Source organism: Endobacterium cereale (assembly GCF_009617585.1).
Taxonomy (GTDB): domain Bacteria; phylum Pseudomonadota; class Alphaproteobacteria; order Rhizobiales; family Rhizobiaceae; genus Neorhizobium; species Neorhizobium cereale.
Genome location: NZ_WIXI01000039.1, coordinates 57,672 through 173,014, shown reverse-complemented (window position 1 = coordinate 173,014; position 115,343 = coordinate 57,672). Strand labels below are relative to the sequence as shown.

The following is a 115,343-nucleotide window of genomic DNA, read 5'->3' as shown; positions in this document are numbered from 1 at the left end:
GAAATCGGGCGCGAAAACTTCCACGACGACATGAACCTGCTGTCCGGGGACGATCTTTTCTACCTCCATAATCGAAGCCCGCCCAAACGGCTCGGACGCGAACGTCGAACCGCCTGCCAACAAACTGAATAAAAGCACGAACAGTCTCATCGTGCGGCCCTCCCGGCCTCGATGGAAAACTTGCGCGCCATCAGGTCAGTCGGACTGGCGACAATATTTTTCATCCACATCTCGGAACTCTGCTCGGCGATGTTCATTACGCCTTCCTTGCCCTTTTTGCCTTTTTCGTCGAACTGGACGCTGTCGGGGGCTTCGCTCGGCTGTTCCGGCTGTTCCTCCTGCTTTTGCGCCCGGGCTTTCAGAAGCTGGCTGGCGATGGCCAGATTGGTTTTGGCGTCCGCCCAGTCCTCGCGTTTCTTCAGAGCGTTCTCGTACGATCCGACCGCCTGTTCGAACTTGCCGAGCTGAAGAAGAGCATTTCCCTGATTGTACCAGCTCTCAGGAGTGTCCACCGATGCGAAGGCGTCTACTGCTTCCTGGAACTTGCCCGCTCGGTAATAGGCCACGCCTTTCCACATTGGGTCCGAAAAGTGATCCGCTGCGTCGTTGAACATTTTATGCTCGAAGGCGCGCCTCCCTTGCTGATCACCAGTGAGCCACATGTCCATCAGTCCGTTTGCATGGGCAGGCTGGTGGAACGACACCTGTATTGCCATCAGCACGATGCCGATTTTCGCGACCCATCCACGACGGAAAGATAGCGCCATGGCAACGACGAGCGGTATCACAAGCCACCAGCCCAAGTCGCTCCAGCGGTCATCGGCGGTCGTCTGCTTTTGAGCGAAGTTCGAGCGGATGCGCTGGACGATCCAGCGGATATCGGTGTCGTCGTCCGTTACTGTCGCGACATCCGCTCCAGTTTCGCGCCCGATGGCCTGAAGCGCTTTAATGTCCAGTTTAGGGAAGAGCCGTGTCCCGGAGGCAGCTGTCGCGAAATTACCGTCTGTGTTCTTCACGGGGCCGCCCGCCGCCGTGCCGACTCCAAGGATGACTATACCATTCGGGCCTGACTTCAGCTGTTCTGCTGCCGCTGCCTCCACGCCGTCAGTCAGTATCAGTATCGTGCCGACGGAGCCTTCCCTCTTGAGGAGGTCGCCGGCGAGCCGTATCGCCGCGGATGTGTCCTTTCCCGGCTTGGGCATGATGCGGGTTGCCAGCGCCTCGGAATAGGTTTCGACGAGCGCCCCGTCTTCCGTCGGAGGGATGACGAGATGGGCGGTCCCGGCATAGGCAACGATGGCATTTCGCGCGCCTTGTCGGGCATCGATTACGTCCTTGATCTTCAGCTTCGCCCGCTCAAGGCGCGATGGTGTGACGTCGATCGCGTCCATTGTTTGCGAGAGGTCGACGGCGATCACCAATGTGGCCGTATCTGCGACGAAGGGCGGCTGCTCTCGCCTCCAGGTAGGGCCCGACGCTCCGATGATAGCGACCGCTAGCATCAGCGCCAGCAGGGATGTCGGTTTAACCCTGGAATTTCCGGCACCTTCTACGATCAGACTGTCGAGCAGGTGTGGTGCGATGAAGCCTTTCCACCGGGCGCGGATATCGTGGGAACGGTTCGCCAGCAACACAATCGAGGAAGGCAAAAGCAGCAGGACGAGGAACCACGGTCTGATAAAGTGGAAATCTGAGATCATGACTGCGTCCTCCGCCGCATCAGAACTGCCGCGCCCGCGATCGCGTAGTATCCGCCCAGAACCGCAGTCGCAGCCAGCAGCGGAACGTGGAACAGATCGACCCGTGGTCGCCACGACAGAACCTTCTGGTCCTCCGGCGTGATCCTGTCGAGCTCCTCGTAGATCGCCGCGAGTTGGGCCTGGTCGCCCCCGAAAAAATATCTGCCGTCCGTGGTCGCGGCGATCTTCTGAAGCGTGACCGTATCCAGCTTATCCTCCCCGGTTGCCGTCGGGTTTCCGATACCGACGGCATGTATGGTCACGCCTTTTGATTTTGCAATGTCGGCGGCCTTCAATGGAGGCATCCGGCTGGCCGTGTCATTGCCGTCGGTCAGCACGACCAGCACCTTTTCTGGAACAGTGGTCTGGTCGAACATCTTGATGGCCAGCCCGAGCGCATCACCGAGTGACGTTCTCGGTCCAGCCATTCCCGGCAATGAATCCGTGATCATGGTCTCGACCAGTACGTGATCCATGGTGAAGGGCGAAAGCGGGTAAGGAGCGTCCCCGAAGGCGACGAGGCCGATCCTGTCGCCGGAGCGCTTTCGTATGAAGTCAGTAACGACCTGCCGGACCGCCTCGTCACGAGCAATCGTGAGCCCGTCGGCAGACGGGAAGTCCCTTGTATCCATCGACTGTGAGAGGTCCAGCGCGAGTAGGATGTCACGCTGTGGCTGAACCTTATCGATCGGAGGTTGGATGAACTGGGGGCGGGACAACGCAAGAACGATGAAGCACCAGGCAAGTGCCTCGCAAACCACCTGCGGCCATGTCCGGCGCGCAATAACGGCACCGTCGGTCGGACGAACTCCGGCTGCTTTCGTCACTTGCGCAAAGAATGGGAGACGTATCGATGCCGAGCTTTCCCTGTGGGGTGGAAGCAGCCACCAGACCAGGAGCGGTGCAAGCAACGTGAGAAGCAGCCATGGATGATCAAGCTGATACATCGTGTCGCTCGATCCATGACCGCGTGGCAACGATGACATCATCGCCAACTCGCGATGGCAAATGTGCGATACAATCAGCGCTGTGGTACTCGAAGTCGTTCAGGAGCCATTCGACCGCATGGGTATCGGTGTCGCCGTATTTTTTCAGGAAGCCGACCCAGTCGTCGTTCGTCAAAGAGGCCACCTCGACACGCGGCCATGCCGCGAGCGCGGTCCGCTTCAAGAGTTCTCCGACTTGGCGCACGCCTTCGCGACGGGTCGCCGGCTGGCTGAGAAGATGCTGGATAGGTCCCAGCATCGACAGCGCCTCAAGTCTATAGGCATTCGCTCGGTATCGTCTGGCCCATCTCAATGCCGCGACGAGGCATGTCCCGACAACCAATGCGGCGACCAGTAGCCAGCCCCATGTCTGCGGCCACCACGAAACAGGCGGAGGCAAAACGATGTCGTGTAGCGATTGAAGCGCCATCCGCAATGCAGGGTTTGGACCCGAGGGTTCCATCAGCGCCTCCGTTGTCGCCAGGCGGACTGTTCCAGCAGGCGACGAAGTTGCGGCGCGGTCTCTTCCGCAGCCGAGATCGGCAGCATCGGTAGTCCGAGTTCGTTTTGCCACGCGAGCAATTCCCGACCGCGGCTGCGGGCGAAGGCGTCGATCGATGAGCGGGTACTCGCTGTCTTCAATGCCAGTTCCGCCTGAGGTCCGCCGCCGCTCACGACAATGTGGCCCGAGCTCGGCAGGGCGAGCAGAAAGGGATCGTAGACGAGGAGACAGATCACGTCGTTTCGGGAGGACAGCCTCAGCAGGAGGTCGCGCGTGCGTGGCGTATGGCCATCGAGGTCAGAGATCAAGAGAATGAGGTGGTCATGATGCGCAAGGGTGGCGACGGTTTCCAGAACTGCGTCTAACTGGCTGGTCTCCCGTGACGCGCCGGCGTTGGCTCTCAGTTCATTGTTTTTTGTGGCGATCCGGTCTGCAAAGGCAATGACTGCGTTGCGACTACGGTGTGGCTTCAATTCCTCCGTATCCGTATCGCCGAGGACAAAGCCGCCGACCCTGTCGCCCGAACCCAGTATCCGCCAGGCACACAGCATGGCCGCTTCCGCCGCCGTTACCGATTTCATCGCGCGGCGACTGCCGAAGAACATGTTGATGCGCTGGTCGACGACGATCAGGGCAGGGCGCTCCTTTTCCTCGGAATAGACCCTTACGACAGGGCGCGTCGTCCGCGCTGTGACGCGCCAGTCGATCGACCGGATGTCGTCGCCTGGAAGGTAGTTACGCAATTCCTCGAAGGTCAGTCCACGGCCCCGCATCGTCGAATTCATGCGTCCCGCAAGCTGCTGGTGGCTGCGTGCCTTCTGCACGAAACTCAGGTCGCGTGCTTGCGTCTCCAGCTTCACCAGGCCTTCGGTCGAGACGTAGACACCGCCGCTCATGACACGGCCACCAGTTTCACGATCCGGTCGATGACCTGGTCCGGCGTGGTGCTCGACGCATGCGCCTCGTAGGACAGGATCAGCCTGTGGCGGAAGACCCCGTGGACAATCGCCTTCACATCATCCGGCGTGACGTAGTCACGGCCTTTGAGCCAGGCATAAGCCCGTGAAACCTTGTCGAGACCGATGACCCCGCGCGGGCTCACACCGACCTGCAGGAGATTGGCCAGGTCCTTGTCGTAGCGTTCCGGATAGCGCGTTGCGAAGACCAGGGCGACCATGTATTTCTCGACCGGGTCCGAGACCGTGACAGTTCCGATCTCCCTTCTCGCGTCGAACACGGCTTTTGGATCGAGCTTCTGCGGCGGATTTGTCTTCGGACCGCCATGAGCCTCGTTCTCTTCGTCCCGGTTGAGACGCATGATGGCAGCCTCCGAAGCCTCGTCCGGATAGCCGACTTCGACATGCATCAGAAAACGGTCGAGTTGCGCTTCTGGAAGTGGATAGGTGCCTTCCTGCTCGATCGGGTTCTGCGTCGCCATCACCATGAACAGGTCGGGCAGGGGATAGCTCTTACCGCCCACCGTCACTTGATGTTCTTCCATGGCCTCCAGCAAGGCCGACTGCACCTTCGCTGGAGCGCGGTTGATCTCGTCGGCGAGGATCAGGTTGGCGAAGATTGGCCCCTGCTGGAATTTGAACTCGCCTTTGCTTCCGTCGGAGAAGTAGATTTCGGAACCGGTGATGTCGGCAGGCAGAAGGTCGGGCGTGAACTGTATCCGCGAGAGTTCCGCTTCGAGATTTTTCGCTAGGCTCTTGATCGCCCGTGTCTTCGCGAGGCCTGGGAGGCCCTCTACCAGTAGATGACCGTTTGCAAGCAGCCCCAGCAGAAGCCGCTCGACCATCTGATCCTGACCGATGATGGACTGGCCGATACGCTTGCCAAGTTCGAGAATGTCGTCGCGCGGAGCCATAGCGTTCTCTCGCAAGTGGATGAGAAGGGCGCGCCGACACGACGCGTCCTATGATGCTACTTCTCGATGCCGCGATCCTTGAACGACTGGTCGATCGCCTTGTCCACCTGGGCGCGAACGCCTTCGATGTTGAAGCTCGCCACACGCTGGCTCGGCGGATATTTTACGAAGGTTTCCAGGAACGCCGCCCCCTGTAGCTGTCCTTTTACAAGCAGGTAATCGTTGCGAACCAGCCAGTCATTATACTGGTCGGAGACTGTGTCGGCCCTCTCGTATGGGTCCATACGCAGGTTAAACAGCTTGGGTATCCGCCACGTGGTGAACGGGGTCTGCCATACCTGGAAGCCCCCAGGCGCAGGCTGCTCCTTGAAGACGACCTTCCAGTCATCGTAACGGGTCGCCACCAGATCACCGTCATCGTCGAAGTAGTAGAAGTCTTTGCGGGCGCTCGTTTCTGTTTTGCCCGTGATGTAGTCGAGCTGGTTGTAGCCGTCGAGATGGTTGCGGAAGCTGGTCGTACTCCCTTCCGGTGTCCAGCCTGTCAGCAGACGGCTCTTTACGTCAGGGTCGCCCGCCGCTGCCACGAGGGTCGGGAACCAGTCGAGACCGGAGAACATCTGATTCGAGACCTGACCGGGCTGGATACGGCCTGGCCATCTTACGAGGGCAGGCACGCGGAAGGCACCTTCCCAGTTTGTGTTCTTCTCGCTGCGGAAGGGGGTCGTTGCCGCATCAGGCCAAGAGAACTGGTTTGGCCCGTTATCGGTCGTGTATACGACAATCGTATTGTCGGCGATGCCGAGATCATCAAGAGCCTTGAGCAGCTTTCCGACATGGCCGTCGTGCTCGACCATACCGTCCCCGTACTCGTTGCCGGGCATGCCGCTCTGGCCACGCATGCTCTCGCGGACGTGGGTGAATATGTGCATCCGCGTCGCGTTCATCCAGGTGAAGAACGGCTTTTCGGCCTTGACCTGTCTGCTCATGAAATCGATGGCCGCCGACGTGGTGTCGTCGTCGATCGTTTCCATCCGCTTTGTGGTGAGTGGCCCGGTATCCTCGACCTTGCCGTCGGCTGTCGCTTTAATGACCCCGCGCGGATCGTAGGCCTTCAGGAACTCCGTGTCATCCTTCGGCCAATAAGGTGCTTCGGGTTCTTCCTCTGCATTCAGGTGATAGAGGTTGCCGAAGAATTCGTCGAATCCGTGCCGCGTGGGAAGATACTCGTCGCGGTCGCCGAGATGGTTCTTGCCGAACTGGGCCGTGGCGTAACCCAACGGTTTGAGGGCTTGCGCGATTGTCATGTCTCCAGCCTGCAGGCCGACGGGCGCGCCGGGCGCTCCGACCTTGCAGAGCCCGGTGCGCAGGCATGCCTGTCCGGTGATGAACGTCGATCGACCCGCCGTGCAGGAGTTCTCGGCGTAATAGTCGGTGAACATCATCCCTTCTTTGGCGATACGGTCGATGTTCGGCGTCTTGTACCCGACCACGCCCATCGAATAGGCGCTGACGTTCGTCTGCCCGATGTCGTCGCCGAAGATGACAAGGATATTGGGTCGAGCATTGTTTGCCGCGGCGGGCGGCGTGGTTCCCGTCGCGGGGGCAGGAGCAGCTTGTTGTGCAAGGGCGGGGGAGGCGATAGAGGCCGAGGTCAGGGTCATAACGACCGCGGCCGTCGCGGCGAGAAGTCTCCGAGAGACAGGCTTACTCATTATACGATTCCTTTCTGCTTCCGGGTGCATCCGGTACTCGGTCGGATATCCGCCGCGATAGTGCGTCAAGCAGGGGGAGGCGGTAAGCTTGTTACAGTTACAGGCTACGTAACTTGAGGGTAACAATGGCCCGTTTCCCGATCATTTGGCCGAAAGAGGCGACTGGTGAGTGGCCTTCAGGTCTGCTTCCACATCGCTTCCTGCTGGAAGCGCATTTCTTGAAGGCGGCTGGACGATCAGGAGTGGTGCGGTAACAGCCGCACCGGCGAAGCTACCGACAGTGCGGGCCGTTCCGCCGACAACGGCTGTGATGCCCTGGCCGAGAGAGACGTTGCTGTCAGTCAGCGTTTGACCCGTCATCAGCCGCTGGCCGATGAGCTGAACGATCTGAGGGCTCTCCGCGAACTTTCCATGATGCAGACTGTCTTCGGTTTTCACCTTGGTTAGGTCGACGGCGGTGATACCCGCCTTTTCCAGACGTGAGCGATAAGGCTCCGCGGACGGATCGATTGCGCCCAGACGCGACACGTTTCCCGTGATGAAGCTGGAAGCCGCCAATGCCCGGTCGTCTTGCGATACGAAAATCGTGAATTTTGGTTTGGGGTCGCCCATTTCCGCGAACTGTTTGGCGAAGACCTGGATGTCGATATCAGGGGAGGCGAGAATGACGTTGTCGATCTTCGAATTAACATGGCCGTCGCGAATGCCCATCTGGCGCAACGATTCCATCGCAAGCCAAGTACCCATTGAATGGGCAAGGATTGTAATGTCCTTTACAGCCGGATCGGCTGCCAATACCCGGAGCGATTGCTCTAGCGCGGTCCTCGAATAGTTTGTGCTTTCCTTGTCGTATTCGTAGCCCGTGAGCTCCGCCCTCGACGGCCACGTGAACAGAATAGGCGTGGCCTGCATGCCGCTGTCGTGGACAATCTGAGCGAGACGGAAGACGCTGTCCTCGTATCTGTTATTGAAGCCGTGCACAAATACCAGGGCGTGCCCGCCCTCAAGATGCTGCCGGAACCAAGCCCTACCGTCCGCCACCGTATCGATCTGCTTTACCCTGGTAACGGTGAAGTCTGTCGCCGGATCGGCAGGCAGGCGCTTTGGCCACTGAACGGTACCCGGCTCCCTTCTTAGAGGGATCGACACGGCTACGTCGGTCATGGAAGGTTTGGGACTGCGTTCACCATTGAAAAGCGTGGCGCTGTCTCCGGACGGCTGCCGCGTGGTGGCGACAAGCATGTCGATCTGGATCGCCGACTTGGCAGAGGGGGCCAATGGGACGGGCTGCATCACGCCGACCGGATGGCCGCAGCCAGACAGCGCAAGGCAGAGAATCAACGCAACGCAAGATGAGTTCTGGCGGTTCACGCCGGGCACCTACTTCGCCGCGATGTTCGTTGGCTTCGTTATCGAAAGCGGCATTGATATGCTTAGGTAGACAGCGTCTCCCTCTGCGCGGTTCTCGGCGGCAAACTCGTGGAAATACTTTACACGCGCCGAAATCGGCAGCTCGCCCGCTTTGAAGTTCCATCCGATCGTCGCGCCGATCGCGGCCACCCGGCCTTTGAAGTCGCTTGTCGCACCCGCGCCGCTGTCTCCCGTGACTTGGTCATAGTAGTAGCCAACCAGACCCGCGTCGAACTGCTCGTTGAAATGCTGGACAGCCGCCCATTCGAAATGGAATTCGTTGCCAGTCCGATAGTCTGTCGCCGGGTTTTCGGCGTTGAACGTCATGCCGACAACGGCCGAAAGGTCGAGACCGATTGCCGGGTCGAGCCAGGTCAGGCCCGCCGAAACGTCTGCACCCCAGTGATGGAACGCGATGTTTGAAATCTCGCCCTCTTGGTAGTCTCCGATCGGGACATTGACCAGCAGGCTGGTCTGCCAGTGGAAGTTGCCTTCCTCCCATCCAAGCAGTGCGCCGACGACGGGATCGCCTACCGTGAATACCGGGTCGGAGATCGAACCTGAAGCGGTTCCGCCTCGAGGACCTGCGAGGGTCACGTCGGCATCCGTGTTCTTCCATCCGATTGGCAACGTCGCAGTCAGCCCAAGATGTCCCCCCATGATGTCTTCCGGAAGTACCCAGAGAACGGTAGGCACGTCGATCGCCGCGGCCCCGTCCACGCCGACGGCCAGACGCCCGCCCGAAGGGAGCGCTCTTCCACCTCCCAGCTCGCCCGAATAGATATAGATATCATTGGAGAAGAAGACGCCCGGCGGCGGGGTGATCGCAGCGGCAGGCCCTTTCGATCCCAGGAGGTAGAAGCCTGCGCCGCCTTCCGCGGCATTGACCGCAGTGGTGCCCATGGTCAATGCCAGCAGTGTACCGAAAGAAGCAACAACGGCGTTTACGAGGAAGGTAGGCTGGATGCGCATGAGATGGCCCTTCGACTTCGTCAGTCCGTCACCGCGGACCCGGGAAAGGGAAGTTCATTCCGCGCCTAGAAGCAAGGATGTTACAGTTACAATGGCCCGTTCGCGGCGAATTCGGGCGACGTCAGCCCCGACGCTTCGATGCCCTGGCGTAATGCATCTTCCAGATCGGAATTATATCTGGTTCCCGTGAGCATCGCCGACACGACCTTATCCAGGTCCGGATGCTGCATGCGGGCGGTCGCGATTTCCTTGCTCGTCGCCGTCTTGTCGCCCAGCCGGGCGACGGCTGCGAGCTTCAGTATCGCTGTCGGAGTATCTGCGGCAGGAATCTGGCGCGCTAGAGATGCGGCCTCGGCGTACTGGCCATTGCGATAAGCATCCAAGATCATAACGAAGCTCGCGTCACGGATGCTCTCGCCTGCGAGATCGACGGCTTCGCGCGCGAGACGCACGCCTTCTTCCCAGTAACCGCTCAGGAAGACGGCCATGGCAAGCTTGGCGCGGAGGTCGGCGTTCTCGGGGTTGAGGACGAGCCCGCGGCGTCCCGCGGCGATCGAGGTATCGTTCTGGCCGACCTGGTACTGGGTCGCCAGTTGAGCAAGCGCTGCCCGCGGGGACGAAGGCGCGGAGGTTGTTGCGCGATTGGCGAGCTCCAGGCCGCGGGCGAAGAAGCTTGGGTCTCCGTCGGCGCGTCCTGTCCAGAGATAGACCCGCGCGAGCGTGGCCATTGCATCCGCATCGCCGGGGTCGGCCGCGATGGTCGCTTCAAGGCACGGACGAACGGCCTTCAGGCCGCCACGACTGCGTTGCTCGACCGCAGTTTCTCCCCTGAGGACGCAAATATTCCCTGTGGTCGATATCGGAAGATTTTGCCGTAACTCCGAGACGTTCACGATACCCACGGGGCCTGCGATCTTGCGAGAAACCGCATATACAAGCTCTTCGAGAGCCAGCTCCCTCGGTTTGTCGGAGGTATTCCTGCGATCCTCGCTCGTCCAGATCGTCTCTCCGGTCGCCGGATCAGAAACGCGCGAGCGGAGGGAAGCGCCGTTCGCATCCTCGGTATATCTGACGGTTACGACATAGGAGGACTGGCCGACGGAAGTAGTGGCCCCGCGTGTCTTCGGCGTGTCCCTCAGCCGCACCGTTCCGAAACGGGTCATCGATGAGGACAGGTTTTCGGCCAGCATGTCAGGTTCCCAGCCAGCGGGTGACCCCGTCAAGTTCAGTTCGACGACTGGCCTGTCCGTGTCGGCACGAGAAACAGTAAGTTGACGGTACGCCGCATAACTGCCGCCAACGGCTACCGTCACAGCGAAAATCGCGACCAGAGTGCCTTTTATCGGGAGTGCCCGACCAAGGTTTGGCACTGGTCTGGTTTCAGGAGGAAGAACTTCGTCCTCGGAGCATATCTCTTCGAGGCAGGGCTTGTGAGAGCGTGGACTGAAGATAGGAATGTATCGCCCCCGCGCGATGTCAAGTCGAACACCTTCCTCTTCGCCAAGCAGTTCGTAATACTTTGCAAGGGCTTCGCGAAGACGTGTTGCTTCTATTCGGACGATGGGATCAGAAGACGGGTCAAACGTCGGGGGTCTGTTGAAGACGTCGATCGCGATCGAGTATGCCTTCACCGAGTCGCTGCGGCCCTCGAACAGTGCATCGATGATATACCTGAGAAACAGTTTATGTCGATCGGAAACGTGAAGGCGGGGGTCGGCAAGCAGCCTTTCGGCCTCCATTCTCGCCACTTCATCCGGTACGGCATCCGTTTCCCCTACGCCCTTCGCAACCATGTCGCCACCTCGTGATGTCCGTACGTGAGCTAGCGCGAATATGCTCGACTTCACCTAAAGTAGCAATTGGTAAATATGATAGTCTGTCTCAATAGCTAACGCTTGTGGCCGGGTGGCTCAGATTGGGATCGTGTCGCTTTGTGACGACAATGTCGCTCGACGTCATCTTCGAGGTCGCGGCATAGTCCCCGATATTCTTCCTGCAAGCCTGTTTCTTGGGGACGGGGGTTCAAGACGAGTCGCTCCAGAGTGGTGGTCGCGTCGTCATACGCCTCGCATAAGGCTGGGAAGGTGTCATCGTGCGACCAGAGATGTTGAAGGTCGCCGCGTCGCCGTGGCAACCGCAGCATTAGTTTCAGCAGACCGCGATGAGCGGTATCTCTGGACGAGCCCATGGTTTGGGGCACTCCTTCGTCGGGTACTTAATTCTGGTCTCCATTCATTCGTCCATGGCCGCGCACAAAATGCGAGAATGTTACTGTTACATCGCCGAATGGCGTCCCGCTGTAACAGTAACAATGTGTCGGTTGCCCGTCTTTCGTGCTGGACTTCGCCCCAAGATATTGGAGGTGAAAGATGCGCCAGGTATTATTGGCTTCAGTCGCTGTGGCAATAGGTACTCTTTCGCCTGCCCTCGGCCAAGAGGTCCACGAATCCGTCAACGAAGCGAACAACCCGCTTACGCCAAAAATCACGATAAACCTGCAGGACTACTACATACCGTCGTTCATCGACACGCCGGGCGACCCGCACGCCAACCAGTTCCTGCTACGCGGGCTGGTGCCGTCGGACATGTTCGGGCTTCCACAGCTTCTGCGGTTCACACTTCCCATCGCGACGTCGCCGGACACCCCGTCAGGTTACGTGACGGGCCTGGGCGATCTAACGCTGATGGACATTTTCATTCTTCCGAAGAAAGGCGACGTCACGTTTGGCGCTGGACCTCTCATTGTCCTTCCAACCGCGACGGACGATTCACTCGGCAGCGGGAAGTGGCAGGTCGGCGGGGCTGGCATCGTGGTTGCTCCGCAGGACTGGGGACTGCTCGGCGGGCTGGTGACCTATCAGACCTCGTTTGCAGGATCAGACTTTCGCGAGGACGTGAACCTGTTCACCTTTCAGCCGATCCTCAACATCAACCTCTCTGAAGGCTGGTACCTGCGCTCTTCCGCCACCTGGAATTTCAACCTTGAGAGCGGTTCGTCCTACGTCCCGGTCGGCGCTGGCATCGGCAAAGTCTTCCAGCTTGAAAAGGGCATCACTTTGAACGCCTTCATCGAGCCGCAATACACCGTCTGGCACGACGGTCCCGGCGCGCCAAAGTGGCAAATTTTCGCCAGCATGAACTTTCAGTTTCCCATCGGCAAGTAAAGAGGTTCGCACGCATGCGAAAGGTCCTGCTAGTCACCGTCGCTGCAGCCGTAATCGCGCCATTTTAACCAGATCGTCTACTGGGGTGGCCTGTTCGACTGGAAGAACCAGACGCTCACGCCCAATCCCGATACGATCTATCTGAAGCCGTTCCGGGACACCAAGACGGTCGGCCCACTGTCTGCCAGGCAACGGGCATGGGCGGCATGGTCTATAACCGCGATAACTCGGTCTTGCAGGCCGATACGCTTGCTCGTCTTTGCGACAAATGCAAAAATCTCGCTGGCTATGGCACGGGCGATATCGGCCTCGTGCGCCAGTTCACCGCAAAGATGGGTGATCGCCTGACATATCTCGGTGGCATGCTGACGGCGGAACTCTTTGCTGAAGCCTATCTCGGAGCCGGCTTCAGCACCTATTCGTCCGCCGTCTTCAATTTCCTGCCGGCCCTCGCAATTGATTTTTACCGGGCACTGCGGGCCGGTGAACGAGGCAAATGCGCGGTTATTCTGAACGAATTCTTCTACCCGTTCATGGCGATCTGCAATCGATCGAAGGGGTCTGCAGTATCTGCGGTTTAAGCCGGTGTTCGCCTGCAGGGCTTCGACGCCCGTCCGGTACGGGCACCGTTGCAAGATCTGTCGGCCGAAGAGATGACGATGATGGAAAAGCTGGTCGGCAGACACAAACGCTGATGTTCAGCTTTGATTAGAGATGCTGTCTATGGCAGCACCATCTATGTGTCGAAATCAGCAAATTTGGAAGCCGATCGGCCAGTTCATAATAGTCCGATGTCGCACTGCATGTTTTTACCCACCTGGAAAACTCTGATATTGTGAACGATTGCGAAGGAAGTGCTGCCTAACTATCGTGAAAATTTCAGCGTTGTTCCCGAGTAGCTACAACGGTACGTTGTAAGTGTTGCTGCACAATATGCGGGTCGACGGTTCGATACCCATCAAGGCGATTATCTTCTCCCCCTCGGCAATCTCACATTCCCTGCCAAAAACGAAGCTGGAATCTCGAATTAAATGCCAAGTCACTGGGCGCAGCGAACCGCATAGCAGCCGCATTCAAGTAGCTAAAAGTTTGATGCGGCGAAATCAGATAGAGTCTTTCGCTTGCGCTACTGCCGCTGCCAAATCCTCTGTCGTGAACGGCTTCGAGAGCTGCAACGCATCTTCTACTCCCGACGCCAACCGACCGGTGTCATTGCCACTCGCGAAGATGATACAAACCTGCGGCCATCGTTCCCTGACTTGCCTGGCGAGATCCGAACCCGACATGCCCGGTAGACCAACATCCGTTAGAAGAACATCCACGGATTCTTTCTGCATGATGCACATGGCCTCTTCGGCTGACCCGGCTTCCAGAGGGAAATGGCCAAGTTCGCTGAGCATGTCGACTGTCGCCATAAGGATGAGGGGCTCATCTTCAACAACAAGGATCCTTAAGGGCGCGGCTGCATCTTTTGCTTCTGGTTTGTCCTGCACTGCGAGACGCTCGGCCGCCATTTTGGCTTGAGCGGCATTTGCCAGCACGTGGCGAACCTTACGGGCAAGTGCCTCGCACGTGTAAGGCTTGGAAAGCAACTCGACACCCGCATCAAGCCGGCCACCATGAACGATCGAGTTTTCGGTGTAGCCTGATGTGAACAAGACGGCTATTGCCGGATAAAGGGCCTTGGCTCTTTTCGCCAGCTCAGTGCTTCGCATCGGCCCTGGCATGACGACGTCCGTGAAGAGAAGATCGACATGCGCGCCGCTTTCGATGATCGTAAACGCTGATTGAGCGTCCCGAGCCTTCAATACCTGATAGCCGAGATCGGTGAGCAAGGCGACCGAGTTTTCGCGAACAGCGTCGTCGTCTTCCACGACGAGGACCGTCTCCGTCCCACCTTTTACCGGGGTGCTCTCGGGTCCCGTCAGACTATCCTCGGCCTGCACGGTTTTCGGCATGTAGATCTTCATCGTCGTGCCATGGCCGACCTCACTGTAGATTTTGAGGTGTCCACCAGACTGCTTAAGGAAGCCGTAGACCATGGACAGGCCGAGGCCGCTTCCCTTGCCTTCACTTTTGGTACTGAAAAACGGCTCGAGGACGTGTTCGATGATCTCCGGCGGTATGCCCGAGCCGGTATCCGTCACCGCCACCATTACGTACTGGCCAGGGCGGACGTCCTCGTGCGAACGCGCGTATTCATCGTCAAGCACCGAGTTCACGGTTTCGATTGTCAGCCTCCCGCTGCCCTCCATTGCGTCCCTTGCATTGATCGCGAGATTAAGGATGGCGTTTTCGAGCTGGCCAGGGTCGATCAGAGTGTTCCACAGTCCGCCGGATACCACGGTCTCCAGCTCGATTTCCTCGCCAAGAGCACGGCGCAGCATATCGTCCATATTCTGGATGAGCTTGCGGACGTTGACCACTTTCGGTTCAAGTGGCTGTCTTCGGCCGAATGCCAACAACTGCGAGGCGAGTTTGGAGCCACGCGAAACGCCGGCCAGCGCGTTCTGAATACGGGTTTCAGCCCGTGTATTGCCGGCAATATCCTTCGTCAGGAGCTGTAGATTGCCACTGACGACTTGAAGCAGGTTGTTGAAGTCGTGGGCCACGCCGCCCGTCAATTTTCCGAGCGCTTCCATCTTCTGGGCCTGCCGCAAGGCAAGTAGTGCCGCTTCACGCTCGGTCGACTCCCGTTCCAACTGCAGCAACGCGGTTCTCAGTTCGCCGGTTCGTTGATCGACCCGCTGTTCGAGGGTGTGATTGAGCGTCTGAAGTTGCTCTTCTGCGCGCTTCTGGTCAGTAACGTCGAAGCCATCGACGAAGATGCCGGAAACGTTTGCAGTTGCGTCCAAAATCGGCTGATAGATCAGGTTGACGAACCGTTCTTCTGGCTGCTCTCCAGCAGTTCGCTGCAACGACACGGGAAGGCTACGACCTATGAAGGCCTCGCCCGAACGATACACCTGATCGAGCAGCTCGAAGAAACCTTGCCCTGAAAGTTCAGGGAGAGCGTCCCGCACGCGCATTTCCAGCAGATCACGATGGCCGACAAGTTGCATGTAGGCGTCGTTCGCCAGTTCAAACACGTGATACGGGCCGCGAAGAATGCACATGAAACTGGGCGATTGCTGAAACAGCTCCCGCATACGATCGCGTTCGGCAGTGCGCTGTTCGACCTCCGTCGTGAGTTGCCGGTTCAGTTGCTCAAGTGCAACCGCAGCCGCCTCGCGCATTTCGGCCGCCTCCGCCAAAGCAGCGCCACGCTGCCGCTCGGTTTCGAACGCATCCGCGCTCGCAAGGCTTGAAGCGATCTGGCCAGATAGCAGTTTTAGAAAATCGATATATTCATCGCTCGCAGGCCGATGGGGATTGAGCGCGACAATCAATACGCCGATTGGTCTGTCACCGCCCTGACCGACAAGCGGCACAACCGCGGCCTGCGAAGGCGCAAGATTCCAGGCGCCGCAGGGAACTTGGCCCATGTCGCTGATATCGATAATCGTCGGTGCTTGGCTGTGTCGGGCAGCATCGAGGTCCCAGATCACACCATCTGCCGCATTATTCAAACCTACGACTGCAGCGGCAAGGTTGTGATCTTCGGCTATGCCATTCGCCCATGTTCGCTTGGCAGACCCATCCTCATCGAACAGGTAAAGCAGGCTGAAAGGCAAATCCTGAGGATTATCACTGAGCGTGCTTTGCGAGGCCTCGTAGACTTGCTGCTTGCTATCGGATGTCGCGAGGGCTGATGCGAGCTTTCGCAGCGTGCCCATGCGCCGCTCACTGATAACCCTCTCGGTTTCTTCAGACACGGCACAAAAAACGCCCTCGACATTACCAGTATCGCCGATAAGCGGACTGTAGGAAAAGGTGTGGTATGTTTCCTCAGGATAACCGTCGCGTTCGAGCAGCAGCAGGAGGGCTCGGTCCCAAGTCGCTTCTCCGGTCTCGTAAACCGTAGCGAGACGATCCTTGACATCGTCCCAGATCTCCGCCCAGACGACCATGGTTGGCACGGCAAGGGCATTTGGGTGCTTCTTGCCCAGGGTCGGACGGTAAGCGTCATTGTAGAAGAAACTGATATCCGGCCCCCAACCGAGCCACATTTCGAACCGCGATGTCAGCAGAAGACGCAATGCCACCCTTAACGCGTCAGGCCAAGCTTCTGGAGGGCCAAGGCTGGTTTTAGACCAGTCGTGCCGACGCATCAGATGCGCCATCTCCCCATCGCCAACGAAAATGTCCTGGTAAGGCTCGGAAGGCACAACAGTCATGACGTTCCCATTATATGGCAGCGGGCAAGACATAGGCGCGTGGTAGGGCAAGTCCAGTCCAGTCTTCACAATCATTTTCTTCCCGGCGGCATAGGGTTGCGCCAGTTCCACGTATCCACGCAGACGGCAACTTGACCGCGATTGAACTTTCGGGAAAGACAAATATAACAGCATTGCATCTCTAAACCGGCGATGCGCGCCATGGTCTTTCGATCATTCGCGGAGCATTGGAGCGGAAAAGTTATGCCCAAACGTAAGAGCCCAGCCATCGTCAGCACCGGCATCGCAGGTCTGGACGAGATCCTCCGCGGCGGTTTGCCCTCGTCAAATCTCTATATGCTTCAAGGGGCTCCAGGATCCGGCAAAACCACAGCTGCGCTTCAGTTCCTGCGGGCTGGCGCAGATGCGGGGGAAAGCTGCATCTATGTCACCCTGTCACAGACAGCGGCGGAGCTCGAGGCAATCGCCACCTCTCATGACTGGACGCTGGATGGCATCCGCGTCGAAGAGCTTTCGACCTCGGGCACAGTGAACGAGGCCGACGATCAAAGCATTTTCGTGACCTCGGATCTTCGTCTGGACCAGACCCGAAAGGCGATCGAAGCCGCCATCGAGGAACATAAGCCACGCCGTCTGGTCTACGATTCTCTGTTGGAGATCCGTCTCATCACCGGTGACTCGCCTCGCTTCCGTCGCGAACTTATCGGTTTCAAGTCGTTCCTCGCTAAACAAAACGTTGTGGCATTGCTGCTGGACACCCAGACGGCTGGAGGAGATCGCAGCGGCGAGGAAGTCGAAGGGCTAGCCCACGGCGTCATCCGTTTTGACAAGTCCCTGGAGGAATACGGCGGCGTACGCCGACGCGTCGAAATCTCGAAGATGCGCGGCGTCCCCGTCGCCGACGGATATCATGACATGGCCATCCGTGAGGGAGCGGGCGTTGTCGTATTTCCTCGGATCACGCCTAGCACGGCCTCAGAAACCGCCAAACCCCACATGATCAAGTCTGGCGTCGCCGAACTCGATGAAATGTTCGGTGGTGGGCAGGAGGCTGGAACAACCACGCTGGTTATCGGACAATCGGGGACCGGCAAATCGACGATGTCGTCTCTTTACGCGACGGCAGCTCTCGAACGCGGCGAAAACGTCGCCCTGTTCCTGTTTGAAGAACGTCTTGAAACGTTCTTCCGTCGCTCCGAAGGTCTGGGTATGGAGCTGCGTCAGTTCCACAAGGACGGCAAACTGATCTTGCGGGATTTCAATCCGAATGAGATTTCGCCAGGCGAATTCGGGCAAATCGTTCAAGACGCGGTGACACAGAGCAAGTCCCGGGTCGTCGTGATCGACAGCCTGACCGGATATCTGAACTCTTTGCCGCATCGGGATAAGGCCGTGCGCGATATCCAGTCGCTCCTGAAATATCTTGCCAGATCCGGTGTGCTGACCATGCTCATCGTCGCGCAACACGGACTGCTGGGTCAGAATGTCGGCATCGATGTCGATGTCAGCTTCCTCGGAGACACTGTTCTGCTGTTGCGGATCATGGAGCACGAAGGACGCCTGCGGCGCAACATCACGGTCGTAAAAAAGCGGCACGGCCCGCATGACCTCAACGTCCGCGAGCTACTGATCGAAAGCGGAAGCGTCAGCGTTGTCGCCTATAATCCGCTTCCCGACGCGAAATGAGAGCGCCGCCAGCCGAAAGCGAGCTGGACTGGGTGCTGGTCCTTGCCCCCTTTCGCAAGGACGCCGACTACATTGCAGCTTTCTTGGGCGAACAGAAGGTCGACGTGTTGGCTGCCAAGGCCGGTGACGATTTGGAAAGCCACCTCGGTCGAGGACCCGGCATTATCGTTATCACGCACGAGTCGCTCACACCGGATGTCGTCGGGATGATTGCCGATCATTTGGCAAAACAGCCCGACTGGTCGGAAGTGCCCGTGATCGTGCTGTTGGAACGTGCCGCCCCGATCGCCCGGATCCGAACGCAGCTGCAATCGTCCTGGCCGGGCTCCCGTTTGCTTTTCCATATCCGTCCGATTGCGGCGTTGGAGCTTGTGAATGCGATCCAGTCAAACCTGATCGTCCGGCTACGTCAGCGACAGGTGCGGGATTCGCTCGACAGAGAGAAAGAGCTGCGGCTCGAGCTTAATCACCGGGTCAAGAATATCCTCGCAAGCGTGACGTCGATTTTCCAGATGACGAAGCGAGGCGCGACGACGGTTGATGATTTGGCAACGGAATTCTCAGCTCGATTACAGGCGCTTTCCAATGTCCACAGTGCCGTTTTCGAAGCTGGCGGTGAGGAGGTCGAGCTATCTGCTGTGGTAGAACTGACCGTGTCGCCTTACAATCGGGGCAGCGTCAGCCGCATTTCCGTCAGCGGCCCGGACATTGTCGTCAGCCGAGAGGCCGGCACGACAATCGCTTTGTGTCTCCATGAGCTTACGACCAATGCGATCAAGTACGGTGCACTGTTCCATCCAGATGGAGCAGTAAATGTGAATTGGGAGCTGAGTTCCGATGAAGACCCGGTCCTGTCACTGGATTGGCGAGAGGCAGGTGGCCCATCTGTGCAGGCGCCAACGCGCCAAGGTTATGGGACGCGTTACGTTCGCGCATCGCTACAGTCACTATTCGGGACAGCTCCACAGATTTCCTTTGAACGGGACGGCTTTCGTTGCTCGGCAAGCGGCCCGGTGTCCCGGCTGTCGAAACGCACTTGAACAAGACCGTAATCACGAGATGCTTTCAAAACTTCTGGCGACCGGTGGATCAAACCGAGGACCTGGGTGTTATGAGGCAAGTTGTTTTCGAAAAAAATGTAAATGCGGCAAACATTTGGATGGCACGGTATGGCAAATAACGGCGCTACGGTTCTTGTCGTGGAAGACGAGGCCCTCATCCGCCTGGCAATCGTCATGTCGCTCGAGGATGAGGGCTTTGTGGTTTACGAGGCTTCCGGTGCGGATGAGGCAATTGAGCAACTCAATCTACATCGTGAGATTCAGGTCATGTTTACCGATATAGACATGCCCGGCAGTATGGACGGTCTGAAGCTGGCATCAGCAGTCAGGGACAGGTGGCCACCGGTGAAGATCATTGTGACATCAGGTCACCGAAATCTCCGAGATGACGAACTTCCGATCGAGGGCCGTTTTTTTAGCAAGCCCTATAATCACGTGGAAGTCGCAAACGCGGTGACTGAAATGGCGGCAATCCGCTAGTGGTGAAATCTGTCAGCAAATCCTGCGAACTGCAACGCTTTCCCATTTCTGACTGCGTCGCGGTCCCCGACCGTGGGGACAATCGCTGCCATTGTTGACATGGTGGCGCTGTAGGATCCGGTGTTGCTTTCACGTGAGCAAGTCGTGTGGGCCGCCGATCAACCCGAACGGCTTGCGCTTGACATTGGCAATATATCCAATATTCTGGATATATGGAAACTAACAACGCAATATCTGCACTCGCGGCCTTGGCACAGAACACCCGCCTGGAGACATTTCGGTTGCTCGTCCGGCACGAGCCGGACGGCATTCCGGCTGGCGAACTCGCCCGGCTCCTCGATGTCCCGCAGAACACGATGTCTGCGCATCTTGCGACGCTGTCCCGTGCCGGATTGGTCAAGAGCGAGCGCCAGAGCCGATCAATCATCTACCGGGCCGACCTCGACGGCCTACGCGACCTGACACTATTCCTGCTGAAGGACTGCTGCGGCGGTTCAACGGAGCTTTGCGCTCCCCTGATCGCGGAACTGACGCCATGCTGCACGTCGGTGGCGAAGCCATGTTGAGCGCGATCGCATTGCACGAAAGGGCCGGTAGCGACGCTCGCCTCCGCGAGGCGCTCCGTGCCGCGGATCTCCCGACCGGTGATATTGAAGATGAAGGCCGCACTTTCTTCAAAGCCGTGTCTGGCGACGGCCAAACGATCGGATATGCCGGCCTCGAACGCTGCGGCGGCGATTAACTGCTGCGGTCTGTTGTCGTACTGCCGGCACATCGAAGTCATGGGGTCGGCCGAGCCATCGTCGAGGCAACGCTGAGCGACGTCGATGGCGATGTCTTCCTCGCAACGACGAGCGCCACGTCGTTCTTTTCGACCATCGGGTTTTCTGAGGTTCCGCGGGCCGAAGTGCCGGCAGCCGTTCTCGCAACCCGCCAACTGTCCTCCATCTGCCCCTCGTCGGCGACCATCATGAAGCTCAACAGGTCTCCGACCTAACACGGACCACGACCATGACTGACAAGACCTACAACGTGCTGTTCCTCTGCACGGGCAATTCCGCTCGCTCTGTTATCGCCGAATCCATCCTCAACAAGGAGGGTGCTGGTCTCTTCAAGGCGTATTCCGCCGGCAGCCAGCCGAAGGGAGAGGTCAATCCTTATGCCCTGAAGGAATTGGCAACGCTTGGCTATCCCTCGACAGGCTTCTCCTCGAAGAGCTGGGATGTGTTCGCCGCACCCGGCGCACCGGAGATGGATTTCATCTTCACGGTCTGCGACAGCGCCGCCGGCGAGGCCTGCCCCGTGTGGACCGGCCATCCTATGACCGCCCACTGGGGCGTCGAGGATCCAGCCGCGGTATCCGGCCTCGATATAGACAAGCAGCGCGCCTTCGCGCAGGCGGCCCGCTTCCTCAAGAACCGGATCCTCGCATTCGTGAACCTGCCGCTCGCGTCCATCGATCGGCTGGCGCTGGAGACGAAGCTTCGCCAGATCGGTGCGATGGAGGGTTCGACCTCGCCGGAGGGAAAGTCCGCTTGATGTCCACCTTCGAACGATATCTGACCATCTGGGTCTTTCTTTGCATCGCAGTCGGCGTTGCCCTCGGCCACCTGATGCCCGGCGTCTTCCAAAACGTTGGTGCCGCCGAGATTGCCAAGGTCAACATCCCCGTAGCGATCCTGATTTGGCTGATGATCGTCCCGATGCTGCTGAAGATCGATTTCCGGTCGTTGGCGCAAGTGGGCTCCTACTGGCGCGGGATCGGCGTCACGCTGATCATCAATTGGGCGATCAAGCCGTTCTCGATGGCGTTGTTGGGATGGCTGTTTGTCGGCTGGCTTTTCCGGCCCTATCTGCCGGCGGACCAGATCGACTCCTATATCGCAGGCCTGATCATTCTGGCTGCAGCCCCCTGCACAGCCATGGTCTTCGTCTGGTCGAACCTGACACGGGGCGAGCCGCTGTTCACGCTCTCGCAGGTGGCTTTGAACGACGCGATCATGGTCGTCGCCTTTGCGCCGATCGTCGGCCTCTTGCTCGGTCTCTCGGCCATCACCGTACCGTGGGCGACGCTTGCCCTGTCGGTCGCGCTCTACATCGTGGTGCCTGTCATTATCGCCCAGGTACTGCGGAGCTACCTGACGGCCGACGGCACAACGGGCGCGCTCGATCGCTTGCTTGCGAAGCTGCAGCCGGTATCGCTCATCGCGTTGCTCGCCACGCTCGTGCTTCTCTTCGCCTTTCAGGGCGAGCAGATCATCGCCCAACCGGCCATCATCGCATTGCTGGCCGTGCCGATCCTGATCCAGGTCTATCTGAACTCCGGGCTGGCCTACCTTCTGAACCGCATGGCAGGCGAGCGCCACTGCGTCGCCGGCCCTTCCGCGCTCATCGGTGCCAGCAATTTCTTTGAACTCGCGGTTGCCGCCGCCATCAGCCTCTTCGGGTTTCAGTCGGGCGCGGCACTCGCTACCGTCGTCGGTGTCCTGATCGAAGTGCCGGTCATGCTCTCGGTCGTCTGGATCGTGAACCGCTCGAAGGGTTGGTATGAGGCATCGCCCGCCGTTTCCCGCAACACCATCACCGAAAGGACCTGACCATGGACGCTACCATCTACCACAATCCCGCCTGCGGCACGTCCCGCAATACGCTGGCGCTGATCCGCGCCGCCGGGATCGAACCCACCGTCGTGGAATACCTGCAGAACCCGCCATCGCGTGAGCAGCTCTCCACGATGATCGCAGATGCCGGCCTGACGGTCCGTGAAGCGATCCGAGAGAAGGGCACACCCTATGCGGAACTCGGCCTCGACAATCCGGGCCTGACGGATGAGCAGTTGCTGGACGCGATGATCGCCACCCCCATCCTGATCAACCGACCACTCGTCGTCACGCCGCTTGGCACCAGGCTCGCTCGTCCTTCTGAGGTCGTGCTCGACATTCTGCCGGTTGATGCTTTCAAAGGACCATTCACCAAGGAAGACGGCGAACAGGTCCTCGATCAGGGAGGAAAGCGCGTTGTCTGAGACATTTCCCGCATTGCATGACAGCCATCTTCAGCCGATCGCGCCAGAATCGCTGCGGCCGGCATTCTCGACGCACAATCCCAGAATGCTGATCCTCTACGGATCGCTCCGGGAAGTGTCTTATAGCCGTCTCCTTGCCTTCGAAGTCCGTCGGCTGCTCGAACGCCTTGGATGCGAGGTGCGGATATTCGATCCAGCCGGGCTGCCGCTCCCGGACGAGGCACCCGTCAGCCATCCCAAGGTTCAGGAGCTGCGCGACCTCACGCAATGGTCGGAAGGCCAGGTCTGGATCAGCCCGGAGCGCCACGGCGCGATGACAGGCATCATGAAGGCGCAGATCGATTGGATTCCGCTGTCGCTCGGCTCCGTCCGCCCCACCCAGGGCAAGACGCTGGCGGTGATGGAGGTTTCCGGCGGCAGCCAGTCCTTCAACGCCGTGAACCAGTTGCGCATCCTCGGCCGCTGGATGCGGATGATCACCATCCCAAACCAAAGCAGCGTGGCGAAGGCGTTTCAGGAATTCGACACCGACGGCAGGATGAAGCCATCTTCCTACTATGACCGCGTCGTCGACGTCTGCGAGGAACTGGTGAAGTTCACCATCTTGACCCGCGATGCCTCTTCCTACCTCACCAACCGCTATAGCGAGCGGAAGGAAGAGGCGGCCGAGCTGGAGAAGCGGGTTTCGCTCAAGTCGATCTGATCGGATCTGTTCATAGGATCTGAAGCAGCACCGCTACACCAGCCATCAGGAGGACAACGATCCAAGGCGGCATTTTCCAAACGACCAAGAGCAGGAAACCGGCAAGTGCGAGTGTGAAGTCAGTGCTCGTGAACACTGCACTTGTCCAAACGGGATCGTAGAGAGCCGCTCCAAGCACTCCGACGACCGCAGCATTCGCGCCGCGCATGACAGCCTGGGCCGATGGCAATCTGTTCAATATCCCCCAGAACGGCAGAGCGCCCACGAGAAGAAGGAAACCGGGTAGGAAGATCGCCACGAGCGCAATTGTGGCGCCAAGCAGTCCGTTTGGTGTCGGCCCCGCTGCTGCGCCGAGATATGCCGCGAATGTAAAAAGGGGACCGGGCACGGCTTGCGCGACACCGTAGCCAGCCAGGAAGGATCCTTCGGACACCCAGCCGGAATCCACAACTTCGGCCTGCAACAGCGGCAAAACCACGTGGCCACCGCCGAACACAAGCGAACCGGAGCGATAGAAAGAATCGAACAGATCGAGTGAATGCGATCCGGTCGCAGACGCCAGCAGCGGCAACACCACGAGAAGCAATCCGAATAGGACCAGGCAAACGATCCCTACGGCCTTGGTCACGGGGAATACGATCTCCCTTAAAGGCTTCGGATCGCTTTCTCGACAGAGCACAAGTCCTGCCAGAGCGCCCAAGATGATCGCGGCGAACTGACCGAACACGCCTGCAAATGTAACGATGAAAACGGCGGCGAGCGCAATTCCCGCCCTCGGTCGATCGGGTGTCAGTGACTTTGCCATTCCCCATACGGCCTGGGCGACCACGGCGACCGCCACCAACTTGAGGCCGTGTATCAGCGCTTGCCCTGTTGGCCCGTCGAATGCGGTCGTGGCCATTGCGAACACCACGAGGATCATCGCCGATGGAAGCGTGAAGGCGATCCATGCGGCAAGAGCGCCCGTAACGCCACCGCTCATCAATCCGACTGCGAATCCTACCTGGCTCGAGGCGGGACCTGGAAGGAACTGACAAAGTGCGACGATGTCGGCATATCTCTTCTCGTCGATCCATTTGCGACGAAGGACGAGTTCATCACGGAAGTAGCCGAGATGGGCGACCGGACCGCCGAACGAAGTCAAGCCAAGCTTGAGGAATGCCCCGAACACTTCAAATGCGGAACGCCGAGAGTATCGATCCGCTTTATCCTCGTCGAGAACGGTAGCCATCGTGTAAATCTGTCTCCTGCCTCGATAAAGCGGCTTACTACTGCGATGATGACAAGTGTGCGACAGCGCCCTTGTCATGCGATTTCCCAGAAGCAACTGCAACTGAGACGAACGCCACAATGCTGACCGCGCCTAGGCTGGCATTCGCAATCAATGCGGCGCTTAGTCCGATATTCTCCATGGCAGCCGCGAAGACAAAGGGCGCGCCGGCGCCAACCGCCAGGCGGGCGGCCGCCATCTTGCCGGTGATCGCACCATATCCGTCCGATCCAAACAGATAGAGTGGCAGGCTGCCCTGCGCGATGCTGTTGATCCCGGAACCGAGCCCGAGGCAGATGGCGAATGCGGCCGCACCCGGCAGCCAATTGCCAGTCATCAGCAGGATCAGGACACCGAAGACGATCATCACGGCCGACAGGACGGCAAGCCCCGGCGGCGACAAGTTCTTCCCAAAAACCATGTTGATCAGACGGCTCAGAACTTGCGCCGGGCCGAACAAGGAACCGATCACAACGGCTGCAGCACCCAGCCCGATCGAGCCAAGCATCGGCACCATATGGGCAAGGATGGCAGCGAGCGTGAAGCCAAGGAGCGCGAAGGCAAAGGAGACGATCACCATCGCGCGGCGCCGAGCATGCGGGGGGATCGCACCAATGACCGTCTCGCGCGGTCGGGCCGCCGCGTCGCCTGCCTTCTTTCCGAGGCTTCGGATCCAGAAGTGGAGCGGCATGCAGAGGAACAGGTTCAGCGCCGCAAAGACGAGATAGATCTCCCGCCAGGACAGATAGCCGGTGAGCGTCGCCGAGATCGGCCAGAAGATCGTCGAGGCAAAGCCGCCGATCAGCGTCAGATAGGTAATGCTGCGGGAGGCTGTGCGGGGATCGCTCTCGACCAGTGCCGCGAATGCCGCCTGATACTGGACCATGCCGGACGAGACTTCGAGCAGGATGATGGCGATGGCGAAGATCGCGATGGAGGGCGACCAGGCGCATAGGGCGAGCGTCACTGCAGCAAGGGCCGAGCCGATCGTCATGATCGTCGCGGCGCCGATTCTGTCCATCTGCTTGCCGATATAGGTGGCGGATAGACCGCCGATGAACAGGGACACGGAGAACACCCCAAACACTTCGGCCAGCGATAGGCCGAGATCCGCCGCCATGCCGGGAGCCAGGATACTGAAGCTGTAGTAGAGGGTGCCGTAACCGATGATCTGGGTCAGGCCGAGAGCCGAGACGAGCCCGGCCGGGATTTTCGAACTATGCAACGACGTCACCCTTGCCCGCAGGGATGCAGCAGTCGTCGGCACGCTCGACGGTTTCTCTGATCGCCGGATGACCGGCGCAGCAGTCCTCCATCAGGAATTTGACGAGATCGGCGAGTGCCTCGTAGCTGGCGCTGTAGATGATCGAGCGGGATTCCCTTCGCTGGGAGATCAATCCCGACCGCTCCAGCTCCTTCAAATGGAAAGAGACATTCGTGGCGGAAACGCCCATGCGCTCGGCGATCACGCCGGCGGCCAGTCCTTCTGGCCCGGCCACGACCAGCGCCCGGACGATGGCAAGGCGCGTCTCCTGAGACAGCGCCGCGAATGATGAAAGGGCTTGACGTTCATCCATACTTCAATAATCCTTGAACTATTGGATAGATGGATAACCCACATGAACGCGATCGACAAGTTAGTTTCGACCGACATCAGTCTCGGCCATCTTCTCGATGTACTCGCAGTGGCGCCCGATGCCCCGCTGGTGTTCAGTTATGAGGGCAGTCCCGTCCGGCCTGGCTATCACGTCACCGAGGTCAAGGCCGGGCAGTTTTCGGCGCTCGATTGCGGTGCCAACCCGGAAGCATGGGCAGAGATCTTCGTCCAGCTCTGGGATATCGATGAGGATGGTCGGACGCACATGCCGGCCGGCAAGTTTACAGCGATCATCTGCAAGGTAGCAGACCATGTGCAGCTCGAGCCGACGGCAAAGCTGACGTTCGAGGTCAGCGACGGAGAGCGGCCGATGGCCCTCTATTGCGCGGCCGCGCCGCGGCTCGTCGCCGGCACGTTTGAAGTGTCCCTTTCCGCTCGGCCGGCGAGCTGCAAGCCGCGGGATCGCTGGCTGGCGGAGCAGCAGGCAAAGTCATCCTGCTGCGCACCGACAGCCAAAGAATCAAGGTGCTGCTCGTAACTATGCTCGTTGAGTGATGACGTGAGCTTCTAGTCGATCCGCAGCGGATTAAGCTGCTGATTTTTATCAGATTTCACTCGTTAGAATAACGGGTCGATGGTTCGATCCCGCTTAAGGCGAAGCCGCGCAAACGGGGTTAGGTTTCTGCCTCACCGCTCTGCTGGCGCTACCACATAACGTTCAATGTGGGAGAGCGCCATATTTAGTGCCACTTCGAGCGGTTGCGAATTTCTCGAGGTCTTTGAAAGCAATATCCCTCCCTGGATGGCGGCAACAAAAGCCATGGAGAGTGCTTGCGTATCTGCCGACGGCATAAGCTTATCTTGGTTCTTCATACGCGCCAGACCTTCCGCGATGATCGATCGCCATGCCTCAAAACCATTGGCCAGGCCGGCCCGTGCCTGCTCCGATTGCGCAGAGAGCTCGCTGGCGAGCGATCCGAGCGGACACCCGCCGATCGCGCCGAAGGTGCGGTTCGCTTCGATGATCATGTTGCACCAGCTGCGCAGCGCGTCAAAGGAATCCAGTTTGTCGAGATGCGGAGCGTTGGCTTCCACGATCCTTCGCGTCTGCCGGCCGATCACCTCCTGGATGAGCGCATCCTTGTCGCAGAAATAATGATACAGCTGCGACTTGCTGGTGCGGCTGGCATCCATGACCTCGTCCAGGCTCATGCCCGCAGCACCTTCAGCATAAACAATCTCGGCGGCAGCCTCGATAATCCGCAGTCTTGTCGCCTCTCCCCGGGCCGTAAATCCGGATTTTCCGTCTTTTCGCATGACGATCTCCAAAAATGGACTGAACAGTCCAATTCGTGACTATCATGACTAGACTGTGCAGTCCATAATGAAAGTCATCTCTATGCCAGTCCTTCAGAACGACTAGACCTTCCCAGACATCAAAATTCCCGCCGTCGGTGGCGGCGTCATCCATCTTCCGAGCGATCTTGGCGGGTCATACGGCGTCGTGCTCATCTACCGGGGACATTGGTGCCCTTTCTGCAATGAGCAAGTGGCGGCTTTTGTCGCGGCAAGCGACGCGCTTCAGGAAGAGGGCATCAAGGTCGTTGCGTTTTCCGTCGATGACGAAGACGAGACGAAAGACTTCATTGCAAAGCACGATATCCCGTTCAGGATGGGGCATTCGGCAGATCTTGAAGCAATCGTTGCGGCTGTCGGTGCCTATCAGAACAACGCCCCGGCACGCGGCCGCTTTCTCGAAAACACCGGTTTCGTGCTCGCGCCAGACGGCAGCGTCGTCAATGCCGTCTATTCCAGCCGGGCGATCGGCCGGCTCGTTCCCAGCGACGTCATTCGCCTCGTGGCTTTCATGAAGTCATCGAAGAGATAAGAAGCAGGCCGGGCCAGGTCGTTCTCCGCTACCTGGCCCGTGCGCCGATGGTGTCAGGCCTCCACGGGAGTGCCGGCTCAATTACCCCGATGATCACCATGTCCGGCGAGCAGGTTCTTTGCCACTTCACCGATCAGAGACCGCAGCCACCGATGCGCCGGGTCATGGCGATATCGGACATGCCATGCCATCTCGACGGGAAAAGTCCCGGGATCGACAGGTGCCGGAAGGATTTTCAGGCGCAGTTTTTCATATAGAGTCCTTTAAGTCCCGGGATTTCCGCGCCGACGCTCGTCGGCAAGGGTCTTCACCACATGCCGAAAGCGCGGCAAGAGGTGCCGGGTTGATGGCCAGATAGCGGAAATCTCGATTTTGGCTCCAGTGAGGGCATCCAAAACTGCACCCAGTCGTCCTGCTGCAATATGGTCTGCAAGAAGCGAACTTAGCATTTGTGCAAGCCTGCAATTCACATAACTCGGGATTATGTGAATTCGTCATCGGTCGGCGGAATACCCGTAGCAGCCGACCATGTTACATAAAACCAATAAATTCAGGAATTTGTCCGATTGCGTTGGGCAGCCGCCGGTTCACATCTCTTCAAGACGTTAAATCCATTTCGCTTTGGTCAGGCGATCCCCGGTGTTTTCATTCATGGCGAAGGAGACCCATATCCGAAGTAAGTTTTGTGCACGGATGTCGAAGCTAACATTGTCTCTCGGTTCCCGGGAGTTGGAGCCCCGACCACATAAGCTACGGTACGTTGCGGGTGCTGAAAAATGCTTTACCCTGCGTCTTCGAAAAGCCAGAAAACGGGTTAGCTGTAATGAAGTTTTTTGTGACGACAGAACTAGGGAAGGGCACTAGGGATTTGCTCGATGACAAGCATAGCCCGAAATTGGTCATGCGGAATATAGCGATTATTGCCAGTGCCATCGTGTTCACGTGTTCGGTTCCTGCAAAGGCTGATCGACTTGTTTGTTCCGAGTCTGAGCATGCGCGTTACATGACAGTGGTCGGCGAGGTCGGCGAAATGGGTATCGACCTCAATCCTCTGGGGCAGGATCGTGCAACTTTCGAGAGGTTGACCGCAGCATATGAAAAAATCGACCCGAAGGGACCGGAGACGGCACTATTCGTTGCGCATGTTCCCACCGGTCAATTTTACAGTCAGGCATGTGCGGACGAGCGCTGCACGATGATAGAAATGTCAGCGCCAGAGCAAGCATGCCTCATCGAGCATATGAACCAGTGCAGCTATGTTGCACTCCGCTTCCGTGGCGAGGAGTTCTGCTTACTTCGTTCGCCGAAGGATTAGGGGCAAGACATTCGTATTCCGAAAGAAATCCCTCGCGCAGAAAAGTCTCTGACGCTCAACCATATTCCTTCTAACAACACTTTTTATTTTAGTTACTTAAAATCTTAGGCTTTCGTACATGAGAGTGGGTCACTGGTTCGTATCCGATCAATGGGGAAGGGTGGAAAGGCGCGGAATGTGTTGAGCAGCACGATCGTAACGAGCATCGGCGGGTTATCAGAAGTCCAAAACTTTCCGGAGCTTTTCGGCGAGTTGGTCCAGACTGAAAGGCTTCTGGAGCAGATGGGTTTCCTTATCAAGAACGCCGTTATGAACGACCGCGTTGCGGGTATATCCGGTCGTATAAAGTATTTTGAGGCCCTGTCGTTTGGCAGTTAACCGTGAGATTGCGGCGGTTGTTTACCCATTTGGCACTTAATTTGAGATTCTAACGGCCTAGAACCCCAAATTAAGTGCAACTGTGACGATCCAAGCGACTGATGTGAACAGTCTAGGATATCTTCTATGGCGCTGTCGAAGCGGGCTTTGTTCTCACCCATCATGTGGCCACTCAGCATGCGAAGCATTTCGGGCCCGGCATGCTGGACAATGGCGACACCTGCCAAGAGGGCAGGGCGCAAACACATGGGCAAGATCGGGCTTGCTGGGCTCGGAAGTTTGCTGACTTCCGTCTGCATAACTTCGTCGAGATCAGGAATGATCACACCTAGCACCCTATAGCCCGAAGGTTCGTAAGCGGGAAGCGACGTTGGAACGCGCCGCATCAGCAGGAGACGGGCAATCTCACTCGGTGATACCCAGTTTTGGATACCATGCTCAGCCTCGTTGTCGAGCATTTCTTCCCCCATCAGCGCTGCATGGTGATAGCCGCCGAAGAGAGCGGGGCCGTCACGCCCGCCAGTTGTCCGTAGTGTGCCTCCACAAAGCGGGCAGGTAATCCGCCAGCCAAAGAACTGGCTTCGAAGTATAACGGGCATTCCGTCTGCCGCTCGGCGGCAGCTAGAGCATGACTGTCGAGGTTCGCTTGCGATCATTCGCCGTGATGACTGCGGAATATCTGAGAACGTCATGCCGCGGACCGTATCAGGCTCGATCGAGAATATGTGGGCAATGCGGACGACCTGATCTTCTGTGAGGTTCAGATCGGCGGCTCGTAATGATCGCAAATCGGGGAGGCAATGCTGAAGCATGGCCAAGGGAGAAGTTGCATAGAATGCCGCATGTCGGGCAATCCACGACGACAAAAGCTCATCGGCGCACGGCGCCAGCCTTATCGGTAATCGCCGTTCGTATACGTTCGTCTTCATGCGAACGCTGCGTCGGCGTCGAATTCTGGCTCCCATTTCTCAATGGCTTCGTCAGTAATCCGCTCTCTTCCGCTTTCGATTGCCTCGATGGCCAGTGAGTTGACGATGTGGAAAATGTTGGCAGTAATGCCCTCTGTGACTTGCAGTATTCGCCGCAAAGATTTCGCCGTTAGCACCGATGGGTGCCGCAATGGAGTATTGCGTAGTATCAAGGCGACCAACATTTCGAACTGCTCATTTGCAGCCCAGCGGCTCAGCGTGAACTGGTCGAAGCGACGCGCCAATTGGACATCGCCACCAATGGCCTCGCGGGCGTCGTTGACGCCGAAGCAGACGAGTGAGATCTGCAGGCGGTTGCTGAGAAAGCGCAGGGTATTTAATACGATGCGTTGTTCACGATAGGTCCCCGCGAGAATGTTGTGCACCTCGTCGATCACTAAAACCTGCACGCCAATCGCTTCCATGATCCGCAGTGCGGCTTGCTCCATCTGGGCAATATCGGCACGCGGTCGCTGCGGTGCGCCGAGCAGGGTCAAAAGTTCGGCGTAGAAGCGCCGTTCGCCAGGCCGGCTGGTCATCTCCATCGCAAGAACCGGTGTCTTTAGCTTGCCGGTAACCGGGTTGAAAGTTGGTGGGTGCTGATCACGGAAGCGCTTCATGATCATCGTTTTGCCCATGCCGCTGTCGCCATAAATGGCGAGCGATGGCATCCGCGTCCCGCGTGGATGATCGACCAAGAGGTTCAGGCGTTCGAGTACCTGCTTAGCGCGTGGGTAGATGAGCCAGCGACGTGATCTTATGGCGCGGACGCGCTGGTTGTCTGCTCCACTGAGCAGTTCGGCTGGGGTCACGGTCAGGTGGGAGATTTCGGTGCTCATGCCAGCTCACTCCATGTCCTCGTCGAAAGCCACAGGTTTGCTGGAGTCGATACCCCGAAGCGAGCCCCAACCGCTGTCATCCACTTTCGTTTTTGAGCTGGCGGCGCGGCCTCGTCGTACCGTCGCTGTCGCCTTCACCGCCGCATCCACCAGCTTGCGTTGTTCGATCGCAATACCAACGATCGTGCGGGTGTTGACCTCTCGTCGCCCTTTCGCCAGCAGGGTACGCCTCGCAGCCAATGCTTCGTGCAGCGTTACCGAAGCCAGGGTGAGATCGGCGTAACGTGCTTCCACGAAGCTGCCCGCTGGTCGCCGCACGAAGACACGAGACATATCCCTTGGGTCGTATTTGACGACAAGCCGGCGATTTGCAGCCCCGAGGTCGGCACTCAGGGCTGCCGACCAATAGCGCATTCCAAAAAGATGGATCCCGGTTGGCTGTAATGTACGCTCCTGCTCAGGTAGGAACGTCAGACAAAATCGCATTCGGTCCTGCGGCAAGCGGAGCGGAATTTCACCCTCGTACTCACGCCACACCGCGATGGGCGGGCGCCCCAAAGTGCGGTGGATTGAGTGATGGTAGTTGCCGACAATGTCGAGGGCGATGTATCGCTCGAGTTCGCGGAGTGTCAGCGCCGAATGTCGCTTCGAATCGTATTCGCCAAGCTCCTGTGAATTGCTGAAAGTAGTACCGGGTAGCAAGTGGATCCTTCCCATTTGGGTGCCGATCAGCCGCTCGATATGTCCGCCGAAGCGCGGTTCACCAGGTGGTCGCCAGTCGATCGCTACGCCAGCATCGTCGCACCCCCTCTTAAACGCGCGGCTCCTGAAGTCGCTGCCGTTGTCGACATGTAACGTCTCAGGGAGGCCAGCGACCGGCCACGGCTCAGTGATCTCGCGCTCTCTCAACCAAGGCGATTTGTCAAAGACGGAATGTAGCAAGCACAAACTGGTCGAAAGTCGGGAGGGCGCGTCCATTGTGAGGTGGAACCCTGTCACCATCCGACTGCAGACATCCATTGCCAGAGTTAGCCAAGGCCTTCCGATGGGTAGACGCGTCTCCTCGTCGACAACGAAGATATCTGCTTTCGTATGGTCGACTTGGACGATCTGGAGTGGGCGCGAGGCGGTAAGCCCTCCCGGCACGGCCGTTGTCCGCTTTACAATTTCGGCTTCGCCTCGTCGTTTCGCGCGTTTGTGAATGTCGATGTCCTCAAGACGAGTTTCGATCGTCCGGCGATGGGGCGGTTTTAGCCCAGCCGAGACGCAGTTCGTTTGGATATCTCGAACCAGTTGAGAGATACCTGGGCGGTTTTTCGTCAGATAATACCGATTGATCGTGGCGCGGATGATTTCCTCTCGCTTGTCGTCGAGCATCCTGCGGCCGTCAGGCCGGCCGGGTTTGCGTTCCACGAGCGACATTACCGTTCCTCCAGCTCGAAATAGCTTGGTAAGACGGAATGCAGTTGCCCGACTGACTTCCAGTTCGGAAGCCAGAAGCGCCATATCCCCGGCTGCAACTTTGCCTGATCGATGTATCAGAAATCTTCGGATAGCCTCGGCTCGTCGACACGCCTCATCCCAAAGCGCTTCGTCAACCTCATCAGGGAATGGATCAGCCATGCAGAAACACCGTCGATTGTGTCGACAAATGAATCTCACATTAAGTGCCAAAATCCAAGATGGAATCTCAAGTTAAGTGCCAGGTCTCAAATTAAGTGCCCGGCTATCTTTTTGAAACTGTTAGGCGCGGAATCTCATGGTTAAATGCAAAACGACAGGGAGCGGCGACCTGAACGGGGACAAACGCAGATATCGAAGACGGCGATAATGGATAGGTCTGGGTGTGCTTCCTGATCCATTTCCAAACGAGGTTCGCATTGACCCCATGTTCTCGCGCTAGTTTCGATACCGATGCGCCGGGCTCAAGGCAGGCAGCAACAAGGCGATCCTTCGACCCTTGATCGAAGCGGCGTCTTCCATTCCGACCGACCAGCCGTACCGCGAGCTTTTGACCTTCATCCATAACTTGGTGTCCACCTCTTTTTAAGTGGACACCACATGCCAAAGCTCAATCAATTGCAGAAGGTGCGGAGAAATTCGCGCTTACCCCGCAACGACTGTGGGAATGATCCTTTTTACGGAGATTTTCATGCGCATTTCTGCACTCCTTGCTATTTTGGCGACCGCGTCGCCTGTTGTAGCAAAAGATCCAGCCATACATGTGACGCAGACCGACGGGGTTGTGCATGCCTTCCGGGGTTCGTCCCTGAAGGGTGACCGAGTGATTTACGCAATCACAGCGTCAGATGCCGGTTCGATACGGTTTGAGTTTCGCGGGAACAATGAAAATTGCGGAGCTGAAATTCAGACAACCTCTCAGTTAGGATACCTTCCTAAGTTGGATCGCTTTCCAAGTGAGAGAGCTTTCAAGACAACGGATGGGGAGACCTTCGCTCTTTCCTTCTTCCAAAACCGCATTGCCCGGATGAACGGAGTCGAGTGCGCATTTTCATTCTCTGTTGAATAACAAATCGTACGAACTTAGCAGCCCTCTTTGTTCAGTCCCCCAGTGTTTGGCACGGGATGTCTGGGCGGGGAGCCGTCCGCCCGGAAAAAGCCGTCGAACGCAGCCTTCTTCTTCTACTTCTATGGGCGTCGAAGGTTCAGCACCCAACATTTAAGAGTCTAAGCAGCCATCTGCGTCATCGTTGCGATCACGTCGGTCTCGCGATACGGCTTTGAGAAGAACACCATGTCCGACGGCAAGCTGCCCTGCGGTGGCTTCGTGTGGCCGGACGTGATGATCACATGGATTGGCGGCCAACGATCCCGTATGAGGGCCGCGAGGCGCAATCCGTCGATGCCGCGCGGCATATCGATATCGGTGAATACAATGCAAATATCCATGCGGCTTTGCAGGATTTCCACCGCCTGAGTGGCGTCGGCGGCTTCGACCGCCTCAAACCCAGCGGATTCCACCATGTCGATGGCAGCGATGCGCAAAAGCGGCTCGTCTTCAACGACGAGAACGATAACAGGGGGCATAGGGACACTCCGTTCGCTCTAGGACGTTTGCACCTGAGCGATCGGTGCGTGGAATTCGGCTTCGATGCCTGATTGGATATAACTAGCGTCGACGCCTCCTGTTCCAACCAGCCCCATACGGATTAGTTTCGACCCGAACCCTTTTCGTTCAAGAACGACAGCAGGTGTCAATGCCGCGTGAATTTTTCCCAATGGAGAGGTGCGGAAGTAAAACTCCCCACTTATGCCGACGTGGATGCCAAGGCGAATTGAGGATTTTTCGGTGGGCGGCCGCGCGGCTTTTGCGGCGGTGCGAATGCCGAGGGTGCGAGGAGGGCTTTTGAGCGGACATGCTCACAAGTCAAAGCGATCGGCAATGACCGCAATTGGCGCCGCGCCGTGTTGGTCACTTCCATCCGCCAATCATCCGCGCCTCAGGGTGGAAAATTTCCACAACGATGGTGATACCGTTGTCAGTGTAGCGGCCGGAGAGTTCGGAGCGTTCGGATAGGGAGTGATGCGGGTTCATTGTCTATCACTGGATTGACATGGCGAAGCATTGGCTGGCCGGGGTGAACGGCCTTACGAAATCAGGCGACGATCATTTAGATCGTGGTTTTGACTTCTTCGCAGGACTTAGACCCAACTCCCTGTTAAGCTTTTTCTGAGCGAGTTTGCGGGCGCGGCGAATGCCTTCTGCATTTTCTCGTGGGCGCTTTTCGGAGGGCTTCTCGAAGTGCTCGCGCAAACGCATTTCCCGGGCGATGCCCTCCTGCTGCAGCTTCTTCTTGAGGACGCGCAGGGCTTGGTCGACGTTGTTGTCTCGGACGAGGATAAGCATGGTGGCTCCTGGTGTGGTGAAATCAGCTCGGCAAGATCGATGAACGCATGTACGCGCAGATTGCAATGGTCGATCCGAGACGAAATGTACTTTCGCGGAGCGTCGGCTTTAGCCTCGCGCCGGCCTGCCTCACCTCTTCCCGCGACAGGTTTATCCTTTTCAATTTTGTCGTCCGGGAGCACACATTTTTCGTCCGGTGCTTGCTGCCACTATGAGGAGTAAACGTTTGGTCGAACTTGAATATCCTCCTGGAAGTTAGCCACTCAATGATGGGTCAACTCTTCAATTCGCCTCAAGAGCGGAATAACTTGGGAGCGCGAGCATTGAGTGCCCGTTTCGACGAGCGTCAAAGCCGCGCTGCTTGTACAGGGTCGACTGCTTTGACTTCTACGGTCACGTCCATTGACAGAAAGGCGTCTGCCGCACCCATGAAGCTCCCTGAGACCGGAACGGCCTGGGCGATATGGCGGATCACAGCAACTGGGATGAGGTTGGCGCCGCCCATGCTGCGATTCGTGGGATCGAATGTGATCCAACCGGCGCCCGAAACGAAAACCTCCGCCCAGGCATGCGTCGATCCATAGTCCGTCGAGCCGGTGAGTGAGCTGCCCGGATTGAACAGATAGCCTGAGACGATCCGGGCGCCGAAGCCCAAACTGCGCACCGCCTCCACAAATAGTACGGCAAAGTCTCTGCAGGAGCCCCAACCCCGATTAAGAGTAAACAATGGCGCCTGCGTGCCTTCCTCATCCCGGCTCTGGTAAGAGATAGAGGAAGCAACACCAAGGCTGACATCCTTGAGGAGGGACAGCGTATCCGTTGGCCTTCCCGCGACGAAGCCGCGCGCCCATGTCGCAAGTCGCTGCTCGACGTCCTCATACTGCTGAACTGTCAGCGTTCCGAGGTCAGTCCAGTCGTTGTCGGAGTACAGGAAAGGATAGTTGATTGCCGACGCCGCAATGTCGAAGACGGGCCATGCAGATGCCGTCAAATCGACGGTTGCCATGCTGTCCACAACAAGGCTGTCGCTGGGTGTCTGGAATGTCGCTGAAGCGATCGCATTGCCGAATACATCGTGCGACCAGCTCAGCTCAGCCTCGGGGAAAATGGAAATCTCATGGCTCAGCAGCCTGAGCTCGCGGCCTTCACGTGGCCTGAGCAAAAGGCGGTGCGGCGACAGCGACACCTTCTCTCGAAAGGTGTAAGTCGTACAATGATGAATTTTGAGCATCGGCATAGCAACGGCCCCTGAAAGCTGATGGTGAGGCCGCTGCCCCTAAGACAGGGCAAAGGCAAATATTCCGCGCGCCGCACCGGCTCATCAACGCATCAGTCATGCAGCCCGAAGCGCACCGTTGATAACTGTGCCGACGCCTCAATCGTCCCAATCGCCAGCGTCGTGCACCACGCTCGGCTTTGCTCGTTGCCCAGACCCGGGACTCATCACAAGACCCGCTTGCCCTTCGGATCAGACATCGCTGATCGATGGGAGATGCAATTTCACCTCGCGTCGCTGCTTTTCATCCAGAGGCTCGATATGCTCCTTCCAGAACGACGATGCCATGGCCGGTTCATCGTCCCACTTTCGCGTGCTCACGATTTTGTCGTCGACTTTCACTCGCCGACGCCCGCCGAGGCGCAGGTACTCCTCGGCCAGCCGCAGGGATGGCGTCTCAGCATCTTCGCGAATGCCGGTGTCTTCACTTGTTTTATTCTTTTTCAGGAACACGACCAGTGCCTCACGCTCGGGACCGAAGGGCTGCTGGTTCAAGAAAGCATCGACCGACGATCTTGTCTCGTGGCCGCCAGAGGATGCGTTCCCCCAGTGGAGGACGAAAAGCCTGCTGGTCGCGGCGTCCTTTCCAAAGAACCACTTGTCTCCATTCGAACTCGAAGCAAATTCTTGTAGATCGGTCATGTCGTAGTCCTCTTTTTCAGCCGTCAGTTCATAGGACACGGAAAGTAAAGGCCTACCGGACCAGCCTGGTCGCGACGGTGATCCCGGATCTCTGAGCGTCGCAGATCAAAGCTTACGCCGGCGTCCCAAGAGTAAGTCAGACCTGTCGCCAATCAGGCGAGCCGGCGTGAAAGTGGGTAGCCTGGCGCGTCATAGAGCGCGCGAATCTGGTTCTGATCAAAACGCGCCTCGTCAATTTCCAACATAGAGCCACGTTGTTGACTGTTTGGCATGTCCTCTACGGCGAAACGGAGGGCTTCGGCAGCTGTCTCGAACCGCCGATAGCGAGGGCCGCTTATTCCAGCTTTCGACTTGCCAGCGTAAAGTCCAGCCCCGCCCAAATAATCGAACCGGGTCACATTTGCGCCCTCGCGGTTGCGACAGGGTGACGGAGGCGACGGGCGGCATCTCGGACGGTTCGTTCGCTGTCGCGCACTTCGCGCTTCCGCAGTTGCATCCGTTTTCGAAGGTTCGAGAGCTTTTCGGCACTGGAACCAACTTCGGCGACAGGTGCGCGAAATAGCGCCTCCGCGCATTTTCGGGTGGTGTAGTTTATCATTGTGTCCTCGAAGAATGAGCACGGTATCGCGCCCTTGCGATGATATTGGGGGTGACAGCCCCCAGCTATTTCTTACTGACACTCGCCGTGTGGCCGCCGGTGAGCTTGACCTGCGAGCCAGATGGCGCGGGTGCCGCTGTTGCGGATTTGTCTTTTTTCGGTTTACGGATCTCGCGGTTGCTACGCGTTTGGCCTTTGGCCATGGGTTTATCCTCTGGCGCCCGACAATTGTCGGCGCTGTTTGAGCCGGGATCTGGGTCGGCGTTTGTCTCGAAGCGGACTTGCTAAAGCGGGAGGAATGTCGTGCTCTAAATGGTGGTCAGCACGCGTATTTTTCCATCGACGCCGAAATTTGGAAAGGCTCTCATCGCCGCCAAGGGCAGATTTCGCGTAGCGTCGCCGGTGACCGCAGTTTTGAGAAGCGCGCCAAGGGCCGCTTGCTCATGATATCCGAACGTACTGGAACGAGCCAGATTTTGTGAAACGTAACCGGAATACTCGTTGGAAGACATCGCGTCCTCCTCTCGGTTGGGTGAAGCCATGGGAAACACAGCGATACCTATGACACGGCGACTATTTCTGCCACATGCCTGCCTCGCCGTTTGAGCAGGCTATTGTCATTTTTGGCTGCCACACCGCTTAAGCCAACGAGCGGTCGAAAACAGACCCGTCCTTGCGGACGCTTCGGAGATTAAATTGCCAATCTCTGTGGCGGGAAAAACAAAAGGCCGGGCATGAACCCGACCTCTCACAGTCATTCAGCTTTGCTGCCAGTACATCCGTGGTCAGCGGTGCGAATGACCTTATTACGCCGCCTGAAGGTTGTCGGCAGAGTTCTTGCCGGACTTGCGATCCTAGACGATGTCATAAGTGATCTTCTGACCATCCGAGAGCGAACGCATGCCGGCGCGCTCTACGGCAGACACGTGCACGAAGACATCCGTGCTGCCATTGTCAGGTTGAATGAAGCCGAAGCCTTTGGTGGAGTTAAACCACTTTACAGTACCAGTGTTCATAACGATTTCCTTTCAAAGCAATCGTTGTGGTTCCCGCGATGCCTTGCGGGACTAGATCGATTATTTGAGAGGAAATCCAACGGGAGCATAAGCTCTGGAACGACGTCACAAGCATTGGTCGATAAACAATATGTAAGCTCAATTTTTAGTTTTGCAATACCTATCTCTTTTTTTCTAAGCTTCTGCTGTCTCGGTCGTATCAACTCTCTGTCGCGCAACCGGCCTCGCGTGCGGTGGACAAAATTCCGGCCCCAGCATAAACGACCCTGAATTGCCAGAGGAGCTTTCGCTGTCCATTGAAGGAAAATCTGCTCGGAATTGACTGGCTTTACCGTCTGGTCGTGTGTTCCATCCCAGACGGAGATGCTTGGGTGGCCCCCAGCTGGACGCTGCGGTCATGAGGGGCGACTCCATCTAGCTGACGCTCGGGGCGTTTTGGTCCGGCATGCCTTCGAGAGCCTTATGCCTGTGGCGGTTCCATAAGGAAGCCCGCCGATGATCGCGCCGGCACCAAACAATTCGGGATAGATCGCCAGCATGACGTCTTCCATCGCGCCTTCGTCGGACAGCCCGATAATGAAGATATTATAAGGATCAAACGTGAGCTCCCCGGGTAAGTGGCGCGATAGTGGCCGCTTCACGAAACGAGACCAGCCGCCGGCTTCCTTCGTCCCACAGGACCAGCTTTACGCATTGCAGGCTCTGCCACAGCGTGATCCTGCCGATTTCGCCGAGTTCCGGATGGTTTCGAAGGACCTCCGGCAGTCGATAGTAGGGAATTTGCTGGAGAGGTGGTGCACGTGGTGGATGCCGATGTTTCCGGTCAACCAGCGCAGAGGACGCGGCAGATCATAATGAGAGGCACCTTGAAGGGCGGCTTTTGGAAACTGCCATTCCGGCTCTTTCGACCAGTGCGTCTCCTCGAACTGATGCTGCACGTAGAATAACCAGACGCCGATCGAACCCGCGAGAAGAACAATCGGTAGGTGGACGACTACAAAAGAGACAGGGCCGATAACCCAGATCAGGAGCGCGGCGATCACCGCCACCGCAACGTTGGTGGCCATCGTCGACATCCAGGGAAGCACGCCATCGCGCATCATCCCCATCGGAAGGCGTTGCTGGAAGAGGAAAAGCCAGGCCGGGCCGACGCCAAACATCACCAGCGGATGCCGATAAAGGCGATATCCGATCCGTCCCCAGCGCGATCGTCCATAATATTCCGTGACGGTGAGGGTGGTGATGTCGCCGACGCCGCGCTCATCGAGATTGCCGGCCGACGCGTGATGCGTGGCATGCGCCCTGCGCCAATAGTCATATGGAGTTAGCGTGAGAACACCGAGAACGCGTCCTGTCCAGTCATCGAAGCGCCGCCGGGCAAAGAAGGAGCCGTGGCCGCAATCGTGCTGGATCATGAACAGCTGCAGCAGGAACCCGGCTGCCGGGACGATCAGGATCAGGCCCCACCAGAAGCCGTAATGAACCGCTAACCAGGTCAGCGTCCAGAAAGTGGCGAAAGGGATCGCTGTGACGGTCAACTCGAACACGCTGCGGCCCGCATGCGGCGTGCGATATTTGGCAAGGATTTTGAGCCAGGCTTTTTCGTCCGAGCCTTGGTCCGTGGATGACTTTTTTCCACGATCATCGTTGGGTGCCGGTTTTCTGCAGGGCTGCCGTGCGATAAAAGTGTTCAGCGTGCTGATAAAGGTTTTCCGCTTCGACCCGGTCACCAGCTTGGGCGGCTTCTCGGGCTGAAACCATATGTTGTTCATATCGTCTCATTAGGTTCTGCGGGCTCGATATTACTGTCGCATTCGCGGTGGCCCGAGCACGGCCGCTGGCAGATGGAGTGGATTTTCGGCGTGGTGATTTCAGAAGAACAATTCAAGCCGTCATGAGGCTTGCTCCATAAAGGTCGTGATTTCGGAAATGATTGACGGGGACTAACGCAAGCGAACTCGCCAATGGTATCGCCCCTCAGGGCGGCATCGCAGTCGAGGGACAATTTACCCCGGCATTGCGGCTGTTTGATGTTGCCTGGACTCCCCTGTGTCGGCACCAAACGATGATAACCCAATCCAGAGAGTCAGCCGGTCAGCGTGTCCAGCAGGTCGGCGATCTTGATCGTCGAGAAGTTCGAGAACGTGTCACAGATTGCGTAAGGTAGCACGATCTGATCGTTGTGGCGCATCGCGCCGCATGTGTAGACGACGTTTGGAACATATCCCTCCCTTTCCGATGGCTCCGGGTGAACGAGTGGCTCTTTCGAGCGGGCGAGAACTTTGGACGGATCGCGCTTGTCGAGAAGGGCTGCGCCGATTGCGTATTTTCGCACGGGTCCCACACCGTGGGTCAGAAGCAACCAACCCTCGTCGAGTTCAATCGGCGATCCGCAATTGCCCATTTGCACGAATTCCCATGGAAATTTCGGGCCAAGAATGATCTCGCCGCCATTCCAGACGTGGAGGTCGCTGGAGCGGATGAGATAAAGGTTTTCATTGTCCTGACGACCGATCATTGCAAACTGGCCGTCGATCTTTCGCGGAAATAACGCCATTCCTTTATTCTTGGCAGCTGTCCCCGTCAGCGGCGTCATCCGGAACGACAAAAAGTCTGTGGTCTCGAGCAGTTCGGAGCGAATGTCTCTGCCATTATAGGCCGTATAGGTGGCGTAGTAGGTTTTCTGACCAGCTTCTTCGAACTCGACGAAGCGAGCATCCTCGATGCCATTCGACTGCGCGGCGGTGATCGGAAATATCACCCGCTCACTGATTGGCTGCTCGGAGGAAAATTTCAGTTCCAAAGGCTCGTTGGGAGTTGTAAATGAGGGGTTGTCGAAGGTCGGAATGGACGCAAGTCGGGCCGTGGGTTCGATATCCACAATGCCATTCTGGTCGACAATTCCTGATCGAAAGGTGAGAGACGAAACATGTCCTTCGCCGACCGCACGCAGGCTTAAGATAAAGCGCTTGCTGCCGCTAGGCACCCCTGACTGATCCGCATGGGGGACAATGCTCGGGTTGAACAGGGCGGATGCCTCGAATGAATATTCATGCATGAAGTATGCACCCACGAGTTGGCGTTGCACTCTAGTAAACGCAATGTGGGGTGCGAACGCCTCCTCCATTTCGATAGCGCGCTTTTCGAACGTCGCCAGCAGATTGCGGTGTCGGCCCTCGAAATTTTCGAGAACCTCGTCAAGTTGCTGCTCTGCGAACTCGCTGTGGAGCCCGAGCACACGATCAACGATGTGATTGGCTCGCGTCTTGTCTGTTGGTTTGAGATCTCGTGGTTCCGTGGCAGGTTTGAAGGGCCGCACCACGACGCGTGTGGGATCGGGCCGTAGGAAAAGTGCTTGGCGGTTGAGAAATGCTGTCTGTGACAAGATGATCTCGATCTGAGTTGAGGCTGCGATGCTTTACGCGGTGAGCGCGCGAAGCGGAGCGAGTGTCGAAGGATGACCGCTGGCGCGCGAAAGCTTACGAAACTCCACAAGGCCGAGGAGATAGCAGACCACGGATTCGCCGCCTCTGTTTTCATTGAGACGCTTCGGATGCAGACCGTCGCGACAACTGCCTGTTTCGAGATCCACGACCGGCAATGAGAGATCGTTGCTGCCGAAGAACCAGGCGAAGGCCTTTGCAGCTTCTTCTTTCCAAATGATGTCGTGGCTGACCCGCCATGCGGCATGACATGCAGCGATCGTCGCTGCCGCCTCCAGAGGCTGTTGATCGAAGAGCTTCACCTCTCTCGTCCGATCGGTAAATCCATTCGTGCCGACAGGCCTGAATAGTCCTTCAGGGCTCGTCTGTATCGTCATCAGCCATCGCAAGGATTTGAGTCCTGCTTTCACGTAGTCTGGTCGTTCAGTACTCAATCCTGTCGCGATTAGGGCCTGAGACAGCCGGGCATTGTCGTAGGACAGTCCTTCCTCGAACCAGCTCCAGCCCGTTCCTTCGACACGAAGGAAGATATCCATCAGCCTGTCGGCCAGTGTCGAGCGGATCCGATGAGCGAGCGTGTCGTGAGGCGAGACTGCGCAATAGCCGTCCAGGCCCAAAAGCGCAAAGGCCCAGGCGCGCGGCGAGCCGAAACCTTCAACGATCGGCAATGCCTGCGCGAACAGGCCCGCGGCCCACGCGCGCCGGGATGGGCTTGCGTCGCCGCGGGCGCATTCGCCAAGAGCCCAGAGCGTTCGGCCGTGGCTGTCCTCCGATCCTTTATCTTCCCGCCAGCGTCGGTCGAAGCCCATGAAGTTTCTAAAATGTTTCTCGTCAGGGTTCCAGGCGTGCTGCACGAAGGACGCGAAGCGCGAGGCGAGTTTTTCCGGCAGTAGCCTTTCGCCGGGTTCGTTGAGAGCAACCGACAAAAGAAGCGCGCGGGCATTATCATCGACGCAATAACCATGCAAACGATCAGGTACAGAATAGACCGCATGCTGGAACAGTCCCGTATCATCGCACATCGACATGAAGTAACCGAGCTGCGGCTCGACGGGGGTAGGGGTCTTTCGCATCACGACACTGGTTGGTGGTACGGCCTGACGTGCGGAATTTTGAAGCGACACCTGTGAGAACAATGCGAGATAGTGCTCGGCGGTCTTTTGCCACGTCGTCGGTCGACTGGTTTCGTAGGCGCGCCGTCGCATTTCGTCGCGTCTTGTGTCGTCGGTGAGAAGCGACGAAATTTCCCGCCCGATAGCCGTCGCGTCGCCGAATGGGACAAGTACGCCGCGTCCCTCGGCCAGCAATTCTTGCGCATGCCAGTAAGGTGTAGAGACGACGGCTTTCCCTAGACCGAAGCTGTAAGCCAGAGTGCCCGATGTCATCTGGGCCGCATTGAGATAAGGCGTGGCATAGACATCGCACATGGAGATGAACTCCAGAAGCGTTGCCTTGTCGACGAAGCGATCAAGAAACACCACGCTGTTCTCGATGCCCAGTTCGTTCACCCTCTTTACCAGGCTTTCGCGATAGGCCTCGCCGTGGTCGCGCACGAGATTGGGATGGGTTGCTCCCAGGATCACGTAGACTGCATCCGGGCGGCTTTCCAAGATCAAGGGCATCGCGTCGATCATGACTTCGATGCCTTTGTTTGGTGAGAGAAGGCCGAACGTCAGGATCACCGAGCGCCCGTCGAAGCCAAGGTCAGCTTTCGAGAATGCCGGTTCCAAAAACGGCATGTCGGGAATTCCATGGGGGACGACTTCTATCTTGCCTGCCGGCACGTGATAGACCTGCGACAACAAAGTCCTGCCCTTTTCCGCCATGACTACCACTTTGGCAGACAGGTCGATGATTTCGTTTAGGACGCGGCGTTGGCCGATACTTGGCTCCGCGAGAACCGTGTGCAGCGTGGTGACGATCGGCATCTTCAACCGCGACAGCAGCGCAACGATATGATCTCCGTCCTCGCCGCCAAAAATTCCGAATTCGTGCTGCAGGCAGGCGACGTCGAAATTGCCGGCGTTCAGGACGTCCGCGGCATGAATATAATCGTCAAGGTTGTTATCGGCTATCGCGAGACGGACCTCCGGCGGGTAGTCGTAGACATGACCATGGTCCGTCATAGCCACGATCGCCGTGGCGACACGGGCGGGAGATTTCGAAACCGCCTGCTGCAGATCCGTCGTGAAAGTCGCGATACCGCAGCGGCGCGGCAGGGAGTTGCCGATGAACGCAATATCTTTGAGTTGATTCATAGCGGAACTCCTGACGAGCGGAATGGAATAACGCTTCGGACCTGGCGACCACTTTCCAGCTCGTATCCGGGTCGCAATCGATCTTCGGCCGGGAGCTGCCTCAGGAGCCCGATCACGGGCGCGCTCGCCGCGGCGGCAATAAGCAAGACAATTCCTTCAGCCCCGACATGGATGTCGGCCCGATCAGCTTCTGCGAAAAACGCATCGCCGATCCTCGCTGTCAGGGATCCTATTGCTCCGCCTCCCGCGACGACCAGAGCCCAGCTTTCGCGGCTCGCGGTCAACTCCCAAACGGTGTCGGCAGGGAGGTCTAACCGTTCGAGGGTGAAGAACGGACAAGACATGAGCTCGGCGCGCTCGACGGTGATGTGCCGTGGTAGCTTCCTGCTGCTCGCCGGTTCCAACCGTGCCACGGCTATGGCTTGGTCGATATGCAGTTCTCGCGAACGTCCATGATCCCAGATGCGGAACGTCGTCTCGTTGCGCTGCTGGATTTCAGCAATGACCAGACCTGCACCGATGGCATGCACGGTGCCAGCCGGAACATAGAACACGTCACCGGCCGCCGCCTCCTGCCAGTCGAGAAGGCCGTCAATTGATCCGTCGAGCGCGGCCTTCCTGAATTCGAGCTGTGTCAGTGGCCGTTTGAGACCTACGGCGACCTGCGCCCCGTCTTCTGCTGCCAACAGATACCAGGCTTCGCTCTTGCCGCTTTTCATCCCCATCGACTTGGCGGTAGCATCATCGGGATGAACCTGTATCGACAGTGTTTCCCCTGTAAAGAGGAGCTTCAGGAGGAGTAGACGGTCCGGCCCTCCCTCTTCGCCACAGTCAAACGAGATTTCGCCGACCGGGCTATCCTGATGGTGTTTCGATGCCCATGGCCCGAGATCAAGACGACCCCATGGCTTGAGAATTGTTCTCACACTGGCGCGGTCGATTGTCATGGTGATCTCCTTGATCCCACCGCTAAGATCGGAGTGACCTGAGATCGGAGTGTGTTATTGCCGCTGCGGCGCTGTCGGTCCGGATCTTGGAAACAGCAAGGGCAACTTGGCTTGCACGATAAAATTTTCGATCGTTACCAGTTCGTCGGGTGTGACGAGTCTTGAGGTTGCTTAAGGAGCGATAGACGGCGGCAGCGTTTTTTCGACTTCCTACCTCGACACAGGCCACGCCTCGGTGCGCCCGTTGGAGCTAAGGAGTAAGGTCATTGTCGTATGATAAGCCTCCCATGTGACGTCGATGGGCTCCTCATCAATCTGAAGCTCGAAGACGCCTGGTGGATGAGGTTGCGCCATCCCGGGAAGCTGGAACGGTCGAATGATCGTGATGCTTTTCACCGTTGTCTTCATGACGGCACCGTTCCTGTCGGGAGAATGTTGAACGCTCTGTGGGGGGCCGATCCCTTTATCTGCCGGCATTTCTCAGGAGGTCTATTTCCTTGGCGATGGGGCCGAGGAGCTTCCGCAACCGGTTCTCCTCCACCTGACCGAGGCGAAACCTTTTCGCAAATTCGCTCACAAGCACAGTTTTCGCTGTTCCTGGTTGAAGCGTTGGAGCTGATTTGGCTTGATGATGCACGATCGTACTCTTTCAGGATCACGGTATGCTCAACGAAAATGCGCGAGATCCAGCGTGATGGCGCTGGATCGCACTTTGGAATAAGCAGAGGTCGCAGCTTTCAGAATTCTTGGGCGCAACTCATCGAACGCCGTCAAATAATCTGCCTCGGTGGCATCTCGGTGCGACTTCTCGCAGGCCAAGACTTCAGTCGCCAGATAGAATTTGATCTCGAACATCCCGTCGTATCCGGTGAACGGACACAGCGATTTCTGTCGTCAAAACTACGAGCTTCGTTTGGGAAGGAGATGCCCATCAGCGCCCACCCTCATCTTGCCACCGATCAACAGCGCTACCCTCGGGTTGGGGATCAAGGCTTGCTCGTGTCGACGACTGTTTGCGGTTGGCGAGAGAATTCAGGAGAGCCGATTTGGTCCTCACACCGCCGCGGAACTCAGGTGAGAGGAAGAGCGAGGCGTCACGTTTCATGTCGGAACTCGCGTCCGACGCGGATCCCCGGAGGCCGGCTGACATTAACACTTCCCTGACCAACTTGAAGCCGGCGGGTTCGACATGCGATGCTGCTAGATTGGAAGACATCACGTCCTCCTTTGTTGGGGCAAGGTTTTGCACCCTTGATGACAGCGCCCTGAAGACGAGCCGTCACTGCCATCTAAGTCGTGCTGAAATACTGGATTACAAGGGGGAGGTCGGGCAAAGACGTCCGGAGCCATAAATAAGGACCGTTGAGAACTAAGCTCGAAAAACCAAAAAAGGGGAAAGGATTCTGGCATCGACGCGAACAAATAGCGGGCCGGAAGTTCAGCTCCCTTCAAGGCGAAAGTAGGTTGGGCGAACAGCGGCTCGGCGCGAGATGCCGTCCGAATGCGACCCACATCGTGCAGCGTTCAGAATATGAATATGCCTTCACGCCCGACTGGTTTGCCGGCGGCGGTTATATCCGCAAGGATTTCGACAAGCCCGGTCTCAAATGGCAGTTCCTGAATGGCACCCAGGACGACTATTACGACGTTTATGGCGACGGTACGCTGACAACGATCTTCACGCCCGGACATGCCCCCGGCCACCAGTCTTTCCTTGTGCGTCTTCCAAACAGCAAGCCGCTGCTCCTAACCATCGATGCCGCCTATACGGTCGATCATTGGGAAGAAAAGGCATTGCCCGGATTCCTCGCCTCGACGGTGGATACCGTCCGATCGGTGCAGAAACTCCGCACCTATGCCGAAAAGAACGATGCGACGGTCGTGACCGGTCACGATCCTGATGCCTGGGCGACCTTCAAGAAAGCCCCGGACTTCTACGCCTGACGATCCCGACCTTGCCGATGGCTTGGTTAAGATCTGGCGGGATGTGTTTGCGTCTCGCCAGACCAGCTTTGATCGAAGGATTGGTTCCAATCGCTGATGGCACCTGTTCTATGAAAGGGTCGGATCCAGCCGATCGCAAAGCCAGTCGCCCAGCAAGCTGACCGATAGCGTCGTTACGACTATGACGATGCAGGGGGCAAGCAAAATCTAGATGGCCCTTATGATACAGTCGCGGCCATAGCCCACCATGTTGCCAGGACGGCTCATGGGAGGCTGTACGCGACTGGGACAAAATGGATCCGGTGAGGTATAACGCTGGTATCGGCCATTCCTGCATTACGGCGAGGCATCGGTGATGCCCGTCTTGTTTGCCGGTGCTCGGGGCGTCGAAAGTTGCGTTTCGGCATGGAATATTGACAGAGCGTCCAGATGCTCGGGAAGTTCGTCGCAAAGTAGGTGCGTCCGATGCTGGATGTGCACCTGAATTTTATCGAGACAGAGCTTTTGTCGAGAAACTGGTTTGCCGGAGATGAGTTTACTGCTGCCGACATCATGATGAGCTTTCCGCTTGAAGCCGCCCTTTCATGCGGCAGGCTTGACGACGGATATTCTGCGACCGTGAGGCGGCTAGATCGAGTCCATAAATTGGTGTCAGGCCGGAAGAGCGTCGCCCCCTCGACGAAAAGATCTAGGGTGTTGAGATACAGCAGTTGTTCCGAGTGGACACTGTGCTGGAATCGGTGCTGTTCATCATCGAGTGCAGAAAGCTATCAGCACGATGGCGAAGAGTTTCTGTTTATGTTGGAGGGATCGTCATAGAGACTATATGAGTTCCGGCCACACAGCTCGATCGGCAACAAGTTACTGATTTCGCTTATGAACAGCTCATCGGCATCCCCGCCGACATGAGCTTTAACTCCCGAAAATTCCAGCTCCCGCTGGCCGAAATTCGGGGAGCACCTAAAAAACCGCTGGAGCGAACAAGAAACAGGATAAAACTTGGGGGCAAGGTCACAGAAACTCCAGTTGCTCATTCATGAAAGGGCGATCACAGATCAGCGCGGCAAGGACAGCGTGGTAGTTGAACATCACTACCTTCACATGAATTCGGGATATTCGGCGGTGCCGATGGCAGTCATATCCTGGCGTTACCCCGCATATGGTGCTGGCCCGTCGAGCAAGTCTGACTGTGGTGTATTATAATTTTAAATACCTAACAATTAATACGTGTGAAATTCGTTCAATTGGTCTTTGCGTGTATTAAATATATATACTTATAGTAATATATTATATTCTGTCGCGATAAAGAATCGATAGATAGAATTGATGACATCTAGTCCGTTGACCGATGCATTCGAAACTGAAAAATTGACGAAAGGTTAATTTTTCGAAAATTCAGCGCCCACTGAAATTCGAATTGGCAATCGAGGCTAACATGTCTTCTGCTACGATCGATCCTCCATTCGAGCGCACGGAATTTTCTGTAAAGCGTGTGATAGATCTGACTATTTCGGCGATTGCAGTCGCGGCGTTACTGCCACTGCTGATTCTGCTTTATATCGCCGTCAAGCAAACGACACCCGGTCCGGCGCTGTTTGTTCAGGCTCGCTATGGTTTGGGCGGCGTCCCGTTCAACTGCTTCAAATACCGTACAATGTACGTCGCACGAGAACCGAGCATATTTACTCAATGCGCCCGCGATGATCCACGGGTAACGCCTCTTGGTAAGATATTGCGAGCCACCAGTCTCGATGAATTACCGCAGCTTTTCAACGTTCTTCTGGGCTCCATGTCGCTGGTCGGACCACGCCCTCATCCGCTCAAGCTGGACGATGATTTTGCAGCACAGATTCACGACTACCGCGACCGTTTCCGGGTCAAGCCCGGCATAACGGGGCTTGCACAGATCATGGGAAACAGAGGTGAAACTTCCAGTCTGGGGGACATGGAGCGACGGATCGAGGCCGACCGGTCCTACGTGAAGAACCAGTCTCTCGCGCTCGATCTCGGCATTCTCTGCGCAACCATCCCCTGCGTCATCAAGGGTACCAACGCCTTTTAAATGCGATCTGAACCAACAAACTGGAGAGCTGGCATGAAAATCTGTGTCATTGGCACTGGCTACGTCGGCCTCGTATCGGGGGCGTGCTTCGCGGAAATAGGGCACCACGTCACATGCATGGATATTCATGAGGATAAAATAGCCAAACTCCGGGCCGGGCAGATGCCGATCTACGAGCCGGGCCTCGAGGCTTTGGTTGCTCGCAATCAGGATGCTGGCCGCTTGATCTTCACAACGCAGATACAGGATGCAATCGACGCCGATGTCAGCATATTTTTCATCTGCGTCGGAACGCCGGCATCCGCCCTCGATGGCGGCGCCAACCTCGATTACGTGTTTGCGGCGGTGGGTGATATTGCCCGGCATGCGGCGATACAGCGGCAATCCCGGCCTGAGCAAATCCTGTTCGTGACAAAATCTACGGTTCCTGTCGGCACGAATAGTGAGATCGAGCAGATCGTCGGCCGATATATCCCCAGTTCCGGATTTGCGATTTCCTCTAACCCGGAATTTTTGCGTGAAGGCGCCGCCATCAAAGACTTCATGAACCCTGACCGGATCGTCATCGGTTCCTCCAGCCCACAGGCTCGTCGGACACTTGAAGACATTTACCGGCCCATCGCGGAGGCGGGCGCCGCCGTACACCTGGTCTCTTCGGTGCAGACGGCGGAACTGGTGAAATACGTTGCCAATGCTTTTCTCGCCACCAAAATCTCGTTCATCAATGAGGTCGCAAGGCTTGCCGAAGAGGCGGGAGCTGATATCGACGAAGTCGTTGCCGGTGTCGGCGCCGATGCCCGGATCGGGCGGGATTTTCTGACGCCCGGACCCGGCTATGGTGGCTCGTGCTTTCCCAAGGATACGCAGGCGCTTGTCAAAACGGCGATCGAATACAACTCCCCGCTCACAATCGTCGAGGCCGTAATTGCGGCCAACCATCGGCACAAGCTGATGATGGTCAGCAAGATCCGCAAGGCTATCGGGGGGCGGCTGGAGGGTAAACGTATCGCGGTGCTTGGCTTGGCATTCAAGGCCAATACCGACGACATGCGGGACTCTCCTGCGCTGGTCATCGTTCCTGGCCTCGTTCGGCTTGGGGCGCAGGTGGTGGGCTATGATCCGATAGCTGGCGAGAACGCCCAGTTGCTGATGCCGGATATTCGGCTTGAAGCCAATGTTTTCGAAGCGGCGAAAGATGCCGATGCGGTGGTCATTCTGACGGAGTGGCCAGAATTTCACGGTCTCGATCTCAACAGATTGATGGAAAACAGCCGCGGGAGAACCGTAATCGATTTACGAAACGTGGTGTCGAAGCAGAGCGTAGAAAGTTTCACGGGTGCCTATTTCGGACTAGGCAAGACGCATGGGCAGCACATCATCCATGTTCCGGTTGAGATGGAGGTTGCATGATGGCGAAGCACGTTGTTCTGGCCGGCGCGGCCGGTTTTCTCGGGTCACACCTCGCGCATCGTCTGCTGCTTGGCGGTTATCAAGTGACAGGTCTCGACAATTTTCACACCGGGCGTGTGCGCAATCTGAGCCATTCGATGGATCATGAAGCGTTTCATTTCATCGTTCACGACATCCGGGAGGCCTATATCGGCAAGTGCGATGCCGTGATGAATTTTGCCTGCCCGGCTTCACCGCCCGATTACCAGGCAAACGGTATCGGCACCCTGAAGGTCAATTTCCAAGGCACGCTTAATCTGCTGGGGCTTGCAAAGTCCAGTCAGGCCAGCTTCTTTCAGGCATCCACATCGGAAATATATGGCGATCCTGAGGTCCATCCCCAGGTGGAAACGTATCGTGGCATGGTCAATCCGATCGGGCCGCGGGCGTGCTACGACGAGGGCAAACGTGTCGCTGAGGCGTTGACCTTCGAGTATCAGCGTCAGCACGGACTTGCGGTCAAGGTCGTGCGCATATTCAATACCTACGGCCCGCATATGCGACCGGATGACGGTCGTGTCGTTTCGAATTTCATCACGCAGGCTCTGCGCGGCGAAAACATCACGATTTACGGCACTGGAAGACAGACGCGGTCCTTCTGCTATGTCGACGATCTGATCGAGGGAATTTTCCGTCTGTTCGAAAGCGGTGCTTCCGTCACGGGACCGATGAATATCGGCAATCCGGTCGAATTCACCATACGCGAGCTTGCCGAACTGGTCATAGACGTGACGGGAAGCAAATCGACCGTCATCAATCTGCCGTTGCCGGAGGACGATCCCCGCCAACGCTGCCCGGACATTTCCTTCGCCAGACAGACCCTTGGCTGGGAGCCAAAGACTGCTCTGCGCGAAGGCATCGAAAAGACGGTCCTCTACTTCGACAACATCCTCAAGCAACCGGAAAATGTTCAGGCGGCCTAAGCCATTTTGCATGATCACGCACCGCTGCAGAGGACATCGTGTTGAAATGAAGATCTATCGGTCATCCCCGTTTGAATGTGCCAGCCTCGTCTCCCCCGTTTTGTTGGAGGAGGCGGGGTTGATCGCGAACAAGGCGTTGCCTCGCGCCATTTTCTTTTTCTCTGCCAATACCCAATACGAAAATGCCGGCGATGCCCTCATCAATCGTGAATTGCTGAAGGTTCTGCGGCGGTGGGGCAGCGTTCGCGTTGCCCAATCTGGTGCGCCGGAGGCCTTCATGAGGCAACTCTGCCTTGAGCCTGAGGAATTGCATTACGAAAGCCGTCCTGCTCTTTGGATGGGCGCCTTTCTGGCCGGCACACAGGCCCGCTTCAGCCGAACCGAGAGGCCATACCTTGCACTCACTCCGGGTGATCCAGGCGGCATCTTCGACCGTGATGTGATGTTGCGCGGAGCTTTGACGCTGATGCTGACCCTTGCCGGTGTCAGGATTGTCCGCCTGGGGGTATCGCTTGGGCGGATGTCGAGGGGGCGACTTCGCTTTGAAGCATTTATGTCCCGCTTCTACGTCCATATCGGAATCCGCGATTCACAATCACTGGACTTGGCAAGAGCGCACGGCTTTCTGAATTGCGGTTATTTTCCAGACTTCGCGCTTGCCCTTGATCCGACCGAGCGCTCCCCGAAGACTGATGATCATTTCAACGTCGTGGTGTCTTTGCGTGATGACAATCTCGGTTGGGCGGACAGGGCGACGCTGGTCAGGAAACTAGATCAGGTAATCGGCGCCGTGTCGGCCAGCCAGGCGGTGTCGCTTCATTTCGTGGCGCAGGTCGGCATCGACGGCGCGTTCGCCCGCTATCTCAAGGACCGTTATGCCGGCAGGATCAGTTCTGTGATGAGCGAAGAGCAGAATATCGACAGGCTGGCGAACATCTACTGCCGCGCCGACCTGATCGTTAGCAACAGGCTGCATGCCCTGCTGCTGGCCAGTGCATGCGGTGCCGTTCCGCTTGGACTTCTGTTTCCCGAGAGCAACGTCAAGATTGTTGGTCTGCTCGGTGATCTTGGTCTGGGCGATCATTGGCGCAATCCCAACGATGAGGCGCTGCCGGATGTCCCGGGTCTTATGTTGCGGCAGAAGGTCGTGCAGGCCGCATTCTCCAACGCCGGCCAGATGATTGGGGACAGGGCCGAAGCCCTGTTCGGGTCTTGAGGCGATGACAGGTCATCACGCCACGTCGCCCCCACGCTCCTCGCATCAATCTCTTTCGTGGACACTGTTTCAGGCCTTTTCGCAGATAACGTCGCGGCTAATGGCCTTGGTCGTTCTTTCGTGGCTGCTGCCTCCGGTGGTGTTCGGCCATTATGGTGTTGCCATGTCGGCGGTGATAGTCCTGTCGACATTAGCCCAGATGGGAATCCCCACGAACCTTATCTGCCTTGAGGACGTTGGGCCGAAATCACTGGTTGCGGCGCTGCTGGCCGGTTTTGTTGCCAGCGTCACGGTAACGTCAGCTTATCTGTTCTTGATCTTTGCCATGCATGACCGGATCGGCGGCGAACTGTCGGATGTGCTGGTGGCACTTGCCTTTTATATTCCCGTGCAGGTGCTGCTGAATACGCTTGAAGCCTTCGGAAGGCGGCTTTTCGCTTTCAAGGCAATCGCCATCTGTGACCTCGCAGCCGCCACATCGGGCAATCTGCTCCTCGCGGTTACGCTGGCCTATCATGGGTTTGGCGTGTGGGCCCTTGTTGCCGGTCAGACGTTCGGCGCATTGGTTCAGGTCGTGGGATTATTGTTCGCTTGCCGTGATTTCCTGGGGTGGAGAACGAACATTGCCGAATTGCGTCGGATCGTCTCGTCAAGCTTTTCTCTGACGGTTGCTGAAGCGGCGAATATCATCACCGTATACGCCCAGAGACCTCTGGTGGGCGCTGTGCTTGGGGCCGTCGCGGCCGGTTTGTGGACGCGTTTTTATCAGATAATCCTGCTTCAACTGACATGCCTCGTCCAGCCGATCGACAAGCTTGTGATGCCGACGTTGTCCCGTCACCGGGCGTCTGTGGATCGGGCAACGCAAACCACGCTGCTGACCATAGAGATCGTCAGTCTGGTGACGATACCCGTCTCGGCAATCACCGCGGGCATCGCACCCTTTGCAATCGAGCTGGCTTTCGGGCCTGCTTGGGCTGCTCTCGTGCTTCCTCTGCAGATCGCCTCGATCACTCTTTTTATCCGCGGTGTCGACCGTATCCTTCTCAGCGCCGCCAGAGCGGCGGGACATGTTCGTTCACGCGCAATCGTCCAGGTTGTCCAGATGGTCGTTGTGATTGGCGCGGTCTATTGGGCGGCGCCCCACGGGCTGCCGGTGATCGCTGGCGCCTATGTCGTTTCTCAGTCGTGCGGATTGGCTGCAATGCTTGTCCTGTTCAGCAGAAATTCCGTCATTCCCTTGCGACGAATACTCGAACGCATTCTCCCCGGCGCCGTTTGCGGCGCACTGGCGCTCGGGATGATTGCTGGCATTGAAGCGATGGGTAAGGCGCCGACGTCGGAATACGCGATGATATCGATATGGCTTGCGCTGACGGTCAGTTCCTCTTCCGTGGCGTGGATCACATATCGACGATGCACGTCGGCGGGATTGCAGGCGCACCTAAATGAATTTTTTCGACATTTAATCCCAACGGGAGGCCCTGCCGCATGAGTGATCCCCGCAATACGCCCATGGTTTCGGTGATAATTCCGCTTCACAATCGAGCGGACAAGATTGCCGATGCGGTCAACTCCGTCCTGATGCAATCGATGCAGGATTTTGAAATCATCGTCGTCGATGACGGATCGACTGACAACGGACCGGAGATTTTGGCAGCCTTGTCCGATCCACGCATAATCTGCATTCGACAGCTGAAATCCGGTGCCAATGTCGCCCGCAATCGCGGTATCGACAGCGCAAACGGTGCCTATGTGGCGATGCTGGATTCCGACGATGTGTTTCTTGCGGGCCATCTTGAGCGCAGCATCCAGGCCTTGCTTCAAACACCGGCCGCCTTGGTTTATGCGCGGGTTATCGTCGATCGAGGTAACGGGAGAACCTTTCTCAAGCCGCCGCGTGCGCCACGAAAGGGCGAAAATATCAGCGATTACGTCATGACTGATACCGGGTTCGTTCAGACTAGCACGGTGGTCATCGCCACGCAGACCGCCCGAACGGTGCGGTATCTCGACTGGCTGCAATGCGCGCAGGATACCGATTTCGCTGTCCGCGTGGCAGCAAGTGGTGTGCCGCTGATCATGCTCGAGCAGCCAGGCGCGATATGGAATGATGCATCGTCCGGAGCTAGGATATCCGCAATACCGCGTCCCGAACATCTGACGAAATGGTTGGAATTCATCCAGCCACTCGCCACCAGACGGGCAAGAACCGGATATCGCGGTTGGCACGTGGGACGGGCGCTTGCTCTGCGCGGAGAGAAACTGAAAGCCCTCGGTTATTTCAGTGTCGCTGTCGTTGCCGGCTGCTATCGACCCGCTCTCGCGCCGCGAATCCTCGGGCAAATCCTGCTTGCCGGTCCCGGTTATCGCGCGCTCGTCAACGGATTACTGGGCCTCAAGGCAAGGTTTCGCCCCTCTGCCCTGGAAAATGGCGGTCTCAAGCAATGACCAGAACGCGTTTCCAACTGCCGACCGGTTTTTTCAGGCAGGAACTCGATCCGCTCGCGGATGCCATATTCCTGCCCAGCGAACAGGTGCGCAGCGGAACGTTTCAATGCGTCGGCGGCCGGCATGTGCATCATGTCGGAGGCAAACAGATATGGGATTGGGATGGCGGAGCCGCCGAACGTTATAGAGACGTCTCGCATTCGATCTTCATCGAGGGACGCCACATCATCATGGTTCGGTCGGGGGATGCTTTTTCCGCCGGCGGCACATATCGTCAAGCTGCCGCCCCTTACAGTCTTTTTCCGGATGTCTACATCCAGAATTGCCGCGTCGAGAATGTCCGCGGAAGTTTTGACAAGATCCATGCCGACGTTTTCCAGCTGGACTATTCGCTGCACGATCTGAAGATCGACTGCCTGACCGCCGATACCGACTACCAAGGCCTGTACCTCAGGCCGACGGTGGCGATCAGTGGCGAAATCGATATCCGCCGCTGTAATTTCACACTCAATACCGCGAACGGATTGCGGCTAAGCGCACGCCTCATCTACCTTTTCAAGAACATGTCCGAGGTTTCGAACACGAACCATCTCCTTTATTTCAGTGAGGTTTACTGTGACGTCCCGCAGGGACTTGACCCAAGAACCTTTTTCTCCCCTCGCCGAGGCATGGAAATTGCTGCGGATACGCAAGGCACTTACGTCTGGTGGCCAAACCTTACCCAGAGAGTGCGAGATCTCAAGGGACAGCCCGCCCGGATACGTATCGGCAAGCCGCCGCATGGCGATTTCGCGCCTGCTGCCTCAGTTGGTCTGGGATACCGCAGTCCCGGATACCAGAATGCTCCCTAACCACACATGAGTTTTGAATCCCACCCAAAGGAGACGGTCATGCACATTGTCAGCAAGTTGCTTCTAGCCACGGTGCTTGGGTCCGCAAGCTCCGGTCCGGTATCTGCAGAGGATTACCGACTTGGCGCGCAGGACAGGATCAGCATCAGTGTCTACGAGTACCCGGGGTTGAGCGGAACCTTCGCCGTCGGTCCCTCTGGTGAGATCGGTGCTCCATTGATCGGGGATGTCAACGTGGAAGGACGTTCGACGGGTGAGGCCGGCGCGCTGATCGGTGCTGCTTTGGCGCGAGCGGAAAATCTGCGGGAAAGGCCCCGGGTGACAGTCCAGATCATCGAGTATCGCCCTTATTATGTTGTCGGAAACGTCGATCGACCGGGGCGCTACGCTTACGAGCCCGGGATGACCGTGCTCAAGGCTCTGGGTGCCGCAGGAGGGTTGTATCGCCCCTCGGGTGGAGATGTTCTGCGGTTGGGGCGTGATGCCACGAATGCGGAAGGCCTGGTGCAGACGCTGCAGATCAGCGCTGCACAATTGCGTCTGCGCATCCAGAGGCTTCATGCGGAGCGCAACGACCTTTTGGAGTTCGACCCGGAAATCCCGCAGGCCGCTGAGGAAAACAGCGTCTTGGTGAGCAGCTTCATTCAACAGGAGAAAATGATCTTCAACGCCAAGCGAAAGCTGCTTTCAGGACAAGTCGATGCGCTCAACAAGCTTGCCAAAGTGTACAGAGCAGAAGTTGTTTCGTTGCGAGAGCGGGTGAAGTTGAAGGGTGTCGAAGTTGGCACCACGCAGGCTCGCCTCAACGTCGATTACAAGCTTGCCACGTCGGGGGCCACCGCGTCCTCCGTTGCGTTGGAGCGGGAGCGCCTGTTGGCTGACATTCGTGGGGAGGAAGAGGAGCTTCTGAGCTTGGTCTTGCGTGCGGAACAAGGCGTGACACAAAGCGAGCAGTCGTTACGCAATCTTGTCGACAGTCGCGAGCGCGACGATGCGCAGGAACTGCATGATGCCGAGGTCGAGCTTGCTCAGGCAAAGGCAAAGCTCAGGACCGCAAAGTCGCTTGTCAATGAGGCGTTGGTGTCCGCTCCCGCGGCATATCGAGAATGGGCTTCTGAGATGCAGCAGCAGCCGTCCTACACGATAGTGCGTACTGCTGGCGATGAAGTCGTCGAAATATCAGTGACGGAGAATGATGGCGTCAAGGCCGGCGATGTTTTGAAGATCATTCCGGCGCTGGTTTCGCAATAGACAATATTTTTTATCGGTATTTTCAGAAATAATATGTATAATTATAAATTTACTTTTTTTGCTGATGTATAATACAAAAAGACTATATAATTTACTTATCGGTGATTTTTGAATTGGTTATATCATTTGTAGTGAAATGCTGTATTATAATTTCAACTTATGGTCATCCGAATTTATCATGCGTGAATATTATGTTTTTTAAAGCTAAATATACGCCATTCCATTGCTAGGTCGCACTTAACGAGGGCTGATTGAATATGGAGGGAATATGTTGTTAAATTCGACAGCTGAAAGCTCCATGCCGTCATTGCTGGTTGGACGTGGTTTGCACGCGGATGCAAAAAAGACAGAAATTTTGATGGAGTTGTTTGACGGCTACGAGGACATGATCAAAGTGGATTCGGATTATCTTCCTCGAAACAACGATCTAGCCTCAAGGTACTTGCTGATAATACTTGATCTGACGTCGATAGAAAATGCCGACTCAGTCATAAACCACTTGCAGATAGAGTTTCCGGAGGCGCGTTTTGTTGCCGTGTTCGACAGCGAGGAGCGGGAGGCTTACAGCAGCGCCGTGCTTCTCAAGGCACGTTATGGCAAACCTCACGGCTTCATCCCAGTGACTGCAAATCCAGACACCTGCGCTGCAATTCTGTGTGTGGTGAATGCGGGCGGCGAGATCATGCCGTGGACCCAGCGTGATCAAACCTTGCCGTCCTTGGTCCGAAGTGGCGTGCATGATGGTAGCTTCGGATGCTCCATACACGCTTCTGCGGCCTCGCTTCGACTTGAAGGATACACTAATGGCGGCTTGAAAGAGTTTTCTCTTACGGAAAGGGAAAAACAAGTCCTGCGGTTGCTGATGACCGGTATGCAAAACAAGGTCATCGCCAATAAGATGGCAATTTCTGAAAATACAGTTCGAATTCATATCCACCATATTCTTCGAAAGTTGGGGGTAAGGAACAGAACGGAAGCAACCAATGCAGGAATTCGCTCCGGATTTATCTCGTTGATGCTTTTCCTGGGGCCTGCCTGGTGCTGCACTTCAGAAATTTTGTTTTATTAGATTTTTGGTCAATTCGATACCTTTCCCAAGGGGTGCATGATGGAAATCGAATGCCAACCGCCCATGCCTCTGCGGCACCATTTGTTTTCATGGCCGGTCGATCTCTTCAACAAAGCAAGCCTGCTCGAGTTCCTGAGATATCGTCTGTCGACGCGATCCAAAACGATCATCGCCAACCTAAATCTGCATGCGCTCCATTGTCTTGAAAATTCGGCCGGCATGGCGTCGCTTATCAACGCAAAAAGCACTTTCGTACATATCGACGGGATGCCGATCGTATGGTTGTTGAAGGCACGAGGAATTGGCGCCTCAGCCGACAACCGCCTGACATACCTGGATTGGGCATTGGACGCATTGGCGCTTTGTGAAAGTGAAGGCTGGACTGTCGGATATATCGGATCCACTCCCGAAATCTGCCAGAAAGGGCTCGTGCATTTCCGTAACGAATATCCGGCGTTGCAACTCATGGGATGGGACGGGTTCTTCGACATGTGGGACACGTCGGCAGGTTCAAAACTCTCCGAGACGCTCAGTGCCGTTGACGCCTTCAAGCCGGACCTTTTGATCGTTGGAATGGGGATGCCGCGCCAGGAGGAGTTTCTTCACTTGTATTCCGGCCGGCTGAACTACGGTGTCGCCATCTGTTCCGGTGCATTTTTCGAATATTTCACCGGTGGACAAAAAAGGCCGCCCAGGCTTTGGGGCAGGCTGGGGCTCGAATGGCTTTATAGGCTAGCCTATGATCCACGGCGGTATGCCGGGCGTTACCTCCTCGAACCGTTGCTTCTGGCTCGAAAGCTTATCTGGTCTCGGCGCCGTAAAGCGGCAGGGCGGGCCTGACCTGAATAGGCGGCTTCTCTCTTTCTGCCTGTTTCAACTATAGGCTGGCAGGGAGTGGTGGCGCCCAGCTGAGCCGAATGCAGTTCGGATCGAAGTTAACGTCCACGTGCGCAGAACGCGGATTGCCCCGACGATACATTGCTGCGGCTAAAGTCGCTGACAGAAGGAACGAGACCCCAGCCAGCATGATGACGCGGCGATTGGGGCTGGCTGGTTGCGAGGGGCGGCTTTTGGGTGAATGTAAAGGTTGATACGTCATGGCTCGCTCTGGCGGGCGGTGGTGATGTGTGCTGCAGTGATCAGCATCTTGGCCTGGCGCAGGCGGGCGAAGTCTGCCCTTAAATTTGCCTCGTCGCGACCATTGTGGCTTTTGACGGAGTGGACGATCTTCTTGTTCATTTGAACCAGTTTCGACGGGCTGGCTGGCAGGCCCCGCCATGTCAGGCCCAGAGGTTCGCCATCTCCGGCAAAATCGGCCGAACGAAATCCTGCGGCAACAACCAGCAAGCCGAACAATTGGTCATCACATAGCGATGTCGTGGCCAGATCCTCGCAGCCCAGAAGCCCGCCATCCAGCATGGCCACCAGCGCCGTGTGACTGTAGAAGCATGCCGCGCCAAGACTGTGCTCTCCGGGCTCATAGCCGTTCGTCAGCGCAATCTCGCGTATCTGACGCAAACGCCTGGCCAGGCGTGGTGATTTAACCATGCCTAGCCATGAACTTTCAAATGCCAGACGCCGCGCCGCCGGCCGAAAATCCCGAGGATGTCCCAGGCATGTATGTCGAAAACTTCCCAAGGCACCAATCGACGGATCAAGAGAGAAAGCCTTTGCGGCGTCGTTTTGTGCGCCTTCGCCGATCATCAGCGCATCGTCATCCATCCTCAGGAGAACATCGAACTTGTAGTTCTTGACGACGGTTTTAATGGCTTTTGACAGGTTCGTGTAGAGACGTCCTCTGACCGAATATCCGGTGGCGGGCTCGGCGCGGCAGATGGTAATTGCCATCTGGTTGGACAGTTGCGCTTTTTTCAAGCCGCTGCGGGTTTCATCGACGAGAACGAGAACCGTGTCTTTTGTCGAAAATGAATAAATACTTTCGATTGTGTCTGTTATGTTGTGAGGTGAGCTATTGGGGCCTATCGGCATAAGTATAACTGAGCATTTTTCGCTTATTTTCTCGATCTGGTCGGGCATATGAACACCAAATAAATCGGGATATAGCACGATAGCACCATGCCGCGTGCTTATGATTTTCCGTATATGTCTATCGTTCCTATATTCGCTGTTGGCAATAAACCAATAACTTCTAGTCCTATTTGTGTACTTAACAAATTCCTAAAAGATGCGATGGATTACATAACGGAGCTGCTATTCAGCCTCTCCCATCCCAGGGCCCCAGAGGCAGAGTTGGACGTGCTATGCTCAAGAGAGACTATGCCGCCAGACCCGTCCACCACAACGACATGCTGTTAGATCAGACGCCGCTTTCGCCGATATTTGCGAGGGAACTGCAGATCATCAGGCAACATTGGAAAATCGTCCTGCTATGCATCATGCTGTCGGGAGCCGCTGGTATTGCGGTGGCATTCCTGCTGCCACCGCGCTACGCAGCCCTGGTGCAGTTCAATGTTGACTATCGGACCATGCAACTGCGTCAACAAGACGCCGTCTATTCAGAATCCGCCGTCACGGATGGTGTCGTGGAAAGCGAGGTTGAGGTTCTCAAGTCCGAACCGACAGCTCTGGCAGTCATCACGCAGCTGAAGTTGACGGATGATCCGGAATTCGTTCCGGCAGGGACGTCATGGCGCAACAGACTTGCGATGTTTTCGGGCCTCGGATTCCTTCGCGGCGAAGAGGCGTCCAGTGCCAGCCGTACGGCACTTCACAATTTTCAGAAGGCCCTGTCCGTTCATCGGATAGGCCTCAGTCATATCGTCGAGGTCCGTTTCCGTTCAACCGATCCGGCCAAAGCGGCCCGCATTGCCAATACAATCTCCAATGTCTACCTCCTCGGCCAGCGAGAAGCACGCGCGAACTATGCCAAATCTGCCAGCGCCTGGCTAAGGCCGCGCGTACAAGAGGCTGGCCCGTCAACCTCAGTACTGGCACGTGCCGAGCCGCCTTCCTATGCGTCCGGCTTGAGCGACAAGGTGATCTTCTGTGGTTTTCTTCTGTTTGGGGCCTGTTCAGGCATTGGGCTGGCCTTGATGGTTGAAGCCACCAACAGCCGCATCCGTAACCGCGACGATCTGGTCAATGCTGTTCCGCTCAGCTGTTACGGCGTCCTGCCTCGCATTGCTGCCGTGGGGCGCCCAAAATTCGGCATCGAATTTATCGAGTTCATAGTCAAGAACCGAAACACGGCGCTGTTGCATGTTATCCATCATTGCAGACTTGCGGTGATGTCGTCACACCCGGGTGAGACGGTTCGCACAATCGGCGTAACGTCTTGCGCGCAAGGGAGTGGTAAAAGCCTTGTCGCTGCGCAGTTGGCAATGCTCATGGTTCAATCGGGAGAAAAGGTCCTCCTGATTGATGCCAATCCTTATAATCCGAGCATTTCGAGGTTGCTTGCGCCGCATGCCGCAGGTGGCTTGCATCAGGCACTGAAAGGGGATGTGCCACTGCTCGATTGCATTTTCGAAAGCAATGGGCTCGGCATACTTCCAATCACCTCGACATCATACAGCAGCCAATCCAGCCTTATCTGGACGCCTCGAATGAGCCGGCTCATTGGCGAGGCACTGGCAATTTGCGAGTACGACGCAATCGTGTTCGATCTGCCATCGATATCGCCCTATGCAGATGTTCGCGCCAGTGCACCGTTGATTGATGTATTTCTTCTGGTTGTCGGTCATGGCGAAGGCACGGAAAACATTCGCGAAAATCTTCGAGAAATCGACGACGTGGCACAGAAGATATCTGGCACGGTCCTGAATGACGGCGTCAATCTCTAAGCGACCATCCATTTCAATCCGTTCGTTCTTCCGTTGCCTGCCAGGCCGGGCGGCGATCGATGTGCCTAAAGATTGGATCAGACATTGCAGAGCCTCTCAGCAACAGCACATACAGAGACCATACCTGTCCGAAGCAAGACGGGTGAGAGTATGTGGATGAGCGGCACGGCAACGATCGTGATTGCCTCGCTTCTGCTTGAAATCCACCAGTTTGAGGTCGGCATAAAGCTCGGCAATATCGTGTTCGCCGCGATATGTCTTCTGGTCCTTCGGGCAGGCCTTTGGCGTCTCGAGACCCGCTCTGTGCTGACTGCGGCGGATTACTGGATGATCCTCTATCTGCTGTGGGCCGCTTTTTCGGTCCTTTACTCACCAGTCCCGGTGGAAACCATCTTTCAGGTAGGACTTGCAGCGATTGTCTGGAGCTCGCTGCTTGTCCTGAGGCCACTACCGCTGACGAATACGCTGCATATCGTTTTCGTCGTTGCCGCGATCATTTCAGTGTTGTCCGTCGCCGCGTACCTGTTTGATGCCGAATTCGCCCTACAGCCATTTTCATCCACCGGATCAGCAGAGCTGCGGGGAGTGTTTGAACATCAGCTACGGCTTGGAATGTTCGCGGCAACGGCGCTCGGACTGTTGGTTATCGCCTTCATCAATGGCGATCTTCCGAAATTTCGGGGCAAGCTGACACGACCGGTGTTCGGCGGCTGCGTGGCTGTCATTGCCGCCACGTTGTACCTGTCGCAGGCCCGATCGCCGACGGCGGCGCTCGTGCTCGCGCTGGCTGCATGTTGCACCTTTGCTGCGCCTCAACGATGGCTGCGCTATACGGCCGTTTTCAGCATCGGCGCAATTATTTTCCTCGTCTATCTTTATGGGCAGGAACTCTCGAGGGCCATGTTCACCACCGAAAGTGACCTGACATTTTCGGGACGACTGAAGATCTGGCAGGAGACCTGGTCTGCGGCCGACCTGCAAATCTGGACGGGTTACGGTTTCGCGTCGTTTTCGTCATCCGCATTTGACTGGCTCTGGGGACATTACCGACCCCCTAGCGCCCACAATTCACTGCTGCAGACCTATTTCGAGACGGGGTATATCGGCTCCCTTCTGACGCTGGGCTTTGTCCTCGCGTTGCTATTTCGTGGCCTTTACATCTCCCTTTGCACCAGACGGATTTCCTACACGCTGTTCATGGCGGTCTACGGGGTATCTTGCAGCCTGATGAGCGTCATTTACGGCGGCAAGCTTTCTATCCTCATGACACTGATCCTGCTGATCAGTGGACAGGAGCAGACCGGCAGAGCAATTCGGCGGAAAGTTGCCGTCAATCGGGCATCGTCTCACGTCGTTCGCAGGCGCATGGTGCCGGCGTCGTTCACCGAGAGGGCGACCGGCACATGACCCTCACGGCTTTTTCCAAATGCATGCAGAGCCTGAAGGCGCAAGCGCCGTCGTTGATGGTATTCAGCACCGCCTCCAATCTCCTCGCACTGATCAGCAGCATCTACATGATGCAGGTTTTCGATCGCATCCTGTCGACGGGCTCGCATGACACGTTGCTGTGGCTGACCGTCGCTGCAATCGCCGGCCTGATCGCCATGGGACTGATCGACCATGCCCGTCGCAGGATGCTGGTCTTGGCCGGAGCATGGATGGATGCGTGCCTAGCCACGACCGTGATTGCCCGTTGTGTCCATGCGAAACTGGCGGGTTTCAAGAGTGAGGCCAGCACTGCCGACCTGGCGGACCTCCGTGCGTTTATCGGTGGCGAAGCAATGCTGGCCTTTCTCGATGCACCTTGGATGCCCTTCTTTATTGCCATCCTCTGGCTCATGCATCCCATGCTTGGGGCGTTAACCCTGGCAGGAGCGGGGTTGCTGCTTGGGCTTGCCATCCTCAACGAAATACTGACACGCCAGAAATCCGCGCGTGCGGCAGGCGAGCAACGTTTCCTGCAACAGCAGGCGTTGGAAATCGTCGAGCAGGCGGAAATCGTCAAGCCGTTGGGCATGATCTCGAACATGCTTCAACGTTGGCGCAGGCTGCAGCAGCAGGTTCACGCCAGTTCGCATGGCGCCCAGGAAGTCACGGAACGGATTTCCGCCGTGACCAAGACGCTGCGGATGGCGCTGCAGATCCTGATCATGTGCGTCGGCGCCTATCTGGTTCTGGCGGGAGAACTTACATCCGGCGGAATGATCGCCGCCTCGATTCTTCTCGGCCGTGCGCTTTCTCCGGTGGAACGCGCACTCGGCGCCTGGCGGCATTGGATTTCTGCCTGCAAGGCACGGCGGAACCTCATCGCGCTGTTCGAAACGGTGCCCGAAGAGGAAAAAAAGACCCAACTGCCTGTGCCGAAGGGGCGCCTCACTGTGGAGGCTGTGCGCCATGTGACGCATGGGGCAATCGAGCCGGTTCTCCGCCGTGTGGATTTTGTGGTGGAGGTCGGTACAACCTGCGGCTTGATCGGGACTTCCGGCTCGGGAAAATCGACATTGTGCAGGCTGATCGTCGGCGCTTGGACGGCGACGGGTGGGCACGTTCGCCTGGATGGCGCCGACGTTGCATCCTGGGACCCGGACGAACTTGGCCAGCATATCGGTTATCTGCCGCAGGAACCGAAACTGTTTGCAGGCACGATCGCGGACAATATCGCCCGCATGGGGCAGGGCGATCCACAGGCGGTGATGCGTGCGGCGCAGATGGCTGACGTGCATGAGATGATCCTCAGGCTGCCGGACGGTTACGAAACCGATGTCGGCCTGCATGGGCATAGGCTGTCCGGAGGCCAGAGGCAGCGGATTGCACTCGCGCGTGCCCTTTATGGCAATCCGGCCCTGATCGTCCTGGACGAGCCGAATTCCAATCTCGACGGGCAGGGCGAGGAGGCTCTCCGCAAGGCACTTCTCGAACTCAAGCAGCTTGGAAAGACGATCCTGATCGTCGCCCATCAGCCGAGTGCCTTGAGAACTGCCGACACGCTGATCGTCTTGCGCGATGGCATTGTTCAAGCACAGGGGCCCCGCAGGGAGGTTTTGCGGGAACTTGCCGTCGGCCTGCCAGTGCCTTCGTATGACGCCGGCAGCCCCACGCATCCCTTCGCAACCTTAAGTGATGCCAAGGCGGAATAGGTTATGGAACACACACAAGGTCCTCAAAACGAGACGATATCCATCAGGATACTCACGGATAATTTGCTGTGGCATTTCGATGCCTGGCAGACCTCTGTGGATGAGCTTTTCGCCGACATCCGTCATGATCCGGCGACGATGGCTATCTGCCTGCTGGTCGTGACAGTCATCGCTGCCATTGTCCTCTGGATGCGGGCACTGCCGCGTTCTCCTGAAGGCACTGAAATGTCGCTGGACGACGCTATCAAAAGCTCGCGTCGGCTGGGCTGGATAACGATCGGCCTGTTCTTTGGCATCGGCGGGTTGCTCGCCGTTGCAATACCGATGGCAGGAGCCGCCATGGCACCCGGGGTCGTTAGCCCGGATGGAAGCCGCAAGGCAGTGCAGCATTTCGAAGGCGGCATTATCCAGCATATCCACGTCCGGGAAGGTCAGGTCGTCGACAGGGGCGAGCCACTGGTGACACTTGAGGACACGAAAGCCAAGGCGGAGCTGGCGGAGCTGAGGGAGCGGATGGCGTATTATCTTGCCGTCGAGGCGAGAATAGAAGCCGAACGCGTGAACGCCGCGGCTGTCAGTTTGCCCGTTTCGGAAGACTTGCCCGATCCGGCGCAGCTTGCCAGATCCGTTGCGGCACAGCAGAGCCTGTTGCTCAGCCAAACCGAACGGCACCTGTCGCGCCAACGTCTGCTCGCCGGTCAAATCGAGGAATTGCAGGCCCGTATCTCTGGGTTTCAGTCTCTGGATCAGGCGCAACAGGTGCAACTGGAACTGATCGGGCGGGAGGTTGGCAATGCCCAGTCGCTGGTGTCGCGTGGTCTTGAACGCCTGCCACGGCTTCTTGAACTGCAGCGGATGCAAGCGGAGCTGCGTGGCGAGATGGCTTCCAATGGCGGCCAGATCGCTTCAGCCACCCAATCCATGCGGGTTGCCGCGATGGAGCTTGAAGCCACCCGCAATCAGGAGAAGGAAAAAACCGAGGAGGAATTTGCAACTGTTCAGGCCGAACTCGCTGTGCTGCGCCGCAAGATACCGGCCGTGCTGGACGTGGTGGGCCGAACCTCCATCGTTGCTCCGATCTCGGGTGTGGTGATGAATGTGCGTGTGACAACAGAGGCGGGCGTTATCAAGCCGGGTGAAGTCATTCTTGAACTCGTACCGATGGATGGCCGGGTCGTCCTTGATGCACGGATCAATCCCATGGACATCGACCTCGTTCATGCCGGCATGGAGGCCAAGGTAGTGCTGTCCGCCTACGCACAACGCAACATGCCGCAGATTCGCGGTACATTGCGCTCCGTTTCCGCAGACAGCCTTTTGGATGAACGAACAGGCCAGCATTATTTCCTGGCAAAGGTCGATGTCGATCCATCCGACATTCTGGCGATCAGCGCAAATCTTCAGCTCCTGCCCGGCATGCCGGCGGAAATCTTCATTCTGACCGGCGAGCGGACGGCTATGGATTACCTCCTGCGCCCGCTGCTAAATTCGATACATCGCAGTTTCAGGGAAACCTGAACGGCACGACCCCACATCTTTTAACAGCATTCACACGTGCATGACGACGTCGGGCGTTTCGCCGGCATTCCCAACGGGAGCAACGACCATGGCACTCAGTGATTTCACCCAGTATGCCCTCGAAGGCGTGTCCATCAACAATCCGACATCTGTCGAGTTCGGTGCCGACGGCCGCCTCTATGTCACGCAGCAGGACGGCTTGATCAAGGCCCTTGAAATCGCGAAGAAAGTCGATGGCGGATATGCGGTTGTGGACGAGGAGATCATCACGCTCGTCAAGACGATGCCGAATCACAATGACGACGGCACGATCGCTGCCGACATAAACGAGCGTGAAGTTACTGGCGTCGTCACGACCACCAATGCCTTGGGGCAGATGGTTCTCTACGTATCCTCGTCCGACAGTCGCATTGCTGGTGGCAGCAGTGGTGACGATTCCGATCTTGATACCAATTCCAGCATCATCTCTCGCCTGACGCTGACAGACACGGGATGGGTCAAGGTCGATATCGTGCGCGGGTTACCGCGCTCTGAGGAGAACCATGCGGCCAACGGTATGCAGCTGACGGAGATCAACGGCGTTCAGACGCTGCTGGTTGCGGTGGGTGGGATCACCAATAGTGGTGCTCAGGGCAACAACTTCTCCCACACAAACGAATATTATTATTCCGGCGCAATCGTCTCGATCGACCTGGAAAAGATTGCCGATCTCGAAGCGCAGGGGTTGAAGACCTATGCACCTCCCGGTTATGCGCCGCAGTCCTACGTCTTCGATCTCCCCACGCTCGATGATCCGACAAGGCCGAACGACGTCAACGGGAAGGATATTTCCGGTAATGGCATTGCAGGAGGCGACCCTTTCGGCGGCAATGACGGGCTCAATCAGGCGATCTACGACACGTCCGGCACGGTGAAGATCTTCTCCCCCGGTTATCGCAATGCCTATGACATCGTCATCACCCAGGACGGCAAGCTCTATACCTACGATAATGGCCCCAATGCCAGCTGGGGCGGCATGCCTGTCAATGCCAATGGCGAACTGATAGTCGATCTCAACAAGGACGGCATCCCGGACAACGGCCCGGCCGTGACGCTTCATGATGCGGCCAATCCCGGCAATATAGGCGTCAGCAAGCCCGACCAGCTGCATCTCATAGATACGAACATCGCGGATGGGCTGACCAACAGCTATATCGATGGCACGCCCTACAATACGCAGCTCTTTTTCGCCCAGGGGCTGGGTTATTACGGCGGTCATCCGAACGTTACGCGCGCCTACGGGACGCAGGCCGGGCTCTATCTCTATAACGAGGCCGGACAACCGCTGACGATTGTCAACGGCGCACTGGTCGTGTCTGCGACCGGTCCGGTTGATCTCGGGCCGATGATCGCCAACTGGGGAGACATCGTCGGCTCCGACGCCGAGGGCAACGAGTTCATCGATCCGCGACAGGCCATCTACCTGTCGCCGAAGCCCAATGACGGCAATCTGCCGTTCGACGGCTCGCTCCATTCGATCGCCAGCTCGACCAACGGATTGACCGAATACACATGGAGCGGCGACGAGCTGCAACACGCACTGCTGACGGTTTCCTTCAACGGCAATCTGACAGCCCTCAATCTCGATGCCGAAGGCCGCGTCATCTCCACCGAAACGCGCGGTATAGGTGGCAATCCGTTGGATGTGACGACCCAGGGAAACAACGAGACCTTCGCGGGAACCATCTGGATCGCGACCCACGGATCGGACAAGATTTTCATTCTCGATCCGGAAGCCGGAACCGGCATCACGCCGGATCCGACCGATCGCGACCTCGATGATGTCGAGGATACGTTCGACCCGTTCGCCGCCGATCCGACCAATGGCATGGCCAATGTCATCAACGGTAACGAGACGCTGGTCTGGGAGTTTATCTCGGGGGCGCCGCTTCCCAACGATCGACCGGACTTTTTCGATGGTGCGTCCGGCCTCTATAATGGCTTTGATATCGGTTTTACCGGCATCATGACGGATGGCACCGGTTTGCCGGAATCTTTCTATGACAACGAGAACCTCATTGCCGGCGGAGCGCCCGGCGCTTTTCAGATCAAGCGCGTCGAAGCCGGAAATCCGTTCGACGATACGCAGCGCGGTGCCTACCAGTTCGGCGTAACGCCCGGCGCCGATACCGGCATATTCACCGTGACGACGCTGATGGACAGCTTCTTCGACGAGATTGCCGGCGTGCCGGCTGGCGCCAAACTTGTGCAGGGCCTGTTTGCCGGTTCGGGCGATATGGACAATTTTGTCTATATCGCGGCGGTGAAGCTGCCGGACGGCACGACCGGCATCGAGGTTGCCTGGGAATTCGAACGGCCGTTCCAGCCTAATGTGCAAGGCACGGCGTTTTACCGCATCGATGCGCTCGCATCGGCGACATCCACCGATTCCATCAAGGTTTCCCTGGAATTCGATACGGCGACAGGCATGGTTACACCGCACTGGACCTATACCAGCGGTGGCCAGACCTTTACCGACGCGGCGTTCGGCGGCACGATCGAAACCGTGCAGCTGGAAGGCACTGCGCTCGCCGCCCTGACAGGTACGAACGAACTCGACCTGAAATCCGGCGGAACAGTTCCATCGGCACTTGCCGTCGGTATTCTTGCATCCAATTCGTCCGCCTCGGCTCTCCAGAATGATATCGTCGCTGCCGTCAATGCCGGTGGAAACGACTACACTGCCATAGTTGGCGGTGAGAGCGTGACCTTCCTTTCGGACAAGCCGGGCGGTGCCGCCAACGGCTGGATCACCGGAACAGGTTACCGCAGCTTCGAGCCTGCACCGTTCAACATAGACGGTACAGAGCTTGATGTCCTGCACCAGTCCGAACGATCGCAGACCGGGACCTGGGGGTATGCGGTTCCCGTCAGCGAGGGCGGCCTGTTCGATATCGATCTCTACATGGCGGAGATTTTCTACGGGGCACCGGGTGGCGGTGCGGGCGGGCCTGATGCGCGTCTCTTCCGGATCAAGATCGAAGGCCAGTATGTCACCATTCCCGGATCTCCTGACGGCCTTCTGGACATATACGAGCTGAGCGGCGGTGCTGCAAAGGAACTGCTCCTGAGCTACGAGGTTCAGGAGCGGGCCAATGATGGAAACTCGACGCTGGATATCGAATTCGAGTCGGTAACCGGTCAGGCAAAGGTCTCCGGTTTCATCATCCGCGAGATCGAGGCGTCCGAGACATTTGCCGCCGACTGGGAAAACATCATCATCACCGGCGAGCAGAAGGATCTGAGCGTTGATACGACACCGCCGATGGTCACGATCGATGTGCAATCGGCGCCAGCGGGAGATGCGCAATTCGTGGCGACGGTCGTGTTCACCGACACGATAGCGATGAACCTCGACAGCATCGGCGAAAACGATCTCATCATGTCCGGGCCAAGCTCCAACGAGTTGCTCGATTTCCAGAAGAGCATTTCTGCGGACGGCAAGACGGTGACTGCCGTCTATTCATTTGGCTCGACATCCGGTGGATGGGTACAAGGCAATTATTCCTTCACCGTCGCTGCAGGGGCTGCATCCGATGCCGCCGGCAATCCGGTCATCCTGACGGTCGCCAGCGCTCCATTCGGGACGCCGGACGAGGTTCTGGATCGCGGCGCTTTTGTTCTTGCCGTCAACTTCAATGGTGGGGCAATCACTGCCGAAGACGGTATCACCTATCAGGCCGACGACGACAACAACAACGACGGAACCGCATGGCTCGGCTCCTACAAATATGTTGATGGTCAGTTCGGCGATACGGTGAGCCCGATTACCAATGTCGAGGGGCCGATGGAGGCCGAGATCTACAAGACGGCGCGTTATGGCGGCAAGGCGACCGATTTTTCCTATACGATCAGCCAGCTGGAGGCGAACACCCAGTATGTGCTGACGCTCAAATTCGCAGAAATCTGGTACCTCCACTCGACGCCCGGCAAACGCGTTTTCGACGTGCTGGTCAACAATGCGCTGGTGATAGACAATCTTGACCTGATGGCGCGCGCCGGCATGCACATCGCTTTCGACAAGGATGTGCTGGTAACGTCCGACGCCAATGGCGTCATCAAGATCACCATGCCGGTGACGGCCGACAATGCGCAGATAGCGGCGATCGCGCTTCACAAGGCCCCCGAACCCGCAGACCAGGGGCCGACGGCTGTGATGACCCATGATGTGCCCGACAGTGCCGATGAGGCACTTGTGGTCACTGTCGTCTATCGGGACGCAAACGGCATCGACGCGACGACTGTCGACGTGTCCGATATCGTCTTGACCGGGGCGACGGCGAGTTCCGTTACAGTCAGTTTCAATCCGCTGACATCGACGGCAACCTACACATTCATGCCGCCGGCTGGTGGCTGGACAGATGGCGCTTACAGCGTGCAACTGGCGGCCGGAGCCGTGGCTGACGGGTCAGCAGCCGGCAATGAAAGCCTTGCCGGAACACCGGTCAATTTCAACCTCGACTTTCCAAACAGTCCGCAGCCGGAACTGGACAAGGGGTCGCTGGTCATGGCCGTCAATTTCAACGGCGGAGCGGTCACCACCGAAGACGGCATTACCTATCAGGCCGACGAGGACAACAGTACGGATGGAACAGCCTGGATCGGCTCGCACAAGATCTCCGACGGTCAGTTCGGCGACACGCTGGCGCCGACCACGAACGCCGAGGGGCCACTTGATGCGTCGCTTTACAACACGGCGCGCTACGGCGGAAAAAACACCGAATTCTCGTATGTGATCAGCAATCTTGCCGCCAACACCCAATACGTGCTGACGATGAAATTCGCCGAGATCTGGCATCTGAATTCGACACCCGGCAAACGCGTTTTCGATGTAATCGTCAACAATGTCGTCGTCCTTGACGACCTCGACCTCGTCACCGAAGCAGGTCTGCACGTCGCCTTCGACAAGGACGTGATCGTCACCTCCGACGCCAATGGTGTGATCAAGCTGACGATGCCGGCAAGCGTCGACAATGCCCAGATCGCTGCCATCGCCATCCACAATCTGCCCGGCATCGACAATCAGGGGCCGACGGCCGTTCTGGCCCACAATGTGCCCCAGAATGCTGATGCGCCGTTGGTTGTGACCGTTACCTACCACGACGATACCGGCATCAATTCGTCGAGCATCGATGCAAGCGATATCCTTCTGACCGGTGCAACGGCCAGCAGTGTCACGGTCAGCTACAATGCGGCAACTGCCGTGGCCGTGTATACGCTTCAGCCGCCGGCCGGTGGCTGGGGAGAGGGGGGGTACAGCGTCCAGCTCGCGGCAGGGGCGATGTCCGACACCTCTACGCCGGCCAATACCAATACCGCCGGTCTGACGCAGGCATTCACGCTCGACTTCCCCAATATTCCGCCACCGGGTGATCTCGACAAGGGAACACTGGTGCTGGCCGTCAATTTCCACGGCGGTGCTGTAACGACAGAGGACGGCATCACCTATCAGGCCGACGAGGATATCAGCACGGACGGCACCGCGTGGATTGGCTCGCACAAGATTTCGGACGGTCTTTTCGGAGACACGGTCGCACCGATCACCAACGCTGCCGGACCGCTCGATGCCTCGCTGTACACGACAGCGCGATACGGTGGCAAAAACACCGAGTTCTCGTATGCGATCAGCAACCTCGATGCCAACACGCAATATGTGCTCACCCTTAAATTTGCGGAGATCTGGTATCTGAACTCGACTGCGGGCAAGCGCGTATTCGACGTCCTGGCCAATGGCCAGATCATCCTCGACAATCTCGACCTGACCGCCCAGGCAGGTCTGCATTCCGCCTTCGACAGGGACGTTATCGTCACTTCGGATGCCAATGGCGTCATCAAGCTGACGATGCCGGCGAGTGTCGATAATGCTCAGATCGCCGCGATCGCGCTCCACAACATGCCTGCAATCGATGATCAGGGCCCTGTCGCCAGCCTCAGCTACGCGGCGCCGGCATTCGAGGACGCCGCTCTTGTTGTTGCCGTGGTCTATCAGGACGCAAGCGATATCAATGCCGCAAGCGTCGATGCAGCCGATGTCGTCGTGACCGGACCTTCGAGCGCGGGCAGCCCGACCGTTAGCTATGATGCCGAAACATCCACTGCGCTTTACACGTTCCAGCCGCCTGCCGGAGGATGGAGTGATGGTACCTACAGCGTGCAGCTCACATCCGGGGCGGTATCGGACAATGCCACGCCGGCAAATGCCAGCGCCGCGGTTGCGCCCCAGAGTTTTGCCCTCGACTTCCCTGAAGGTCCCGGTATCGGGACGGGACCTTCCGAAGATTTCGATGGTGACGGCAGTATCAACCAGAGCGATGGCGACATCGATGGCGACGGTGTGCTGAATGGCGATGACATGCTGGCCTATGACAGTGATGACGACGGTCATGGCGTCACGCTTGCCGCGGGGGCCAGCCTGCTGCTCGATTTCAACGTCGCCGGCACACCTTACCAGAGCGGTTTCACGGGAGTGATGGCAAGCAGCAACCCCGCATTCAAGACGGAGGATACCGGTGCCGGCGTAGTGTCCGGCGGCAAGCTGCATGTCACCACCACCAATGGTGATACGGGCTCGGCCAATACGCCGCAGAACGGCTATCAGGTCGGCATCCGCAACGCGTCCTTCACCGTCGAGGCACAGTTCGACAATCCGTATTTCAACACCGGTGAAGTGCCCAACAATTACGAACAGCTCGGTTTGCAAGTCAGCCTGCATAGCGATGCCTTCGTGAAATTCGTTTTCGGTTCGCCGGGTGCGAATATCGAATTTTCGCAAAATTCCGGTCTCGCACTGAAACCGGCCTTCGCAAACGGCCATGTTCTGGCGGATTTCGCGTCGGCCAAATTGCAACTCGCCGTCACCACGCAGGGCACGACATCAACCGCCACAGCGACGATTACGCTTCTCGATACGGCTGGCAACGTGATCCCCGGAGGCGGCCCGACAACGGTCGGTACCTTGACACTCGATCCGGCGCTGTCGGCAGCGTTACGCGATGGCAGCGCGGCCGTGGGTGCCGGGGTCACCTCGACGCATTTCGGCGGAGATGCGTTCGCGTGGTCGGCGGACGACTTCAAGATCACCGAAGGCGGATATCAGGCCCCGCCGCAACCGGATGCGGCCAACATCCTGTCGGCACAGACGGATGTCGTCAAAACCGACGTCTATTCAGGCACGGCAAGTGGTGCTGCTGTTTTGAAGATCCTGGCGGGCGGCACCAATGTGCAGACGTCAAACTACGGCGGCAATTCGTTCATGCTGCAGAATGTCGGCGACAAAAAAATCGCCGGAGTGTTCCTCGACGTGCGCTCGGCACTCTACAGCGATAGCGTGTTCGACGCCGATGGTTCAGGCGGCGACCAGATCACCAAGGATTTCGCCTTTCAGACCAACCAGGCAACCGGTGCCATTCTTCCCAGCACCTACCAGCATTTCTTCTACGCGGCGCGTGATCCCGGACTGCCGGATCCTCTTTACAACAATGTCTATTCGGATTCGGGCAAGGGAGCGGGCGGCGGCTTCCGGGGGCTTCTTCTCAAGTTCTCGGGCAACCAGAACGGATTTCAGACCGGCGAAAGCGTGGGGTTCAGCGGCGATATGGATCCGAATTCCATTGCCGGCCTGCTGAAGAGCACCGTTGATGGAACCTCGGTCCCGGGCTGGGATGTCGGTGGGGTCTCCGGCGCCGAACTGATCGGCGCGCGCATCACGATCATGTTCTCCGACGGCACGATGGCGACCGGCCAGTTGATGGGGGACGGCAGCCAGGCGGGCGCACAGGCGCTGATCACTCAGCAGCAGGGACCATTGCCTGTCGCTCACCTGAGCGTCAACGGTTACGAGGACGGTGAAAACGGAACCTATGGGGGGACAATGCCTCAGGTCATCGTCTCCGGTCCTGTCGGAGAAACGGTCAGGGTGATCATGACACGTGGCCTCGATCCCGTGAATTCGTCCAAGCTTTTGGCGAACGGGTCGATCACCGTCGATGCTTTGGTGGCCCAGCGACTGGCGGCACATGATTTTGCAGCCAGCAATGCTGCCGATTTCCAGACGGTCGACATCGTCATCCCGGCTGGCGGGTCGATCGATATTTCCAGCCTTTTCAATTATGGCAGCGCGCCGAACGGCAATGCCGGCATACCTGATTATGACCAGTTGCAACTTGGGTTCGTTGCTGCCGTCATCGATCCGGACAATGGCAGTCTGCCGATCGGTGCAGTCACGGCTCCCATCTATCTCGTCAATAACGGTAGCCCGGTGGTCGCCGCCAACGTTGCGCCGACGGATATCAATCTTTCCGGTCTGCTGAGCGTGGCGGAAAACAGCGCCGGCGCAGTGATCGGCACCCTTTCTGCCGTCGATGCCAATACCGCAGACAGCCACATCTTCACCACCGACGATTCCCGCTTCGAGATTATCGGTAATCAGCTGAAGCTCAGATCCAATATCGCACTCGATCATGAGCTGGCCGCATCCACGAACGTGGCTGTTATGGCTACGGATAGTGGCGGCTTGTCGATGGTCCGGACCTTTGGTCTGGTGGTGAACAACGATCCATCCGACGATCCGACAGGCTCTACCTTCATCGCATCCGTCAACGGCGCCAGCGGCGATCTGGAGCAGGGCTCGTTTGCGTCGAGCGTCGATCTGGAAACCAATCGTATCATCGGCATCCAGTTCACCGTTCCTGCCGGCATCGATTTGTCATCGGGCGCATTCATCGAAAGCGCCATCATCAGCTGGATCTCCGACAGGTCGCATACGACAACGAACACGGCGTTGACCTTCTCGGTCGAAAGCCAGTTGAACGGCGCGTCCATCACCACCGGCGTGACCAACCGGAGCTATCTGCCGGAGCGTGATATCTGGCAGGCGGGTGGCAGCTTGGCCGACGGACATAAGATTACCGTGGGGATCGATCTTGCCGACCAGCTGAATGATCTCATCGTTACCGACGGACTGGTGGCGGGCGACGTCATCACGGTCAAGGTAGAGGGCACCGGCGGCACGCGTTATATCGAGGCTGCAGGTGGAAACCGTAGCGGCCCGGAGTTGGCGATCACCTATCTCGATGCGGCGAATCGTGCCTTTTTCGCGCGCGATTATCCGCCCTCAACGTCCGACGACAACCTGGAGGACTTTCTCCTTATCACCCGGTCAATTCCGATGGATCAGGAGGTGGGCGATAGCCTGTGGACAGGACATGAAACGTTGCCGGATGATATTACCGATATCGCAGCCGCGCATTTGGCACACCATTTCGATCTTTGAGGCAAGGAAATGTTCTCGGGGGCGTTGATTGATGGGGCAAGTGTCATACGCCCATGGGTCTGGCCGGCAGGTTTTATGCAGCCGGTTTTATCAATCGAAGCAGCTGAAGGAATAACAGTCAACGAAGGCGCCCCGCCTTTCATACACGTCTAATTCGCCCAAAAAGGGAAAATCAAGGATTTTGCCTTCCTCATTGGGCGAATGTCGAATACTGATAGTTAGTCGCTTTTTGCGGCGTGAAATCTTTGGTGAATAACCATGATGCGCTTTTTTTTCCACGTAAGGGACGGCGATGATTATCTAGAGGATCGGATTGGAATGGAGCTTGTGGATCTCTTGGCTGCACGCAAGGAGGCTGTGAGATCAGCACGGGAAATTCTTGCCGCGAGGGTTTTGTCTGGCGAAGTCCTGAATGGCCAGATTTTCGAGATAGCCGACGAGTCGGGAGATGTCGTGGCAATTATAACCTTCAGATCGACCATCGCGATCATCTAAAGCTCGATTTTCTTTGGTCTGAGGAGCGTTTGTGGCTGCCAAGTCTAGCCATATGATTGTTGGCTTTCTACCGCACGGAACTTTTCTGGACACAGTTCGTCCAAGGTCACTTCGCCGTGGAGAGCGACGCGCTCGCTGATCCAGTCCTCATGGGACGAAAGCTTCGTTCCGCCAAGCGGATGGCCCTGCCTTGCCGCGGCAAGCGAACCAGATGAACCCTGCGGATCATCATGTTGTTGACGAACCGATGCGAAATGCGGAAATGCAGCGCCGCTTCCCGGTTGCTGTTGCCTTCATTCACAAACGCAGCGACACGCTCACGCAACTCGATCGATTGGCTGCGTGCCGATGAAACGCGTCACAGGCGCCATGCCAGTCGCGAGCTGCGAAATCGGTTTCTTCCTGTTCAATCAAACCCGCAATAGGCCTGACGCTTTGAAGCAACTCCGGGTGCTGTCGGATCCAGCCGACATCAGCACGCGAAAGGGCTTGGGCAACCGTCAGCATGTCTTCTTCCCATTTTGTATAGAAGCCGCGGCGTTGTTCCCGCCGCTGCAGATATCAGTCCCAAACACCGGGGAAGATAAGAAGGCCAAAGCTCAAGCGGTTAAGTGAAATGCCGTAGCCCTTCACGGCGCTATTCGGTGACGCGGTCACTGCGCCGAACATCAGACCAAGGTGCTCGATCTTCTGAGAAGCCGTTTCCTCTCCCAGCCGCCATTCCGCTGAAATCCGATCGCCGTCATAGTGGAGGTTTTGAAGCGGATGAGATCTGCCATTTCCATTGCAAGCCGCGGCGGCGCGTCGACGACGCCGGAGAGCAGGTCAGGATCATCAAACTCGGCCTCTACATTCTGATTGGCGCCGACCGCAGATGCCAGGGATCTCCGCGACAAAGAGCTTCCTCCATAGGTCACTCCGGGAAAGCGGATGGCACAACGTTGCTTGCTGGCCGCTGCTTGATAGCGACGATATTCTGTCGATCCGGAAACGATCACCCGCCGCACCCAACCAAGGATCTCTTCGCGCTTGGTGAAGGGCAGACTGCTGAAATCATCCGGTAGGTGCAGCGAGATCCTGCGCCGCTCAGCCGGGCTAACATCACCGAGATCATGACCGTAAAGCGAACGCACCTGATGCGGCAGCTTCTCTTTGAAATATCCTTCTTGCAACCGGTAGCGCCGCTCGATCCTGCGGAGGATGTCGAAACTCGCTACGAATCGGGGTACACGTTCGCCTTGGATCCAGGATAGCAGCGTCTTGTTGTCGAAGGTTTCATTGAGATGAACCACAGCGCGGTAGAGCTGCCAATAGGTGTCGCCGAACCGACGCATATGATAGACCAGTGCATCCTGAAAGCTGGCCGGATCTTCTCTCGCATCAAATAGTGGGTTTGGGAATGGACTGATTGGCTTCGGTGCAGGCTCGCGCGCCACGGATGCAGTTCGGGCAAACGTGCGCTCGGCCGCCGGGCGTTGCGGCTTGCTGGTCGAGGATGCGGAAGCTACCTTTTTTGCAGACACTATCTTGTGCGGGCGGGTCTCAGGCTTTGGGGGCCGTCGCTCTTCAGCTGCCGGTGGCGCCCCGAGCCATCGGATGATTGCATCCAAGCCTGGCCGGATCTGCTCTTTCAATTCCGCCGTTAACTCTGCTTCGATCCCACAGGCCTTGCCGATTGTCGTCCAGTCGATCTGTCCATTCAGGAGCAGGGGCGATTTCCGGTAGACGATCAAACTGACGAGGTAAGATCGGATATTCTCCAGCACCCGCCAGGATGCGATCGGTGCGATTTGAAGCTCGCAGAATTCAGATATCTTTCGCTGAAAATGACGTGATGAAAGGTCTCGTTCCGTTTCTTTCGGCGCCAATGCCGAGGGCGAGCGGAAATATGAGGCGAACTTTAACAAAATATGTTCAGGGTAGGCTGATGACTTTTTGATCGCTGTTGCTTGGATCAAGAGCTACAGATGTGGCGTTGAGTGATAGATGTCCCGTCTGCCCGGTCTCTCCTTCGATCGCAGCGATTTCTTCCTCCAGTGAGCTTTTCAGTGGCCCGGAAATGTAATGCCGTGCTGCCTCGTCTACCTGTTCCGCCAATGCCTTCTGTTGCTGAGTGACGGAGGAGAGCGCCGCAATGTCGGCCTCGAGAGGAACTTTCAGGTCCGCCTTGTAGATGCCGATGTCGATGTCCTCGGAGAAACGCTGGATCAGGCTATAGGTTTTGCTGAGGCTGGTCCCGCCCTTGAAATAGAGGCCGATAGCATCGTCCTTCCGTCGGTTGAACAGGAAGTCGAGCACCCAGCAGACGTAGAGATCCTTTTCGATATTCTCGGCGCGCGTCTCCAGATCAGACGCCGCAGCGGAGAACAGTGCTCTCCGCTCGTCGGTGCTTGAGCGAAGGACTTCAATGAAGCTCTGGCGCATGTTCATCCTTCCCATCTTGGCCCAACGGAGTGTCGTAATTCTCCGGGGGCTGCGGGTCGCGTGTTATCGTTTCTATCGCCTGGTACATCCAGGCCGGGATGGCGTAGATGTTTTCGCGCAGATCCTCGACGATCGGCTGCCTATGCGGGCTTCGTACCAGATAACGGACGATACCATCGACGATGGTCTCCAGATTGGATCGCTCATCGCGAAACCAGTGGAGGGCCTGGATCACCCGCATAGCAGGCCGGCCCGCCCAGAAAGCTGTCTTTGCCGAAATTCGCTTGAAGTCCAGGATATAGATGACCGGTTTCGTGGCCTTCGCATCACCGGCACTGGCCACGATTTCGATGGTTCGGGGGTACGTGTCCGCATAGATCGTCGACCGGGCCGGAACGGCCGTCGTCAGGCCAAGATCGTTGGCCGCCGTCATCCCGTCGACGCAAACACGAAGCTTGTCGCGCCGTGCGATCGCATCGATAAACGAGGCGCGTGGCGGAAACACCATTTTGCCAGTCAGTTGGCTGATACCGGGCTTGTCATAGAGACCACGATGAGGTCGGCGGATATCGCCGCGGCTGGTAAGCCTCTGCAGCGCCTTTTCGACTGCGTTAGGTGTTGCTATATCCAGGAAATCGGCACGCGACCAGACGCCCGCAGGCGCTCCGCCGGCAATCCTTTCGTGAATGCGTTCGCGAGTGTCAGATGTGGGATCCGGCATAGCTACCCTACCTTCTGACCGAAGATTATATACAAACTTTGGTCACTAGCAATCGATATTCTCACGCTGACCAATAATTATATCTAAATATTGGTCAGTGCCCGATCTCCATGGCTGGTTTGAAAATCACAATTGACATCAACGAGCAGAGTCCGGCCTCGGCGCGCGAGTCTTCTCCCTTCGGGCTTTCACCATTCACGCATACAATGACGACGACGGTCAGACACCATCGAGCGTTGCTACACAGTTCCCCTTTCGGGAAGCGGCAAGCAGCAACCGTCCAACACCTTCATTGTATCGGAACCTGCCGGTCGCCTGATCAGCAAGCGTAGGGCAAATCAGGCCGCGCGCAATGATGCTCCATCCATCGGCGTTTCCGATTTCCGCTCTTTTGTCTGGCATCCTAATCCAGTCCCGTCCTTGGGCAGTCAACCCGCAAGGGGTTCGCAGTTCCTGCGACCTCTCCGGCTACGCCTGCGCGGTGACCGCGGCCAGACGCTGTAGCAGGATGGATCGAGGATGATCGGCATTCTCGTATGGATGTGGGCGATATGCTGAACGGCGGGCGCGGTGATGATCGTGCAGCTGGTTACGCCCAGCTTGTCGTTACGCGCCCAAAGGCCGGCAAAGGAGAAGCCTTTATCCTAGAGCATCCGCAAGAGCCATGCATCCTTTTTGCCGTCCTCGGAATTCGTCGTCCATTCAAAATAGCCGTCAGCCGGGATGAGACAGCGTTTCGAATTGAAGGGCGCGTGGAACGCGTCGGATGTGTCGATGGTCTCAATCCGTGCGTTGAACATTGCGGCCATCGGCAATTCCTTGGCAAAAAAAGCGCCCATAGTCGACCTCGAGTGCGCCGGACTTGTCATTATGCGCGAAATACACGCTCTGCGTCGGCGCGATATTGGCGGCATGTTGGAAGCTGCTGGCGGTGGGTTGTGGATGCTGTAGAGCGCGTAAATCTCGGCCCAGGTCATCTCATTGGTAAAACGCCCGCACATGATCGTTACTCCCTAACCTTACTGGAACGATATGCCAGAAACCCGGTTCCGTCCTGAAATGATGGTGATGGAATGACGAGGTACTACTTTCACACCCGCACTCTCGATGTCCTCGAGGTGGACCTTGAAGGAACAGAATTAGCGTCAGACGATCAGGCTATGAATGAAGCGATAGCCGGAGCCTGCGAGATCGTCGCGGATCGCGTCAAACGCTGGCAGCCAGTAGGGCATGACATCTTCGAAGTGATGGACGATCGCGGGAGTATCGTATTTAGCCTACCATTCAGATCGGTTCTCAAGCTGACGTGATTAGCGAAACCGGAACGATGCCCATCCCTGCGGGTTGTTCATTCAAGCGGTTCGTTAAGCGGCCAACGATGGACTTCCCCGGCGTCTGACCAGACAGCGATTTGGAGGCCGCGCGATACCGCCAAACAGGAGAATACGAACATGGGTTCGACATCAGACAAGATTTCCGGCAAGGCAAACGAGCTAGTCGGCAAAGCAAAGCAGGCGATCGGTGATGCCACCGACAATCGCAGCATGCAGGCCAAAGGCGCAGCGCAGGAAGCCAAGGGCGACGCGCAACAAGCCAAAGGCCATGCGAAGGACGCTGTGAAAAACGTGGCTGATAAAACCTAACGGCTTGGTGCTTCCCAGCACAATCTCTGGCCCGCTCGCTGAGCGGGCCTTTTTTATGCGGATCTCGCCAGCGCATCAATCGCAGCTTTAACATTTTGAAGAACGGTAGAAACAATGAACTCTCTGATCGCCGCGCCGCAGCAGCGGGGGCAAAGGCTGCTCTCCTGAATGCCTATCGCAGTGCAAAGACCACAGCCGAGCCAACCATCGCACGAGCAAAATGGCGCTGATTGAAGTGTAGTAAAGCGTCCGATAAATCGCCTCCCAATACGGCCGACTTTGACCGTACTAAAGGGCGAGCAATTTCAGGTTCTTGCTAAATCCGAGGCAATGGTGGAAGGTTCGAACCCGTTCAAGACCTTAGGTGAAGGGCCTTTGCTCACCGCAAAATCAAGTGCTATCTGTCCCTTGCGTTTCCAGGCCTTCGGAGCGAAAACTGCGAGGGTGTCCGATATCGGACAGAATTCCTGAGTTTACGACAAGCGATCCTTCGCACGCCAGCAGCCATACAGAAATATTAGAGCGTGCTAATCTATTGTGTGATGATCAGAATTTTTCATGAACAGTCGTGAAACAAAGCGCTTCAGAAGCACGCGATAACATCCTGGGTTACGACTTCGCCCTTGGGTAGAAAATGTCGTCACGAATATTGAAGGCTTCGTTTGATATGCTAGTCGTTTAAGAAAAGTCCTGTTTCGGACAGACGCCCCGTGGCCCTTGTGTCAGGCCAATTTGCTGAACATACATAAGCCACGACAGAAGCTGACAATGAGACATCGTTCGCAACTTCATGGCGCGTACGGCTAGGAGAAAATCATTGCTCTTGCCCTCACTGAGGTTAAGAGAATGGGCATTCTTTCGCAAACAGCCACTCGAAATCGTATCCTTCGCGCGCTGAGCCCGAGTGATTTCGCGGGTCTTATTCCCTATCTTGAAGAGATTGAGCTGCCCCGACTTTATCAAATGTCGGCACCAGGCATGATCACCGACTATTGCTACTTCTTAGAGTCCGGCCTTGGATCCATTGTCGCTGAGGTGACAGGCGGCCGAAAGGCAGAGATCGGCATTTTTGGCTATGAAGGGATGTCACCAACATCAATGATCATGGACGCGCCGACGACACCATACTCGACGTTTATGCAAACCTCGGGGCGTGGTTACAGAATTCGCAGTATCCGACTGTCCCACGCCGTTGAAGGAAACTACCGGCTGAGATCGCTGCTTCTGCGATTTGCACAGGTGATGTCTGTCCAGGCATCCTATACAGCGCTTTCAAACGCAACGGACAAAATCGAGCAACGCCTCGCTCGTTGGCTATTGATGTGTCACGATAGAACCGACGGTGAGAAAATCATGCTGACACACGAGTTTCTATCTGTGATGCTTGCCGTCAGGCGACAAAGTATCACCACTGCCTTGCATGTTCTGGAAGGCTTGCACCTCATTGAAGCAAAGCGAAATGAAATAACCATTCATAATCGGCCCGGTCTGGAAGGCTTTGCCGGTGGCGCTTACGGTCCGGCGGAGGACGAATACCGAAAGCTTATTGGCCCATTCTGAGCAATGGATCAAATTAATCGTCTTGTGAGCGGTGTGCGTCTTCGTCAGCGCAGGCGGCGATAAAGGGCTTACGGCACATTTCTGAATGAACACCGCCCGTTAAAGCAAGCTGGCAAAGGTCATGGGCACGCCAGTAATTGTGTCCGGACTTATAGCTGAATGTCTTTAAGTGCCTCAGAGCGTCAGCCGGTCCTCTAACCGTCCTCGTTAGGAGAGCGTCTTCACCGACGTGCACCGGCACCTTCCAGCGGAGCGAAAACCGAACAGCAATGATGCTCATTGTGGTTTCACTGAAATCTGCATGATGCTCACGTGCTTGCAAGCGCGGCCAGATCTACCTGGAGCGTTTCAGCTTCGAGCAAGGAGAGCTCCTGCGGCAGATCTTCGACCCCATAAATTTCATAAAGCGCCTTGAGCAGCAACCTGACCCGGGGCGACTTGCAGGAGTAGAAAATTGTTTGGGCATCTCGTCGTGTGGTGACGAGCCGTGCTCCACGGAGCTTTCCAAGATGCTGAGAAAGAGCAGACTGGCTCAACCCAACTTGGACGGCAAGCGAGCCCACGGACGTTTCATGCTGCCTCAGAACATCCAGAATGTGCAGTCGTTTTTCGTTCGCCATCACTCCCAAAAGACTGGAGGCTTGGACCACGGCGTGTGGGTCGACGAGTAAGGCCTGCATCTTCGGCTCCCAGCCATGCTCGACCACACCACGAACAAGCGGCGCAATTGAAGCGGTTAGATCTCGCGTACGCTCGACTTTAATTGTGGGGCGGTGCAGATTTTGTAACACTGTTTTATATTTATCACAATATAGGTACACGAACATATGGCCGATACCGTCCAAACGCGGCGCAACGAACTGCTGCTTGCCCAGATAAGCGTAAAACCGCTGACAAATCTCGCCTTTCTGGCTCACTGCGACCCCAAAAGATTTACATCCGCCTGCTTGCTGGCATGCCGATAGACCTTTTATTGTCCGATATCGGACACAAAATGCTTGCCTCGTTAGTTACCTTGCTTGACGTATCGCGACACTTAGGGCGGACTTCTCGGCGTTGTTTCTCCATCTGGTGCTTGGTACGTGGAAGCTTTGCCTCAGGTGCGAACTCGCTGTCGGCCCACTTGTCTACCGCTACAGCGGCGCTGCCGAAGAAGTGGAGGCTTTCGTCCCTGATGCTGCTGGTCGGTGGAAGCCTATGCGTTCCTTGGTGAAGTCGGGCGCCGCACAACCGCTTTCGGCGCCTGCTGCTAGGTGGGGAATTTTCTGGTACTGCTTCGCCCCGCTGCATCGATCGTCGCAGCGGAACCTCCTCCTTTATGGCTTGCCGCGCAACCCACCACCCACTCGATCCAAACGTTGAAGCGCTATCCGAAGCAGCAGACCTCCTTCTTGCCAATCGCTACCTGGTTGATTGAGTAGCGTGATTTTCGGATGCTCGAAGGAAACTTCTGACAGGTTGGGGCCGTTCTTAACTTCGAGAACCTGTCCGTCATCGGCCAGCGGTTTCATGGCTTTCTCACTTTGTCGATCGACGTCGTTATTTTCGATGCAGGGAGCTTGGCTTCGGCGAGAAACTCTTCCTCCGTCGCCAAAGCACCAATCTTCAGATAAATGCGCTCAGCGTCGTCATCGCCAAGTCGGTATTTTTCGCGAGTTCGTATATAGCGGAGCGATCGTCGGCGAACTGCGGCTTCTTGATTTCGTACTCGATCATTGACTGCTCCTGCGGTCATAGGGGGACGGAGTTCTGATTCTGGGTGACGACGCTTAGAGGTTGGCGCGGGTGGTAACGTTTGCGAACACCGTATCGTGAAAGGCGGAACTGGGCCCAAACCAAACTGCTGTCAGAGCTGTTCAGGCGACGATCAGCGGGGCTAACGTTCTCTCAAATTCTTCTTTGGATATAGGCCACGCCTCGATTAGCCCATCAGATGACAGGAACATGGTCATCGTCGTATGGTAGGCTTCCCATGTGACATCGATCGGCTCCTCGTCGAACTGCAGCTCGAAAACGCCTGGGGCATGAGGTCGTGACATTCCTGGAAGCTGGAACGGCCCGCTGATGTTTATGCTTTTGACTGTCGTTTTCATGGTGCAAATTCCGTACTTGAAAAATATCGTTCGCGTTGATAGCTGACGTGTTAGCAGCTGTTGCCTTGGGCATCTCAATCGGTATGTGGCAGAGGTTTTGCCCAGCTAGACCTGCGGCATCTGATCCGGAAATGGGATCGTTAAATCCGGCAGGTTCAACCTGATGCGCTGACCGGACGCCCATGCAAGGGCGTGGGACTCAGTCAGAAACTCACGCTCGATCATGACACCCTGTTCGACGACGCGAACATTCCATCTATCTGGAGCAACGATAATCGAGACGAAATCGCAAAGGGTCATGACAATCCTTGGGTGAGCATTTCCGGTGATTGCGCCAGCTATTTGCCGGCATTTCTGAGAAGGTCTATTTCCTTGGCGATCGGACCCAGAAGCTTGCGCAGCCGGTTTTCTTCGGCATGATCCAAGCGAAACCTTTTTGCAAATTCGCTGACAAGTACTGTTTTGGGTGGACTTGAGTGGACCAGTGGGTCCGACTTGGGTGGGTGATGCACGGCCATATCCTTTCAGGATCACGGTATCATCAACGAAAATGCGTAAGGTCCAGCATGATGGTGCTGCTTCGATTGACGGAATAGGCAGAGGTTGCAGCTTTCAGAATTCTTGGCCGAAGGGCATCAAAAGATGTAAGATATTCACCCTCGCTCGCATTCCGATGAGATTTCTCGGAGGCTAGAACTTCGGTTGCCAAGTAGAACTTTATTTCGAGCATCCCGTCATAGCCGGTGAAACGTACACAGCGGCTTTTGCCGTCAAAGCTGCGGGCTAGATTCGGAAACGAAATACCCATTACTGGCCACCCTCATCAGTCCAACGGTCTATCGCTTGTTCTTTCGAAGGCCGGACAATGGAAACCTGCTCCCCTCGACGAGAGATAGCTTGGGAGAGGGCGCTTTTTGTCCGGGAGCCGCGGTGGAACTCGGCAGTAAGGAAGATCGACGCCTTGCGTTTCACATCTGAGCTTGCGAGGGAATGGACGCCCCGAAGTCCAGCACCTCTCAAGACTTCTCTGATAAGGGTGAAATTGGCGTTGCTAAGTGCGGCGGTGGCTGGGTTGGAAAACATGCCGTCCTCCTTTGTTGGGGCAAGGTTTTGCACCCTTGGTAACAGCGCCCTCGAGACAAGCTGTCACTACGTATATAAGTCGTGCGCGATTTCGTAATTGCAAGGCCATTTCTTAAACTGAATCGAATAGTGTCAGATTGGAGAATATAGTTGCACAATATGCACGCGAACCCTCCATCGAATAAATTGTCACGCCGCAGATTATTTACGTTGAAGACCTAGTCTCATTTTCTGAAAAAATAAAATCAATACTACACACCCTATTATTTGTTTAAAAAAATCGTAGTTGTACGTATGCGAGGTCGCAGTTGACCCCTTAACCTCTAGCGGCTGCCGCCATGACACCAACTTTTATTGCCACGGTTGCAGCGGTCTGTTCACGGACGTTGTCATGCCAGGCACACTACCTCCCAGGTACTTCGGGGGCGGAGCTGGCTGCCGAGGCTCGGGCTCTAAGACCTGCAACGTTGATCGTCTACGCCACTGGTGATCCCTCGGCAGTTCGTGGAGAGCAGGGTGCGATCGTCGTGTCCAAACCCTACGACGCGGCGAAACTGGCAAGAGCAATTGCCAGCGCGCAAACTGAGGATTCGGCAAGCCAGGACATCCGCCGCAGCGAGACGAGCGGCGAAAATGAAGAAGTCTAACTGCTCAAAACAACTCTCACCAATCCGTGTCTCTCCGGCGAATTTCGCCATCAGCTTTTAGGTAGAGGTTTCTGCATGGTTGCGCGAGAAAAGGCGAAACTGGGTGTCGCAGGACTGGACGGCGGTGGTTGCCCGTGAAGTCTGAACAGTTGCGGTCGCCCGTTGAGGTAGAAACAGGCCAGCGAATCCGTCACCGTCACACTATGACCGATTAGGATAACAAGCTCGCCGAGCAGGGGCTCATCGCCCGCGTGCTGATGAAACTGAAGTCGAGAGCAGATCCATGGAGATAATGCGTTCACCCGCTGGCCGGCGAGTCATAATGAAAGAAATTGGTGACTGGCTGCGCTCCGATGATCGACCGAGAAATAGAGAATCTGAATAGGCCCACCATCATTGTCGAATGCACGAAATCGGACAGATCGGCTCTGGATCTACAGTCGCAAAACGAATCACCTTACGATAGTTTCTGGGCGCGGCGACAGTATCAGTGCCGCCGGGAAGTTCGGTTCGAGCCTTTCTTTCGCTGGATGGCGGCCCCTCTAAGTCCAGCCGCCCATCTCCGCACTCCCCTTTAGCGACTAACTCGGCGGTTTCCTCCGCATCAACTCAGACCGCTTCGGCGGGCTTCTTGTCCACCACGCGGGTAGGCTCGTCAGCGGACCCAGGCGTTAGTCCGAGGACCATAAGCGTTACACCAGCCAGAAAGAAAAACCCTGCGAGCGAAACAGGGAAACAAGATCATACATGAGAGCTTTTTCACTGCGACATTCGGAGGCCTAGAAACCTCCTTCCCCGCGCATCGTTCCCATACCGCCGCCACGCCTAGCTGCATAGCTAACCAAATTCTAACGGGAAAAGCACAGCTAAGTCTGGATCGGTTGCTGTGCGCAGGAGAGACTTGCCTCTCCCTCCGGGAAGCGCGTAATACGTGTGTCCCACGGATTGGCAAGGCACTGGCACACCCAGCACCCGCTTACTCGCGAAATCTGGAAGCCGGGCGCGCTTAATAGCGCCGTTTCGCTTCGGCTTAGTCATCCACCAACGACAGCAGCCACTCGAAAAGCTGCATGAAGTCCCGGCCTGTTCTCTGAAGGTCGTCAAACATCATCGATAGTTCGCGATGAATCACAATTCCGGCGATGACGAGGATCAACACCACGATCCAATGCCAGATTGGGGGCTTACGTTTCGGCGGATGCTTTACGTCTTCGGCAGGTGCATCGGTGCTCAAAATCGCTCCACTCTCATTTCCTCCAACGCGATAAACGAAAAAAGCCCGCCACCTGGTCAAGGCGGCGGGCACAGACTGGATATGCATGAAGTCTAAAGTATAATGCTATAAACATCGCTGTCTACCCGATACTTTAATTTGCTTGCGTGGTTCTCCGAGGCTGCACTTCAACCACGCGGTCGATGCGAAGCGTCGTGCCGTCAACGGCACTCTTGACGCCGCTAATGGCTTCCATGAGCTGCTCGCTGCAAGATCAGATGGCAGCGGATGCCGAGAAATGGCGCAAAATTGTAGGTCGTCACAATTTTGTCGAGATCGACTTAGCGCAACTTGTTTCTCGTTGGCATACGGATGCAGATCTTGGACGACCGATCGAAGTGGTAACGGATATGTCGAAAAGCCGTAAGCTTGGCTTCCTCGACTACTAGGCTACGGATGATGCACTTTTCAACTGTTCGAGCGATTGAGGGATGATCGAATTATCCCGTAAGCAAGAGCCGGAAAACTCCAGTTCCCGGCGATCCAAACTTGGGGCTCAGAGCAAGATGAGGCCTGTCGCAAGAAAATTGCGGCAGGTGTTCTGGATACTCGACGAAGCGACCGATTGCGCTTGTTCATTCGTTCGCTTGATTTCAATTAATGGCCATCACCAGGATGATCAAGTTTGAAACATAAGTCATTTCTCAGTGGCAATTCAAAGGGACTTGCAGGTGCTCGTTAATCCGTTTTGTTCCATAAATAGTATTATCAAATGCGGTATCAAAATACCGCGACCATCGATTAGGATCACATATTTCTGTTTGATAACAACAGTTGCTAACCGTGTGGATGATGCCCGTTACACGCAGGTAGATTTAGACCAGCCTCGCAAAATTCTGCGTTGGAGGCGTTCCGTGATGTTGAGCGATCAAGATTGGAATGTGGCGCAGCTTCCGAGAAAATATCATCCTGAAGCAGCCTCCTCACCCGAAGGTCTCGTCCCTTTTGAGGAAGACGGTCTTTGAGCCCCTGCGATACTGGTAAAGTTCGTAAGCTCTGCAGACACTTTCGATCAGCCAATCATGCAAGCCATTCTGCTCATCGCAATCGCAGGATAGAACTTCGCCAGCTCTGACCATGACAATCTCTCGCGGTTCGATGCCGCTGTTGTCGATAAGCAAGGCTTCGTCGGCCAGCTTGAGGGCATCGCTCAGCTTGTTTAAAGATCCGGCGTATCGCCTGCGGATGTCGGCTTCGGGAATATCGTGACCGCCCTTCTCGACCCGCCGCTTTACGCGTTCGATGTTCAACTCAACGTTATCAAGGGCCGTGTAATAGAGACCGATCGAAAACCCGGCGGCCTTAGCATCGCGCATCAGATTGATGGATTGCTGGCTGCTCAGGGTAGTTTCAAAAACAAAGGATTGCCGGGTCTCAATCATTTCCCGGATCTTTGTCAGCGCCGCCCTACCCGCTGCCATGGCAGCCGCTCGGCCATCGTTGGTACCGGTTATTTCTTTGGCGAGCTCGTCAGCATTGATCCAGACGCCTTCGAGCTTAAGCTTGGCATAAGCGGAGGACTTGCCGGACCCGTTGGGACCGCCGAGGATAATGCAGGATGGCTGCGACAATCGAAATGTACCTTATGCGGCCGAGATGCGCTTTTCCAGATCGCGGCTGAGACGATCCTTGGCTTCATTTTCCCGGTCACGCACGGAGATTGGCAAGCCCAGACGACGGCTCTGGGAAATCGCTTCCCGGCCGATTTCCTTAAGCGCTTCCTTGTTTTCGTCGTACTTTTTCAAAAGCATCGTCGATCTCCTATCCCAGCAATATAGCGCCTCCCTGCCCCGACTGCAAATCTGGATATTGGAATGCCGACTTCGGACGAGAGGCGCTTGCATGAGACAGGTTTCCCAGAAGCAGTCAGGACCGGAACAATACCTCCCCTGATTTCAAAGTGGAGTTTGAGGCATGACAGGCATAGGTCCCACAGCAAGCAGACGGAACCGCGTGGTTTGCGCGTCTCCCAGAAAACTCCATTCGCTCGCATAGGAATTCCCGAGAAGATGCGGGTGCTGATTGCTGCCGACGTGTTTCAGCACCTGATCAGCTCTCGCAGGCGGAGCGAAGGGGATATTGAATACGGAATAGGGCTCCGGGTCGCCGGTGCATATCTGGCTCCAATACCCGGCAGCATCTGTTGATGAGAGGATTTCGCCCAATGACATGTCTCGCGGTCGGTGCAGAGTGCGGTCAACCTGCACGCCCCGGAATTCACCTAGCGTTTTCTGGAGATAATTCTGCCTCATCCTTAGCGCCGATAACGCTGTGCCGTCACCCTTGGACAACAGGCTTTCCCACAGCGCATCGCCATTGATCTCGTCCTGGAAAGCGGTCAAGTACTCAAAGTTTCTGAAGACCGATGCAACAATTGGCACTGGAATTTTTTGATCAGGGAACCACAAAATGCCATCGAGCGCAGGAAGGTCATCCCGCGCATAATGGTTTGTCTTTGCCAGTTTTTGCAGCGCCAGCTTTTGGAGGACGACTGGATCTTCCGCTGGATCTCCTTCAAGCGTAAAGCCGAAGCCACCACCATCGTTGATGCCAGGGTTATCCCAGTCGAATATTTCCGAGCGATATCGACGGGTCTCGATGGTGCCGCCCGTACCCACAACATGAACGAGATGAGCTTCAAACCGAGGCTCTTCGCCAAAATCCACATGATGCCATTTTCCCGAGAGTATCACGGTATCGTTTTTGTCTCGCCTGAGTGCTCTGGTGCGGCGAAGAATTGATCGCCGGTAGTTGTCGATCATGGCAGCCAATTGACCTTCGGGATGTGATAGTTGGCCCTCAATGAAGCCACGGATTGTTGTGCCATCAACCTCGATTGCAGCGTCCGGCCCGGAAAACACGAACTGCCCGTTATAGCGCCGCGCTGCGGGTGCGCCTTTTAGTGGCAGCACCTGTCGGAAAGTGGAAAGGCGGTAGAGGTGATCACGAGACATTGTATCGAGGTTCCTTCAGGCCGCGGTCGTTCCTCCGCTCAAGGGGATCCCCGCTCGGAAAAACACTCAGCTATTTTGAATTCAGATGATCCCCGAAAACTTGGGCATATGAAAAGTGTGGCGTGTAAGCCAGGCGGCCGCAATAGGAAATTGGGAGCATTTCATTGTCTGACACGTCACAGAGATGAATCGATGGTCAGTGACTGATTCATAACTCTCGTTGGACGTGGCCAATCGGACAATCGACAATCCGGCGCATGAACACACGCTTCGACGTCTGCATCTATCGGATCAATTCAGCACAACGCATGGCACGTTTTTACCGCATCGCGATCCAACCGTCGCTCTTCGGTGATTTTGTTCTTGTGCGCCGGTGGGGCAGGATCGGTACGCATGGGCGAGCCCACCGGCAGCACTATGCTTCCGAACGCGATGCGATGATTGAGTTTCTCGCCTGGCTAAAGCGAAAGCGCCGGCGGGGCTACGGCCCACAGATCATTCAGTCGTCATCCTTGTAGACGTCGTTGACCAATCTCGTAGCTTCTTCCATCAGTTCGATTTCGGGAGTGATAGCGCCAAGGCCACCAAAGCGCCCCTCCCATGCGAGATCAACAGTTGCCTGCTCAAGCCGAATTCTTGCGTCATATGCCATCCACGAACGGATAAACGGATCTATGTCTTCGGGTGCCAAGCCGAAGATTTCGCCAAGCCTCTCCGGGGTGATCAGTCCTTCGACCGCCCACCGGGCGACTTCCGCCGGTCGAAATCCCGGTTCAATATCGAAATCCAGAAGTCGTCGGTAAAGGTCGCCGTAACTCCGGGCTCCAACGAGCTGCCGTGCGAGCTTGCCTGGCACCTCGAACCGCCTCCAAACATCCACAACAGCCGTGCCGTTGCGGACCTCGTCCGAAACGGCGCCGATCATCGCCTTTTGTTTTTCGAGCCGGTCACGTTGCCAACGCCGAAGCCCCCACTGTTCGATATCCAGGATCGTGCCGGCGACAGCGCAATCTCGCACGTATCGCCGAGCAGCCGCCACGATTTCGGTGGCTCGGCGCTTTCGCTGATCCTTGTCGATGTCCATCACCGGAGCTCTCCAAAATCAGCGCGCAACGTTCTGTCCATCCCGTCGATGCCCTCACCAAGGCGATACCGGTCCAGTACAGTCACAACGTCGGCAATGAAGCGATCCGCTTCCTCGGTATTCTGGGATCCGTCCGCGACGACCACAATGTTACGCAACGGGAAAAGGCGCTGATGCTCGATGCACACGTTCACATAGAATGCTGCTGCCTTGATGACATCATCCGACATCAGGCAGCTCCATATGGGCAGTCAGCTCGGCGAATGTTCGCGGGGTAAAATCGACATCTGGCAGATCAACCCCGACATCACGGCTGCGCCCGTAGGATGGCATCTTTCCGTGCGAGTGCCCGTAAAAATGTACCGATCCGTGGTGCTGACCCGGCCAAGTTCGGGCGGCGTAGTGTGACAAGTACACCTCGTGGCCACCGTCCCTTGTCCGCAATGCTTGCTCAGGCCTAGCGGCCCAATCGAGCGCCGCTAGTGTCGGATGCAAAGCGCCTCGTTTGTCAGTATCGTGATTACCGATGACCAGGAATTTTCGACCGTTAAGGTGAGAGAAAATTTCCCGGACGCGATCCGCATTCCGCGACAGTGAAAACGCAAAATCACCAAGATGGTAGACGTGGTCGATATCACGCACGACAGCGTTCCAACGGCGAACGATATGCTCGTCATGTTCGTCGATAGACGCGAAATCACGCGGCTGCATGGTGAGCAACCGTGCATGCATCAGATGGGTATCCGAGATATAGTACTTGCCTACGAACATGTGCCCTACCCTCCTCTCACATCGCCTGCGACAACTGGGTCGGGGCATGGCTGCGCAACGCCTCTTCGACATCGGCACCAGACAAGCGGGTCCCCTGAACGAGCGCTTCCACAAGACTGTTGAACGCCACACGATTCCGCTGGAGAATTTCCTGGGCCCGGGAGAGTTGGTCCTGCAAGATTTCGTCCACGCGGTGCGCAAGCAGGTGATCGTAGCGCAGTGCCTCCTCGAGTTCGGTTTGTTCCGTCCGGCCGCTGGAGACAAGAGTCTCTCCAAGTCCTGCCGCGGTGAGGCCGAATGCGAGCATGCGGCTAGCCTGAGAAAGGTCGGCAATTGCCCCCGTTCCATGAGAGCCATAGACGACCTGTTCGGCTGCCATGCCGCCAAGGAGTTGAGCTGCCTTCGAAGCAAACCATGACTTATCGCGGTGCTTGAGAGGGTCGAATTCGAAACAGGCAGCGCCGGCCGTCTGTTCCTGAGCGTTGGGATCGTAGTCACGCTTGATACGTACTTCCGCGAGACGCTCGATGCCCAAGACAACCCCAACGACGGCGTGGCCAATCTCATGGACCGCAATCAAGCGAACATTCTCTGGCGTTCTTGCGACGCGGCGGGGCAAGGCTTTTGCGAGGTGACTGTGCTTGAGGATACCTCCATTCCGACGGGCGATGCGTCGCGCGTCGCGAGCCAGGCGTTCGAGATCTGCGCCGCTCATTCCTTCTGTTTTCCGCCGGAACAAACCGAGTGGGAAATCATCGGTGGAAACACCAAGATGCTGCGCGAGGATTGCCGTTCTTGCCTCTTCGTCCGGCAGCCCGATCTGGATATGGCGGTCAAGACGGCCAGAACGGCGAACAGCAGGATCCAAGCAGTCGGGATCATTGGTTGCCGCGACCACAACAACACCGCTACGATCGAAGCTGCCGTCGAGAAGTTCTAAAAATCCGTTCACGATACCGCGCAGATAGCTATCGTGCCGCTCTCCACCTCGAGCGACGAATGCATCGACTTCGTCGACCAGCAGAACCGAGGGTGCACAGCGGCGAGCCTCATCAAACGCCGCCCGCATTGCTGCAAGCATATCTCCCTGGTGACCCGCGGATTGCCATTCAGAATAAGATCCGCTTACGAAATGAGCGCTGGCGCTGACCGCCAACGCCTTGGCGAATGTTGTCTTGCCGCAACCAGGAGGTCCACTGAGAAGAACGGCCCCGTCAACGTCTTTCCAATCGATGTGGCCGTCCTTGAAGTCCTTGAGGTCGCGAACGACTTCAAGGCCCCAATCCTTCGCCGCGCCGTAACCGAAAAGGTCTTCAAGAGCGACACCGGTCGCGGGTTGGGCTTCCTTCTGCGCGCCCTTCTTTTTGCTTTTCTCGGCCTGCATTGCGGCAGCCGCGAGCTTAGCCTCCTGACAGGCCGCAATCTCGTGCAGGTCATAACTTTCGGAGATCGGTCGGGGGCTGGCGAATGCCAAACGACGCGCTTTACGCGGCATGCGGCACAAGAGTTGCGCCTCGTCCAACGATAGAGAGCGGCCGTGTTCTGCGGCGGCCAGCGCCACGAGTTCTGGTCGCAACTCGATGTCGATGATGCCATCGGCGAGACGCACCGACGGGTGCCTCAGATCCGCATGGCCTTCGTCGGTGAGGTAAACCTGGCATCGCGAGCCCACAAACCCCGAATACAACCCATCCGACGTCAGCAATACTGCGTCCAACGCGCTCTGAACGTAAGAGCTCTCGTCGTCGAAGTCGATTTCACTTACATCCACTTTCGCACTGTCCCGAAATTCGCGGGCCAGAGCGAGCGCGGGCTGGAGCCAGTATTCGGCCTCGGTCTTGTCTCCTGGCACAGTGACGATATAGATGCCCTGAGGCTGTTGGCCGAGGTTGTCGAGCACTTCCATCAGGTGGAGGCGTGCGATAGCGCTTTCGATCGTGGGCTTGGTGTCGTAACGAGACATACCGAGAGCTCCTGGAATAACAATGATAGCTTCGCACCGCCGATCGGCGGGGCGTGAGGGCTATCGGGCTATTCGCAAGGCGTTCGTCATGACGTTGTCTCCGTTGTTTTCATGTTATGCCGGGCTCGATTTGCGACGTCAACGCGGCGAGCACCGGCCCGGTTAATTTTGCGAGATCGAAAATTTAGATACGAAATCTACAATTGCGTCCTCTGGATGTATGCCGCACCTGAGACGGCGGGCCGCGAATTCGACCGCTTCGCGCTGCATGTCGGACGGCACCGCATTCCAAAGCTCACATGATACCGACGGAGGGCGATGGATCGGGATGAGGTTTGCGGCGACCGGTCTTGTACCTCGTGATGTCAGATCACCGTAAAGATGCGTCTCAGCGGCAGTTTCGACCACCTCCTCATGCCACCGGTAGGCATCAACCTTTCCGCAGGCGATCTGCCCAAGGAGATTATCTGCAAGATCTGACCATACAGACACGTAGCCGTGTTTGACGGCGGTCCAAAATTGCCTCAACTCGAATGCCGGTTGGTGCGGCTGTTTCCCCAGTTCCGAAATCACCTTGGTTAGACGTCCGCCGATGGCTTTGTCGGCTTTGGCAAGATTGGGATAGCGCTCCTCGAATTCGGCAACGAGCTTGTTAGCAAATTCAAGGAGGTCGCCGCCGTTGAACCCGTAGAACGGCCACCGGCTGTAAATGGTCCCTAGCTGTTTCGCTTCGATTTGCGCCTGCGGGCATACGAAAAATCTGAGGTTGAGCGGCAGTCGGTTCGGATCTAGGTGCATCATATTGTCCGAATGCGTCTCTCGCTTGAGGCGTGGGGACGCTGGTGTCGCTCGTTGCGTTTTCTTTGGATACTGCCTTGCGCGGAAATCAAACGAGGGTACCGATATGTGTTTTTTTACAGCGCCGATCTCCGTCACCAGCTTTGCGAGGAACAGCTTGTCTGTCGGGCAAAAATAGGACTGCAGGGAATAGACGTTGACCGTATCGAGATCGACAAATCGGACCCAAACCGGGAGTTCGTTGCCAGTGTCCGGTGTCTGCTCCAGGTACTCACCGATCCCCCGCGACACTGCCACCCCATCCTTCATATCGAGTGAGGCATCTACCGTCAGCAGGATTGCCGGGTGGGGTCGCGAGTGAAGGCTACGGTAATATTCATCCGGGATCTTCGCAGTCATATCATTCGCCTCCCGTCTCGATCCGATATGTCGGTGTGTCGATCAGCCAGCGATCAATTTTTCGAAGTTCCATCGCCAGCTCGTCTTCGTCCGCGGGTGCGGCCCAGAAATGATAGTGGCTTCGCACAGAAGTTCCCGGAACATAGAAATAGGCGCGCAGGCTGATCCGCCGGCTGCCGCTCCAGATCACAGTTCTCAAATGTTGATAGATGACGTCGTCAAGGTCGCTGTTATTCGCCGCCTGATCGATTTCGAGATCGATATGCGTGCACGTCTCAAAGCTCACATACCTATTCGAGACGGCTGCGATCGCAGCATCCGGACCAGCTGTCGGCGCCTTCGTCGTGTTTTTCTTTCGTTTCTCAAGACGTTTAATCCGAGCTTTCTCGGCGGATTTCCTGCCGCGGACGGCTAGGTCCGATCCGATCAGATCGCGACCCAACTCAGATTCCTCGGCGAAAAAGCCCCATGCTGCTGCCTCGACACCGTCAACGTCTATCGCCGAAAGGAGATTTTGACCACGATAGCGCCGCCGTGAGAATTCCGGGGTTAAGGGCTTTTCGTCGAGTGCTTCGGTCAAGGCCACGAGCCAAGCGGCATGTGCAAGAAAGTGATCGATTCCGAGATTTGCGAACTTGCGCGGCACGCGCAACCAAAACACGCTGTTCACCCGGAAGCGTGGCTCGTCCGGCGCGCCGACACGGTGACCGATCGATTGCAGATGTTGGGTGTTGGCTCGCACGGTGTGATGCGAGTTTGGGTGGACGCGAATGCCGAATTCGATCTCTTTAACGGTCTTCCCTTTTTTCGGAGCTGGAAGGCCGTCGTAAGTAATGCGGAGGTCGAACTTGCGAACGCCTGCGAAGTCATCAACGACTTTCGCGATAACGCGCTCCTGGAGCTTACCGAATGGTACGGTGCCGTTGATCGGCCTGAAACACACAACCGCCGCCAGCTCATCGGGAGTGAAGGTTATCTCGAACCGATTGTCGTTTCCAGCTTCCCAGGGATGTTTTGCAACTTCCAGGACAAGGTGTTTGTATAGCAGGTGGGAATATTTGGAGCGCATAGCGCCGCGCCCGAGTGCGGCCAACTCAATGTAGCCGTATGATGGCATTACCCTCATCAGCTTGCGAAGCGGCTCGGCAAACTGGAAACCCAGCGAAGTTTCCGAGTTCAGCGTTGCTTCCCAGGCCGTCAGCATCGGCACGCCCGTATATGTCCTGCCAGTTTCGCCCGTGAAGGAAAGCTCGACTCGTTTCATCTTGGCGATTGATCGGTTGAGGGTGTCGCGGCGTGCATCACGACCAAGGAAGCGGAGACACTCATCGATCGGTATCTCGTAAGACTCGACGCTCATTGATCGATCTGTCTCGTACGCTCGCGAGATAAGCAGCTCGTGCAGTGCCAAATCCAAAGACGTCAGATCGACATCCCCGTTGTCGATTGTGACACCGGACAGCATTTCTGCGGGCCTCGGCGATTGTGGCGCGACGACAGTTATTGCCGCTCCCTTTGCGAGTGCAGTGGCTGTATTTCCACGTGGAGCAGGCTGGAATAGTGAACGAAGTGAATTTTGTGTGGTTTTCATCTGGAAGCTCATAATACTAATTTGATTATGGTCCCGGCATGCGGAATTACTGTCAATACATAATCCCAATTTATATTATGTTTGTGATTTGTCTCTGCGTTGATCTGTTAGATGTACGTCGCGCGCGCTCATCCCTGGTAACAATTCACATGGTTCACGCCAAAATATCCATCAGCAAATCCCGTCGATAAGCTTTCAACGGATAAGCGGCTTGATATGCGGGATTTATGGGTTTTGGGCTTTAGGCGCTCCAATCGAAAACCGGGATATATGGGATTTGAAGCTGTTGACGATCACTGTTGTGACAATGCTTTTCGAGCCAGCAGATTTGGTTTTTGCCCCCGATTCTAAGTAGAACGGGGCGCATGGCCGCACCGGTCGATCGTCGAGCAGGAGGCGGAGGACTCGCGGACCGCTTCACTATTTCCCTGGTTCTGACCCGAGATGCCGGCATGCCGGACACAGCACCCGCCCTACTCTGCTTTACTCGAAAAACAGTTGCGCCCATGAGAGCCGGTGGGCACCGTGATAATATTCACGGCGAAGGAAAAAGCCATGGGCGACCTGACGATCCGACTCCTTGCTGAGCTAATCGACCTCCCCTACACCCCTCCCTCTATACGGCAGCTTCCCCTCCCCAAGCGGCGTGAGTATCACAAGCGTGCTGTCGAAAAGTCCCGGAAGAAAGTCGCCGCGGCGTTAAGTGGAGGCACGGTTCTCCCGACCCGGGAACACATCAGGGCGGCTCTGACTGACGCTGCGTTGGAAATTCTTCTCGCCAACGGCGAGGGAGTAGAAACGATCCGCAATGCTTTTAGGACTGTGTTTGGCGACACGGCGGACGTCGCACTGCGCAAAGCTACCTCCGGGCGAATTGGCGCGAGGTTTCTCGATTTGGCTTAAATCATCAATGGGACTTCCGCGTCCCATTTGCAATTTGCCACAACATTGGCTCGACTTGCGGGCACCTTTGTTTGTCGCTTGCACGTTGTTAGTCAAAATTCATGGGTAGTGATGAGATAGTGATGACAGGGAAGACATGCCGCGACAACGCAATCCAGCAAACGAATTCGGCCGTGCGGCCCAAGAACGGTATATAGCCAAACTCGCGGCCACCGGAGGCGCGACGACGGATAGGGTCGACAGTGCGCTCTCGGCGGCCCTCGCCGTATTCCGCTACGAAGCTGAGAGACGCGGACAGGCTAAAAACGTTGAGCGGATCGAGGGTATCGAGAGGATGGCTGCTTCAATACTTGTTGAGCGAGGCGGCAAACCAGCCCCTGTCGTCCGAGCCGTCCGCCTCAGGACCCGCAGGCTTGATGTTAAGAGCATCCTTCCCCTGATTGGCAATGACCTGAGTGATGATGATCAGCAGCCGCTTGATTCCAACGCCTCGGTTTCATCTTCCCAATCGCTTGATTGATACGCGATAATTAGAAATCAAAGTTCTCGATTTTCGCCGACGTCCCCCCGTTACTCCATGCTTGTGAATCGAAATTACTGCCTTTTGAGTAGTGATCAGATCATGACGTGGTCATTTGCATCACCTGCACGCACGATTACCTCAGCGACAGAGACTGAGGGGATGCCTATGATTAGACCGTGTGGAATAGCCGCGATCTTGCATTTCAGGTTTGACGTCATCGCCAACACTCACAGCATCGTAGGTGGCAAATTCGCCAGCCACGTGCCGTGGGATGCACTGCAATCTTATTGGTATGCAGGATTGGAAAAGGCGACCAGCTGGATCAGGCAACGTCCTGCAGGCATTTCGTCTACGCCATTCGATCCAGTGCTTGAAGACGTGGATCACCGGCGGTCTGAAGCACAAAATTGCAAGACACCGCCGCTCGCGCGCCATCTGCGCAAGCTGATACCGGTCCCGTGCAAACTTCCGATCGGAGGTATGCGATGAGTAAGCGTGACCCTGAATTCCTCGAAGCCTCAAGGCATTTCAAGGCTGTGCTTGACCTCTCGAATGCCGATATGTTCACGATCGGGGACTTGTTGGGGCCAAGCCTTGTGCGTGAGCATTGGCGGTACTGGCAAGATCAGGATCGCTGGAATCCGGAACTTGTCTACGACCCAGCCGATATCGCGCATGGCGCTGCCGATCCTAGCTGGTATCAAACGGACGGCTGTCCTTCTCGCGGGGGATCGCCGGCAGACATTGCTAGCCGGAAATGGCGTCGTCGGGCTGAACTCTGGATGCAGTTTTACGGACCCCACGCTTGGCATATCGTCGACTGGCTTCTTTATGCCCGTCGGCAGAACGCAGCTTGGCTTCATAATTTGGATATTACCGGCACTCCGAAGAAATTGATTAAGTGTCGTGACCTGGGTGCGCTTCTTGCAGAGGCCGACAAGGGCCTTCGATCGCGGCCCAGGGCGGGTGGCGACATCTTGCTTGGCATGGATGACGAGGTCTTCGTCGCTGACCTCGGGACCTCTCACACGCTCGTAGAACTTCTGTCACCACGTGCTTTGCGCAAAGAAGGCACCCGTATGCACAACTGCCTTCGTAACGGTGAGTACGACTGCCGGCTTGGGCAGCTTTTTTTCAGCTACTACAGCGTACGTGATCCGAACGGGAAGCCTCTGGCTACTCTCGAAGTCCAGCTCGATCAAATTCTGCAGTTCACAGGTCCGCTTAATAGTGCTCCGTCGGTGGCAGTGTCTGACCTTGTGATAGCCTACGCGGATGAGATCGGTTGGAAGGGTTTGATGGAAGCCATTCGTGGCTTTCCGATCCTTGCTGTCGATGACGAACGCAATGTCAATGCGTCCAGCACGCCGCCAAACCGACGAGTTGTCTGATAGCGCCAATCCAAATGACGGGCGAATTCTCTGTAAGGTGCTTGAGTATGTAATGATGCCGTGATCGAAAAAACATGATTAAAAAGATAACGTTGCGTCGAAATTGGGGGCATTGTTTTACAAATATCAAAATAATATTTATTAATTTCTACGGAAATGTCTTGAAGTTCTGTATTTTGCAGATGATCCTTTGTTTGTGGCGCACAAATGGTGCGTCTCAATTCATTTAATTCCATCATTCAGAGGATTACTACGATGGCTGAGAAACGCCTTCAGAGCTTGCACGACGACCTGTCAGCCTTCAGCGAGGTCATTGGTGAAATGGCAATCGCACAATATCGCTGTACCGACCTCGATGAAGAACTCGAGGAAGCAATAAAAGCGGGTATACTTGAGGTCAGCCAAGTCGACGCCATTTGGTCGCGACATTGTAAGCTTTTGGAGCTCGTCGATGACCTCAGGGGTATTCTCTATGAGGTCTCAGATAGCATCGCCCATAGCCTTGGAGGTCCTGAAGAAAAGATTGAGTTTCGTCAGGACCCGGCTTTGAAAGCGCCGCCAGAAAATATCATCAAATTGTCGGACTACCGCAAATCAACAGATCTGCCGCGCAGAGACCGGCATGGTTTGAGATACGGCAACTCGCAACCGGTACCCATTTGGGCTGCTGGACCTCAGGCGGTCAAAGCACTCGCCGACGAGGGCATGATAACGACTGATGACAACGATTTTTTGATGCATGATCGCTTTCCGGGCGTGACGAGCTTCCTGAACCACGCCTTGGATCAGAATGGAATCATTGAAGGTGTGGTGTTTGTTGTTCTCCACGAGCCTAGTGGTATTGCGTTAGTCGTCGCGGAACGTAATCTTGAGTACGGCGAACCGATCTGGGTGAATGCCCGGAATGTATCTGACGCCCTCATCGCATATGAGAGGCTTTCAGCTTGATGTTTCAGAGAATCGTAGACGTAATCGATGTTCGCGACGCTAGGATTTCGATCAACCCTGAAGGTATGCGTAAAATAATATTCGGCGTCTGGACTGGTGAGCATCACATCACCGACGCATTTGAATATCTCGACGCAGACTTCGGCATGGTCGACCCCGAGGACCGGTACCTTAACCAGGAATGCCCCGACGATTGGCCTCACGACGATGAGGAGTTCTGGAAATTTGCCCTCCAAGCTGAGATTTCGGATGAGGAATTGGGCAACGATCAGATTTTCGAATGCATTCCAGATATGTTGTTTGAAAAGCTGGAAGTCGAGCTCGCTTATCTGAAGCTTGCTGATAGCTATCGATACAAGCTTGCGCTGCTTCAATCTCAGGCAAGCGCGGGCGTTCGCGGCGATATAAATGTTCAAAGAATCGCTGATGAACTGTCGCATCTTGGCCAGGAGCTTGAGCATCATGTCGAACATGTCGTCGACTGGGTGTCGGACATTGCGGATGCTCTTGGTGATGTGCAACACTTTGCAACGCGGCCAGTGATCGAGCCACCAAAGATTGACCGGTCGTCGTTCTACGGTGTGGAGTGCGGTCCGAATAACTCGCACGCGAAGCTCGCACACCTGCTCGACGTATGCGGGCTGGATTTAGCGAAAGCAGCAGCGATCACTGGATCGAGACGCTCGACCATAGCGTCATACAGGAAGCGCTCCAGCCGTAGAACTGTTCCTCCAGCGATCATCCTTGATCTGGAGAACTATTTCCTCCGCCGTATGACCGATGTCGCGCGGTCCGCAGGCTACGAACTCACTCCCAGGTTGGCGGCAAGCTTGTGATAGCACTTTGAAGCAACTAGCCCCCTCGCCTCGCCTCGCCTCTTTAGCGCCTGAGCGAAACTTCGCAGGCAGCAGCTGGCCATCTCCAATCACAATTTGGCCAGCTATAGAATATGTGTATCAAAGGAGATTTATGAGCGGCACCGGTTTCTCTGGTGGTTTCACTTTACAAGAGAACGAAGCCACGATGAGCAAAACATCGAGCTGGATAACATTGTCCACGCGGTGCAATCACATAAAGGGCAGCGACGTCCGAAGTCGCCAATGGTTCAAATCGTTACAATTGTCTCGTCTTGGCTCACACGACTTAAACGACTGACCGGGCATGAGAGATCCCGTATCAATGGGGGATTTTTTCGATGCCGGACACGCCAACTGACACTCATCACCAGGACGAACTCGATCAGCACGTCAACATCGGTGTTCAACCCGGTGAGGAGATCGTTGCTGAACGACTCGGCGATATTCCGGCCCCTATCCAGAATTTCGCAGAACAGCCGATTGAAGAGGACGTCATCCGGCTGCGCGATATCGCACTGGTCGCCTTGAAGGTGAAAGCAGAGAAGGTCAGGGCCACGCAAACGAATGCGTATCTCGAGCTCCTCGACCGTGTCCGTCGGCTGCGCGAACTTGTACCGCAAAGGTCACATCAGCTGGCAATCATGCATTGTGAATGGTCGATATCGCGGGCGGAAGCCGTCAGACTGTTGAAGTCCAGCGATCTGTCAGAGGCAGACGCAATAACCTACGCGGCCAATCGCGTGTCGGCTGAAATGATTGCTGCCTTGGTCCGGTCTCCAGCCCTCATCCGGGAAGAAGCCAACGTCTTGATCGAGGCCGGCCGTATCCTTCATCCGTCCGATCTAAAACAAATGACGAAGCGTCGCGACGCGGCAAATCCGGAAATGCTGCGGGCGGATCGGAGCAGAAGGCTGAAGCGCCTCGTGACGATGACCGCTGCATCCCAGCTCGCGGAATTCAAAACGAACTTGTCGCGCCTCGTGCGAGCCCTGTCCCTCGCCTATTTCCGCCTTAATTGGGCAAACATGGAGCGCCGGGAAGCTTTCTTGAGGCAGGCGGCAGTGCGCTCGGCCACGATGCTGCTTGCGACCTTTGACGCCCTGTTTTCCGATCAGATGCTGTCCATCTCTAGCTGGGACCGGGCGGATCCTGCCGATAATGCGCAGAGCCTTGCCAAGGTCCGACATGCCCTCGTCCTATTGGCACAGGATGAGTATCTGATCGCGGAAATCACAACGCATGATTATGGCCATATTGAGCTACGCATGATCGCGGCCCTCGCCTGGCTGGCCGAAGTTGACGTCAGTCATCTTCCAGCTCTGACCGAGCAGTATCTCATCGATCTAAACTACCCAACGGAAGCGGATGAAGCTGACAGGTACTATGCTCATGACAAGGATGAGATGCGTCCGGCGCTGACGTCTTTTGAAATTTGCAGCGGGGCAGGCGGAGCAGCACTCGGAATTCATGCCGCAGGATTTTCATCGATCGGCTTGGTTGAGCGTGACCCCTACGCGATTCAAACGCTCGTTCACAATCGCCAGATCGGGCCGGTATTCTTCGACGACGTGAAGACATTCAACTATGAGCGGTACATCGGCAAGGTTGATCTTTTTGCCGGCGGCGTTCCCTGCCAGCCGCATTCCACACTCGGCAACCGCGCCGGTGAAGCCGACGAGCGAGATCTGTTCGCTTATTCGGTAGAGATCATTAAGCAGATCCAGCCGAAAGCTGTCGTACTTGAAAATGTCAGCGGCTTTGGAAACCGCAACAACGCAGTGTACCGTGCGCGCATTTTGGCGGAACTCCACGCCGCTGGATACGATGCGCAGATGTTTGCGCTCAGAGCGGCTGATTACGGCCTCGGGCAGACGCGGCCCCGTCTGGTGCTGGTGGCAATGCGCGATGGATTGCTCAGTCGTTTCAAAATGCCACCGATCCTTACTCCGGTCGCAGTAACCCTCGGAGAGGCACTTTACGATCTGATGGCGGCCAACGGCTGGACCGGTGCACGTCAATGGGCCGATCAAGCCAATCGTCCAGGCCCCACGATCGTTGGTGGATCGGATGAGGCTAGACGTCAGGGTTTCGCGTCCTTTAAGCAGATTAATGACTGGCTAGCGCTCGGAGTTCGCGCGGACACTCTGGCCGACCATGCGCCTACAGCCGATGATCCGGTCGATCAAATGCCGAGATTGACGCTGGAGATGGGGGCAAAGCTTCAAGGTTTCCCGTCGCGATGGGAATTCCAAGGCTCTACGACGGAACAGCGTCGCCAGATCGCCAATGCGTTTCCACCTATCCTCGCTTGCGCCATCGGCCTTGCTGTTCGTGAGGCACTGACGGGTGAGCCTGTAAACTATGAGCGTAACCTGTCGCAGGCGGTGATCGAGGCAACTGGCCACGCGCGCCCGTCGCAACTTACGACTTCTCATGAGCCGGCGTGGCAGGCTGCCGCTGAACTCGACCTCCCGCTTGGTGATGCGCACCAGAAGCTATTTGCGCAAGCCGTATCCAGCGGAAAGTTTCAGGTGCCGGTGCACCTTGAGGTTAAGCTCGCGATTGCGAACGAGCGGAAGCGTGAACGAGACCGCGAACGCCGTGAGCGCCGTCAGCGTGCCCGCAAGGCTGGCTGATTAGGGAAATAGCCTCCACGACACACTCGACGGCAAACTTTGAGAGCTCATGCGCAGAAATCTTCGCGCGTACGCTCTCAAGGCCCATTGAACGCATCATCGCCACCACCTGTGTTGCGTGGCGATGGAGATCGTAGGCCTGCATGTCGTCGAACCATGGTAGATAGCCGTTCGCGACCAAGCCGGAACTTAAGGAGTACGTCCTAGATTTCCATCGATGGCCTTGCGCTTGTCATAGGTCGTTGCCCTGTCGGGATTTTTCGCCGCCGACATTGTCGCGGTTGTTTCCATCGTCGGCATGGACCGCCTCACCAATCATTGCAAAATCTGGCTGTTGCCGATCCTGCAAAGCGCAACAGTCATCCAGGGCACCGGTTCAATCGATCACGTGATGTATTCGGATCTAGCGCGGAAGCTCCGCTTCCAATTGCTGGAAAATTTCCCTGGTAACGTCCTCAAGTTCGGCGTCAATCGCATGTGCAACCTTCAGCAACGTAGTTACGGTCTGCTGGGAACTGCTGCCCGCCGAAAAAATACCCGTTTCAATATCTTTCCATTGCACGATTTCGTCCGACCAGACTGTGTTTCCTTCTTCAAGCTCCATGCGAATCTTGAATCTCGCGTATTGTTTTGCGTCGAGCCAGCCGAGGTGCACGTCGGCGACCTGCATCAGGTGCGATAGCAGGACAAGTTCGCCGTCTCGAGTGAAATGATAACGGGTGCCGACCAGTGCTTTTTTAAGGGCATCGCGATGCTCTTCATTCGTCCAGCCGTTGAGGCTGCCGCGTAGTCCAACGGCACTTCTGGTGGGGGCTGCAACTGCGGGAACGGCTTTGGATTTCGTCGTCACGGGGTGATCCTTGCGCTTCACTGAGCATATGAGCCGTGGGCAAATTCTCTGCCCTCGCAATAATACGGTGAGCCCGAGATTGCGAAATTTCCAGTATATATTCACGAAAAATGGTTTGAACGAAAAGTGTTATTTCGACAGTTGAGTGTCATTTAAAAGTTTAACAAAACAATCAAATGTTTGGATCGCGATTCTGTACTTCTACAAGTGCTCCTCGTGCGAATTGACGAGAGTTATTTGGCTGATTTCGGATATTAGTTGTTGACGGGGATTTCGATGCACGACAGCATTTGAACATGCCGGTTGGTTGATCGGTGAGACGAACATTGCGTGGAGTGCCGACACATGAGTTATCTCGACAATATCTATGGATTCCGGGTCACGGACGATGTCGGATACCCCTATGTTCGCGATCGGGCAGATGCCGTGAAAGATTTCACCGCGTGGATCCTGAATCAGTCGAGCGATTTGGTCGCGAAGCCAATGCTCGATAACAACCTGCACGTCTTGGTCAACCGCTATGAAGTTGTTCTTTGCAAGGGCGAGTACGAGTCTAATTACATCGACGTGGTTTTGCCCATCGCACCTGGGGCAAGCCTGCGGGATGTGGCCACTAGCTTTGAATGCGAGCCCCTAGTGCTTGTGCTCATGGCTCTGATCGAAATCAACGATCGAACCGGGCGCTCAATCGGCGTCGAAAAGCTCATTGATGATACCACGACTATGATCGCCACCAATGTCGCCGAGAAAACACTTGAGCGGCTCGTTACAAGCGCTGCGACGATGAAAAAGGTACGTCCCTTCGCTGCCAACGACAACGCGGACTAGAACATCTGGTTCCAGCGGGACACACCGCGCCGGCCATCGACCTCCCCTCACCTGACATCCCCGATGCTTCTATTTAACGCCATCTCCTTGATGGCGGTCGATGGGCGCATGGAACTTTTGCGCCCGATTTTTGCCGTCCGGCAAGCCAGTTAATCAAAGGAACACGATAATGGCCATTGCACCGAAGAAAACTAGCCCCGTAGATCTGAAGTCCTCAACCCTTACCGGCCCCGACCCCAGCCAAAACGCTGGTCACGCGCAAGATGACAGTGATGCCTTCGATCATTACTGCTCTGTTTCTCGAAACAAAGACGTCGATGATGCTGCAGATTATTCTGAACTATCGGTGGACAGCTATCATGCCCCTGTAGACGTCAAACTGCGCTCGCCGTTGGCCGACCGTATCGAGATCGTAGGAGCACACTTTTGTGCTGACATCGGTGGAAGCACGCCCGCAATGCATGTGGCGTTCTCAATCAGCGTCGATCAAATTGTCGTCCATGAGACGCTCGAATGGGTGGACGTTGACCTCGATCTTGTGACCACCGACGCGCATCTCGATTATGGCGACGACGGTTGGCTTCAGGCTGTGACGAAAGCCGCATCCGTTGACGGGCTCGATAGCAATGACGTGAGGGATGACGTCGGCGAGATGGTCATTGAGAAACTCAAAATGGCGGTTGCAGCCCTTAAGGCGAAATCTGCCTATGATAGTATCCTTGACCGATTGGCGAAGACGGCAGCAAGAAACAAGGCATCTGACCTTAGCCGGATCAGTCACCTTGTCAGCTTGGCTTCGGCGGAGGCTGCGCGAAACGCGGAAATGTTCGAAACATCGGAGACCTCGCTGGCTGACATCGATCTTGCTCTCGCTGGCAGCCGTTTCTCTCATGATCGTAACAGGGATCAAAGCGACTGGGTGACCGACACCCTAACCGCACGCCGGTAAGGTCATAAATTTTGCCGCATCGCGGTGCTGACGACATGACGCCTGCACCGCCCACCTATATCAATTGGTACAAAAGAAGCACACGATGACCGATACTCTCAATCCAATCCGCACCTCTGCCTTTGCCCCGGAAGAAGTTGAATCACCCTCGTCTACACTCCCGCTATGCGCCTTCGAGCTTTACGTATTTCGGCAAATACGATGAGGTCACGATCGAAGCATCCGGCCCGACATTGGCCATCGCTCTTTCTCACACGCTACCGAGACTTCGTCACCTGGTGCACCCCCGCGCCATTCTTGGAGCGCGCCAGTTGCTGGACGATGGGCGCAGCTACGGCTGTTGGGAGGCTATCTTTCCTGATGAAGGCGACAGGCCACCTACTGGTTATGATCGGTTTGGCGTTCGACGCTCGGTCGCTTTCGAGGACACAATCGAAATTTTTGACGTCACGCAAGAATTCGCCAATGCAGGAGATAATTTGTGGCTTCGCGCCAGGAAAATGAGCGACGAGGACGGGTCGCGCCCGTGGGTTTGCGAGTCAGCCCACCGATACCTTCATGCTGCGCATCAGCTAATGCTGTGGGATCCGGAAGTAAAGATAGACCTGGCAGACAGCCTCGATGAAATCTTCGAAGGTCTTGACTGGACGCCGTTCTTGTCACCTGACGATCTCTCCGTGCCACCGGTCACCGTTTCCGACGTCGAGGTGATCGGCAGAACGGATGATGGCGAGTGGCTGCTGCGGTTCCGTTATGTCAACGGCGAGAATAGCGGCTACGAGCTCGAGTTCGTTGAGTTGCAACGTGGCACGCTGAAAGTGCGGCGGAGTGAATTTAGCGCATTGCGCTCACACAATGCTGCGTTTCGTGGTGATCAACTGCCGTATGTCTACGCCGCGCTGCAGGCGCAGATCGATGCCATTTATCCGGACATAACAAAGCTCCCCTCATTGCCATGGATCCTGCAGACCGTACAAGAGGAGTGAGGGCGACGCACGAGTACAGGCCCGAAGACGCTGATTTTGAGATGACCGACTACGGTGGGATATTTTTCGCCAACCTGCGGTCAAGCGGAATTGGGAGTTGGGTCCGCTGGGCGTGATACGCTACAATCTCCATCCCCTCATCGTGCTTCCTGCGAACTCGCACGACTGCCTAGCTTTTAGCTACTACTTTGATTTTAAAACAAATTCGCTGACAAATGTCCGTCCCGGCATAAGGAAAATCTGAGTTGCTGTAGTAGAGCAGCCTTGATTACCAAACACACCGATGGGCCGCGGGAGCGACTGGGTGCCGATAACATTCATTATCGGCACCCAGATTGTTGCGATCCAGGATAACGTCACCATTACTGAGAAAGCTTTCCCGCATGATGAATTCGACCGGTTTCAAGGGTTAAGCCGGACGAGGTCGACGGATTTTGTGCCATGCATCCATAGCCTTCATCTTAATGCAGCAACGAGGGGAGATTTGGATGCTAAAAATGATTGCGAAAGCTTTGGCGGCTGCGGCTTCGATGATGGGAAGTCTATGCAAGTGGTCTTGGGATTTTGGGGTTGCAGCGCTCAGATTCCCACTGGAGCTGTTGGGTTTCACCGGAAGCGGGCCCCTTAAACCGAAGCCGTTCGAACCAGAGAACACAAAAGAAGATGTGCTCGCCGAATTGCATGAGGCTCGTCAGCGTCAGACCGCAGTGCATGCGCTCGACAGGGATGGGATGGAGAGTGTCATGGCGTTTTGCCGTGCACACAAGGGTGATAGGCCGACGATGCCATTGCCCACACGGCTTGACCCTTCCGTTCGTATCGCGTTGCGCAAGTTGGACGACGCCGCGCTGCGAGCACTGTCGTCAGCTAGCATCGGCAAAATCAGGAAGTATATGAATTGCGAGGCCCATGGAATTCACGGCGTTCCGGAATTTGCCAGTGCTTTGCCGTCGATCGATGAAGCGCCCAGTAAGAGGCTTAACCGGCACGAGCATGTCTTGAGACGGGTTAACGCCCATCTACGTAGCCCAAAGATGGATATGATGCTCACCCCCTCCCCTCACCGCATGCGCTTCTGAAGTGGCAGCTCGGCAGGCAATCCTCGCCGTTTCAAGTTGTCCACCACGAGCAATGGTCTTTTGATGAGAGCCAACATCGCGGCGTGGTGTTCGGGATGTTCATATGCGATATCGCCGTACTCACGGCGAAGTAGCTGCCAGTCGCTATTTCTCATAGGGTCTCCAGCATCGCTTCGATGACTTCCTGGTTCTGAGTGCACGCGATCCGGAGGCGGGTATTTTCAGCCTCAAGTTCGGCTACTAACTGCACGGCGGCACGAGCAAGATCTTCCATCTCGCATGCGTGCGCCACGGCGGCATCCAGAGATGTATTGTACGCCTTGACATACCTGTGTTCGCGCAGAGCCACGCCTGCTGCACTGGCAGCTTCACCAAGGCCCATAAGCAGTCCCGCGCCTGCAGAAGCCACAACAGCCATGCCAGCCAAATTGCCCTTAGCTGCCGACGCGGCGGGATTTCCATATCCTGGCATATGAGCCTCCGTTGTCTCAACTGCGACGCGGTATGCCGGGCCCGAGAGTCTCCGGCAAGTCGACAATGCTGGACATAGCGATCGAATTATTACCGATAGGGTTTGCAACGCCTAACCTCTTCAAACCTTTAATTCGGCGATCACTTGGAGAAACACGCAGGCCTAATCTACTTTTCGGATGCGGCCCTCCTCGACCGTGTCCCGGTATCCTCAGCCCCTGAGATCTTCGTGAATTACAGTTACACACCCGACATCGGCTCTAAATTGCGTGGTGGCAAGCAGGCAAATGTCATTATTATTACACGGAGGGTCGAACTTGAGGTCGCGTTAAAGGGCGTGCGCGAAATCCCCAGGGATCTTTGTAGCTTATCGAATCGGCCTGCAGAGGAAGTTTGTCTTCGAAAACGTCCCGACCGAAATTATGCCCGATAGCCGGTTTTCGGTCCGGTGATCGTCGCGCTCGTTTCGCGACAGCTGGAGAGCGATACCGCCACGTTGCCAACGGGTTTGGAAAGCTGCAGCGTGGAATTGATCTAGGGGCGTATGCTCTCCTTTGTTGTCTTCTAAACGCCAGATGACGCAGGATCCGAGTTCGCCTGGTCACTTCTTTCGGGCATAGAGGACGGTTGGTATCGCAGGTTAGAGATGACCGGGAATGATCTCATCGGTTAGACCAACGCCAAGCTCTCTTCATCTCCGCAGACGGATGCGTCCTCGCTGTTCGCGTTCTCCCAAACTCAGTAGCCATACTGCCTTCCTTATGCTTACTCCTACCGCGCCAAGGGATTGCGTGTGAGTTTACTGCGGTAAACTCCGCTTAAAGTCTGTCCGATAATCCATGCCGACCGTGCGATGCACCTCGGTCGGCGTCATATGCCGCGCCCAAGTATGCGTCCGCCGACGTTATCATCGCCTTCAGTTAATGCCAATTTGGGGGCCGATATATTAGGACTGTTTTCGGCAAAAGGCGCTCGCGCCACATAGGCATCGCCACCGGGCGGAAATGCGCGGAGGGTGTACGACATGCCGAAAATGGTGACTATCGACCATATGCTGGCTGAACCTCTTACGTCGCCAGCGGCGCCAGCCGCTTCTGCCGGGAGAGCACTTGCGACAGCACCGGCTATAACGCTTCTGATCTTACAACGTACAATGGTTCCCGGCGAAAATCTCCCGACGCGGGTTCGAAGGAGCGAAGCAGGGCTTCCGTTTCTGCCTCGAAATGGGTTCCGTCCCACATGCCTTATATAAGTCCGCCGATCATCTCTGATCCTTGCCCACAGTCGACATTGACGACGATAGGCTCGACCTGCCCTTTTTTAAGAATTTTCACGATCTGCCCATCGTAGCTATACTGGCTGATGTTTCAGATGTTATGTGTCTGTCCTCCGTCAAAAGCTTGACGTGTGCGGAAATTGAAGACGAACTTTGAGCATACAAAATTTCCGTCTCTGTCCCATCATTGGTCACCAGCAGCCACACGATCGCGGACCGATCGCCCCAGAGCCCCAGAGCCCCAGAGCCCCGACCGCCATCGCGCCGCCGAGAGCGCCAGCGGCTACGCCGTCGCCTATCATCGCGCTTGCGCTGGATACATTCCCACTTATTCTAGACGTCCAACGCCCGCCGTTTTCAGAAGAGCAACGTGCACATCTGTGTTTAAAGGCGTGGCAAATTGGTGATGACAATTTTATCGAGGACCGAGATGCGACCTCCATATGGTTCTCTGGTTCTCTCGAGAGGCTATTGTGATTAAGCTGAGGGGCTCCAAACAGTTTACCGCAGTAAACTGAAGTGGTAGCGACATGCCTATGTTAACTATTGGTTAACCTTGTTTTCCTTGCAAGACTCATAGAATCGCGTCTAAATGCGCTTAACTCGCTCGCATGAGCTTAGAAACGCATTTAGGGTTTTCCGCGGTGAATGTAGCGCACATCGAAAAAACGGATATTTCTGACGTCGATCAACTTATCATTGGTCAGGCCCAGGAGCTGTCCGAAAAGCTGAAGCAGCATCGCCTCGAGATGTATCCCCCCAGGGCGATGAAAGACCTCAGGGAGTTTCAACTTTCCGAGGCGGCTCGTTTTGTCGGCGTGACAAGCGGATATCTGAAGAACCTGTCTCTGGAAGGGAAGGGGCCGCAGCCTCAGGTCACGACGTCGGGACGTCGATCCTACACCGCTATGCAGATGGAGGAGATGCGTCAGTACCTGGAGCAGAGCGCGCGCGCTGGAACACACTATGTTCCTCACCGTCGCGCAGGCGAGAAGCTGCAGGTAATCGCGGTTGTGAATTTTAAGGGCGGCAGCGGCAAAACAACGAGCGCGGCCCACCTTGCCCAATTTCTCGCGCTGTCGGGTCATCGTGTGTTGGCGGTCGATCTTGACCCGCAGGCCTCACTGACTGCAATCCACGGCTTCCAACCTGAGTTTGACGTCCATGAGAATGAGACGCTTTACGGTGCGATCCGTTATGATGATCAGCAGCGACCGCTGAGCGAGATAATCCGCAAGACAAATTTCCCGAACCTAGACCTCGTCCCTGGCAATCTTGAACTGATGGAGTTCGAGCACGACACTCCGCGCATTCTCGCGCAGGGGCAGGGTCAGAGCTACGGTCGTATATTCTTCGCACGCCTTGATGAGGCATTGTCATCGGTGGCCGATGATTACGACGTGGTCCTGATTGATTGCCCACCGCAGCTGGGCTTTTTGACCATGAGCGCGATCTGCGCGGCGACGGCAGTGCTAATTACCGTCCATCCGCAGATGCTGGACGTCATGAGCATGTGCCAGTTCCTGCAGATGTTGGGCGATATCTTGAGCACGCTTAAAGATGTTGGCGCAAACATGAATTTGGATTGGCTCCGGTATCTCGTTACGCGCTACGATCCACAGGACGGGCCGCAAACTCAGATGGTCGCTTTCATGCGCGCCATGTTCAAGAACCATGTTCTCGTTAATCCAATGTTGCGAAGCGTCGCAATCTCGGATGCGGCAATGACCAATCAGACACTTTACGAGGTGGAGCGTGCGGCGTTCACCCGCTCCACATATGACCGTGCCCTCGAAGCGATGGATGCGGTGAATGGCGAAGTGCTTGAGCTTATCTACAAAGCATGGGGGCGCAAATGACAGCGACCGAGTTTACCGCAGTAAACTTTCAGGAAGGCACGCGACATGGCTCGTAAGAATCTTTTGTCTGGCCTCCTTGATGAGACCAAGGTCACGACGACTGAGGGCCATGAGGAAAAACCTCAGCCAGCACTGCGCCCAACAACAAAAGGGATCGGCGCCCTCGGTGCGGTCACACGTAGCATTGACGAGCTAGCGGCACGCGCTGACGCTGCGCGTGAAATCGAAGAGCGGCTGGCTTCTGGTCAGACAGTAGTCGAACTCAGTACCGATTTGATCGATACGTCGTTCGTCACTGACCGTGTCGTGATGGACGAGGAAGAGTTTCGACATCTCGTCGACGCCATTCGAGTTCGTGGCCAGGACACCCCGATCCTTGTACGCCCGCATCCGAGCAAACCTGGGCACTATCAAACCGTTTTCGGCCACCGGCGCGTGCGGGCTGCACGCGAACTCGGAATACCGGTCCGCGCGGTCGTTAAGTCGCTAGAAGACCGAGACCATGTCATTGCGCAAGGACAGGAAAACTCTCAGCGTTCGGACCTGTCTTTCATCGAGCGAGCGCTGTTTGCGCACAATCTTGAAGTCGGCAGCTTCGGCCGAGAGACGATCATGCTGGCCCTTGGCGCTGACAAGACGACTGTATCGAAAATGCTCTCTGCGATCGAAAGGTTTCCTGCGGATATTCTCGATGCAGTCAAAGCTGCGCGGGGACCGGGTCGTGATCGGTGGTACGCACTTGGCGGTGCGCTAAACAGCGTGGATATCGCACACAAGGCGCGGTCGGTCCTGGCTCGACCCGAATTCGGACTGGCCACGCCCGAAGCGCGTTTCGAGATGCTGGAGAAATTGGTCCCGAAAGAATCGGCAGCCGCAGGAACGACCGTAAAATCTCAAGATACGATTTGGGAAAGTTCCGGAAGCACGGTTCGAGCGTCAATCAAAGGGGATGGCAAGCGCGTAACAATTGCGCTGAAGGCTCCAAAGAATTCAGATAAGGCCGCAGCTTTTGGCGCCTATCTCACAGAAAACCTCGACAGGCTGTATGCGGCCTTCGAACAAGATCAACGAACGAGTGGAGACTGATCCGCAAAAGAAAAAGGCCCCCAAACGACGCCGTCGTGGAAGCCCTTCTCGATCTTAAGCAAATCAAGAATCGCATTTCCATGAATCTCAGTCAAGAGTCTTTGGCACCGTTTTGGTGAGCGGACTTCTTTTGCCTTTCGAAAGGTGAAGGACGATGCAGATAGGAAATGTGACGACGCCCTTCGGGCGGCGGCCGATGACGCTTGCCCTGGTGAAAGGGCAACTGGATGCGGCCGGACCTCGGCCGGAACGGGCCGTGGAAAAATGGAAAGTGTTTCGCGATGTCGCGGAAGCGCGAGAAATGCTCGGTCTGCAGGACCGCGCCGTC

The 115,343-nt window shown here is 56.5% G+C and carries 99 protein-coding genes and 11 pseudogenes (2 of these 110 cut by a window edge); 52 read left to right on the top strand and 58 right to left on the bottom strand.

Features of this window, described 5'->3' with window-relative positions; all coding sequences use genetic code 11:
- The 10 genes from GAO09_RS09010 to GAO09_RS08965 all read right to left on the bottom strand — a co-directional run.
- Positions 1-150: the beginning of a BatD family protein gene (locus GAO09_RS09010; protein ID WP_153353682.1), read on the bottom strand. 1,170 nt of this gene lie to the left of the window's left edge; the window shows 150 of its 1,320 coding nt (coding positions 1-150); it begins with the start codon at positions 148-150; its stop codon lies beyond the left edge, outside the window.
- A complete protein-coding gene (locus tag GAO09_RS09005) occupies positions 147-1,700 on the bottom strand; it encodes a VWA domain-containing protein (RefSeq protein WP_153353721.1) in 1,554 nt (517 codons plus the stop codon). Before GAO09_RS09005 ends, GAO09_RS09010 begins: the two co-directional genes overlap by 4 nt.
- Positions 1,697-2,686 carry a vWA domain-containing protein gene (locus tag GAO09_RS09000; RefSeq protein WP_153353681.1) on the bottom strand — a complete coding sequence of 330 codons (990 nt, stop codon included), beginning with the start codon at positions 2,684-2,686 and terminating at the stop codon, positions 1,697-1,699. Before GAO09_RS09000 ends, GAO09_RS09005 begins: the two co-directional genes overlap by 4 nt.
- Complete coding sequence (locus tag GAO09_RS08995; RefSeq protein ID WP_153353680.1) at positions 2,673-3,188, bottom strand: DUF4381 domain-containing protein; 516 nt, start codon at positions 3,186-3,188, stop codon at positions 2,673-2,675. The genes GAO09_RS09000 and GAO09_RS08995 overlap by 14 nt, the downstream gene beginning before the upstream one ends.
- Entirely contained in the window at positions 3,188-4,123 is a 936-nt protein-coding gene (locus GAO09_RS08990; protein ID WP_153353679.1) for a DUF58 domain-containing protein, read from the bottom strand. Before GAO09_RS08990 ends, GAO09_RS08995 begins: the two co-directional genes overlap by 1 nt.
- Positions 4,120-5,097 carry an AAA family ATPase gene (locus GAO09_RS08985; RefSeq protein WP_153353678.1) on the bottom strand — a complete coding sequence of 326 codons (978 nt, stop codon included), beginning with the start codon at positions 5,095-5,097 and terminating at the stop codon, positions 4,120-4,122. The genes GAO09_RS08990 and GAO09_RS08985 overlap by 4 nt, the downstream gene beginning before the upstream one ends.
- 56 nt (positions 5,098-5,153) lie before the next feature.
- Positions 5,154-6,809 carry an arylsulfatase gene (locus GAO09_RS08980; RefSeq protein ID WP_153353677.1) on the bottom strand — a complete coding sequence of 552 codons (1,656 nt, stop codon included), beginning with the start codon at positions 6,807-6,809 and terminating at the stop codon, positions 5,154-5,156.
- A gap of 141 nt (positions 6,810-6,950) precedes the next feature.
- Positions 6,951-8,102: an alpha/beta hydrolase gene (locus GAO09_RS08975; RefSeq protein WP_153353720.1), complete on the bottom strand. Its 1,152-nt coding sequence runs from the start codon at positions 8,100-8,102 to the stop codon at positions 6,951-6,953.
- 87 nt (positions 8,103-8,189) lie between these two features.
- Entirely contained in the window at positions 8,190-9,122 is a 933-nt protein-coding gene (locus tag GAO09_RS08970) for a SphA family protein (protein ID WP_235938011.1), read from the bottom strand.
- Positions 9,123-9,277: 155 nt separating this feature from the next.
- Positions 9,278-10,984, bottom strand: a complete 1,707-nt coding sequence (locus tag GAO09_RS08965; RefSeq protein ID WP_153353675.1) for a tetratricopeptide repeat protein — start codon at positions 10,982-10,984, stop codon at positions 9,278-9,280.
- Positions 10,985-11,560: 576 nt separating this feature from the next.
- Between GAO09_RS08965 and GAO09_RS08960 the strand changes: the two genes are divergently transcribed.
- Complete coding sequence (locus GAO09_RS08960) at positions 11,561-12,355, top strand: hypothetical protein (protein WP_153353674.1); 795 nt, start codon at positions 11,561-11,563, stop codon at positions 12,353-12,355.
- 179 nt (positions 12,356-12,534) lie between these two features.
- Positions 12,535-13,050: pseudogene (locus GAO09_RS08955) on the top strand (dihydrodipicolinate synthase family protein); the annotation flags it as partial.
- Between the two features lie 408 nt (positions 13,051-13,458).
- On the opposite strand, the gene GAO09_RS08950 reads toward GAO09_RS08955, so the two are convergent.
- Entirely contained in the window at positions 13,459-16,578 is a 3,120-nt protein-coding gene (locus GAO09_RS08950) for a hybrid sensor histidine kinase/response regulator (RefSeq protein WP_153353719.1), read from the bottom strand.
- A 297-nt stretch (positions 16,579-16,875) separates the two neighbouring features.
- On the opposite strand from GAO09_RS08950, the gene GAO09_RS08945 reads away from it, so the two are divergent.
- From GAO09_RS08945 to GAO09_RS29990, 5 genes are all read left to right on the top strand, one after another.
- A complete protein-coding gene (locus tag GAO09_RS08945; protein WP_153353673.1) occupies positions 16,876-18,318 on the top strand; it encodes a DUF7125 family protein in 1,443 nt (480 codons plus the stop codon).
- The gene (locus GAO09_RS08940) at positions 18,315-19,358 is read left to right on the top strand and encodes a sensor histidine kinase (protein WP_153353672.1); all 1,044 of its coding nucleotides are present in this window, start codon (positions 18,315-18,317) and stop codon (positions 19,356-19,358) included. The genes GAO09_RS08945 and GAO09_RS08940 overlap by 4 nt, the downstream gene beginning before the upstream one ends.
- Before the next feature lie 129 nt (positions 19,359-19,487).
- The gene (locus GAO09_RS08935; protein ID WP_112506395.1) at positions 19,488-19,859 is read left to right on the top strand and encodes a response regulator; all 372 of its coding nucleotides are present in this window, start codon (positions 19,488-19,490) and stop codon (positions 19,857-19,859) included.
- A 212-nt stretch (positions 19,860-20,071) separates the two neighbouring features.
- Positions 20,072-20,425, top strand: a complete 354-nt coding sequence (locus GAO09_RS08930; RefSeq protein WP_153353671.1) for an ArsR/SmtB family transcription factor — start codon at positions 20,072-20,074, stop codon at positions 20,423-20,425.
- Positions 20,395-20,601 carry a hypothetical protein gene (locus GAO09_RS29990; protein ID WP_235938003.1) on the top strand — a complete coding sequence of 69 codons (207 nt, stop codon included), beginning with the start codon at positions 20,395-20,397 and terminating at the stop codon, positions 20,599-20,601. The genes GAO09_RS08930 and GAO09_RS29990 overlap by 31 nt, the downstream gene beginning before the upstream one ends.
- Positions 20,602-20,639: 38 nt before the next feature.
- Here GAO09_RS29990 and GAO09_RS29985 read toward each other — a convergent pair whose 3' ends face one another.
- Positions 20,640-20,840: a hypothetical protein gene (locus tag GAO09_RS29985; RefSeq protein WP_235938002.1), complete on the bottom strand. Its 201-nt coding sequence runs from the start codon at positions 20,838-20,840 to the stop codon at positions 20,640-20,642.
- 30 nt (positions 20,841-20,870) lie between these two features.
- On the opposite strand from GAO09_RS29985, the gene GAO09_RS08920 reads away from it, so the two are divergent.
- From GAO09_RS08920 to arsH, 4 genes are read left to right on the top strand one after another with little or no spacing between them, the layout of a single operon-like run.
- Positions 20,871-21,398, top strand: coding sequence for an arsenate reductase ArsC (locus GAO09_RS08920; RefSeq protein ID WP_153353670.1), 528 nt, complete (start codon positions 20,871-20,873; stop codon positions 21,396-21,398).
- Positions 21,398-22,456 carry an ACR3 family arsenite efflux transporter gene (gene arsB / locus GAO09_RS08915; RefSeq protein WP_153353669.1) on the top strand — a complete coding sequence of 353 codons (1,059 nt, stop codon included), beginning with the start codon at positions 21,398-21,400 and terminating at the stop codon, positions 22,454-22,456. Before GAO09_RS08920 ends, arsB begins: the two co-directional genes overlap by 1 nt.
- 2 nt (positions 22,457-22,458) lie before the next feature.
- Positions 22,459-22,884, top strand: a complete 426-nt coding sequence (arsC, locus tag GAO09_RS08910) for an arsenate reductase (glutaredoxin) (protein WP_153353668.1) — start codon at positions 22,459-22,461, stop codon at positions 22,882-22,884.
- On the top strand, positions 22,859-23,587 hold the full coding sequence (arsH, locus tag GAO09_RS08905) for an arsenical resistance protein ArsH (protein WP_324185681.1): 729 nt from the start codon (positions 22,859-22,861) through the stop codon (positions 23,585-23,587). The genes arsC and arsH overlap by 26 nt, the downstream gene beginning before the upstream one ends.
- A gap of 10 nt (positions 23,588-23,597) precedes the next feature.
- Here the strand turns inward: arsH and chrA are convergent, their stop codons facing one another.
- Genes chrA through GAO09_RS08890 form a run of 3 tightly spaced genes read right to left on the bottom strand, consistent with a single transcriptional unit; the run spans position 23,598 to position 26,434 of the window.
- A complete protein-coding gene (gene chrA, locus GAO09_RS08900; RefSeq protein WP_153353666.1) occupies positions 23,598-24,818 on the bottom strand; it encodes a chromate efflux transporter in 1,221 nt (406 codons plus the stop codon).
- A gap of 37 nt (positions 24,819-24,855) precedes the next feature.
- Entirely contained in the window at positions 24,856-26,082 is a 1,227-nt protein-coding gene (gene arsK, locus GAO09_RS08895; RefSeq protein WP_153353665.1) for an arsenite efflux MFS transporter ArsK, read from the bottom strand.
- Entirely contained in the window at positions 26,075-26,434 is a 360-nt protein-coding gene (locus GAO09_RS08890) for an ArsR/SmtB family transcription factor (RefSeq protein ID WP_153353664.1), read from the bottom strand. Before GAO09_RS08890 ends, arsK begins: the two co-directional genes overlap by 8 nt.
- Before the next feature lie 42 nt (positions 26,435-26,476).
- Here GAO09_RS08890 and GAO09_RS08885 point away from each other — a divergent pair, with 42 nt between their 5' ends.
- Positions 26,477-26,992 (top strand): DUF6428 family protein, encoded by a 516-nt coding sequence (locus tag GAO09_RS08885; protein WP_153353663.1) that lies wholly within the window; start codon positions 26,477-26,479, stop codon positions 26,990-26,992.
- A gap of 149 nt (positions 26,993-27,141) precedes the next feature.
- Here GAO09_RS08885 and GAO09_RS08880 read toward each other — a convergent pair whose 3' ends face one another.
- Positions 27,142-27,771 (bottom strand): TetR/AcrR family transcriptional regulator, encoded by a 630-nt coding sequence (locus tag GAO09_RS08880; protein ID WP_153353662.1) that lies wholly within the window; start codon positions 27,769-27,771, stop codon positions 27,142-27,144.
- 118 nt (positions 27,772-27,889) lie between these two features.
- Between GAO09_RS08880 and GAO09_RS08875 the strand changes: the two genes are divergently transcribed.
- Positions 27,890-28,342, top strand: coding sequence for a redoxin domain-containing protein (locus GAO09_RS08875; RefSeq protein WP_324185680.1), 453 nt, complete (start codon positions 27,890-27,892; stop codon positions 28,340-28,342).
- Between the two features lie 823 nt (positions 28,343-29,165).
- Entirely contained in the window at positions 29,166-29,657 is a 492-nt protein-coding gene (locus tag GAO09_RS08870) for a hypothetical protein (RefSeq protein WP_153353661.1), read from the top strand.
- Positions 29,658-30,031: 374 nt separating this feature from the next.
- Here the strand turns inward: GAO09_RS08870 and GAO09_RS08865 are convergent, their stop codons facing one another.
- The 4 genes and pseudogenes from GAO09_RS08865 to tnpA all read right to left on the bottom strand — a co-directional run.
- Positions 30,032-30,964: a TniQ family protein gene (locus GAO09_RS08865; protein ID WP_153353660.1), complete on the bottom strand. Its 933-nt coding sequence runs from the start codon at positions 30,962-30,964 to the stop codon at positions 30,032-30,034.
- Positions 30,961-31,842, bottom strand: coding sequence for a TniB family NTP-binding protein (locus GAO09_RS08860; RefSeq protein WP_153353659.1), 882 nt, complete (start codon positions 31,840-31,842; stop codon positions 30,961-30,963). The genes GAO09_RS08865 and GAO09_RS08860 overlap by 4 nt, the downstream gene beginning before the upstream one ends.
- Before the next feature lie 6 nt (positions 31,843-31,848).
- The gene (locus GAO09_RS08855) at positions 31,849-33,465 is read right to left on the bottom strand and encodes a Mu transposase C-terminal domain-containing protein (RefSeq protein ID WP_153353658.1); all 1,617 of its coding nucleotides are present in this window, start codon (positions 33,463-33,465) and stop codon (positions 31,849-31,851) included.
- Positions 33,466-33,625: 160 nt separating this feature from the next.
- A pseudogene (gene tnpA, locus GAO09_RS08850) lies at positions 33,626-33,868 on the bottom strand (IS66-like element accessory protein TnpA); the annotation flags it as partial.
- Between the two features lie 126 nt (positions 33,869-33,994).
- On the opposite strand from tnpA, the gene GAO09_RS08845 reads away from it, so the two are divergent.
- Complete coding sequence (locus GAO09_RS08845; protein WP_153353656.1) at positions 33,995-34,372, top strand: hypothetical protein; 378 nt, start codon at positions 33,995-33,997, stop codon at positions 34,370-34,372.
- A 158-nt stretch (positions 34,373-34,530) separates the two neighbouring features.
- On the opposite strand, the gene GAO09_RS08840 is transcribed toward GAO09_RS08845, so the two are convergent.
- The 14 genes and pseudogenes from GAO09_RS08840 to GAO09_RS08780 all read right to left on the bottom strand — a co-directional run bounded on the left by GAO09_RS08840 (position 34,531) and on the right by GAO09_RS08780 (position 46,745).
- Positions 34,531-34,890 carry a response regulator gene (locus GAO09_RS08840; RefSeq protein WP_153353655.1) on the bottom strand — a complete coding sequence of 120 codons (360 nt, stop codon included), beginning with the start codon at positions 34,888-34,890 and terminating at the stop codon, positions 34,531-34,533.
- A gap of 221 nt (positions 34,891-35,111) precedes the next feature.
- Positions 35,112-35,225: pseudogene (locus tag GAO09_RS29615) on the bottom strand (AAA family ATPase); the annotation flags it as partial.
- A gap of 245 nt (positions 35,226-35,470) precedes the next feature.
- Entirely contained in the window at positions 35,471-35,710 is a 240-nt protein-coding gene (gene rpsU, locus GAO09_RS08835; RefSeq protein ID WP_153353654.1) for a 30S ribosomal protein S21, read from the bottom strand.
- 346 nt (positions 35,711-36,056) lie between these two features.
- Positions 36,057-36,947 (bottom strand): transglutaminase family protein, encoded by an 891-nt coding sequence (locus GAO09_RS08830; protein ID WP_153353653.1) that lies wholly within the window; start codon positions 36,945-36,947, stop codon positions 36,057-36,059.
- A gap of 231 nt (positions 36,948-37,178) precedes the next feature.
- Positions 37,179-37,667 (bottom strand): hypothetical protein, encoded by a 489-nt coding sequence (locus GAO09_RS29980; RefSeq protein ID WP_235938001.1) that lies wholly within the window; start codon positions 37,665-37,667, stop codon positions 37,179-37,181.
- Positions 37,668-38,291: 624 nt separating this feature from the next.
- Positions 38,292-38,429: a hypothetical protein gene (locus GAO09_RS29610; protein WP_209018661.1), complete on the bottom strand. Its 138-nt coding sequence runs from the start codon at positions 38,427-38,429 to the stop codon at positions 38,292-38,294.
- Positions 38,430-38,534: 105 nt separating this feature from the next.
- Entirely contained in the window at positions 38,535-38,738 is a 204-nt protein-coding gene (locus tag GAO09_RS08815) for a hypothetical protein (protein WP_153353652.1), read from the bottom strand.
- A 342-nt stretch (positions 38,739-39,080) separates the two neighbouring features.
- Positions 39,081-39,242, bottom strand: a complete 162-nt coding sequence (locus tag GAO09_RS08810; RefSeq protein WP_153353651.1) for a cold-shock protein — start codon at positions 39,240-39,242, stop codon at positions 39,081-39,083.
- A 594-nt stretch (positions 39,243-39,836) separates the two neighbouring features.
- Positions 39,837-40,828 (bottom strand): annotated as a pseudogene (locus tag GAO09_RS08800) (fatty acid desaturase).
- Between the two features lie 55 nt (positions 40,829-40,883).
- Positions 40,884-41,003, bottom strand: coding sequence for a DUF4167 domain-containing protein (locus GAO09_RS29975; RefSeq protein ID WP_324185660.1), 120 nt, complete (start codon positions 41,001-41,003; stop codon positions 40,884-40,886).
- A gap of 325 nt (positions 41,004-41,328) precedes the next feature.
- Positions 41,329-42,627: a glycoside hydrolase family 130 protein gene (locus GAO09_RS08795; protein WP_153353649.1), complete on the bottom strand. Its 1,299-nt coding sequence runs from the start codon at positions 42,625-42,627 to the stop codon at positions 41,329-41,331.
- Between the two features lie 33 nt (positions 42,628-42,660).
- Positions 42,661-44,943: a glycosyltransferase family 4 protein gene (locus tag GAO09_RS08790; protein WP_153353648.1), complete on the bottom strand. Its 2,283-nt coding sequence runs from the start codon at positions 44,941-44,943 to the stop codon at positions 42,661-42,663.
- On the bottom strand, positions 44,940-45,890 hold the full coding sequence (locus GAO09_RS08785; RefSeq protein ID WP_153353647.1) for a class I mannose-6-phosphate isomerase: 951 nt from the start codon (positions 45,888-45,890) through the stop codon (positions 44,940-44,942). Before GAO09_RS08785 ends, GAO09_RS08790 begins: the two co-directional genes overlap by 4 nt.
- Before the next feature lie 666 nt (positions 45,891-46,556).
- On the bottom strand, positions 46,557-46,745 hold the full coding sequence (locus tag GAO09_RS08780; protein WP_235938000.1) for a DUF1488 family protein: 189 nt from the start codon (positions 46,743-46,745) through the stop codon (positions 46,557-46,559).
- Positions 46,746-47,372: 627 nt separating this feature from the next.
- On the opposite strand from GAO09_RS08780, the pseudogene GAO09_RS08775 reads away from it, so the two are divergent.
- Positions 47,373-47,834: pseudogene (locus GAO09_RS08775) on the top strand (MBL fold metallo-hydrolase); the annotation flags it as partial.
- A gap of 108 nt (positions 47,835-47,942) precedes the next feature.
- Here GAO09_RS08775 and GAO09_RS29970 read toward each other — a convergent pair.
- Positions 47,943-48,113 (bottom strand): annotated as a pseudogene (locus tag GAO09_RS29970) (ABC transporter permease); the annotation flags it as partial.
- Positions 48,114-48,299: 186 nt separating this feature from the next.
- Between GAO09_RS29970 and GAO09_RS30490 the strand changes: the two are divergent.
- The 11 genes from GAO09_RS30490 (at position 48,300) to GAO09_RS08720 (ending at position 59,946) form a co-directional block, all read left to right on the top strand.
- Complete coding sequence (locus tag GAO09_RS30490) at positions 48,300-48,653, top strand: hypothetical protein (protein ID WP_235937999.1); 354 nt, start codon at positions 48,300-48,302, stop codon at positions 48,651-48,653.
- Between the two features lie 616 nt (positions 48,654-49,269).
- Entirely contained in the window at positions 49,270-49,896 is a 627-nt protein-coding gene (locus tag GAO09_RS08765) for a sugar transferase (RefSeq protein ID WP_153353646.1), read from the top strand.
- A 33-nt stretch (positions 49,897-49,929) separates the two neighbouring features.
- Positions 49,930-51,306 carry a UDP-glucose dehydrogenase family protein gene (locus GAO09_RS08760; protein ID WP_153353645.1) on the top strand — a complete coding sequence of 459 codons (1,377 nt, stop codon included), beginning with the start codon at positions 49,930-49,932 and terminating at the stop codon, positions 51,304-51,306.
- Complete coding sequence (locus GAO09_RS08755) at positions 51,303-52,268, top strand: UDP-glucuronic acid decarboxylase family protein (RefSeq protein WP_209018660.1); 966 nt, start codon at positions 51,303-51,305, stop codon at positions 52,266-52,268. Before GAO09_RS08760 ends, GAO09_RS08755 begins: the two co-directional genes overlap by 4 nt.
- A 46-nt stretch (positions 52,269-52,314) precedes the next feature.
- Positions 52,315-53,484: a polysaccharide pyruvyl transferase family protein gene (locus GAO09_RS08750; RefSeq protein ID WP_209018659.1), complete on the top strand. Its 1,170-nt coding sequence runs from the start codon at positions 52,315-52,317 to the stop codon at positions 53,482-53,484.
- Between the two features lie 4 nt (positions 53,485-53,488).
- Positions 53,489-54,979: an oligosaccharide flippase family protein gene (locus GAO09_RS08745; RefSeq protein ID WP_153353642.1), complete on the top strand. Its 1,491-nt coding sequence runs from the start codon at positions 53,489-53,491 to the stop codon at positions 54,977-54,979.
- A complete protein-coding gene (locus GAO09_RS08740; RefSeq protein WP_153353641.1) occupies positions 54,976-55,935 on the top strand; it encodes a glycosyltransferase family 2 protein in 960 nt (319 codons plus the stop codon). Before GAO09_RS08745 ends, GAO09_RS08740 begins: the two co-directional genes overlap by 4 nt.
- Entirely contained in the window at positions 55,932-56,786 is an 855-nt protein-coding gene (locus GAO09_RS08735) for a hypothetical protein (RefSeq protein WP_153353640.1), read from the top strand. The genes GAO09_RS08740 and GAO09_RS08735 overlap by 4 nt, the downstream gene beginning before the upstream one ends.
- A gap of 39 nt (positions 56,787-56,825) precedes the next feature.
- Complete coding sequence (locus tag GAO09_RS08730) at positions 56,826-58,037, top strand: polysaccharide biosynthesis/export family protein (RefSeq protein WP_209018657.1); 1,212 nt, start codon at positions 56,826-56,828, stop codon at positions 58,035-58,037.
- A 298-nt stretch (positions 58,038-58,335) separates the two neighbouring features.
- Entirely contained in the window at positions 58,336-59,106 is a 771-nt protein-coding gene (locus GAO09_RS08725; protein ID WP_209018656.1) for a helix-turn-helix domain-containing protein, read from the top strand.
- Between the two features lie 36 nt (positions 59,107-59,142).
- The gene (locus GAO09_RS08720) at positions 59,143-59,946 is read left to right on the top strand and encodes a WecB/TagA/CpsF family glycosyltransferase (protein ID WP_153353637.1); all 804 of its coding nucleotides are present in this window, start codon (positions 59,143-59,145) and stop codon (positions 59,944-59,946) included.
- A 255-nt stretch (positions 59,947-60,201) separates the two neighbouring features.
- Here GAO09_RS08720 and GAO09_RS08715 read toward each other — a convergent pair whose 3' ends face one another.
- A complete protein-coding gene (locus GAO09_RS08715) occupies positions 60,202-61,143 on the bottom strand; it encodes a hypothetical protein (protein WP_153353636.1) in 942 nt (313 codons plus the stop codon).
- A 224-nt stretch (positions 61,144-61,367) separates the two neighbouring features.
- On the opposite strand from GAO09_RS08715, the gene GAO09_RS08710 reads away from it, so the two are divergent.
- The 6 genes from GAO09_RS08710 to GAO09_RS08685 all read left to right on the top strand — a co-directional run bounded on the left by GAO09_RS08710 (position 61,368) and on the right by GAO09_RS08685 (position 77,369).
- A complete protein-coding gene (locus GAO09_RS08710) occupies positions 61,368-62,909 on the top strand; it encodes a tyrosine-protein kinase domain-containing protein (RefSeq protein ID WP_153353635.1) in 1,542 nt (513 codons plus the stop codon).
- Between the two features lie 327 nt (positions 62,910-63,236).
- Positions 63,237-64,316, top strand: a complete 1,080-nt coding sequence (locus GAO09_RS08705; RefSeq protein ID WP_209018655.1) for an O-antigen ligase family protein — start codon at positions 63,237-63,239, stop codon at positions 64,314-64,316.
- The gene (locus GAO09_RS08700; RefSeq protein WP_153353633.1) at positions 64,313-66,046 is read left to right on the top strand and encodes a type I secretion system permease/ATPase; all 1,734 of its coding nucleotides are present in this window, start codon (positions 64,313-64,315) and stop codon (positions 66,044-66,046) included. The genes GAO09_RS08705 and GAO09_RS08700 overlap by 4 nt, the downstream gene beginning before the upstream one ends.
- Positions 66,047-66,142: 96 nt before the next feature.
- Entirely contained in the window at positions 66,143-67,564 is a 1,422-nt protein-coding gene (locus tag GAO09_RS08695) for an HlyD family type I secretion periplasmic adaptor subunit (RefSeq protein WP_209018654.1), read from the top strand.
- 88 nt (positions 67,565-67,652) lie between these two features.
- Positions 67,653-76,874, top strand: coding sequence for a malectin domain-containing carbohydrate-binding protein (locus GAO09_RS08690; protein ID WP_209018653.1), 9,222 nt, complete (start codon positions 67,653-67,655; stop codon positions 76,872-76,874).
- 258 nt (positions 76,875-77,132) lie between these two features.
- Positions 77,133-77,369, top strand: a complete 237-nt coding sequence (locus tag GAO09_RS08685) for a DUF6894 family protein (RefSeq protein ID WP_153353630.1) — start codon at positions 77,133-77,135, stop codon at positions 77,367-77,369.
- Positions 77,370-77,669: 300 nt separating this feature from the next.
- Here GAO09_RS08685 and GAO09_RS08680 read toward each other — a convergent pair.
- The 4 genes and pseudogenes from GAO09_RS08680 to GAO09_RS30485 form a co-directional block, all read right to left on the bottom strand.
- Positions 77,670-79,237 (bottom strand): annotated as a pseudogene (locus tag GAO09_RS08680) (hypothetical protein); the annotation flags it as partial.
- Positions 79,238-79,346: 109 nt separating this feature from the next.
- A pseudogene (locus GAO09_RS08675) lies at positions 79,347-79,793 on the bottom strand (nucleotidyl transferase AbiEii/AbiGii toxin family protein); the annotation flags it as partial.
- Positions 79,774-80,514 carry a DUF6088 family protein gene (locus GAO09_RS08670; protein ID WP_153353629.1) on the bottom strand — a complete coding sequence of 247 codons (741 nt, stop codon included), beginning with the start codon at positions 80,512-80,514 and terminating at the stop codon, positions 79,774-79,776. The gene GAO09_RS08670 and the pseudogene GAO09_RS08675, both read right to left, overlap by 20 nt.
- Positions 80,515-80,942: 428 nt before the next feature.
- A pseudogene (locus tag GAO09_RS30485) lies at positions 80,943-81,491 on the bottom strand (SOS response-associated peptidase).
- A 96-nt stretch (positions 81,492-81,587) separates the two neighbouring features.
- Here GAO09_RS30485 and GAO09_RS30480 point away from each other — a divergent pair.
- From GAO09_RS30480 to GAO09_RS08650, 4 genes and pseudogenes are all read left to right on the top strand, one after another.
- Entirely contained in the window at positions 81,588-81,824 is a 237-nt protein-coding gene (locus tag GAO09_RS30480) for a DUF6894 family protein (RefSeq protein ID WP_420796143.1), read from the top strand.
- A 141-nt stretch (positions 81,825-81,965) separates the two neighbouring features.
- Complete coding sequence (locus tag GAO09_RS08655) at positions 81,966-82,157, top strand: CsbD family protein (protein ID WP_153353627.1); 192 nt, start codon at positions 81,966-81,968, stop codon at positions 82,155-82,157.
- Between the two features lie 95 nt (positions 82,158-82,252).
- A pseudogene (locus tag GAO09_RS30640) lies at positions 82,253-82,363 on the top strand (DUF6481 family protein); the annotation flags it as partial.
- Between the two features lie 640 nt (positions 82,364-83,003).
- Complete coding sequence (locus tag GAO09_RS08650) at positions 83,004-83,717, top strand: Crp/Fnr family transcriptional regulator (protein ID WP_153353626.1); 714 nt, start codon at positions 83,004-83,006, stop codon at positions 83,715-83,717.
- Positions 83,718-83,730: 13 nt separating this feature from the next.
- On the opposite strand, the gene GAO09_RS30475 is transcribed toward GAO09_RS08650, so the two are convergent.
- The 6 genes from GAO09_RS30475 to GAO09_RS08625 form a co-directional block, all read right to left on the bottom strand.
- Positions 83,731-83,997, bottom strand: coding sequence for a DUF982 domain-containing protein (locus tag GAO09_RS30475; RefSeq protein WP_153353625.1), 267 nt, complete (start codon positions 83,995-83,997; stop codon positions 83,731-83,733).
- Between the two features lie 28 nt (positions 83,998-84,025).
- Entirely contained in the window at positions 84,026-84,397 is a 372-nt protein-coding gene (locus tag GAO09_RS08640; RefSeq protein WP_153353715.1) for an ArsR/SmtB family transcription factor, read from the bottom strand.
- Between the two features lie 636 nt (positions 84,398-85,033).
- Entirely contained in the window at positions 85,034-85,228 is a 195-nt protein-coding gene (locus GAO09_RS08635; protein ID WP_153353624.1) for a hypothetical protein, read from the bottom strand.
- A 345-nt stretch (positions 85,229-85,573) separates the two neighbouring features.
- Positions 85,574-85,810 carry a hypothetical protein gene (locus GAO09_RS08630; RefSeq protein ID WP_153353623.1) on the bottom strand — a complete coding sequence of 79 codons (237 nt, stop codon included), beginning with the start codon at positions 85,808-85,810 and terminating at the stop codon, positions 85,574-85,576.
- 105 nt (positions 85,811-85,915) lie between these two features.
- Entirely contained in the window at positions 85,916-86,110 is a 195-nt protein-coding gene (locus GAO09_RS29600; protein ID WP_209018652.1) for a hypothetical protein, read from the bottom strand.
- A 241-nt stretch (positions 86,111-86,351) separates the two neighbouring features.
- Complete coding sequence (locus GAO09_RS08625) at positions 86,352-86,618, bottom strand: DUF1488 family protein (protein ID WP_153353622.1); 267 nt, start codon at positions 86,616-86,618, stop codon at positions 86,352-86,354.
- Positions 86,619-87,360: 742 nt separating this feature from the next.
- On the opposite strand from GAO09_RS08625, the gene GAO09_RS08620 reads away from it, so the two are divergent.
- Positions 87,361-87,540, top strand: coding sequence for a hypothetical protein (locus GAO09_RS08620; RefSeq protein WP_153353621.1), 180 nt, complete (start codon positions 87,361-87,363; stop codon positions 87,538-87,540).
- Between the two features lie 1,030 nt (positions 87,541-88,570).
- Here GAO09_RS08620 and GAO09_RS08615 read toward each other — a convergent pair.
- On the bottom strand, positions 88,571-88,774 hold the full coding sequence (locus GAO09_RS08615; RefSeq protein ID WP_153353620.1) for a hypothetical protein: 204 nt from the start codon (positions 88,772-88,774) through the stop codon (positions 88,571-88,573).
- Between the two features lie 245 nt (positions 88,775-89,019).
- Here GAO09_RS08615 and GAO09_RS08610 point away from each other — a divergent pair.
- Positions 89,020-89,264, top strand: a pseudogene (locus GAO09_RS08610) (NAD-dependent dehydratase); the annotation flags it as partial.
- Between the two features lie 472 nt (positions 89,265-89,736).
- Here the strand turns inward: GAO09_RS08610 and GAO09_RS08605 are convergent.
- From GAO09_RS08605 to GAO09_RS08600, 3 genes are all read right to left on the bottom strand, one after another.
- Positions 89,737-90,384: an ATPase gene (locus tag GAO09_RS08605; RefSeq protein WP_153353618.1), complete on the bottom strand. Its 648-nt coding sequence runs from the start codon at positions 90,382-90,384 to the stop codon at positions 89,737-89,739.
- A 12-nt stretch (positions 90,385-90,396) separates the two neighbouring features.
- Positions 90,397-90,564: a hypothetical protein gene (locus GAO09_RS29595; RefSeq protein ID WP_209018651.1), complete on the bottom strand. Its 168-nt coding sequence runs from the start codon at positions 90,562-90,564 to the stop codon at positions 90,397-90,399.
- A 144-nt stretch (positions 90,565-90,708) separates the two neighbouring features.
- On the bottom strand, positions 90,709-91,767 hold the full coding sequence (locus tag GAO09_RS08600) for a hypothetical protein (protein WP_153353617.1): 1,059 nt from the start codon (positions 91,765-91,767) through the stop codon (positions 90,709-90,711).
- A gap of 257 nt (positions 91,768-92,024) precedes the next feature.
- Between GAO09_RS08600 and GAO09_RS30470 the strand changes: the two genes are divergently transcribed.
- Positions 92,025-92,285 (top strand): WGR domain-containing protein, encoded by a 261-nt coding sequence (locus tag GAO09_RS30470; protein ID WP_153353616.1) that lies wholly within the window; start codon positions 92,025-92,027, stop codon positions 92,283-92,285.
- Here GAO09_RS30470 and GAO09_RS08590 read toward each other — a convergent pair.
- The 6 genes from GAO09_RS08590 to GAO09_RS08565 all read right to left on the bottom strand — a co-directional run bounded on the left by GAO09_RS08590 (position 92,267) and on the right by GAO09_RS08565 (position 98,373).
- Positions 92,267-92,854: a hypothetical protein gene (locus GAO09_RS08590; protein WP_209018650.1), complete on the bottom strand. Its 588-nt coding sequence runs from the start codon at positions 92,852-92,854 to the stop codon at positions 92,267-92,269. The genes GAO09_RS30470 and GAO09_RS08590 overlap by 19 nt on opposite strands.
- Complete coding sequence (locus GAO09_RS08585; RefSeq protein ID WP_153353614.1) at positions 92,851-93,081, bottom strand: hypothetical protein; 231 nt, start codon at positions 93,079-93,081, stop codon at positions 92,851-92,853. The genes GAO09_RS08590 and GAO09_RS08585 overlap by 4 nt, the downstream gene beginning before the upstream one ends.
- Complete coding sequence (locus GAO09_RS08580; RefSeq protein WP_153353613.1) at positions 93,071-93,622, bottom strand: metallophosphoesterase family protein; 552 nt, start codon at positions 93,620-93,622, stop codon at positions 93,071-93,073. Before GAO09_RS08580 ends, GAO09_RS08585 begins: the two co-directional genes overlap by 11 nt.
- 16 nt (positions 93,623-93,638) lie before the next feature.
- Complete coding sequence (locus GAO09_RS08575; RefSeq protein ID WP_153353612.1) at positions 93,639-95,585, bottom strand: AAA family ATPase; 1,947 nt, start codon at positions 95,583-95,585, stop codon at positions 93,639-93,641.
- Positions 95,586-95,747: 162 nt separating this feature from the next.
- On the bottom strand, positions 95,748-96,782 hold the full coding sequence (locus tag GAO09_RS08570) for a hypothetical protein (RefSeq protein ID WP_153353611.1): 1,035 nt from the start codon (positions 96,780-96,782) through the stop codon (positions 95,748-95,750).
- 1 nt (position 96,783) lies between these two features.
- A complete protein-coding gene (locus tag GAO09_RS08565; protein ID WP_153353610.1) occupies positions 96,784-98,373 on the bottom strand; it encodes a replication initiation protein in 1,590 nt (529 codons plus the stop codon).
- A gap of 555 nt (positions 98,374-98,928) precedes the next feature.
- Between GAO09_RS08565 and GAO09_RS08560 the strand changes: the two genes are divergently transcribed.
- The 5 genes from GAO09_RS08560 (at position 98,929) to GAO09_RS08540 (ending at position 105,631) form a co-directional block, all read left to right on the top strand.
- Positions 98,929-99,276 (top strand): hypothetical protein, encoded by a 348-nt coding sequence (locus GAO09_RS08560; RefSeq protein ID WP_153353609.1) that lies wholly within the window; start codon positions 98,929-98,931, stop codon positions 99,274-99,276.
- A 1,008-nt stretch (positions 99,277-100,284) separates the two neighbouring features.
- Positions 100,285-101,190 carry a hypothetical protein gene (locus GAO09_RS08555; RefSeq protein WP_153353608.1) on the top strand — a complete coding sequence of 302 codons (906 nt, stop codon included), beginning with the start codon at positions 100,285-100,287 and terminating at the stop codon, positions 101,188-101,190.
- 255 nt (positions 101,191-101,445) lie between these two features.
- Positions 101,446-102,138, top strand: a complete 693-nt coding sequence (locus GAO09_RS08550; RefSeq protein ID WP_153353607.1) for a hypothetical protein — start codon at positions 101,446-101,448, stop codon at positions 102,136-102,138.
- The gene (locus tag GAO09_RS08545) at positions 102,138-102,974 is read left to right on the top strand and encodes a hypothetical protein (RefSeq protein WP_153353606.1); all 837 of its coding nucleotides are present in this window, start codon (positions 102,138-102,140) and stop codon (positions 102,972-102,974) included. Before GAO09_RS08550 ends, GAO09_RS08545 begins: the two co-directional genes overlap by 1 nt.
- A 359-nt stretch (positions 102,975-103,333) precedes the next feature.
- Entirely contained in the window at positions 103,334-105,631 is a 2,298-nt protein-coding gene (locus tag GAO09_RS08540) for a DNA cytosine methyltransferase (RefSeq protein ID WP_153353605.1), read from the top strand.
- A 403-nt stretch (positions 105,632-106,034) separates the two neighbouring features.
- Here the strand turns inward: GAO09_RS08540 and GAO09_RS08535 are convergent, their stop codons facing one another.
- Entirely contained in the window at positions 106,035-106,481 is a 447-nt protein-coding gene (locus tag GAO09_RS08535) for a hypothetical protein (protein WP_153353604.1), read from the bottom strand.
- Between the two features lie 345 nt (positions 106,482-106,826).
- Here GAO09_RS08535 and GAO09_RS08530 point away from each other — a divergent pair, with 345 nt between their 5' ends.
- The 4 genes from GAO09_RS08530 to GAO09_RS08515 all read left to right on the top strand — a co-directional run bounded on the left by GAO09_RS08530 (position 106,827) and on the right by GAO09_RS08515 (position 110,323).
- Positions 106,827-107,309 (top strand): hypothetical protein, encoded by a 483-nt coding sequence (locus GAO09_RS08530; RefSeq protein ID WP_153353603.1) that lies wholly within the window; start codon positions 106,827-106,829, stop codon positions 107,307-107,309.
- A 169-nt stretch (positions 107,310-107,478) separates the two neighbouring features.
- Positions 107,479-108,258, top strand: a complete 780-nt coding sequence (locus GAO09_RS08525) for a hypothetical protein (protein ID WP_153353602.1) — start codon at positions 107,479-107,481, stop codon at positions 108,256-108,258.
- 137 nt (positions 108,259-108,395) lie between these two features.
- Positions 108,396-109,244: a hypothetical protein gene (locus GAO09_RS08520; RefSeq protein WP_209018649.1), complete on the top strand. Its 849-nt coding sequence runs from the start codon at positions 108,396-108,398 to the stop codon at positions 109,242-109,244.
- Between the two features lie 488 nt (positions 109,245-109,732).
- On the top strand, positions 109,733-110,323 hold the full coding sequence (locus GAO09_RS08515) for a hypothetical protein (protein WP_153353600.1): 591 nt from the start codon (positions 109,733-109,735) through the stop codon (positions 110,321-110,323).
- Positions 110,324-110,474: 151 nt separating this feature from the next.
- On the opposite strand, the gene GAO09_RS08510 is transcribed toward GAO09_RS08515, so the two are convergent.
- Positions 110,475-110,795: a hypothetical protein gene (locus GAO09_RS08510; RefSeq protein ID WP_153353599.1), complete on the bottom strand. Its 321-nt coding sequence runs from the start codon at positions 110,793-110,795 to the stop codon at positions 110,475-110,477.
- 1,886 nt (positions 110,796-112,681) lie between these two features.
- Between GAO09_RS08510 and repA the strand changes: the two genes are divergently transcribed.
- The 3 genes from repA to repC all read left to right on the top strand — a co-directional run.
- A complete protein-coding gene (gene repA, locus GAO09_RS08505) occupies positions 112,682-113,929 on the top strand; it encodes a plasmid partitioning protein RepA (protein ID WP_153353598.1) in 1,248 nt (415 codons plus the stop codon).
- Between the two features lie 45 nt (positions 113,930-113,974).
- On the top strand, positions 113,975-115,015 hold the full coding sequence (repB, locus tag GAO09_RS08500) for a plasmid partitioning protein RepB (protein ID WP_153353597.1): 1,041 nt from the start codon (positions 113,975-113,977) through the stop codon (positions 115,013-115,015).
- Between the two features lie 154 nt (positions 115,016-115,169).
- Positions 115,170-115,343: the beginning of a plasmid replication protein RepC gene (gene repC / locus GAO09_RS08495; protein ID WP_153353596.1), read on the top strand. The gene runs 1,044 nt beyond the window's last position; only the first 174 of its 1,218 coding nucleotides appear in the window; the start codon lies at positions 115,170-115,172; its stop codon lies off the right edge, out of view.

What these genes read in the sequence shown, in the direction of transcription:
- GAO09_RS09005 (WP_153353721.1), bottom strand. Translation starts at nt 1,700, where the DNA reads ATGATCTCAGATTTCCACTTTATCAGACCGTGGTTCCTCGTCCTGCTG.
- GAO09_RS09000 (WP_153353681.1), bottom strand. Translation starts at nt 2,686, where the DNA reads ATGTATCAGCTTGATCATCCATGGCTGCTTCTCACGTTGCTTGCACCG.
- GAO09_RS08995 (WP_153353680.1), bottom strand. Translation starts at nt 3,188, where the DNA reads ATGGAACCCTCGGGTCCAAACCCTGCATTGCGGATGGCGCTTCAATCG.
- GAO09_RS08990 (WP_153353679.1), bottom strand. Translation starts at nt 4,123, where the DNA reads ATGAGCGGCGGTGTCTACGTCTCGACCGAAGGCCTGGTGAAGCTGGAG.
- GAO09_RS08985 (WP_153353678.1), bottom strand. Translation starts at nt 5,097, where the DNA reads ATGGCTCCGCGCGACGACATTCTCGAACTTGGCAAGCGTATCGGCCAG.
- GAO09_RS08980 (WP_153353677.1), bottom strand. Translation starts at nt 6,809, where the DNA reads ATGAGTAAGCCTGTCTCTCGGAGACTTCTCGCCGCGACGGCCGCGGTC.
- GAO09_RS08975 (WP_153353720.1), bottom strand. Translation starts at nt 8,102, where the DNA reads ATGCAGCCCGTCCCATTGGCCCCCTCTGCCAAGTCGGCGATCCAGATC.
- GAO09_RS08970 (WP_235938011.1), bottom strand. Translation starts at nt 9,122, where the DNA reads ATGGGCACCACTGCGGTCAATGCCGCGGAAGGCGGCGCAGGCTTCTAC.
- GAO09_RS08965 (WP_153353675.1), bottom strand. Translation starts at nt 10,984, where the DNA reads ATGGTTGCGAAGGGCGTAGGGGAAACGGATGCCGTACCGGATGAAGTG.
- GAO09_RS08960 (WP_153353674.1), top strand. Translation starts at nt 11,561, where the DNA reads ATGCGCCAGGTATTATTGGCTTCAGTCGCTGTGGCAATAGGTACTCTT.
- GAO09_RS08950 (WP_153353719.1), bottom strand. Translation starts at nt 16,578, where the DNA reads ATGGCGCATCTGATGCGTCGGCACGACTGGTCTAAAACCAGCCTTGGC.
- GAO09_RS08945 (WP_153353673.1), top strand. Translation starts at nt 16,876, where the DNA reads ATGCCCAAACGTAAGAGCCCAGCCATCGTCAGCACCGGCATCGCAGGT.
- GAO09_RS08940 (WP_153353672.1), top strand. Translation starts at nt 18,315, where the DNA reads ATGAGAGCGCCGCCAGCCGAAAGCGAGCTGGACTGGGTGCTGGTCCTT.
- GAO09_RS08935 (WP_112506395.1), top strand. Translation starts at nt 19,488, where the DNA reads ATGGCAAATAACGGCGCTACGGTTCTTGTCGTGGAAGACGAGGCCCTC.
- GAO09_RS08930 (WP_153353671.1), top strand. Translation starts at nt 20,072, where the DNA reads ATGGAAACTAACAACGCAATATCTGCACTCGCGGCCTTGGCACAGAAC.
- GAO09_RS29990 (WP_235938003.1), top strand. Translation starts at nt 20,395, where the DNA reads ATGCTGCACGTCGGTGGCGAAGCCATGTTGAGCGCGATCGCATTGCAC.
- GAO09_RS08920 (WP_153353670.1), top strand. Translation starts at nt 20,871, where the DNA reads ATGACTGACAAGACCTACAACGTGCTGTTCCTCTGCACGGGCAATTCC.
- arsB (WP_153353669.1), top strand. Translation starts at nt 21,398, where the DNA reads ATGTCCACCTTCGAACGATATCTGACCATCTGGGTCTTTCTTTGCATC.
- arsC (WP_153353668.1), top strand. Translation starts at nt 22,459, where the DNA reads ATGGACGCTACCATCTACCACAATCCCGCCTGCGGCACGTCCCGCAAT.
- chrA (WP_153353666.1), bottom strand. Translation starts at nt 24,818, where the DNA reads ATGGCTACCGTTCTCGACGAGGATAAAGCGGATCGATACTCTCGGCGT.
- GAO09_RS08890 (WP_153353664.1), bottom strand. Translation starts at nt 26,434, where the DNA reads ATGGATGAACGTCAAGCCCTTTCATCATTCGCGGCGCTGTCTCAGGAG.
- GAO09_RS08885 (WP_153353663.1), top strand. Translation starts at nt 26,477, where the DNA reads ATGAACGCGATCGACAAGTTAGTTTCGACCGACATCAGTCTCGGCCAT.
- GAO09_RS08880 (WP_153353662.1), bottom strand. Translation starts at nt 27,771, where the DNA reads ATGCGAAAAGACGGAAAATCCGGATTTACGGCCCGGGGAGAGGCGACA.
- GAO09_RS08870 (WP_153353661.1), top strand. Translation starts at nt 29,166, where the DNA reads ATGAAGTTTTTTGTGACGACAGAACTAGGGAAGGGCACTAGGGATTTG.
- GAO09_RS08865 (WP_153353660.1), bottom strand. Translation starts at nt 30,964, where the DNA reads ATGAAGACGAACGTATACGAACGGCGATTACCGATAAGGCTGGCGCCG.
- GAO09_RS08860 (WP_153353659.1), bottom strand. Translation starts at nt 31,842, where the DNA reads ATGAGCACCGAAATCTCCCACCTGACCGTGACCCCAGCCGAACTGCTC.
- GAO09_RS08855 (WP_153353658.1), bottom strand. Translation starts at nt 33,465, where the DNA reads ATGGCTGATCCATTCCCTGATGAGGTTGACGAAGCGCTTTGGGATGAG.
- GAO09_RS08845 (WP_153353656.1), top strand. Translation starts at nt 33,995, where the DNA reads ATGCGCATTTCTGCACTCCTTGCTATTTTGGCGACCGCGTCGCCTGTT.
- GAO09_RS08840 (WP_153353655.1), bottom strand. Translation starts at nt 34,890, where the DNA reads ATGCCCCCTGTTATCGTTCTCGTCGTTGAAGACGAGCCGCTTTTGCGC.
- rpsU (WP_153353654.1), bottom strand. Translation starts at nt 35,710, where the DNA reads ATGCTTATCCTCGTCCGAGACAACAACGTCGACCAAGCCCTGCGCGTC.
- GAO09_RS08830 (WP_153353653.1), bottom strand. Translation starts at nt 36,947, where the DNA reads ATGCCGATGCTCAAAATTCATCATTGTACGACTTACACCTTTCGAGAG.
- GAO09_RS29610 (WP_209018661.1), bottom strand. Translation starts at nt 38,429, where the DNA reads ATGGCCAAAGGCCAAACGCGTAGCAACCGCGAGATCCGTAAACCGAAA.
- GAO09_RS08815 (WP_153353652.1), bottom strand. Translation starts at nt 38,738, where the DNA reads ATGTCTTCCAACGAGTATTCCGGTTACGTTTCACAAAATCTGGCTCGT.
- GAO09_RS08810 (WP_153353651.1), bottom strand. Translation starts at nt 39,242, where the DNA reads ATGAACACTGGTACTGTAAAGTGGTTTAACTCCACCAAAGGCTTCGGC.
- GAO09_RS29975 (WP_324185660.1), bottom strand. Translation starts at nt 41,003, where the DNA reads ATGGTTTCAGCCCGAGAAGCCGCCCAAGCTGGTGACCGGGTCGAAGCG.
- GAO09_RS08790 (WP_153353648.1), bottom strand. Translation starts at nt 44,943, where the DNA reads ATGAATCAACTCAAAGATATTGCGTTCATCGGCAACTCCCTGCCGCGC.
- GAO09_RS08785 (WP_153353647.1), bottom strand. Translation starts at nt 45,890, where the DNA reads ATGACAATCGACCGCGCCAGTGTGAGAACAATTCTCAAGCCATGGGGT.
- GAO09_RS08780 (WP_235938000.1), bottom strand. Translation starts at nt 46,745, where the DNA reads ATGTTCGAGATCAAATTCTATCTGGCGACTGAAGTCTTGGCCTGCGAG.
- GAO09_RS30490 (WP_235937999.1), top strand. Translation starts at nt 48,300, where the DNA reads ATGCTGGATGTGCACCTGAATTTTATCGAGACAGAGCTTTTGTCGAGA.
- GAO09_RS08765 (WP_153353646.1), top strand. Translation starts at nt 49,270, where the DNA reads ATGTCTTCTGCTACGATCGATCCTCCATTCGAGCGCACGGAATTTTCT.
- GAO09_RS08760 (WP_153353645.1), top strand. Translation starts at nt 49,930, where the DNA reads ATGAAAATCTGTGTCATTGGCACTGGCTACGTCGGCCTCGTATCGGGG.
- GAO09_RS08755 (WP_209018660.1), top strand. Translation starts at nt 51,303, where the DNA reads ATGATGGCGAAGCACGTTGTTCTGGCCGGCGCGGCCGGTTTTCTCGGG.
- GAO09_RS08750 (WP_209018659.1), top strand. Translation starts at nt 52,315, where the DNA reads ATGAAGATCTATCGGTCATCCCCGTTTGAATGTGCCAGCCTCGTCTCC.
- GAO09_RS08745 (WP_153353642.1), top strand. Translation starts at nt 53,489, where the DNA reads ATGACAGGTCATCACGCCACGTCGCCCCCACGCTCCTCGCATCAATCT.
- GAO09_RS08740 (WP_153353641.1), top strand. Translation starts at nt 54,976, where the DNA reads ATGAGTGATCCCCGCAATACGCCCATGGTTTCGGTGATAATTCCGCTT.
- GAO09_RS08735 (WP_153353640.1), top strand. Translation starts at nt 55,932, where the DNA reads ATGACCAGAACGCGTTTCCAACTGCCGACCGGTTTTTTCAGGCAGGAA.
- GAO09_RS08730 (WP_209018657.1), top strand. Translation starts at nt 56,826, where the DNA reads ATGCACATTGTCAGCAAGTTGCTTCTAGCCACGGTGCTTGGGTCCGCA.
- GAO09_RS08725 (WP_209018656.1), top strand. Translation starts at nt 58,336, where the DNA reads ATGCCGTCATTGCTGGTTGGACGTGGTTTGCACGCGGATGCAAAAAAG.
- GAO09_RS08720 (WP_153353637.1), top strand. Translation starts at nt 59,143, where the DNA reads ATGATGGAAATCGAATGCCAACCGCCCATGCCTCTGCGGCACCATTTG.
- GAO09_RS08715 (WP_153353636.1), bottom strand. Translation starts at nt 61,143, where the DNA reads ATGCCCGACCAGATCGAGAAAATAAGCGAAAAATGCTCAGTTATACTT.
- GAO09_RS08710 (WP_153353635.1), top strand. Translation starts at nt 61,368, where the DNA reads ATGCTCAAGAGAGACTATGCCGCCAGACCCGTCCACCACAACGACATG.
- GAO09_RS08705 (WP_209018655.1), top strand. Translation starts at nt 63,237, where the DNA reads ATGATCCTCTATCTGCTGTGGGCCGCTTTTTCGGTCCTTTACTCACCA.
- GAO09_RS08700 (WP_153353633.1), top strand. Translation starts at nt 64,313, where the DNA reads ATGACCCTCACGGCTTTTTCCAAATGCATGCAGAGCCTGAAGGCGCAA.
- GAO09_RS08690 (WP_209018653.1), top strand. Translation starts at nt 67,653, where the DNA reads ATGGCACTCAGTGATTTCACCCAGTATGCCCTCGAAGGCGTGTCCATC.
- GAO09_RS08685 (WP_153353630.1), top strand. Translation starts at nt 77,133, where the DNA reads ATGATGCGCTTTTTTTTCCACGTAAGGGACGGCGATGATTATCTAGAG.
- GAO09_RS08670 (WP_153353629.1), bottom strand. Translation starts at nt 80,514, where the DNA reads ATGCCGGATCCCACATCTGACACTCGCGAACGCATTCACGAAAGGATT.
- GAO09_RS30480 (WP_420796143.1), top strand. Translation starts at nt 81,588, where the DNA reads ATGACGAGGTACTACTTTCACACCCGCACTCTCGATGTCCTCGAGGTG.
- GAO09_RS08655 (WP_153353627.1), top strand. Translation starts at nt 81,966, where the DNA reads ATGGGTTCGACATCAGACAAGATTTCCGGCAAGGCAAACGAGCTAGTC.
- GAO09_RS08650 (WP_153353626.1), top strand. Translation starts at nt 83,004, where the DNA reads ATGGGCATTCTTTCGCAAACAGCCACTCGAAATCGTATCCTTCGCGCG.
- GAO09_RS30475 (WP_153353625.1), bottom strand. Translation starts at nt 83,997, where the DNA reads ATGAGCATCATTGCTGTTCGGTTTTCGCTCCGCTGGAAGGTGCCGGTG.
- GAO09_RS08640 (WP_153353715.1), bottom strand. Translation starts at nt 84,397, where the DNA reads ATGCAGGCCTTACTCGTCGACCCACACGCCGTGGTCCAAGCCTCCAGT.
- GAO09_RS08635 (WP_153353624.1), bottom strand. Translation starts at nt 85,228, where the DNA reads ATGAAACCGCTGGCCGATGACGGACAGGTTCTCGAAGTTAAGAACGGC.
- GAO09_RS08630 (WP_153353623.1), bottom strand. Translation starts at nt 85,810, where the DNA reads ATGAAAACGACAGTCAAAAGCATAAACATCAGCGGGCCGTTCCAGCTT.
- GAO09_RS29600 (WP_209018652.1), bottom strand. Translation starts at nt 86,110, where the DNA reads ATGACCCTTTGCGATTTCGTCTCGATTATCGTTGCTCCAGATAGATGG.
- GAO09_RS08625 (WP_153353622.1), bottom strand. Translation starts at nt 86,618, where the DNA reads ATGGGTATTTCGTTTCCGAATCTAGCCCGCAGCTTTGACGGCAAAAGC.
- GAO09_RS29595 (WP_209018651.1), bottom strand. Translation starts at nt 90,564, where the DNA reads ATGCTTTTGAAAAAGTACGACGAAAACAAGGAAGCGCTTAAGGAAATC.
- GAO09_RS08600 (WP_153353617.1), bottom strand. Translation starts at nt 91,767, where the DNA reads ATGTCTCGTGATCACCTCTACCGCCTTTCCACTTTCCGACAGGTGCTG.
- GAO09_RS30470 (WP_153353616.1), top strand. Translation starts at nt 92,025, where the DNA reads ATGAACACACGCTTCGACGTCTGCATCTATCGGATCAATTCAGCACAA.
- GAO09_RS08585 (WP_153353614.1), bottom strand. Translation starts at nt 93,081, where the DNA reads ATGTCGGATGATGTCATCAAGGCAGCAGCATTCTATGTGAACGTGTGC.
- GAO09_RS08580 (WP_153353613.1), bottom strand. Translation starts at nt 93,622, where the DNA reads ATGTTCGTAGGCAAGTACTATATCTCGGATACCCATCTGATGCATGCA.
- GAO09_RS08575 (WP_153353612.1), bottom strand. Translation starts at nt 95,585, where the DNA reads ATGTCTCGTTACGACACCAAGCCCACGATCGAAAGCGCTATCGCACGC.
- GAO09_RS08570 (WP_153353611.1), bottom strand. Translation starts at nt 96,782, where the DNA reads ATGACTGCGAAGATCCCGGATGAATATTACCGTAGCCTTCACTCGCGA.
- GAO09_RS08565 (WP_153353610.1), bottom strand. Translation starts at nt 98,373, where the DNA reads ATGAAAACCACACAAAATTCACTTCGTTCACTATTCCAGCCTGCTCCA.
- GAO09_RS08560 (WP_153353609.1), top strand. Translation starts at nt 98,929, where the DNA reads ATGGGCGACCTGACGATCCGACTCCTTGCTGAGCTAATCGACCTCCCC.
- GAO09_RS08555 (WP_153353608.1), top strand. Translation starts at nt 100,285, where the DNA reads ATGAGTAAGCGTGACCCTGAATTCCTCGAAGCCTCAAGGCATTTCAAG.
- GAO09_RS08550 (WP_153353607.1), top strand. Translation starts at nt 101,446, where the DNA reads ATGGCTGAGAAACGCCTTCAGAGCTTGCACGACGACCTGTCAGCCTTC.
- GAO09_RS08545 (WP_153353606.1), top strand. Translation starts at nt 102,138, where the DNA reads ATGTTTCAGAGAATCGTAGACGTAATCGATGTTCGCGACGCTAGGATT.
- GAO09_RS08540 (WP_153353605.1), top strand. Translation starts at nt 103,334, where the DNA reads ATGCCGGACACGCCAACTGACACTCATCACCAGGACGAACTCGATCAG.
- GAO09_RS08530 (WP_153353603.1), top strand. Translation starts at nt 106,827, where the DNA reads ATGAGTTATCTCGACAATATCTATGGATTCCGGGTCACGGACGATGTC.
- GAO09_RS08525 (WP_153353602.1), top strand. Translation starts at nt 107,479, where the DNA reads ATGGCCATTGCACCGAAGAAAACTAGCCCCGTAGATCTGAAGTCCTCA.
- GAO09_RS08515 (WP_153353600.1), top strand. Translation starts at nt 109,733, where the DNA reads ATGCTAAAAATGATTGCGAAAGCTTTGGCGGCTGCGGCTTCGATGATG.
- GAO09_RS08510 (WP_153353599.1), bottom strand. Translation starts at nt 110,795, where the DNA reads ATGCCAGGATATGGAAATCCCGCCGCGTCGGCAGCTAAGGGCAATTTG.
- repA (WP_153353598.1), top strand. Translation starts at nt 112,682, where the DNA reads ATGAGCTTAGAAACGCATTTAGGGTTTTCCGCGGTGAATGTAGCGCAC.
- repB (WP_153353597.1), top strand. Translation starts at nt 113,975, where the DNA reads ATGGCTCGTAAGAATCTTTTGTCTGGCCTCCTTGATGAGACCAAGGTC.